General features: G+C 73.7%; 100 protein-coding genes, 1 pseudogene and 1 riboswitch. Of the genes and pseudogenes, 46 read left to right on the top strand and 55 right to left on the bottom strand.

Annotated features, from left to right (window positions below; genetic code table 11):
- Positions 1-91: 91 nt before the first annotated feature.
- Complete coding sequence (locus ACZ5WK_RS15380) at positions 92-1423, bottom strand: MFS transporter (RefSeq protein WP_465547816.1); 1332 nt, start codon at positions 1421-1423, stop codon at positions 92-94.
- Positions 1424-1715: 292 nt separating this feature from the next.
- On the opposite strand from ACZ5WK_RS15380, the gene ACZ5WK_RS15385 reads away from it, so the two are divergent.
- A complete protein-coding gene (locus ACZ5WK_RS15385) occupies positions 1716-3371 on the top strand; it encodes a hypothetical protein (protein WP_465547817.1) in 1656 nt (551 codons plus the stop codon).
- A gap of 4 nt (positions 3372-3375) precedes the next feature.
- Here the strand turns inward: ACZ5WK_RS15385 and ACZ5WK_RS15390 are convergent, their stop codons facing one another.
- Positions 3376-3819 carry a VOC family protein gene (locus ACZ5WK_RS15390; protein WP_465547818.1) on the bottom strand — a complete coding sequence of 148 codons (444 nt, stop codon included), beginning with the start codon at positions 3817-3819 and terminating at the stop codon, positions 3376-3378.
- 235 nt (positions 3820-4054) lie between these two features.
- Here ACZ5WK_RS15390 and ACZ5WK_RS15395 point away from each other — a divergent pair, with 235 nt between their 5' ends.
- Positions 4055-5185: a hypothetical protein gene (locus tag ACZ5WK_RS15395; RefSeq protein ID WP_465547819.1), complete on the top strand. Its 1131-nt coding sequence runs from the start codon at positions 4055-4057 to the stop codon at positions 5183-5185.
- A 218-nt stretch (positions 5186-5403) separates the two neighbouring features.
- Entirely contained in the window at positions 5404-6885 is a 1482-nt protein-coding gene (locus ACZ5WK_RS15400; RefSeq protein ID WP_465547820.1) for an alkaline phosphatase PhoX, read from the top strand.
- Between the two features lie 47 nt (positions 6886-6932).
- On the opposite strand, the gene ACZ5WK_RS15405 is transcribed toward ACZ5WK_RS15400, so the two are convergent.
- Complete coding sequence (locus tag ACZ5WK_RS15405; protein ID WP_465547821.1) at positions 6933-8537, bottom strand: PucR family transcriptional regulator; 1605 nt, start codon at positions 8535-8537, stop codon at positions 6933-6935.
- A 90-nt stretch (positions 8538-8627) separates the two neighbouring features.
- On the opposite strand from ACZ5WK_RS15405, the gene ACZ5WK_RS15410 reads away from it, so the two are divergent.
- The 3 genes from ACZ5WK_RS15410 to ACZ5WK_RS15420 all read left to right on the top strand — a co-directional run bounded on the left by ACZ5WK_RS15410 (position 8628) and on the right by ACZ5WK_RS15420 (position 11615).
- The gene (locus tag ACZ5WK_RS15410; RefSeq protein ID WP_465547822.1) at positions 8628-8780 is read left to right on the top strand and encodes a hypothetical protein; all 153 of its coding nucleotides are present in this window, start codon (positions 8628-8630) and stop codon (positions 8778-8780) included.
- 148 nt (positions 8781-8928) lie between these two features.
- Positions 8929-10557, top strand: a complete 1629-nt coding sequence (pruA, locus tag ACZ5WK_RS15415; RefSeq protein WP_465547823.1) for an L-glutamate gamma-semialdehyde dehydrogenase — start codon at positions 8929-8931, stop codon at positions 10555-10557.
- Between the two features lie 128 nt (positions 10558-10685).
- A complete protein-coding gene (locus tag ACZ5WK_RS15420) occupies positions 10686-11615 on the top strand; it encodes a proline dehydrogenase family protein (RefSeq protein WP_465547824.1) in 930 nt (309 codons plus the stop codon).
- A gap of 93 nt (positions 11616-11708) precedes the next feature.
- Here ACZ5WK_RS15420 and ACZ5WK_RS15425 read toward each other — a convergent pair whose 3' ends face one another.
- Entirely contained in the window at positions 11709-12302 is a 594-nt protein-coding gene (locus ACZ5WK_RS15425) for a Uma2 family endonuclease (RefSeq protein WP_465547825.1), read from the bottom strand.
- 149 nt (positions 12303-12451) lie between these two features.
- Here ACZ5WK_RS15425 and ACZ5WK_RS15430 point away from each other — a divergent pair, with 149 nt between their 5' ends.
- On the top strand, positions 12452-13144 hold the full coding sequence (locus ACZ5WK_RS15430) for an RraA family protein (RefSeq protein WP_465547826.1): 693 nt from the start codon (positions 12452-12454) through the stop codon (positions 13142-13144).
- Positions 13145-13156: 12 nt separating this feature from the next.
- Here the strand turns inward: ACZ5WK_RS15430 and ACZ5WK_RS15435 are convergent, their stop codons facing one another.
- The 3 genes from ACZ5WK_RS15435 to ACZ5WK_RS15445 all read right to left on the bottom strand — a co-directional run bounded on the left by ACZ5WK_RS15435 (position 13157) and on the right by ACZ5WK_RS15445 (position 16638).
- Positions 13157-13645, bottom strand: coding sequence for a GNAT family N-acetyltransferase (locus ACZ5WK_RS15435; protein WP_465547827.1), 489 nt, complete (start codon positions 13643-13645; stop codon positions 13157-13159).
- 100 nt (positions 13646-13745) lie between these two features.
- On the bottom strand, positions 13746-15062 hold the full coding sequence (locus ACZ5WK_RS15440; RefSeq protein ID WP_465548057.1) for a TerD family protein: 1317 nt from the start codon (positions 15060-15062) through the stop codon (positions 13746-13748).
- A 151-nt stretch (positions 15063-15213) separates the two neighbouring features.
- Positions 15214-16638, bottom strand: a complete 1425-nt coding sequence (locus ACZ5WK_RS15445) for a hypothetical protein (protein WP_465547828.1) — start codon at positions 16636-16638, stop codon at positions 15214-15216.
- A 424-nt stretch (positions 16639-17062) separates the two neighbouring features.
- Between ACZ5WK_RS15445 and ACZ5WK_RS15450 the strand changes: the two genes are divergently transcribed.
- A complete protein-coding gene (locus ACZ5WK_RS15450) occupies positions 17063-17566 on the top strand; it encodes an SsgA family sporulation/cell division regulator (RefSeq protein ID WP_465547829.1) in 504 nt (167 codons plus the stop codon).
- Here the strand turns inward: ACZ5WK_RS15450 and ACZ5WK_RS15455 are convergent.
- The 3 genes from ACZ5WK_RS15455 to ACZ5WK_RS15465 form a co-directional block, all read right to left on the bottom strand.
- Complete coding sequence (locus ACZ5WK_RS15455; RefSeq protein ID WP_465547830.1) at positions 17518-19029, bottom strand: GAF domain-containing protein; 1512 nt, start codon at positions 19027-19029, stop codon at positions 17518-17520. The two genes, ACZ5WK_RS15450 and ACZ5WK_RS15455, sit on opposite strands and share 49 nt — an antisense overlap.
- A gap of 180 nt (positions 19030-19209) precedes the next feature.
- Positions 19210-20325: a M56 family metallopeptidase gene (locus ACZ5WK_RS15460; protein ID WP_465547831.1), complete on the bottom strand. Its 1116-nt coding sequence runs from the start codon at positions 20323-20325 to the stop codon at positions 19210-19212.
- A complete protein-coding gene (locus ACZ5WK_RS15465; protein ID WP_465547832.1) occupies positions 20322-20732 on the bottom strand; it encodes a BlaI/MecI/CopY family transcriptional regulator in 411 nt (136 codons plus the stop codon). Before ACZ5WK_RS15465 ends, ACZ5WK_RS15460 begins: the two co-directional genes overlap by 4 nt.
- Positions 20733-20847: 115 nt before the next feature.
- On the opposite strand from ACZ5WK_RS15465, the gene ACZ5WK_RS15470 reads away from it, so the two are divergent.
- The 3 genes from ACZ5WK_RS15470 to ACZ5WK_RS15480 all read left to right on the top strand — a co-directional run bounded on the left by ACZ5WK_RS15470 (position 20848) and on the right by ACZ5WK_RS15480 (position 22863).
- Positions 20848-21522, top strand: coding sequence for a DedA family protein (locus ACZ5WK_RS15470; RefSeq protein ID WP_465547833.1), 675 nt, complete (start codon positions 20848-20850; stop codon positions 21520-21522).
- Positions 21522-22196 (top strand): phosphatase PAP2 family protein, encoded by a 675-nt coding sequence (locus ACZ5WK_RS15475; RefSeq protein WP_465548059.1) that lies wholly within the window; start codon positions 21522-21524, stop codon positions 22194-22196. Before ACZ5WK_RS15470 ends, ACZ5WK_RS15475 begins: the two co-directional genes overlap by 1 nt.
- 154 nt (positions 22197-22350) lie before the next feature.
- Positions 22351-22863 carry a hypothetical protein gene (locus ACZ5WK_RS15480; protein WP_465547834.1) on the top strand — a complete coding sequence of 171 codons (513 nt, stop codon included), beginning with the start codon at positions 22351-22353 and terminating at the stop codon, positions 22861-22863.
- Between the two features lie 16 nt (positions 22864-22879).
- Here ACZ5WK_RS15480 and ACZ5WK_RS15485 read toward each other — a convergent pair whose 3' ends face one another.
- Positions 22880-23242: a hypothetical protein gene (locus ACZ5WK_RS15485; RefSeq protein WP_465547835.1), complete on the bottom strand. Its 363-nt coding sequence runs from the start codon at positions 23240-23242 to the stop codon at positions 22880-22882.
- 118 nt (positions 23243-23360) lie between these two features.
- Positions 23361-23822 (bottom strand): MarR family winged helix-turn-helix transcriptional regulator, encoded by a 462-nt coding sequence (locus tag ACZ5WK_RS15490; RefSeq protein WP_396320466.1) that lies wholly within the window; start codon positions 23820-23822, stop codon positions 23361-23363.
- 115 nt (positions 23823-23937) lie between these two features.
- On the opposite strand from ACZ5WK_RS15490, the gene ACZ5WK_RS15495 reads away from it, so the two are divergent.
- The 4 genes from ACZ5WK_RS15495 (at position 23938) to ACZ5WK_RS15510 (ending at position 27960) form a co-directional block, all read left to right on the top strand.
- A complete protein-coding gene (locus tag ACZ5WK_RS15495) occupies positions 23938-25179 on the top strand; it encodes an alpha/beta hydrolase (protein WP_465547836.1) in 1242 nt (413 codons plus the stop codon).
- Between the two features lie 245 nt (positions 25180-25424).
- Positions 25425-26546, top strand: a complete 1122-nt coding sequence (locus ACZ5WK_RS15500) for a TIGR03364 family FAD-dependent oxidoreductase (RefSeq protein WP_465547837.1) — start codon at positions 25425-25427, stop codon at positions 26544-26546.
- A gap of 12 nt (positions 26547-26558) precedes the next feature.
- Positions 26559-27239 (top strand): phosphonatase-like hydrolase, encoded by a 681-nt coding sequence (locus ACZ5WK_RS15505; protein WP_465547838.1) that lies wholly within the window; start codon positions 26559-26561, stop codon positions 27237-27239.
- Positions 27240-27429: 190 nt separating this feature from the next.
- Positions 27430-27960: a GNAT family N-acetyltransferase gene (locus ACZ5WK_RS15510; protein WP_465547839.1), complete on the top strand. Its 531-nt coding sequence runs from the start codon at positions 27430-27432 to the stop codon at positions 27958-27960.
- A 225-nt stretch (positions 27961-28185) separates the two neighbouring features.
- On the opposite strand, the gene ACZ5WK_RS15515 is transcribed toward ACZ5WK_RS15510, so the two are convergent.
- The 5 genes from ACZ5WK_RS15515 to ACZ5WK_RS15535 all read right to left on the bottom strand — a co-directional run bounded on the left by ACZ5WK_RS15515 (position 28186) and on the right by ACZ5WK_RS15535 (position 32593).
- Positions 28186-28635 carry a hypothetical protein gene (locus ACZ5WK_RS15515; protein WP_465547840.1) on the bottom strand — a complete coding sequence of 150 codons (450 nt, stop codon included), beginning with the start codon at positions 28633-28635 and terminating at the stop codon, positions 28186-28188.
- Positions 28636-28714: 79 nt separating this feature from the next.
- Entirely contained in the window at positions 28715-30664 is a 1950-nt protein-coding gene (locus ACZ5WK_RS15520; protein ID WP_465547841.1) for a phosphocholine-specific phospholipase C, read from the bottom strand.
- 14 nt (positions 30665-30678) lie between these two features.
- Positions 30679-32100 carry an endonuclease/exonuclease/phosphatase family protein gene (locus ACZ5WK_RS15525; protein ID WP_465547842.1) on the bottom strand — a complete coding sequence of 474 codons (1422 nt, stop codon included), beginning with the start codon at positions 32098-32100 and terminating at the stop codon, positions 30679-30681.
- 119 nt (positions 32101-32219) lie between these two features.
- Positions 32220-32369, bottom strand: a complete 150-nt coding sequence (locus tag ACZ5WK_RS15530) for a hypothetical protein (protein WP_465547843.1) — start codon at positions 32367-32369, stop codon at positions 32220-32222.
- A gap of 17 nt (positions 32370-32386) precedes the next feature.
- Entirely contained in the window at positions 32387-32593 is a 207-nt protein-coding gene (locus tag ACZ5WK_RS15535; RefSeq protein WP_465547844.1) for a hypothetical protein, read from the bottom strand.
- Between the two features lie 142 nt (positions 32594-32735).
- Here ACZ5WK_RS15535 and ACZ5WK_RS15540 point away from each other — a divergent pair, with 142 nt between their 5' ends.
- Positions 32736-32936 carry a DUF397 domain-containing protein gene (locus tag ACZ5WK_RS15540; protein ID WP_465547845.1) on the top strand — a complete coding sequence of 67 codons (201 nt, stop codon included), beginning with the start codon at positions 32736-32738 and terminating at the stop codon, positions 32934-32936.
- Positions 32937-32996: 60 nt separating this feature from the next.
- On the opposite strand, the gene ACZ5WK_RS15545 is transcribed toward ACZ5WK_RS15540, so the two are convergent.
- The gene (locus ACZ5WK_RS15545; RefSeq protein WP_465547847.1) at positions 32997-33641 is read right to left on the bottom strand and encodes a DUF6461 domain-containing protein; all 645 of its coding nucleotides are present in this window, start codon (positions 33639-33641) and stop codon (positions 32997-32999) included.
- On the opposite strand from ACZ5WK_RS15545, the gene ACZ5WK_RS15550 reads away from it, so the two are divergent.
- From ACZ5WK_RS15550 to ACZ5WK_RS15560, 3 genes are all read left to right on the top strand, one after another.
- Entirely contained in the window at positions 33640-33888 is a 249-nt protein-coding gene (locus ACZ5WK_RS15550; protein WP_465547848.1) for a MerR family DNA-binding transcriptional regulator, read from the top strand. The genes ACZ5WK_RS15545 and ACZ5WK_RS15550 overlap by 2 nt on opposite strands.
- Before the next feature lie 112 nt (positions 33889-34000).
- Positions 34001-35224, top strand: a complete 1224-nt coding sequence (locus ACZ5WK_RS15555) for an RNA-guided endonuclease InsQ/TnpB family protein (RefSeq protein WP_465547849.1) — start codon at positions 34001-34003, stop codon at positions 35222-35224.
- A gap of 76 nt (positions 35225-35300) precedes the next feature.
- Positions 35301-35960 (top strand): GyrI-like domain-containing protein, encoded by a 660-nt coding sequence (locus tag ACZ5WK_RS15560; RefSeq protein ID WP_465547850.1) that lies wholly within the window; start codon positions 35301-35303, stop codon positions 35958-35960.
- Between the two features lie 60 nt (positions 35961-36020).
- Here the strand turns inward: ACZ5WK_RS15560 and ACZ5WK_RS15565 are convergent, their stop codons facing one another.
- Genes ACZ5WK_RS15565 through ACZ5WK_RS15595 form a run of 7 tightly spaced genes read right to left on the bottom strand, consistent with a single transcriptional unit; the run spans position 36021 to position 41527 of the window.
- Positions 36021-36344: a hypothetical protein gene (locus ACZ5WK_RS15565; protein ID WP_465547851.1), complete on the bottom strand. Its 324-nt coding sequence runs from the start codon at positions 36342-36344 to the stop codon at positions 36021-36023.
- A 28-nt stretch (positions 36345-36372) separates the two neighbouring features.
- Entirely contained in the window at positions 36373-36693 is a 321-nt protein-coding gene (locus tag ACZ5WK_RS15570; RefSeq protein WP_465547852.1) for a DMT family transporter, read from the bottom strand.
- A 6-nt stretch (positions 36694-36699) separates the two neighbouring features.
- Positions 36700-37374 (bottom strand): HAD family hydrolase, encoded by a 675-nt coding sequence (locus ACZ5WK_RS15575; RefSeq protein WP_465547853.1) that lies wholly within the window; start codon positions 37372-37374, stop codon positions 36700-36702.
- A 35-nt stretch (positions 37375-37409) separates the two neighbouring features.
- The gene (locus ACZ5WK_RS15580) at positions 37410-38495 is read right to left on the bottom strand and encodes an ABC transporter ATP-binding protein (protein ID WP_465547854.1); all 1086 of its coding nucleotides are present in this window, start codon (positions 38493-38495) and stop codon (positions 37410-37412) included.
- 20 nt (positions 38496-38515) lie between these two features.
- Entirely contained in the window at positions 38516-39364 is an 849-nt protein-coding gene (locus ACZ5WK_RS15585) for an ABC transporter permease (RefSeq protein ID WP_465547856.1), read from the bottom strand.
- Positions 39352-40317 carry an ABC transporter permease gene (locus tag ACZ5WK_RS15590; RefSeq protein WP_465547857.1) on the bottom strand — a complete coding sequence of 322 codons (966 nt, stop codon included), beginning with the start codon at positions 40315-40317 and terminating at the stop codon, positions 39352-39354. Before ACZ5WK_RS15590 ends, ACZ5WK_RS15585 begins: the two co-directional genes overlap by 13 nt.
- 37 nt (positions 40318-40354) lie before the next feature.
- Positions 40355-41527 (bottom strand): ABC transporter substrate-binding protein, encoded by a 1173-nt coding sequence (locus tag ACZ5WK_RS15595; protein ID WP_465547858.1) that lies wholly within the window; start codon positions 41525-41527, stop codon positions 40355-40357.
- 331 nt (positions 41528-41858) lie between these two features.
- Between ACZ5WK_RS15595 and ACZ5WK_RS15600 the strand changes: the two genes are divergently transcribed.
- The gene (locus ACZ5WK_RS15600; protein ID WP_465548061.1) at positions 41859-42683 is read left to right on the top strand and encodes a GntR family transcriptional regulator; all 825 of its coding nucleotides are present in this window, start codon (positions 41859-41861) and stop codon (positions 42681-42683) included.
- A gap of 93 nt (positions 42684-42776) precedes the next feature.
- Here ACZ5WK_RS15600 and tmpA read toward each other — a convergent pair whose 3' ends face one another.
- Positions 42777-44357, bottom strand: a complete 1581-nt coding sequence (tmpA, locus tag ACZ5WK_RS15605; RefSeq protein ID WP_465547859.1) for a 2-trimethylaminoethylphosphonate dioxygenase — start codon at positions 44355-44357, stop codon at positions 42777-42779.
- 252 nt (positions 44358-44609) lie between these two features.
- Here tmpA and ACZ5WK_RS15610 point away from each other — a divergent pair, with 252 nt between their 5' ends.
- Positions 44610-46250: an APC family permease gene (locus ACZ5WK_RS15610; RefSeq protein WP_465547860.1), complete on the top strand. Its 1641-nt coding sequence runs from the start codon at positions 44610-44612 to the stop codon at positions 46248-46250.
- A gap of 60 nt (positions 46251-46310) precedes the next feature.
- Here the strand turns inward: ACZ5WK_RS15610 and ACZ5WK_RS15615 are convergent, their stop codons facing one another.
- Positions 46311-47432 (bottom strand): pyridoxal-phosphate-dependent aminotransferase family protein, encoded by a 1122-nt coding sequence (locus ACZ5WK_RS15615; RefSeq protein WP_465547861.1) that lies wholly within the window; start codon positions 47430-47432, stop codon positions 46311-46313.
- 95 nt (positions 47433-47527) lie between these two features.
- On the opposite strand from ACZ5WK_RS15615, the gene ACZ5WK_RS15620 reads away from it, so the two are divergent.
- The 4 genes from ACZ5WK_RS15620 to glnII all read left to right on the top strand — a co-directional run bounded on the left by ACZ5WK_RS15620 (position 47528) and on the right by glnII (position 51896).
- Positions 47528-48619, top strand: coding sequence for an amidohydrolase family protein (locus ACZ5WK_RS15620; protein ID WP_465547862.1), 1092 nt, complete (start codon positions 47528-47530; stop codon positions 48617-48619).
- Positions 48620-48757: 138 nt separating this feature from the next.
- Positions 48758-49435, top strand: a complete 678-nt coding sequence (locus tag ACZ5WK_RS15625; protein ID WP_465547863.1) for a uracil-DNA glycosylase — start codon at positions 48758-48760, stop codon at positions 49433-49435.
- Between the two features lie 190 nt (positions 49436-49625).
- On the top strand, positions 49626-50621 hold the full coding sequence (locus ACZ5WK_RS15630) for an SCO1860 family LAETG-anchored protein (RefSeq protein ID WP_465547864.1): 996 nt from the start codon (positions 49626-49628) through the stop codon (positions 50619-50621).
- Between the two features lie 252 nt (positions 50622-50873).
- Complete coding sequence (gene glnII / locus ACZ5WK_RS15635; RefSeq protein ID WP_465547865.1) at positions 50874-51896, top strand: glutamine synthetase; 1023 nt, start codon at positions 50874-50876, stop codon at positions 51894-51896.
- A 91-nt stretch (positions 51897-51987) separates the two neighbouring features.
- Here glnII and ACZ5WK_RS15640 read toward each other — a convergent pair.
- The 3 genes and pseudogenes from ACZ5WK_RS15640 to ACZ5WK_RS15650 form a co-directional block, all read right to left on the bottom strand.
- A pseudogene (locus ACZ5WK_RS15640) lies at positions 51988-52560 on the bottom strand (GNAT family N-acetyltransferase); the annotation flags it as partial.
- A gap of 411 nt (positions 52561-52971) precedes the next feature.
- Positions 52972-53385 (bottom strand): VOC family protein, encoded by a 414-nt coding sequence (locus ACZ5WK_RS15645; protein ID WP_465547866.1) that lies wholly within the window; start codon positions 53383-53385, stop codon positions 52972-52974.
- Positions 53386-53530: 145 nt separating this feature from the next.
- Positions 53531-54196 carry a glyoxalase gene (locus ACZ5WK_RS15650; protein WP_465547868.1) on the bottom strand — a complete coding sequence of 222 codons (666 nt, stop codon included), beginning with the start codon at positions 54194-54196 and terminating at the stop codon, positions 53531-53533.
- Between the two features lie 253 nt (positions 54197-54449).
- On the opposite strand from ACZ5WK_RS15650, the gene ACZ5WK_RS15655 reads away from it, so the two are divergent.
- Positions 54450-54671 carry a hypothetical protein gene (locus tag ACZ5WK_RS15655; RefSeq protein ID WP_465547870.1) on the top strand — a complete coding sequence of 74 codons (222 nt, stop codon included), beginning with the start codon at positions 54450-54452 and terminating at the stop codon, positions 54669-54671.
- On the opposite strand, the gene ACZ5WK_RS15660 is transcribed toward ACZ5WK_RS15655, so the two are convergent.
- Positions 54668-56554, bottom strand: a complete 1887-nt coding sequence (locus ACZ5WK_RS15660) for a serine/threonine-protein kinase (protein WP_465547871.1) — start codon at positions 56552-56554, stop codon at positions 54668-54670. The genes ACZ5WK_RS15655 and ACZ5WK_RS15660 overlap by 4 nt on opposite strands.
- 324 nt (positions 56555-56878) lie before the next feature.
- Between ACZ5WK_RS15660 and nadE the strand changes: the two genes are divergently transcribed.
- Together nadE and ACZ5WK_RS15670 are read left to right on the top strand one after the other, a co-directional pair.
- Complete coding sequence (gene nadE / locus ACZ5WK_RS15665) at positions 56879-57709, top strand: ammonia-dependent NAD(+) synthetase (RefSeq protein WP_465547873.1); 831 nt, start codon at positions 56879-56881, stop codon at positions 57707-57709.
- A gap of 179 nt (positions 57710-57888) precedes the next feature.
- The gene (locus ACZ5WK_RS15670) at positions 57889-58680 is read left to right on the top strand and encodes an MOSC domain-containing protein (protein ID WP_465547875.1); all 792 of its coding nucleotides are present in this window, start codon (positions 57889-57891) and stop codon (positions 58678-58680) included.
- An 82-nt stretch (positions 58681-58762) separates the two neighbouring features.
- Here the strand turns inward: ACZ5WK_RS15670 and ACZ5WK_RS15675 are convergent, their stop codons facing one another.
- From ACZ5WK_RS15675 to ACZ5WK_RS15685, 3 genes are all read right to left on the bottom strand, one after another.
- Positions 58763-59389 (bottom strand): DUF4232 domain-containing protein, encoded by a 627-nt coding sequence (locus ACZ5WK_RS15675; RefSeq protein WP_465547877.1) that lies wholly within the window; start codon positions 59387-59389, stop codon positions 58763-58765.
- Positions 59390-59544: 155 nt separating this feature from the next.
- On the bottom strand, positions 59545-60615 hold the full coding sequence (gene cobC, locus ACZ5WK_RS15680) for an Rv2231c family pyridoxal phosphate-dependent protein CobC (RefSeq protein WP_465547879.1): 1071 nt from the start codon (positions 60613-60615) through the stop codon (positions 59545-59547).
- Positions 60612-61817 carry a cobalamin biosynthesis protein gene (locus ACZ5WK_RS15685; protein WP_465547881.1) on the bottom strand — a complete coding sequence of 402 codons (1206 nt, stop codon included), beginning with the start codon at positions 61815-61817 and terminating at the stop codon, positions 60612-60614. Before ACZ5WK_RS15685 ends, cobC begins: the two co-directional genes overlap by 4 nt.
- Positions 61818-62065: 248 nt before the next feature.
- Here ACZ5WK_RS15685 and ACZ5WK_RS15690 point away from each other — a divergent pair, with 248 nt between their 5' ends.
- The 4 genes from ACZ5WK_RS15690 to ACZ5WK_RS15705 all read left to right on the top strand — a co-directional run bounded on the left by ACZ5WK_RS15690 (position 62066) and on the right by ACZ5WK_RS15705 (position 66356).
- Positions 62066-62986, top strand: coding sequence for an alkaline phosphatase family protein (locus ACZ5WK_RS15690; protein ID WP_465547885.1), 921 nt, complete (start codon positions 62066-62068; stop codon positions 62984-62986).
- 5 nt (positions 62987-62991) lie between these two features.
- Complete coding sequence (locus ACZ5WK_RS15695) at positions 62992-64317, top strand: MFS transporter (RefSeq protein ID WP_465547887.1); 1326 nt, start codon at positions 62992-62994, stop codon at positions 64315-64317.
- Positions 64314-65351 carry a TolB family protein gene (locus ACZ5WK_RS15700; protein WP_465547889.1) on the top strand — a complete coding sequence of 346 codons (1038 nt, stop codon included), beginning with the start codon at positions 64314-64316 and terminating at the stop codon, positions 65349-65351. Before ACZ5WK_RS15695 ends, ACZ5WK_RS15700 begins: the two co-directional genes overlap by 4 nt.
- A 105-nt stretch (positions 65352-65456) precedes the next feature.
- Positions 65457-66356: a hypothetical protein gene (locus ACZ5WK_RS15705; protein WP_465547891.1), complete on the top strand. Its 900-nt coding sequence runs from the start codon at positions 65457-65459 to the stop codon at positions 66354-66356.
- Positions 66357-66373: 17 nt separating this feature from the next.
- On the opposite strand, the gene ACZ5WK_RS15710 is transcribed toward ACZ5WK_RS15705, so the two are convergent.
- The gene (locus ACZ5WK_RS15710; protein ID WP_465547893.1) at positions 66374-66997 is read right to left on the bottom strand and encodes a DUF3995 domain-containing protein; all 624 of its coding nucleotides are present in this window, start codon (positions 66995-66997) and stop codon (positions 66374-66376) included.
- An 87-nt stretch (positions 66998-67084) separates the two neighbouring features.
- Positions 67085-68164 (bottom strand): alpha/beta fold hydrolase, encoded by a 1080-nt coding sequence (locus tag ACZ5WK_RS15715; RefSeq protein ID WP_465547895.1) that lies wholly within the window; start codon positions 68162-68164, stop codon positions 67085-67087.
- Between the two features lie 118 nt (positions 68165-68282).
- Between ACZ5WK_RS15715 and ACZ5WK_RS15720 the strand changes: the two genes are divergently transcribed.
- Positions 68283-69008, top strand: coding sequence for a TetR/AcrR family transcriptional regulator (locus ACZ5WK_RS15720; protein ID WP_465547897.1), 726 nt, complete (start codon positions 68283-68285; stop codon positions 69006-69008).
- A gap of 68 nt (positions 69009-69076) precedes the next feature.
- On the opposite strand, the gene ACZ5WK_RS15725 is transcribed toward ACZ5WK_RS15720, so the two are convergent.
- Both ACZ5WK_RS15725 and ACZ5WK_RS15730 read right to left on the bottom strand, forming a co-directional pair.
- Positions 69077-70672, bottom strand: coding sequence for a D-alanyl-D-alanine carboxypeptidase/D-alanyl-D-alanine-endopeptidase (locus ACZ5WK_RS15725; RefSeq protein ID WP_465547899.1), 1596 nt, complete (start codon positions 70670-70672; stop codon positions 69077-69079).
- 214 nt (positions 70673-70886) lie between these two features.
- Complete coding sequence (locus tag ACZ5WK_RS15730) at positions 70887-72113, bottom strand: FAD-dependent monooxygenase (protein WP_465547901.1); 1227 nt, start codon at positions 72111-72113, stop codon at positions 70887-70889.
- A gap of 107 nt (positions 72114-72220) precedes the next feature.
- Here ACZ5WK_RS15730 and ACZ5WK_RS15735 point away from each other — a divergent pair, with 107 nt between their 5' ends.
- Positions 72221-72808 carry a TetR/AcrR family transcriptional regulator gene (locus tag ACZ5WK_RS15735; protein ID WP_465547903.1) on the top strand — a complete coding sequence of 196 codons (588 nt, stop codon included), beginning with the start codon at positions 72221-72223 and terminating at the stop codon, positions 72806-72808.
- 1 nt (position 72809) lies between these two features.
- Here ACZ5WK_RS15735 and cpt read toward each other — a convergent pair whose 3' ends face one another.
- From cpt to ACZ5WK_RS15765, 6 genes are read right to left on the bottom strand one after another with little or no spacing between them, the layout of a single operon-like run.
- A complete protein-coding gene (cpt, locus tag ACZ5WK_RS15740; protein ID WP_465547905.1) occupies positions 72810-73367 on the bottom strand; it encodes a chloramphenicol phosphotransferase CPT in 558 nt (185 codons plus the stop codon).
- Positions 73368-73409: 42 nt separating this feature from the next.
- Positions 73410-74786, bottom strand: a complete 1377-nt coding sequence (locus ACZ5WK_RS15745) for a cobyrinate a,c-diamide synthase (RefSeq protein WP_465547907.1) — start codon at positions 74784-74786, stop codon at positions 73410-73412.
- A 38-nt stretch (positions 74787-74824) separates the two neighbouring features.
- Positions 74825-75430: a cob(I)yrinic acid a,c-diamide adenosyltransferase gene (gene cobO, locus ACZ5WK_RS15750; RefSeq protein ID WP_465547909.1), complete on the bottom strand. Its 606-nt coding sequence runs from the start codon at positions 75428-75430 to the stop codon at positions 74825-74827.
- A gap of 5 nt (positions 75431-75435) precedes the next feature.
- Positions 75436-77538, bottom strand: a complete 2103-nt coding sequence (locus ACZ5WK_RS15755) for a putative cobaltochelatase (RefSeq protein WP_465547911.1) — start codon at positions 77536-77538, stop codon at positions 75436-75438.
- Positions 77531-79048 carry a cobyric acid synthase gene (locus tag ACZ5WK_RS15760; protein ID WP_465547913.1) on the bottom strand — a complete coding sequence of 506 codons (1518 nt, stop codon included), beginning with the start codon at positions 79046-79048 and terminating at the stop codon, positions 77531-77533. Before ACZ5WK_RS15760 ends, ACZ5WK_RS15755 begins: the two co-directional genes overlap by 8 nt.
- Complete coding sequence (locus tag ACZ5WK_RS15765) at positions 79045-80010, bottom strand: cobalamin biosynthesis protein (RefSeq protein ID WP_396324213.1); 966 nt, start codon at positions 80008-80010, stop codon at positions 79045-79047. The genes ACZ5WK_RS15760 and ACZ5WK_RS15765 overlap by 4 nt, the downstream gene beginning before the upstream one ends.
- A gap of 76 nt (positions 80011-80086) precedes the next feature.
- Positions 80087-80284: riboswitch (cobalamin riboswitch) on the bottom strand.
- Positions 80285-80488: 204 nt separating this feature from the next.
- Here ACZ5WK_RS15765 and ACZ5WK_RS15770 point away from each other — a divergent pair.
- The 3 genes from ACZ5WK_RS15770 (at position 80489) to ACZ5WK_RS15780 (ending at position 84249) form a co-directional block, all read left to right on the top strand.
- On the top strand, positions 80489-81199 hold the full coding sequence (locus ACZ5WK_RS15770; protein ID WP_465547916.1) for a helix-turn-helix domain-containing protein: 711 nt from the start codon (positions 80489-80491) through the stop codon (positions 81197-81199).
- Positions 81200-81369: 170 nt separating this feature from the next.
- Positions 81370-82485 carry an alpha/beta hydrolase gene (locus tag ACZ5WK_RS15775; RefSeq protein WP_465547918.1) on the top strand — a complete coding sequence of 372 codons (1116 nt, stop codon included), beginning with the start codon at positions 81370-81372 and terminating at the stop codon, positions 82483-82485.
- A gap of 438 nt (positions 82486-82923) precedes the next feature.
- Positions 82924-84249 carry a hypothetical protein gene (locus ACZ5WK_RS15780; protein ID WP_465547920.1) on the top strand — a complete coding sequence of 442 codons (1326 nt, stop codon included), beginning with the start codon at positions 82924-82926 and terminating at the stop codon, positions 84247-84249.
- Positions 84250-84345: 96 nt separating this feature from the next.
- Here ACZ5WK_RS15780 and ACZ5WK_RS15785 read toward each other — a convergent pair whose 3' ends face one another.
- From ACZ5WK_RS15785 to ACZ5WK_RS15825, 9 genes are all read right to left on the bottom strand, one after another.
- Positions 84346-85224 carry a CDP-alcohol phosphatidyltransferase family protein gene (locus ACZ5WK_RS15785; protein WP_374105984.1) on the bottom strand — a complete coding sequence of 293 codons (879 nt, stop codon included), beginning with the start codon at positions 85222-85224 and terminating at the stop codon, positions 84346-84348.
- Entirely contained in the window at positions 85211-85903 is a 693-nt protein-coding gene (locus ACZ5WK_RS15790) for a phosphatidylserine decarboxylase (protein ID WP_396324209.1), read from the bottom strand. The genes ACZ5WK_RS15785 and ACZ5WK_RS15790 overlap by 14 nt, the downstream gene beginning before the upstream one ends.
- Positions 85904-86434: 531 nt before the next feature.
- Positions 86435-87637: an acyl-CoA dehydrogenase family protein gene (locus ACZ5WK_RS15795; protein ID WP_465547923.1), complete on the bottom strand. Its 1203-nt coding sequence runs from the start codon at positions 87635-87637 to the stop codon at positions 86435-86437.
- 252 nt (positions 87638-87889) lie between these two features.
- Positions 87890-88393, bottom strand: coding sequence for a MaoC family dehydratase (locus ACZ5WK_RS15800; RefSeq protein ID WP_030059972.1), 504 nt, complete (start codon positions 88391-88393; stop codon positions 87890-87892).
- Between the two features lie 19 nt (positions 88394-88412).
- Positions 88413-89375 (bottom strand): HpcH/HpaI aldolase/citrate lyase family protein, encoded by a 963-nt coding sequence (locus ACZ5WK_RS15805; RefSeq protein WP_396324207.1) that lies wholly within the window; start codon positions 89373-89375, stop codon positions 88413-88415.
- Positions 89376-89400: 25 nt separating this feature from the next.
- Entirely contained in the window at positions 89401-91428 is a 2028-nt protein-coding gene (locus ACZ5WK_RS15810) for a protein meaA (RefSeq protein ID WP_396324206.1), read from the bottom strand.
- A 10-nt stretch (positions 91429-91438) separates the two neighbouring features.
- Positions 91439-92776, bottom strand: a complete 1338-nt coding sequence (gene ccrA, locus ACZ5WK_RS15815) for a crotonyl-CoA carboxylase/reductase (protein WP_465547926.1) — start codon at positions 92774-92776, stop codon at positions 91439-91441.
- Positions 92777-93146: 370 nt separating this feature from the next.
- Positions 93147-94064, bottom strand: coding sequence for a TetR family transcriptional regulator (locus tag ACZ5WK_RS15820; protein ID WP_465547928.1), 918 nt, complete (start codon positions 94062-94064; stop codon positions 93147-93149).
- Positions 94065-94246: 182 nt separating this feature from the next.
- Positions 94247-96022, bottom strand: coding sequence for a 3-hydroxyacyl-CoA dehydrogenase family protein (locus tag ACZ5WK_RS15825; RefSeq protein ID WP_465547930.1), 1776 nt, complete (start codon positions 96020-96022; stop codon positions 94247-94249).
- Positions 96023-96538: 516 nt separating this feature from the next.
- Here ACZ5WK_RS15825 and ACZ5WK_RS15830 point away from each other — a divergent pair.
- The 5 genes from ACZ5WK_RS15830 (at position 96539) to ACZ5WK_RS15850 (ending at position 104225) form a co-directional block, all read left to right on the top strand.
- A complete protein-coding gene (locus ACZ5WK_RS15830) occupies positions 96539-99238 on the top strand; it encodes an MXAN_6230/SCO0854 family RING domain-containing protein (protein ID WP_465547932.1) in 2700 nt (899 codons plus the stop codon).
- 76 nt (positions 99239-99314) lie between these two features.
- Positions 99315-100778 (top strand): type I glutamate--ammonia ligase, encoded by a 1464-nt coding sequence (locus tag ACZ5WK_RS15835; RefSeq protein WP_465547934.1) that lies wholly within the window; start codon positions 99315-99317, stop codon positions 100776-100778.
- An 11-nt stretch (positions 100779-100789) separates the two neighbouring features.
- Entirely contained in the window at positions 100790-101908 is a 1119-nt protein-coding gene (locus ACZ5WK_RS15840) for an amidohydrolase family protein (RefSeq protein ID WP_465547936.1), read from the top strand.
- A gap of 271 nt (positions 101909-102179) precedes the next feature.
- Positions 102180-103685 (top strand): S8 family peptidase, encoded by a 1506-nt coding sequence (locus tag ACZ5WK_RS15845; protein WP_465547938.1) that lies wholly within the window; start codon positions 102180-102182, stop codon positions 103683-103685.
- Positions 103686-103847: 162 nt separating this feature from the next.
- Positions 103848-104225, top strand: a complete 378-nt coding sequence (locus tag ACZ5WK_RS15850) for a hypothetical protein (protein ID WP_465547939.1) — start codon at positions 103848-103850, stop codon at positions 104223-104225.
- Positions 104226-104237: 12 nt separating this feature from the next.
- Here the strand turns inward: ACZ5WK_RS15850 and ACZ5WK_RS15855 are convergent, their stop codons facing one another.
- Positions 104238-105131, bottom strand: coding sequence for a HipA family kinase (locus ACZ5WK_RS15855; protein WP_465547941.1), 894 nt, complete (start codon positions 105129-105131; stop codon positions 104238-104240).
- A 10-nt stretch (positions 105132-105141) separates the two neighbouring features.
- The gene (locus tag ACZ5WK_RS15860) at positions 105142-106041 is read right to left on the bottom strand and encodes a winged helix-turn-helix transcriptional regulator (RefSeq protein WP_465547943.1); all 900 of its coding nucleotides are present in this window, start codon (positions 106039-106041) and stop codon (positions 105142-105144) included.
- A 123-nt stretch (positions 106042-106164) separates the two neighbouring features.
- Here ACZ5WK_RS15860 and ACZ5WK_RS15865 point away from each other — a divergent pair, with 123 nt between their 5' ends.
- The 4 genes from ACZ5WK_RS15865 to ACZ5WK_RS15880 all read left to right on the top strand — a co-directional run bounded on the left by ACZ5WK_RS15865 (position 106165) and on the right by ACZ5WK_RS15880 (position 110678).
- Entirely contained in the window at positions 106165-106968 is an 804-nt protein-coding gene (locus tag ACZ5WK_RS15865; protein ID WP_465547945.1) for an ABC transporter permease, read from the top strand.
- A 140-nt stretch (positions 106969-107108) separates the two neighbouring features.
- Entirely contained in the window at positions 107109-108116 is a 1008-nt protein-coding gene (locus ACZ5WK_RS15870) for an ABC transporter ATP-binding protein (RefSeq protein WP_465547947.1), read from the top strand.
- Positions 108113-109096, top strand: a complete 984-nt coding sequence (locus ACZ5WK_RS15875) for an ABC transporter permease (RefSeq protein WP_465547949.1) — start codon at positions 108113-108115, stop codon at positions 109094-109096. Before ACZ5WK_RS15870 ends, ACZ5WK_RS15875 begins: the two co-directional genes overlap by 4 nt.
- A 280-nt stretch (positions 109097-109376) precedes the next feature.
- Positions 109377-110678 (top strand): hypothetical protein, encoded by a 1302-nt coding sequence (locus tag ACZ5WK_RS15880; RefSeq protein ID WP_465547951.1) that lies wholly within the window; start codon positions 109377-109379, stop codon positions 110676-110678.
- Positions 110679-111316: the final 638 nt, after the last annotated feature.

Here is a 111316-nt window from a genome sequence, read left to right on the forward strand (position 1 = left end):
GCGAACGACTGGACGATGGGAGCCGTGTGATCGGAGACGATCAAGCACGGTTCTGAGAGAGCCGGGGGGTGAAACTCCCCCCGGCTACTCGCTAGGCGGGCTTCGGGCGCTTGGCCACGGCGAGGGCCAGGCCGACGCAGAGGGCGGCGGCGAGGAGGGCGAAGCCGCTGACGGCAGGGAGCAGGCCGTAGCGCTGGACGAGGGCGCCGACCCCGACGATGGGGAGGGAGGAGCCGAGGTAGACGATGACCCAGAGGGCGCTGAGCTCGGAGCCCCGGCGTTCCGGGTTCATCGCGGCCACGGCGGAGGTGAAGAGCGAGCGGAAGGCGATGCCCTGGCAGGAGCCGCCGAGGACGCTGCCGATGAAGAGCAGCGCGGGGGTACCGGTGTAGCCGGCCGTGACCACCAGGGCCAGGCCCGTCGCGAGACCGGCCATGCCGAGGGCGATGACCAGACGGTCGGAGGTCGGCGGGACGAGCAGCTGGGCGGCGGCCGAGGAGCCGAGCAGCAGGGCGGCCACCACGGCGCCGACCAGGTGGGAGTCGGTGTGCAGCAGCTTGGCGGCGAAGGCCGGGGCCAGGCTGAGGTAGACGCCGAACACCGCGTACGAGATGAAGCCGGCGGCGGAGGCCAGCAGGAACTCGCGACGGCCGGTGACCGGCAGGGCGAGGCGCTGCGGGCGCAGGTGGGCCGGGGTGGTGATGCGCGGCGGGGAGGCCGGCGGGCGGCTGCGGCCGGGCATCCGGGGGTGGACGAGGGCGAGCGGCACGCAGAGCGCCAGCAGGGCGACGGCGTGCAGCAGGAAGGGCGTCAGCAGCGGGTCGGAGCCGCCGGCCAGCAGGGCGCCGACCACCGGGCCGAGTGCCACGCCGCCCGCAGAACAGGCCAGGGTCAGCTTGGCGGCCAGGGTCGGGTGATCGGGCAGCAGGTCGCCGAGGGCGGCCCCGGCGGCACCCGTGGACAGACCCACCGCGATGCCCTGGACGGCCCGGCCGACGGCCAGCTGCCAGAAGCTGCCGGAGGTGGCGAAGACCACGTCGCCGGCGGCGGCCAGGCCGACCGCGGGAAGGATCAGCGCGCGCCGGCCGAGGTGGTCCGACCAGTGGCCGACCACGGCCAGCACCGGGACCAGCGCGAACACGTACACCGTGAACAGCACGCTGGTGTCGAGCGCGGTCAGGGCGAGGCGGGTCTGGAGCAGCGGGTAGATCGGGGTCGCCAGGTTGGCACCGATCAGCATGAAGAGGAGGGCGGCGGCGACGAGGCCGACACGCACACCGCGCAGCGCGTTCCAACGGCTGATCGCCGCGAGCTGGAGCTGCGCGCGCGGCGCGAGCTCCAGGGGAAGCAGGGCCTCCGACAGTCGGCGTCCGTCGAGCTGCGCGGTGCGCAGGCCGGGGCCGGCAGGGGAGAGGTCCGCCATGACAGGGGTCTCCTGTGGCCGGGCACCACCTCGGGCCGACATGGCCCGGGGTGGTGGCCTGGTACGGGTACCTCTGGTGGAGCGGGTGAGCTTGAAAGGGGGGGGCGTCGTTGCCCGGTGGCCCGCGCGGGGTGTGCACGGCACCATTGCGAAGGATAAGGGGTGGGCGCACGCTTGCGGCGCGCGCCCCCGGGAGGCCGGGCGTCGGGGGTGCCGGACCTATACGCTGAGGCAGTAGACCTGTACGCGGAGCTGATCGGCTGACCGCTGGCTGTAGGGAGAACGCGCAACGATGGCCGGACGACGTCGGAAGAACGCTGGGGCCTCGTCGGCGGCTGCGCCGGGCGAGGAAGGGGCGGGCGGTGCGGTGCTGCCGGCCGACCTGGAGCTGCAGGACCTCTACGGGGCGTTCGCCGCGCACGGGCTGGACGACGAGGACCTCGACGACGCGGCCGTGCTGGTGCCGCCGGTGAAGCTGCCCGCCGAGACGGAGCTGGCCGAGCAGGCGAAGGCCGTGCCGATGTTCGGGTACGCGCTGAAGCTGGCCCGCTGGGCCGCCCCGCACCGGACGGTGGACGAGTTCGGTGACCTCACCGGCCCGGACCGGGCGCCGGCCGCCCGGCTGCTGGGCCTGGCCCCCGAGGAGGGGGACGCCCCGGAGGAGGCCGTGGTCGAGGCGATGCGGGCCTGGTCGCTGGCCTGTGACCTGGACCTGGTCGAGATCGGCACCACCGCCGCCGGTGAGCACGTGGCCGTCCCCGGGCCGGATCTGGAGCCGGCCGAGCAGGGGGACCCGGAGACCGTCCTGGAGCTGTGGCTGACCGCCGCCGGGATCGTCCGGGAGCTGGCGGTGGAGGCGGACTCGCTGCCGGAGGAGGGCGCCGACGAGGGCGCGGCCGACGGGGCGGAGCCGACGGAGGAGGACGAGGAGCGGCTGTCGCAGGTCGAGGACGCCCGGGACGAGGCCGCCGAGCTGCTCGACGAGGCGCTGCAGGTGCTGTACGAGACGACCGCGTTCGCCGATGCCGGCAGCGAGACCGTGCCGCTCGGTGTGCTGGCCGCGCTGCTGGTCGTCCCGGAGGGGGAGGAGCCGAGCGAGGAGCTGCTCGGCGACATCACCGATGTGATGGTCGCACTGGACCCGATGCTGGGCGACCTCGCCGAGCTGGGCCTGCTGGACTACCGCCCGATCGACCCGGAGCTCTTCGACGAGGAGGAGGGCGAGGAGGCGGCCCCGCCGGCCGGCCCCGCCGTCGGCGAGGAGCCGCTGGACGAGGAGGAGTCGGCCCGCTTCGGCCTCGTCCGGCTGACCCCGCTCGGCCAGTACGGCATCCGGCAGTGGCTGCTGGAGGACGGCTACGACGCTCCGCTGGTCGGCGAGCTGGCCCAGGGCGACGCCTCCGAACTGCTGCGCGCGGTCTGCGAGTCGACCAACGTGCTGCCCGACGAGGAGCTGCGGGTCTGGATCACCGGCCGGGAGCCGGTGGCGGCGGCGCGCGAGCTGCTCTCCGCGGCCCGCGGCAACGACGCGTACGCGCCGATGCGCCGGATGCTCTGCCAGCTGGCGCTGGCCATGCTGGGCGCGCCCGCCGAGCCCGCCGTCCGGGAGGTGCTGGACGACCCGGAGCTGGGCGGGGGCGCGCGGGCCTGGCTGGCCGGACTCGGGGCCACGGACGTGCCCGCGCCGGAGCGCGGGATGGTGCTCTGGACGGTGGTCGACACCTTCGCCGCCCAGCTGCTCGACACCGGCGGCGACGCCGAGCTGCTGCGCGAGCTCATCGCCGACCTGCCGGTGACCGACAACCCGGCGAGCTACTTCGGCGAGCTCTGGCGGGTCGACCACCCGTACACGGCGGACGTGCTGGAGGTGGTCGGCGAGCTGCACCTGGACCGGACGGTGGCCAAGGAGGCCCGCAAGGCGGCCTTCAAGGCGCGGTCGAAGGGGTAGTGCGTCACGGCAGGTCCAGCGAGCCGTCCTCGGTGAAGGGGAAGAACGGGTTGTGGGCCAGCTCCCAGAGGTGGCCGTCGAGGTCCTCGAAGTAGCCGGAGTAGCCGCCCCAGCTGGTCGCGGCCGGGGGCTTGACCACCGTCGCCCCGGCCGCGACGGCCGTCTCCAGGGCGGCGTCCACCAGCTCGGGCGACTCCAGGTTCACCGCGAGGGTGACGCCCCGGAACGACGGCTCGCCGGTGGCGGGCACACCCGCGTCGGCGGCCAGTTCGTCGTACGGGAAGAGCCCGAGCACCGAGTCGGCGGTGCGGAACCAGACGATCTCGGGGCTGGAGGCGGAGGAGCGCCGCCACCCCAGAGCCTCGTAGAAGCGGGTGCTGGCGTCGAGATCGGCCACCCCGAGGGTGACGATGCTGATGCGGGCGGGGAAGTCCTCGGAAGCTGTCATGCCCGACAGCGTAGGAAGCCGGACTGACAAACCCCGGCCCTGACACGGTGCAAGGCGTACCGATCCGCCCGGTGGGGCAAAGGAGCTGATGACCCGGCAGGTCGGGGCCACGTATCGTGTCCGGCAGACGCGCGGGAGCGGTGAGGATTCGGGGGTGCGGCGCGGGATGACGCGGGAGAGCGGTGGCAGGCAGGACGGTCTCCGGGGAGACGGGCCGGGGCGGGTGGACCCGCGGGTGCGCGAGGACCGCTTCGCCGACCAGGAGGAGTTCGCCCGCCGTACCCTCGCCGCGGCGGACTTCCCCGTGTACGGGGTCGCCCACGGGGTGAGCCCGGAGGGGGACGCCCTGGCCGCCTTCGAGACCTCGGACGGCCTGCTCTCCTGGGTCGAGGTCCGATCCGGCGACTGGACCTCCGCCGACGGCCCGTACGTCACCGTGCGCACCCACCGTCCCGGCGCGGACCGGCCCGGTGCGCTGCCCGAGCTGGAGGACGTGGTCGAGGACGAGCGCGACCGGGTCTACGAGCAGCTCGGCGTGGACGAGGGGGACTGCCCCGGACGGGTCCGGGCGCTGCGCGAGTGGATCACCGTGGACGGCGAACCGCAGGCGGTGGAGGTGCACGAGGACCGGCGCGAGCTCTGGGACCGCCCGGACGTCTCCGTGCCCGGCGTCTGCCCCAAGCCCGGCGCCGGGCCGGTCTGGGCCGTCCGGCTCCGGGTGGGCGGGCTGACCGTCACCGTCTGCGGGCGCGGGGTGCCGCCAGGCGGTCTCGAACTGGCCCCGGTCGAGGACGTCGAGCGGTACCTGCGCGGCCGGACCGCGCTGTTGCGCTCGCTCGCCTCCCGGCGCGGCCGGCACGTCCCGGTCGAGGAGCGCGAACTCGTCCCGGCCACCGGGCTGGAGGCGCACCGGGCGGTGATCGAGCACGGCATCGCCGAGTCCGCCGCGATCGAGGCGCAGGTCCGGGCCGGGCGGACGCCCCGGCTGCCGCGCGGGCTGCGCGGCGAGGCCGGTGCGCTGCGCTGGGAGGCCGCGGTGCGCCAGCAGATGCGGCTCGCCTCGGAGAGCCGGGAGGAGGCGGTCGCGGCGGTGACGGTGATGGTCAACCACCTCAACCGGCTCTCCCAGCAGACTCAGTGGGTGGTCGGCACGCCGGAGGGGGAGGCCGCCGTCGAAGAGGTGATCCGCTACACGGTGTTCGCCAGCGAGGTGGCGAGCCTGCCGGCGCAGCGCGCCTGGGCGCAGCTCTGGCGGGACCGGCCGGCGTGTGAGGGCGACAGCTGGGAGGAGCGGCTCGGGGAGCAGCTCTGGCTCTCGGCCTGGGAGCAGTGGCGGGCGGCGCGGGCGGGGCGGTCGCCGCGGTAGATCCCCGGTGGGCGGGCCGTGGCCGGTGGTGAACACGGCAAAGAACGGGTCATGGATTCGAATACGGTCGGCAAATGACCACGCTGACGAAGCGTCCGATTCACCGTGCGTTCACCGGACCGGCGGAGTCTGCTGGGCGTCGGCGACCTGCCTCGACACCTCGCACGCCACGTACCGGGCCCGCCCGGTCGGCGGCCCGCCTCTCAGGAGTGACTCACATGTCGCTGTCCCGCCGGGACTTCGTCAACCGTTCCACCCTCGTCGGGGCCGGTGTCCTGATCGCCGGCAGCGCCGAGGCGCTGGCGAGCGCCCCGGGCGCGATCGCGGCCCCGGTCGGCGGCGAGGTGAAGGACGCCGCGACCGCCGACGCCGAGCGTGCCGCCGTCGGCTACGGCGCGCTGGTCAAGGACCCGGAGAACCTGCTCTCGCTGCCCAAGGGCTTCACGTACAAGGTCGTGAACCGGGCCGGCGTCACCAAGCTGCGCACCGGCGAGTTCACCCCCAGCAACCACGACGGCACCTCGGCGTTCGAGGACGAGCGCGGTGGCAACCTCATGGTCGTCAACCACGAGCTGAGCGGTGCCCGCGCCAACTGGCCGTACCCGGTGCCGCTGACCGAGGGCCACGTCTACGACCCGGGCGCGGCCGGCGGCTGCACCATCGTGCACGCCAAGGCCAACGGCACGGTCGAGCAGTGGGTCGGCATCGCCGGCACCTCCACCAACTGCGCCGGTGGCGTGAGCCCGTGGGGCACCTGGCTGTCCGGCGAGGAGACCGAGGACAAGGCCGGCAAGAACGGCTTCACCAAGGACCACGGCTACATCTTCGAGGTCGACCCGTTCGACGACGAGTACAACGAGAACCCGCAGCCGGTGAAGGCCTTCGGCCGGTTCGCGCACGAGGCCGTCGTGGTGGACCCGAAGCGCGGCCACGTCTACCTGACCGAGGACGCCTCCAACCCCAACGGCCTGCTCTTCCGCTGGACCCCGCCGGCCGGCTTCAAGCACGGCCGCTACCAGCTGCGCAAGCTCGCCGCCGACGCCGGCGTGCTGGAGGCCTTCAAGGTCTTCGACGCGCAGGGCAAGCTGGTCGACGACCTCTCGCGCGCCACCAAGGTCGGCACCACCTACGGCGTGGACTGGGTCAAGGTCCAGGACCGCGACGCGCAGACCGTCTCGATCCGCAAGCAGTTCAAGGACGGCGAGGTCACCCGCGCCCGCAAGCTGGAGGGCATGTGGTGGGGTGACGGCGGCTTCTACTTCGTCTCCAGCTTCGCCCGCTCGGAGAGCCCGCTCCAGCACGACGGCCAGGTCTGGTTCTTCAACCCCGTCCGCCGCACCATCACCCTGAAGGTGCTGCTCGGCGTCAACACCGACGTCTGGGGCGACCACGACAACTTCGACGGCCCGGACAACATCACCGTCTCGCCGTACGGCGGCATCGTGATCGCCGAGGACGGCGAGGGCGTCTCGCACCTGTTCGGCGCCACCGAGGACGGGCTGACCTACCCGATCGCCCGCAACGAGCTGAACATCGGCACCGCCGAGAAGCCGGAGTTCAGCGAGTTCACCGGCGTGACCTTCTCGGACGACGGCCGGACGCTGTTCGCCAACATCCAGACCCCGGGCATCCAGCTGGCCATCACCGGCCCGTGGCACCGGCTGAACGAGCACAAGCGCGGCCAGGGCTACGGCGCCTGAGCCTGATGCCGTGACAGGAAAGGGGCCCGCCTCGCGCGGGCCCCTTCTCAGCTCTCGGCGGGCAGCCGCAGCTGGAGCATGGCGAGCAGCCGCTGCTGCGGCTGGGACAGGTCGATGCCGGTCAACTGTTCCGCCCGGCGCACCCGGTAGCGCAGGGTGTTGGGGTGGATGTGCAGGGCGTCCGCGGCGACCCGGACCTCGCCGAGCGCGTCCAGCCAGGCCAGCACCGACTCGGCGAGCCGGGTGCCGTGACGGCGGTCGTACGCGGCCAGCGCGGTCAGCCGCGGGTCGCGCAGGCCGCTCCGCTCCTGCAGCAGCGCCAGCATCTCGCTGACCAGCACCTCCGCCTGGACGTCGATCAGCGCGGCGACCTCCAGGTCCACCCCGCCGCGGCCCATCGCGTCCAGGATCCGGTCCGCCTGGGCCCGGGAGTCGGGCACCCGGGCCAGACCGTCCACCGTCGAGCCGATCGCCGCCCGCAGCGGGACGCCCAGGTGGTCCCGGGCGGCCTCGACCACCTCCTGCGCCCAGCCGCGGACGGTCGTCATCGGCAACCCGCCCGGCAGCTCGGGCAGCAGCACGTACACCCGCGACTCGATCGGGGCGAGCAGGGCGGCCCGGTGCCGGGCGGCGGTGTGCACCGAGATCAGGCCGGTCACCTCGGAGCGGGTGAGCGCCTCGGTGGTCCGTGCGCTGTACGCCAGGACGGTGGCGGGGCGGCGCAGGTCCAGGCCCAGGTGGGTGGCGAGCGACTGGGGGCCGGTCGAGCCCTCCAGCAGGCCGGTGAGCAGGGTCTGGGTCAGCCGGACGTCCGCCGACAGCTCCCGGCGGCGGCGCACCAGTTGGGCCGCCGCCACCCGGGCCGCGCCGACCAGCGCCTGCTCGGCGAGCGGGGCCAGCGGCTGGGCGCCCTCCTGGACCCAGATGGTGCCGAGCGGCTGCGCGCCGGCCCGGATGCCGATCGCCAGGCGGCGGCGCAGGCCCAGCTCGGGGTGCGGGTCGACCGCGATCGGCGTGTCCGAGCTGCGCAGGTGCTGGAAGATGCCCCACTCACGGAGCTTGGAGAGGTACGGCTCGGGGCCCTGCCAGCCGAGGATGGAGAGCCGGCGCAGGTCGTCCACCTCGTCGGAGTCGGAGGACCGGGAGTAGGCCAGCACCCGGCTGGAGGTGTCCTCGATCGAGACGATCCCGTTGGTCAGCACGGCGACGGTCTGGGCCAGCGAGAAGAGGTCGCCCGCGTTGTGCTCGGGGGTGCCGGCCGCGTCCGGGGCGTCCGGCCCGGCGATGATCGCGCGGGCGAGCGAGTCGAGGTGCTCCCAGCGGGTCTCCCGGCGGACCGAGAGCAGGGCCACGCCGGCCTCGGTGGCCGCCTCGCGCAGGGCGTCGGCCTGGCCGGGCGCGTCCAGCTTCACCGCGACGGCGGCCGCACCGGCCCGGCCGGCCGCGCGCAGCGCCGGGAGGGCGGCCCGGCCGCGGGCGCCGATGGCGAGGACGAGTTCGCCGGGCGCGGCGACGGGCGGGTCCTCGGGGTCGAGGATCGCGACGTCGCGGACCGGGACGTCCAGGCCCTGGGGGGCGGCCTGGAGTTCGACCAGCGGTTCGCCGAGGGACATCAGCAGTTGACGGAGCGGGAGTCCGGCGGGCTGGGACACCGGCGGTTCCTTCATGGGATCGAACAACGGCGTACGGGTGATTTTAGCCGGGCGGACAGGGTTTCGGCGCCCGAGCGCACCGTCCGCGCGATGGGGCGCACCGTCCACGTGCAGGCGGGCACCGTCCGGGCGAAGGCGCGGGCCGTCCGGGCGAAGGTGCGCGCCGTCCGGGCGAAGGCGAGCACCGTCCAGGCGGAGCCCGCGCACCGGTCTGTGAACGGCGCAACCGTGACCGCCCCGTGATCCCTTCGTCGGTCCGGACAACGCCGTACGGGGGACTTTAGCCGCCAGGCCAATCAAGTGGGCCCCGGTGCAGGAATAGCGTTCGTCCTGTGGCCGACGTGCGACCCACGTCGGCATCCCCCCATGAACCGAAGGAGAGCGTGCGCTCATGGATGCTGTGACCCAGGTCCCCGCGCCGGTGAACGAGCCGGTCCACAGCTACGCCCCCGGCAGCCCGGAACGGGCCCGCCTGGAGGCCAAGCTGAAGGAGCTGGGCGGCCAGGAGCCGGTCCAGCTGACCATGACGATCAACGGTGAGCGCCGCCTCGGCGGCGGCACCGAGATCCACGTCGTCCAGCCGCACAACCACGCGGCGAGGCTCGGTACGCTGCGCAACGCCACCCAGGCCGACGCGCAGGACGCCATCGACACTGCCCTGGCCGCCGCCCCGGCCTGGCAGGCGCTCTCCTTCGACTCGCGGGCCGCGATCTTCCTCAAGGCCGCCGACCTGCTGGCCGGCCCCTGGCGCGAGACCCTGGCCGCCGCCACCATGCTCGGCCAGTCCAAGACCGCCCAGCAGGCCGAGATCGACACCCCCTGCGAGCTGGTCGACTTCCTGCGCTTCAACGTGCACTTCGCCCGCCAGATCATGGCCGAGCAGCCGATCTCCTCGGACGGCGTCTGGAACCGCAGCGACCACCGCCCGCTGGAGGGCTTCGTCTACGCGATCACCCCGTTCAACTTCACCGCCATCGCCGGCAACCTGCCGACCGCGCCGGCGCTGATGGGCAACGTGGTGCTCTGGAAGCCCTCCCCGACCCAGCAGTTCTCCGCGCACCTGCTGATGCAGCTGCTGGAGGCGGCCGGGCTGCCCAAGGGCGTCATCAACATGGTCACCGGTGACGGCCTGGACGTCTCCGCCGTCGCGCTGAAGCACCCGGCCCTGGCCGGCATCCACTTCACCGGCTCCACCGCCACCTTCCAGCACCTGTGGCGCGAGGTCGGCAACAACATCGCCGGCTACCGCACCTACCCGCGGATCGTCGGCGAGACCGGCGGCAAGGACTTCCTCGTCGCCCACCCGTCCGCCGACCCGGCGGTGCTGAAGACCGCGATGACCCGCGGCGCCTTCGAGTTCCAGGGCCAGAAGTGTTCCGCCCTGTCCCGGGCCTACGTCCCGGCCTCGATCTGGGCCGGCCTCAAGGACGAGTTCGCCGCCGAGGTCGACGGCCTCACCATGGGCGACGTCAGCGACCTGTCGAACTTCATGTCGGCCGTCATCGACGAGCGCTCCTTCGCCAAGAACAAGGCCGCCATCGACCGGGCTCAGGCGGACCCGTCCGTCGAGGTGCTGGCCGGCGGCACCTACGACGACTCGGTCGGCTACTTCGTCCGCCCGACCGTCCTGGTCTGCCAGGACCCGGCGAGCGAGTACTTCAAGGACGAGTACTTCGGCCCGATCCTCGCGGTGTACGTCTACGAGGACGAGAAGTACGACGAGATGCTGGCGCAGATGGAGTCGGTGTCCTCCTACGGCCTGACCGGCGCGATCATCGCCCAGGACCGCGAGGCCGTCCAGCACGCGATGCTCAAGCTGCGCAACGCGGCCGGCAACTTCTACATCAACGACAAGCCGACCGGCGCGGTCGTCGGCCAGCAGCCGTTCGGCGGCGGCCGGGCCTCCGGGACCAACGACAAGGCCGGCGCCAAGCAGAACCTGGCGCGCTGGACCTCGACCCGTTCGGTCAAGGAGACCTTCGTCCCGCCGACGGACTACCGCTACCCGCACATGGGCTGAGTGCCCGCCCCCGGACGACGCCCGGTCCCGCAGCCGGGCGCCGTCCACCGGGGCGGCGGGCCCACCCCCGGCCCGCCGCCCCGGCCCCCTCTTCTGCCACCCTTAGAAGCACCAGCCCAGGAGTCACGATGCTCCGTTCCGCCCTCCTCGCGGCCTCCCGCTCCCCGCAGGTCCGCACCGTGGTCGAGAAGTTCCCGCCGACCCACGCCATAGTCGAGCGCTTCGTCGCCGGCGAGGCCCTCGACGACGCGGTCACCGCCTGCGACGACCTCGTCGCCACCGGCCGCACGGTCACCCTGGACCACCTCGGCGAGGACACCCAGGACGCCGCCCAGGCCGCCGGCACCGCCGAGGCGTACGAGCACCTGCTCGCCGCCCTCAAGGACACCGGCCTCGCCGCCGGCGCCGAGGTCTCGGTCAAGCTGTCGGCCGTCGGCCAGTTCCTGCCGGTGGACGGCGAGAAGATCGCCCTGGAGAACGCCCGCCGCATCTGCGAGGCCGCGGCCGACGCCGGCACCACGGTGACCCTCGACATGGAGGACCACACCACCACGGACTCCACCCTCGCCATCGCGCGCGAGCTGCGGGCCGACTTCCCCTGGCTGGGCGTCGTCCTCCAGGCCTACCTGCGCCGCACCGAGGCCGACTGCCGCGAGTTCTCCGGCGCCGGCTCCCGGGTGCGCCTCTGCAAGGGCGCCTACAAGGAGCCCGAGTCGGTCGCCTTCCAGGGCAAGCGCGAGGTCGACCTCGCCTACGTCCGCGCCCTGAAGGTGCTGATGGCCGGCGAGGGCTACCCGATGATCGCCTCGCACGACCCGAACATGATCAAGATCGCCGGCCAGCTCGCCGAGTGGAACGGCCGCAAGCGGGACTCCTTCGAGTACCAGATGCTCTACGGCATCCGCCCCGAGGAGCAGCTGCGTCTCGCCGGCGAGGGCAACACCATGCGCGTGTACCTGCCGTACGGCCAGGAGTGGTATGGCTACTTCATGCGCCGCCTCGCCGAGCGCCCGGCCAACCTGACCTTCTTCCTGCGCGCCATGGCGACGCGCAGCTGAGGCCCTGCCGTGACGCGCGGCTGAGGCCCTGCTGTACCGACGGCCCGCACCCCTTGTGGAAGGGGGGTGCGGGCCGTTTCACGTCCGGGAGTCCTAGAGGAAGTCCTTGGTGTCCAGTTCGAAGTCGAATGGTGCGGGGAGAGCGAGTGAGTCACCGAACGGGGTGAGGTGGACCTCGGTGTACTCCTCGCGCAACGGCTTGCTGAACAGGCTGACCTGGGATTTCTCCCTGTCGACGAGCAGGTGGAGCGGGATGGCGGCGCGGGCGTAGCAGTGCCGCTTGGTAATCCGGTCCTGGTCGGGCTTGCTCGACGTCACCTCGGCGACCATGGCGACGCCGTTCGGCTCCATCCACGGCGGGGCACCACGGAAGAGGCGGACCTCTCTCGGCGCGAAGGTCGCGTCGGGGATGACGTGGTTCTTCGGGCAAAGGCCGCCGCTGACGAGGCGTAGGCCCTTGTGGCCGGACGACTGCATGCGGACCTTGGACTTCTCCTTCACCTGGTCGATCAGCAGGTCGATGTAGTCCTCGTGATCGCCGTCCGGCGGTGGTGCCACGATGATCTCTCCCTCGATGAGCTCGGCCCGGAAGCCTTCGGGGGAGTGCAGGCTCAGGAAGCTCTCCAGCAGGATGTCCTCCTGCGATGGTGAGTCCGCGATCGGTTGCTCATGCGCCACAGCACTCATGATGCCCCTCCTTCTGGTGGGAGTCACGCTAGCCAGGTGTTGTGCGCAGTTATGCCGCACACGGCGCTTTTTCACTCGATGGTGTGATCGGGTGCGGCGCCCTTCCATCGCGATTGTGGTGAACTTGACTGCACAGAGGAGGAGTTGGCGTGTTGAAGAGGTTCGCTGAGCTGTCGACGCCGTTGGTGGCGGACGCGTGCGTACGGTTGGGCGTGGAGCTGCGGGCGGCGCCGGCGGGGGTGCGGGCGGTGGTCGCGGGGAGCCGGATCGCGGGGCGGGCGCTCCCCGTGCGGCACTACGGGAGCGTGGACGTGTTCCTGGAGGCTTACGGCGCGGCCGGGCCCGGGGACGTGCTGGTGATCGACAACGACGGGCGGACGGACGAGGCCTGCGTCGGGGACCTCGCGGTGCTGGAGGCGCGGGCCGCCGGGGTGGCCGCTCTGGTGGTGTGGGGGCTGCACCGGGACACCCCGGAGCTGGTGGAGATCGGGCTGCCGGTGTTCAGCTACGGCAGCCTGCCGCTCGGGCCGCTGCGGCTGGACGAGCGGGAGCCGGAAGCGCTGGTCACGGCTCGGTTCGGACCGCACCTGGTGAGCGGGGAGGACGTGGTGTTCGGGGACGCCGACGGCGTGCTGTTCGTCCCGGCCGCGCGGGCGGACGAGGTGCTGGAGACCGCCGCCGGGATCGCGCGGACCGAGCGTGCGCAGGCGGAGCGGATCCGCTCGGGCGACACGCTGCGCCGGCAGACCGCCTTCGACGACTACCTGGCACGCCGCGCCGCCGACCCGTCGTACAGCTTCCGGCAGCACCTGCGGCGGGTCGGCGGGGCCATCGAGGAGTAGCGGTACGGGAGTTCAGAGCGTCCGGTGCATGATGTGCAGTCCGACGTAGCCCTGGGAGGGGTGGCGGAAGCCCTCGGGGAGGGTGCCCAGGATGTCGAAGCCGAGCGACTGGTACAGCTTCACCGCGTGCTCGTTGGAGGCGACCACGGCGTTGAACTGCATCGCCCGGTAGCCGGCGTCACGCGCCCACGCGATGGTGTACTCGGCGAGGGCCCGGCCGACGCCGCGGCCGGAGTGGGCCGGGTCGACCATGTAGCTGGCGCTGGCGATGTGCGAGCCGTTGCCCATGTGGTTGCGGTTCATCTTGGCGGTGCCGAGCACGGTTCCGCCCTCGTCCGCCGCGACGACGGTGCGGTTCGGGGAAGGGAGCAGCCACCAGTCGCGGCCCTGCTCTGCGGTCAGGTCCAGCGGGTAGGTGAAGGTCTCGCCGGCTGCGACGATCGTGTGGAAGAACGGCCAGACGGCGGGCCAGTCCTCGGTGGTGGCTTCCCTGATCAGCATGTGGACATGATCGGACACGGACGGCGGGAGCACCAGTGGTTTCCCGCCGCCCTGTTTCCCGCCGCCCGCCGCCCGGTCCGGGCGGCGGGCGGACGGCCGGTCAGAGCATCGAGGCGGCCGGCTTGACCATGGCGCGGGCGGTCTTGGCGTCGACGTACTCGCCGATCGCGGTCATCACCCACTCGCCGGAGTACTGGCGGACCAGCTTGCACATCACCACGCCGGTGTGCGGCTCGGACTGGGTGAGGTCGAAGCGGACCAGCTCCTGGCCCGAACCGGCGTCCAGCAGACGGCAGTAGGCGTTCTTGACGTCGGTGAACTTCTGGCCGGAGAAGGAGTTCACCACGAAGACCAGGCCGCAGACCTCGGGCGGCAGGCCGTCGAGGTGGACGGTGATCGACTCGTCGTCACCGCCGCCCTCGCCGGTGAGGTTGTCGCCGGAGTGGGCGACCGCGCCGTTGAAGATGCCCAGCTTCATGAACCAGGCGGTGTCGAGCTTCTCCCGCTTGGCGTCGAAGGCGATGCAGGAGGCGTCGAGGTCGATGTTGCGACCGCGGCCGGCCGGCTCCCAGCCGAGGCCCATCCGGACGGAGGAGAGGAAGGGCTTGCCGTTCTTCTCCAGGGAGACGGAGCCGCCCTTGGTGAGGCTGACCCGGCCCTTGTCCAGGGTGACCTTGGTGAGGGAGGCCGGCGCGGCGGCGGGCGGTGCGGGCGCGGTGGCAGGGGTCGGCGGCAGGTTGCCGGCGAGCGCGACCCGGGGGTCGACCGGGCCGGCGGGTGCCGGTGCGGGGGCGGGGGCGGGCGGGGCCGCCGGGGGCGCGGGCGGTGCGACGGGGGCGGCAGGTGCGGCCGGTGCGGGAGGCGCGACCGGGGCGACGGGGGCGGCCGGGGCGACGACGGGGGCGGCCGCCGCCGGGGCGGGCTCCTCGTCGACGCTGACGCCGAAGTCGGTGGCGATGCCGGCCAGGCCGTTGGCGTAGCCCTGGCCGACGGCGCGGACCTTCCAGGCACCGTTGCGCTGGTAGACCTCGACCACGATCAGCGCGGTCTCCCGGCCGAGCTGCGGCGGGGTGAAGGTGACCAGCACCTCGCCGGTGGCGGTGTCGCGGACGGTGGCGGTCGGCTCGATGCCGGCGAAGGTGGCGCCCGCCTCGTCGGGGCTGGCGGTCACCACGATCTTGGTGATGCCGGCCGGGACGGCGGTGGTGTCGATGGTGATGGCGTCCGGGGTGCCGCCGGAGGCCGGCCGGTGGGTGACACCGGGGCCGTCGGGGGCGTTGAAGAACACGAAGTCGGCGTCCGAGCGGACCTTTCCGGCGTCGGTCAGCAGCAGGCCGGAGACGTCCAGCGCCTTGGGTGCGGTGACCTCGACGGTCACCCGCGCGGCGGTCAGCGGGGCGTTGCCGCCTTGGGTCAGGACCGTGGACACGAACTCCTCCTCGGATGCGGTGGCACGGCCTTGGGGACCCGCTCTGGGGTGCCGTGCCGAGTGGTACCCACAGTAACGAACGGGGTTGTCGAGAAGAGCCCGAGCAGGCCGGTGACCTGTCGGGTTGTCGGATGGTCGGTCAGCGCGTCGCGGTGCCGCGGGCCGCTCCGGCGCCCGGTGTGGTGCCGCGGGTGGTGCCCGGTGTGGTGCCGCGGGCGGTGCCGGCGCCGGGGGTGGTGCCGGTGTCACCGTCGGTCCCGGGGGAGGAGGAGACCGTGAACGTGCCGAGGGCGGCGACGGCCCGGGGACGGTCGATACCGAAGGCGGAGGCGGTCCAGCTCTCGGCCGGGGCGGCCTTGCCCGGCGCATCGGCCGGCCCGGTGGGGCCGCTGCCGGGGCCCGCGGTGGGCCCGGTGCCGGGTCCGGGGGTGGTGGCGCCGGGCACGGTGGGCACGGGGCGGGTGCCACGGACGCCGAAGGTGTACCGGCCGGGGCGGACGTCGGTGCCGGGCGGGGTGGTGAACCGGTACACCAGGGTGCCGCGCTCCTGGTGGGTGGTGACGACGGCGCCGGAGAGGTCGGTCCAGCCGGTGCCGGGGGCCGTCTCGCCGGGGGCGAGGCGGAACTCGGCCTGGAGCGCGGTGAGCGGCTCGGTGACGGTGAGGGTGAGCAGGTGCTGGGTGCCGTCGCGGCCGAGCGGCCGGACCACGGCGGTGCCGAGGAGGGCGTGGTCCGCGTCGTGGTCGCTCGGGTCGGTCTTGTCGCCGGTGGGGGCGGTGGGGCCGGCGGGTCCGGTGGGGCCGGTGGGCGCGTCGGTCGGCTGCCCGTCCTGGCCCCGGCCGGGGGCGAGGGGACCGGGCTGCGGGTACCCGGGCGTACCGGGCGCGTCGGGGGCCGCCGGGGCGAACGGACGCTGGCCCGCGGGCTGTTGGCCGGTCGGCTGGTCGGCGGGCGGCGCGGAACCGGTCGGCTGAGCGGTGTCGGTCGGCTGCGCAGTGTCGGTCGGCTGCGCGGTGGCGGGGTCGGCGGTCGCGCCCTGGTTGCCGCCCCGCGACGGGCCGCCGAGCGCCTCGGCCGACGGGGCGTCGGAGAAGGAGGAAGAGGAGGTGAGCCCGGAGCCGGCGGGCGGCGCGGAGGCGTCCGGCGAGGCCGGGCGGGGCGCGGGTACGCCGGGGACCGGTGACTGCGAGGCGGTCGCGCGGGCCGAGGCCGATCCGGTGGGGCGGCCTGCGGAGCGGTCGGCCGGGCGGGGTGCGGCCGGGCCGGGCGCGGCGTCCGCGGCGGCGTCCGCCCGGTCGGCGGCGTCCGGGCTGGGCGGCGGGGTGGATCCGACCCGGGCCACCCCGGCGCGGCGGCCGACGCCCTGCTGCTCGTTGAGCAGGCAGGTGGTGGCGATGCTGATGCCGACCACGGTGGACATCGCCATCGCGGCGCCCGAGAACCGCAGGGTCGGCAGCCGGAGCCGGCCGCCGAAGGGCTTCGGCCGGCCGTGCCGGCCGTGGCGTTCGTGCTGCCGGTCGCGCTCGTGGTGCACGCCCGGCTCGGTGTCCTCGCGCAGAGCCACCGGACCCCTCCCTCCCCGAAGTCGCCGTTGCGGTCGCAGCATTCTTCCATGCGCCGCCGACGGCGGCGAAGCGCGGTCACGGGCGGACTGCCGTCCGGGTCTGTCCGGTGGACCAGGCCCTGGCCGTCCGGAATTCCGTCCGCCTGCGGCCGCCCGCGCGGGGGCCGCCGGTGGACGCGCGCGGGCCCGCGCCGGCAGGGGCACGAGCGTACCAGCGGGGACCGGTCGTCCGGTCGGTTCCCGGGCGGAATCGATCCACGTTGCGTAAATCCTTTCAAGGAACGGAAGTTGACGGTCCGTCTGACAAGACCGGTAAGGAGTGGCGGTGTTGGGCGGGGATTATTGCAACCTCCTTGCAACCCTTGCCGGTCCGGCCCGGGTGGCGCAGGCTGGAGGCATTCCACGCCGTTCCGGAGAGACCGTCATGCCGCCCGACCCGCTGCCCGCACCCTCCAGTGCCCCTCTCGCCGCCACCCCCACGGGCGGCGATGAGGCAGGCTCCACCGCCGCTCCGGCGGCGGTGGAGGAGGAGGTGTTCATGCTGCGGATCTCGCTGGGCGAGGAGGTGGTCGGCGAGGTCCGTACGCGGTTCCGGTTCGACACCGAGCGCCCGTACGAGGTGGTGCTGACGTTCCACCTCGGCCGGCCGGACGAGGCCGATTGGGTGTTCTCACGCGATCTGCTGCGTGACGGCCTGCGCTCTCTGAGCGGTCAGGGCGACGTCAAGCTGTGGCCGGCGTACTGTCCGTGCCACGGCTCGACGTTGCACCTGGCGCTCGAATCACCCCACGGCAGCGCACTGTTGGAGGTCTCCAAGCCCCGGGTGCAGGCGTGGCTGGACCGGACGTACGTCCTCGTGTCGGAGCAGGCCGAGCAGGCCTACGGGCCGACCGACGCCCAGCTCTCCGCGCTGCTGGCCGGCGGCTGACGAAGCCTCGGCTCGGGTACGGTGTCGTCCCCCGGGCTGCGCGGCGCCGGTAGCGGCGCCGGTAGCGGCGCCGTGCCCGGCAGCCGGACCGCCCCACTGGCCAGGCCCGCCCGCAGGCGGCGTACGGCCGGTGCCGAGGACGCGGGCAGCAGGTCGTACGGGTCGTCCGGGCCGATGACGCTGACCAGCACCGACTCGGCGAACCGGTACGGCCGGTGGGCCAGCAGGCCGCCGAGGTAGCGGCGCAGCCGGGACAGTTCCGCGCGCACGGTGACCGTCCGGCCGGGGTCGCCGAAGAGCGCGTCGGCGAGCCGCGCCGCGCTGTGGCCGTCGCGTTCGACGGCGAGCAGGAGCAGCAGCTCGGCGTGGCGCGGGCTGAGCGCGTGCGACCAGCTGCCGGCCGCGCCGTGCACCGACAGCTCCGGACGGTCGGGGCGGCGCAGGTCGAGCCGGAGCCGGGCGCCCTCCGCCTGCTCGGCCGTGACCGCTCCGCCGTCCGCCGCTCCGCCGTCCTGGGTGCGGACCAGCCGGACCAGCCAGCCGTCGGCCAGCGGTTCTATCGCGCACTCGCCGAGACCGGGCAGCCAGTGCACGGCGGCAGAGCCCCACCCCTCGGCGGGCAGCCGCAGCCGGGCGGGCGGCGGCAGGCCGGCCGCGGCGGCCGTCCAGCCCGCGGCGTCCACCACCAGGGCCGGGCCGTTGACCCTGGCCAGCAGCGGGGCGGCCAGGGTGCGCAGCTGGTGCAGCGACTCCAGGCGCCGGGCCCGCAGCTCGGTCTCGGCGAGCCGGGCGGCGGTGGCGGTGAGCTGCAGCAGATAGGGGCGGACGGAGTGGGCCGGGCCGCTGAGGTTGATCGCGCCGACCAGCCGGCCGGTGCCCGGGTCGTGCACGGGCGCGGCGACGCAGGTCCAGGAGTGGTGGCTGCGGAGGTAGTGCTCGGCGGAGTGGACCTGCATCGGACGCTGGGCGCGCAGCGCGGCGGCGATGCCGTTGGTGCCGACGGTCTCCTCGATCCAGCGGGCGCCGGTGAGGAAGCCGATCCGGTCGGCACTGCGGCGCAGGCCGCGTTCGCCCTCCTGCCAGAGGACGTGGCCCTCGGCGTCGGCGATGGCGAGGATCAGCGGGGTCTGGCCGACCGGTTCGAGCAGGGTGTCGCGCAGGACGGGAAGCAGGGCGTCGAGGCCGCTGGCCCGGCGGCGGTGCTCGATCTCGGCGGGGCCGAGGTGGACGGCGGCGGCGCCGGCGTCCGGGTCGAGGCCGAGGCGGCGCAGGCGGGCCCAGGAATCGCCGATCTCGGGGCGCGGTCCGAGACCGGCCGGCCCGTCGTCGGCCGGGGCGGCCTCCCGGGTGAGGTCGCGGGCGGTGGCTTCGGCGAGGGCGCGGTCGTGGACCTTGGCTAGCTCCGCCGCGGTCTGCGCAGTTCGGCGCTCGGGCCGTCGGGTCTGCCGTCCGGTCTGCCGCACTCGGGTTGCTCCTCGCCGCCGATCGAGGACGCGTCGGGGCCGACGCGCTGACGAAAGCGTACGGGGGCGGCCCGCTCCTGGGGACGGGGTCTGCCAAGTCGGCGCCGCGGGCAATATCAGAATGGACATGCCAACCGGCTATGGCACCGCTGACCTCGCATGATCGGAGGCGGTTGCCCTTTAGTGCAGGTCCTGGTGCCGCGGATCGGTGCCCTGTTGGGCGGCCTCGACGGTGTGGTGCAGGTCGGCGGTGGCGTCCAGCGCGGCGGCGGCCGTCAGCGCCAGGCAGGCGGCGAGCGCGAGGGCGGCGGCGCTGCGGCCGGTGCGGGGCGCGGCGGGGCGCGGCAGGAGCAGGGCCGCGACCCGGCGCGGGACCGGCCCGGTGTGGGCGGCCGGGGCCAGCCGGGGCCGGGCCGGCCGGGGGGAGCGGCTCGCCGCCAGGGCGGCCCGGCCGACCGCGCGGGCGGTCACGGCGCGGTCCCCGACCCGCTCGGCGGCGGCCTCGTCGGCCCATCGCTCCAGGTGGTAGCCGAGCGGAGCGCGCAGCGGGCGCAGCGCCGGATGGACGGCGGCGGCGTGCTCGGCGAGGGCCAGGAAGAGGTGGTGGCGGGCGGCGAGGTGGGCGCGTTCGTGGGCGAGCAGGGCGGCCCGCTCGGGTGCGGTGAGGGCGCGCAGCATGCCGGTGGTGACCACGATCCGCCCCGGTTCGGCCGGCCGGCCGGGGCGGGGGAGGCGGCCGGGGAGGGCGAAGGCGTCGGCCCGGTCGTCGTCCAGGACGGCGAGCGGGTGGGGGCCTGCGGGGCGGAGGAGTGCGCGGGCGTGCTCGCCGAGCGGGGAGCGCCGCAGACCCCGGGCGCGCACCTGGCGCACGGAGGCGGGCAGGGGGCGCATGTCCGGATGCTGGTCGTGGTCGTCCGCGTGCCGCACCCCGTCGCAGGGGCCGAGGTCGGCGCGGGCGGCGCGCAGTTCGCGGTGGCGCAGGCGCGCGGTGCGGACGCCCAGGACGGCGAGTGCGGCCAGCGCCGGCCCGGCCAGTGCGGCCGACAGTGCGGCCCGTGGTGCGGCGGCGGCCGGCCAGGGCAGCGAGAGGTGGCCGAGGGCGGCGACCGGCGGCAGCTGGAGCAGGCCGGCGGCGGCGAGCAGGCCGAGGGAGCAGAGCGTGCCGCCGGCCAGGACGGCCGCGGTGGCGGCCAGTGTCCAGGCGGCGGCCCGTGGGGTGAGCGCCTCGGCGAGGCGGCGGGCCAGTGGGGCGGCGAGGAAGGGCAGCAGCAGGGGCGCCCAGACGGCGACGATCACGGGGCCGCCGGTCCGGGGGTGTCCGCGGGGTCGCCGGCCGCGCCGTCGCCGAGGAGCTCGCGCAGCAGCCTCTCGTCCTCGGCGGAGAGGTCGGAGACGAAGCGGGCCAGGACGGTGGAGCGGTCCGCCTCGCGCCCGAGTTCGGTGTGCATCCGGCGGGCGGCGAGGCCGGCCGGGTCCTGCACGGTCGGGGTGTACGCGTAGGCGCGACCCGCCCGGGTGCGCTCCACCGTGCCCTTCTCGTGGAGCCGGGCGAGGATCGTGGCGACGGTGGTCCGGGCGAGGCCGTCGCCGAGGGCCGCCTGGACGTCCTGCGGCGTCAGGGGCCGGTGCGCGGACCAGAGGGTGGCCAGCACCTCGGCCTCCAGCTCCCCGGCGGGCCGGCGGGCGGACGGTACGTCGGACATGGCGGCGGTTCCTCCAGGATTCGTCTACAGTCGTGTAGACCGTCTACGTCACTGTAGACGGTTGAGGGCGTGCTCCACTGGTGCCGCCCTCCAACGTACGGGAGGTCTGCCAGCCTTGCTCCAGTCGTCCGCCGATCCGGTCGTTCACGCACTCGCGGTGAACGTGCTGGACGCCTCGTCGCTGCTCGCGTCCTTCGGCGCGCTCGGCATCGCCGTCGTGCTCTTCGCCGAGACCGGCCTGCTCGTCGGCTTCTTCCTGCCCGGCGACTCGCTGCTGTTCACCGCCGGCCTGCTCTGCGTCCCCGGCGCCACCAAGGGCCCGCAGCTGGAGCTGTACCAGGTGCTCCCTGCGGCCCTGGCCGGCGCCCTGATCGGCGCGCAGACCGGCTACCTGATCGGCCGGCGGGGCGGACGCACGCTGCTCGCCCGGACCGAGCGGAAGAGTCTCCAGCGGGGCATCGGCCGGGCCGACGAGATGCTCGCCAAGTACGGGCACGGCAAGGCGATCGTGCTCGCGCGCTTCATCCCGGTCGTCCGGACGGTGCTGAACCCGATGTGCGGCGTGCTGGAGGTGCCGGTCCGCTCGTTCACCTTCTGGCAGGTGACGGGCGGGGTGTTCTGGGTGGTCGGTGTGGTCATGGCCGGCTACGTGCTCGGCTCGTCGGTGCCCAGCATCGACCAGTACCTGCTTCCCATCATCGGTCTGGTAGTAGTTGTCTCCGTGATCCCGATTGTTCTCGAATTGTTCCGCGCCCGGAAGGCCCGGCGTGACGGTGGTGACGGCCGATGATGCCTTCGACGTCCCCCCGCGCGCTCGCCGTGTACGACGGCAGCGGCATCGACGGCGGCCTCTACAGCAGGGTGGTCGGATGGGCCGACGCCGCGCCGTACTGGCTCGACCAGCTGATCAAGGTCTGGTCCGCGATCGGCCTCGGCCTGTTCGCCGTCCTGATGGTTCTCGCGTGGTGGCGGGCGCGCGGCGCCGGCCCGGGCGTGATGGCCCGGGTGCTGGCCTCGCCGCTGATCGTGGTCGTCGCCTACGTGGTGAACTCCGGCTTCAAGGGAGTGGTGGAGGAGGTCCGGCCCTGCGCGCAGCTGGGCGTGCGCGGCACCCTGGAGACCTGCCCGGGCGCCGGTGACTGGTCCTTCCCGAGCAACCACACGGTGATCGCCTTCGCCGCCGCGGCCGCGCTCTGGATCGCCGACCGGCGGCTCGGCAGGATCGCCGGCATCGCCGCCGTGCTGATGGGTGCCTCCCGGGTCTGGGTCGGCGTCCACTACCCGCACGACGTGCTGGTCGGCGCGGCGGTCGGCGTCCTGGTGGCGATCCCGCTGGCGCTGGCCGCCGGCCGGGCCGCGCCGCTCGTCGACCGGGCCCGGGCCGGCGGGCTGCGCCCGCTGCTCGGCGCCGGCGCCGTCGCCGCGGCGGGCGGCCCGACGCCGCTGGAGGCGCAGCGGCGCTGAGAGCGGTACCCCCGCCGCGGCCCTTGTCCGGCCGGGGTGGCGGGAGGAGCATGTGAGCCGGGCGAGGGGCCCCTGTGACAGGGGCGCCCGCCCGGCTCAGTCGTGCCGGGGCGCCGCGGTGCGCCCGCCGTGCCCGTGGAGGGAAGTGCCGCCCATGCCGTACCGACTCGACGTCACCCAGGGGGACTGGCCCGCGGAGGAGCTCCGCAAGGGCGTGGAGGGGCTGCTCGGCGAGGCCATGGTGCTCACCCTCGCCACCGCCGGCCACGAGCACGGCCCGCACGCCAACCTGGCCTTCTTCGCGTACGACGACGACCTCGTCCTGTACTTCGTCAGCGAACGCGCCACCCGGCACAGCCACCATCTCGCCGAGGAGGCCCGGGCCGCGGCCACCGTCTTCCTGCCGCCGCCGGTCTTCGGCGAGCAGCTGCGCGGCATCCAGCTGACCGGCAGCGCGGGCGAGGCGTGGGGGCACCAGGCGGAGGCCGCGTTCGCGGCCTACCGTGGCCGGTTCCCGATCTTCGGGCAGGACGAGGAGGTGCGCCGGCAGTTCCTGACCGGAGGCGGGGCCGCGGCGCTGTACCGGTTCCAGGTGGAGGAGCTGACGGCGGTGGACGAGCCGCACTTCGGCCGGCGCAACTACCTGCGGGCCGCGGTGGTGCGGTAGCGGCCCCGGCGGTGTGTCAGGCCTCGCGGTGGGGCGCCGGGGTCGGCGTCGGGTTCGGTGTCGCGTCCGCCGTCCGGGCGGCGGTGTCCGGCGCGGAGACGTCCGGCGGGCTTGCCTTCGCTGCGGTGTCCGTTGCGCTGCGGCGGCGGGTGGCGAGGTAGTACCTGAGGGCGACGATCCCCGCGCCGGCCACCGCAACGGCTTTGACGCCCGACTTGCCGGCGAACCGGGAGAGGCCGTAGCCGGAGGGTGCGAGATCGCTCCAGCGCAGGACGGCCCAGACCAGGCCGGCGATGCCCAGGGCCGCGAGCACGGCGGCGGCTCCGGCGGCGCGGCGCCCGCCGCGGGGGCGGGACGGTTCGGGGGTGGTTTCGGTCATGAGGTGTTCTCCGGACGGTGTCGGTGGGCCGGTGTGCGGCCCGTGCGGGGTGGGGCGGGTGTGGTGCGGGGCGGGTGCTCGTGCGGGCGGCGCTGTGCGGCCCGTGCGGGCGGCGCGCTCAGAGCTCGTCGTAGACCCCGACCAGGCCGCGCAGGACGGTCGTGACGGTCTCGACCTCCCCGGTGTCCAGGCCGTCGGTCAGCCGTTCCAGTGACTCCATCAGCGACTCGGTGCGCAGCCGGTGCCGCTCGCGCCCGGCCGGGGTGAGGGCGACCAGGGTGGAGCGGCGGTCGTGCTCCGGCCGCTCGCGGGTGACGTAGCCGGCCTCCTCCAGGCCGTTGACCAGCTGGGTGGTGGCGGCCGGGGTGGTCTCGGTGCCCGCCGCCAGCCGGCTGACCGGCAGCGGGCCCTCGTCGGCGAGCACCCGCAGGGCCCGGGCGTGGGTGAGCGAGAGTGCGCCGCGGGAGCGGGTGGCCCGCCCGCGCAGGCGGGCGTCGGCCGCGCTGAGGCTGTAGGCGGCGCGGGCCAGCCCGTCCAGGGCGAGGGCGCGGGTGGCGTCCTCGGCGGTCTGCTCCGGCATGGTCGCTTCTCCTTCTCCGGTGGTGGGGTTCTCCGGTGGCGGTTGACAAACAGGATAAGCATAAGGACTTAATGATTAAGTACTTAGTCGTCCCGCCGAACGGAGCGTACCCGTCATGACCATGCGATCGACCGGGCAGAGCTGGGCCCTCGACCTCGCCCTCGCCCAGGGCGGCTTCGACGCGCTGCACCCGCAGGCCAAGGGCACGATGGAGCAGCTCGGCCACGACCACACCGACTTCGACAAGGTCTTCGCCCTGGTCCGCAGCGGCGCCATGCTGCCCAAGGCGTGGGCGACCGTGGCCGGCCAGGCCGAGGAGCGGGCCGCCCACCACGAGCGGGGCGGGTACCCCCGCACCGCCGCCGACCTCTACCTGCGGGCCGCCGTCATGTGGGGCCGGGCGCAGTACTCCGTCTTCGACGCGGCGGACCCGCGCAAGCGCGCCTTCCGGGAGCGGGCCGACCACTGTGTCGCCAGGCTCGGCGAGCTGCGCGGCCGCCGGGTGCGCCGGGTCGTCCTGGACTTCGAGGGCCGGCACATACACGCCCTGCTGCACCTGCCGGCCGGCGTGGTCGAGGGGGCGCCGGCGGTCATCCTCGGCCCGGGGATGGACATGATCAAGGAGGACTACATCCATGCCGCCGAGCGCTACTACACCTCGCGCGGCGTGGTCGCCCTCTCGATCGAGGGGCCCGGCCAGGGCGAGTCCCGGGCCGGCGGGCTCACCGTCGACCTCACCAACTACGAGCGCGCGATCAGCCGCTACCTCGACCACCTGGTCGGTCTGCCCGAGGTCGACCCCGAGCGGATCGGCATGTTCGGCATCAGCATGAGCGGCTACTGGGGGATGCGGGCCGCGGCCGCCGACCCCCGGCTCGCGGCGCTCGCCAGTTTCGAGGGGGTCAGCGGCGACTTCCACACGATCTTCGACCGGGCGCAGCCCAGCTTCAAGAACAACTACATGTTCATGGCCGGCTATACCGACGAGGAGGCCTTCGACCGCGAGCTCGCCGCCCGGATGCCGCTCGGCGGCCTCGTCGCGGACATCACCTGCCCGGTCCTCGTGGGAATCGGCGAGTTCGACGAACTCACGCAGCTGGAGCAGGCGATGGCGACGTACGAGCGGATCCGTGCCCCGAAGGAGCTGCGGGTCTACGAGAACGAGTTCCACCCGCTGGGCGGCGTCGCGGCCGAGGTCTTCCGATTCGGCGCGGAGTGGCTGGAGCGGGCCCTCGACGGCGAACTGCGCGAACCCGGGCGCGATGTGCGGCACTACGTGCACGCCGACGGCCGGACGACGGACGGCACCGCCGCCCCGGCCTGGTGGCTCGGCACCGATCCGGTCGGGGTCGCGTGACCGGGTGGCCTGGTGACCGGGTGGCCTGGTGACCGGGTGGCCTGGTGGCCGCGCGACCGCGTGACCGCGTGACCGCGTGACCGCGTGGCCGTGTGACCCGGTGACCGCTCGGGTCGCGCTGGGTGGGGTGGCGGGGTGCCGCCCCGTCCGGCGCGGCCCGGTTGTCTGTACAACTTTTCGGTCGGTTCACCTTCGGGACCGGATCCGGACTCCTCCCGGCCACCTCGCGGCACCAGCCTGGCCGCATGAGAGTCATCGTCGTAGGAGCAGGCGTGCTCGGCACCATGCACGCCTGGCAGGCCGTCGAACGCGGCCACGAGGTCGTCCACCTGGAGCGCGAGGCCGAGGCGCGCGGCGCCTCCGTGCGCAACTTCGGGCTGGTCTGGGTCAGCGGCCGCGCGGGCGGCGAGGAGCTGGACACCGCGCTGCGCGCCCGCGAACTGTGGGAGCGGATCGGCGCACAGGTGCCCGACCTCGGCTTCCGGGCCAACGGCTCGCTCACCGCGATCCGCACCGAGGCCGAACTCGCCGTCGCCGAGCAGGCGTTGACCCTGCCCGACGCCGCCGCACGCGGCTACCGGCTGCTCGGCGAGGACGAGGCCCGGGCCGCCAACCCCGCGCTGCGCGGCAAGCTGCTCGGCGCCCTGTGGTGCGAGCGGGACGCCGTCGTCGAGCCCCGCACCGCCCAGCCCGCCCTGCGCGCCGCCCTGCAGGCCAGCGGCCGGTACACCTTCCTGCCGGCGCGCGAGGTCCGCGAGGTGATCGGCGAGAACGCCGTCCGCGACGACCACGGCGACACCCACACCGGCGACCTCGTCGTGCTCTGCACCGGCGCCTGGCTGGGTGGCCTGGTGCGCGAGCTGGCGCCTCAACTCCCGGTACGACGCGTCCGGTTGCAGATGATGCAGACCGACCCGCTGGGCGAGACGCTGACCACCCCGGTCGCCGACGGCGACAGCTTCCGCTACTACCCCGCCTTCGCGGGCAGTGCACTGGAGCAGCTCAGGGCCGCGCAGCCGCAGCCGCCCGTCGCCGCCGAACACAAGATGCAGCTGCTGATGGTCCAGCGCCGCGACGGCGGCCTCACCATCGGCGACACCCACGAGTACGACCAGCCGTTCGGCTTCGACGTCGTCGAGGACCCGTACGACCACCTGGTCGGCGTGGCTGAGGAGTTGCTGGGCCGCCCGCTGCCCAGGATCCGCCGCCGCTGGGCCGGCGTGTACGCGCAGTGCGTCGACACCACCCGCGTCGTCCACCGCGAGAAGGTCCGCGACGCCGTCTGGCTGGTCACCGGCCCCGGCGGCCGCGGCATGACCTGCTCGCCGGCCATCGCCGAGAAGACCGCCGAACTCGCCAACCTGTAAGGAAAGTTGAACATGTCTTCCGACATCCGTCTGGTCGTCCTCGACATGGCCGGCACCACCGTCGCCGACGACGGCCTGGTCGAGCAGGCCTTCCGGGCCGCCGCCGGCTCCCTCGGCGTCGAGGGCGGCAGTCCCGAGCACGCCCGCATGCTGGACCACGTCCGGGCCACCATGGGCGAGTCCAAGATCTCCGTCTTCCGGCACCTGTTCGGGGCGGAGGAGAAGGCCCAGGCCGCCAACGCCGCCTTCGAGGCCGCCTACCACGACCTGGTCGACGCCGGCCACTGCGCCGCCCTGCCCGGCGCGGCCGAGGCGATCGCCGAACTCCGCGGCCAGGGCCGGAAGGTCGTCCTCACCACCGGCTTCTCCCGCGCCACCCAGGACCGGATCCTGCGCGCGCTCGGCTGGGAGGCCGTCGCCGACCTCACCCTCTGCCCCGCCGAGGCCGGCCGCGGCCGCCCCTACCCGGACCTGGCCCTCACCGCACTGCTGCGCACCGGCACCGACTCCGTCCGGCAGATCGCCCTCGCCGGGGACACCGGCTACGACATGCTGACCGGCTCCCGGGCCGGCGCCTCGGTGGTGGCCGGCGTCCTCACCGGTGCCCACGACGAGGCCCGCCTGCGCGCCGACGGGGCGACGCACGTGCTCGGGTCCGTCGCCGAGCTGCCGGGGCTGCTGGCCCGGGGCTGAACGACGGCCGGCCTCGGCGCTCCGGCCTGCGAGGGCTGGGGCGCAGGGGCCGGCGGCTCGGCCGAAGGCGCGGCCGCCGCGGTGCCGGGGGGTGGGGGCGCGGTGCGGGCGGGGTGTCGCGGTGCCGTGCGAAATGCCGTTGCGTCTAGGGCGGACCGCCGGGGAAGCTGACCAGCCGGAGGTGGCGAAGATGGCCGAGGTGGTACTGGAACTGTCGGTGCGCGATCTGGTGCACGCCGACCTGGCGTCGTGCGGGTGGTCGGGGTCCGACCTCCATCTCGTCAACGTGGCCGAGCAGTTGGTGCGCGCCCGGCGCGGTGAGGTCGACTACCTCGCCGTCTGCACGCCGACGGGTGTGCCGGTGGCGAAGGCCGGGGTCGACTACCGGGCCAAGGAGGGGGCCGGCACCATCTGGCAGCTGGCCGTCCACCCCGCCCTTCAGTCCTGCGGGATCGGGACGCTGCTGGTCGGGGCCGCGGAGCAACGGATCACGAGCCGGGGCCTGCGCCACGCCAAACTCGGCGTGGAGGAGGACAATCCGCGGGCCCGCGCCCTGTACGAGCGGCTGGGATACGTCGCCTACGACAGGCAGCCCGACGCGTGGGACGAGCGGGCGCCGGACGGCTCGCTGCGCCGGTACGAGACGATGTGCACCCTGATGCGCAAGGAGCTCGGCTCGGGAGCGGGCAGCGCCGGGTGGACGCCGGGTCGATCCCGGTGATCGCGGACGGACGGGGCGTCGGGGCTGCGCTGGCCCTGCGCCGCCGGCTGCGGACGGTCCGGGAGTACGGCGAGTTCCTCCTCGCGGACACCGGCCGGTTGTCGGGGCGATAGCCCGTCCGGAGCGGGGAATCGGGCAGGCCGACCTCCCACTCCTGGGCGGCCGTCCCCCGCTCGGCGGGGCGTGCTGGATCCGAAGCGGTCGCTGGTGGGCGGAGGACCATCTCTAGACGCAGATCCAGCAGTAGAGACGGTGCCCCCGGCCGGCTGCGCGGCGGGCGAGGGCGGCGAGCTGCCGGAGGAAGACCGCGAGGTGGTCCGGCTCGGCCGGGTCGGCGAAGGCGTCGGAGCCGGACCACGCCAGGGCGATGCCGGCCAGAGACCCGTCGTCGGGAGCGGCGAGCGCGTCCCGGAGGGTGTCGGTCAGGGTGACGGCGACGACCTCGCCGTCGCCGACCATCGCGACCAGCCGGGTGTGCCGGGGGTCGGCGCGGGCCTCGTCGGGTGAGCGGCCGGTGAGGAGTGCTTCGGCGGGCAGCAGGTTGACCATCGGGTCCACGCCTTTGACCACGAAGCCGTCGTAACCGACGCCGAACGCTTCGTCGTCGTCGCGCTCGATCGCCCCTGCCGCTGCCCGGTCGTCGGCGGTGGCGTAGTAGCCGAAGAGAACTCCCATACGGCCGATGCTCCCACCGGCCACCGACAGCGGAGTGGGAAGCCGGGCGGGCCGACTTCCCACTCCGGGGCTCACGGGCTCAGTGCAGGGTGCCCGCGTAGCGCTGGGTGAAGCGGGTGCCGGTGGGGGCGGTGACGGTGACGTCGTAGCGGGACTGGTCGAGCGGGTAGCTGACGGTGGTGGTGGAGGAGGGGCCGACGCGGACGGTCTGGGGGGTGCCCGCGTAGTCGTTGGGCGTGAGGGTGAAGGTGAGGGCGGTCCGGCCGGTGTTGGCCAGGGTGAAGGTGAGCGCCGAGGTGCCGGGGGCGGCGGTGACGACGGGGACGGCGATGTCGTCCTGGTCGGCGCGGACGACGGTGCCGGCGAAGCGGCGGACGAAGCCGTCGGGGCCGTGGACGGTGAAGTCGTAGCGGCCGTCGGTCGTCGAGGCGTCCCAGGTGTACGTCCGCGAGGCGCCGGGGGCGACGGTGAACGGGGTGCCGGCGAAGGCGTACACGATGTTGGGGTAGACGGTGTAGGGGAAGGAGGCGGAACCGGAGTTGGCCAGGGTGCAGGTGATCAGGCCGGTCGCCCGGTCGACGGTGATGTCCGCCCACGGCCGGTACGGCAGCCGTCGGTGCGGGCGTGAACCGGACTCCTGGACGGGCATCGACTGGGCGCCGACGGCGGGCAGTGCGACGCCCGGCAGCTTCGCCCCCGCGTCGGCCTTGGCCATCAGGGCGACGGTGTCCGGGAGTTGCGGTATCGAGTAGTCGGGCGCGGTGAAGTCGAAGCAGCTGGTGAGGTCGCCGCAGACGGCCCGCCGCCACGCGGAGATGTTGGGTTCGGCGACACCGGTGACCTGCTCCATGAACCGCAGCACCGAAGTGTGGTCGAACACCTGGGAGTTGACGTACCCGCCGCGTGACCAGGGAGAGGCGACCCAGAGCGGCACCCGGTTGCCGAGGCCGATCGCCCGGCCCTGGGTGAACTCCTCGGGCGTACCGGGCTCGGGGGTGGGCGGGACCATGTGGTCGAAGTAGCCGTCGTTCTCGTCGTACATGACGAGGAAGACGGTGTGCTGCCAGACCGCCGGGTTGGACATCAGTGACTGCAGCGCCGTGTTGACCCAGTGCGCGCCGTAGTCCGGGCTGGCGCTGGGGTGTTCGCTGAACAGGTAGGGCGCGACGAGCCAGGAGATGGTCGGCAGGGTGCCGTCCTTGCAGTGGGCGTCGAACGCGGCCGGGTCGAACTTGGTCATCGCGTTGATGTAACGCGGGTCCGTGGTAGGGAAGTTGTGGAACTGCTTGAAGTAGGAGAGGGCGTTGTCGTCGTAGTCGCCGGTGCGGTCGTCCTTGCTCGGGTTGTGGTAGACGCGCCAGGAGACGCCGGCCGCCTGGAGGCGCTCGGCGTACGTCGTCCAGTCCGCCACCGGGTTGTCCGTCACCGGGGTGTTGTCGATCCACGGCCCGGTGGTGCCGTCCCGGCCCGGGCCCGCCGTTCCCGTCCACAGGTAGAGGCGGTTGGGGTCGGTCGGGCCCGCCAGGGAGGTGAAATACGCGTCGCAGATCGTGAACGCGTCGGCCAGCGCGAACTGGTAGGGGATGTCGGCACGGGTGAAGTAGCCCATGGCGCGCTCGCCCTTGGCGGCGATCCACTTGTTCATCGCGCCGTTGTTGATCGCCTGGTGGCCGGTGGCCCAGTCGTGGGCGAGGCCGCCCGCGTTCTGCGCGTTGTACTTGGAGGTGTCCATCCGGTACGGCAGCATGGCGCCGCCGTCGCTGCGCCCGGCGTCGGGCTGGCGGAACACATCGGTGCCGTCCGGGAATTGGAGTGCCTGCTTGTCGCCGTAGCCGCGGACGCCGTTGAGGGTGCCGAAGTAGTGGTCGAAGCTGCGGTTCTCCTGCATCAGCACGACGACGTGCTTGACGTCGGCGATGCTGCCGTTCGGGGTGGCGGCTCGGGCGGCGGTGGCGGGGAGGCCGGTGAGCGCGACGGCGCCGGCGGCTGCGGTGGCGCCGACGAAGGTACGACGGGAAAGTTCGGACATCGCGAACAGGCCTCTCAGAGCTGGAAGGTGGCGACGGCGGCGGCGCAGTCCGAGGGCCAGCCGTTGCCGGCGGCGTTCGGGTCCGGCTGCGGCCAGCCGGTGGTGAGGGTGTGGGCCTCGACCGGGGTGAGCGGGCCGGCGAAGTGGACGGCGGCGATGCGGTCCTGCGGCTCGGCCTTTCCGGCGGCGCGCTGCTTGCGGGTCGGCGACCAGGTGGCGCCCGGTGCAGCCACCGGGTCGGAGTGGGCGCGACGGTAGGAGTCGGCCAGGCCGGCGCTCTGGAGGGCCACCGTGACGGGCCAGTTGAGCGGGCCGACGCCGCCGTGCGCGGGCGCGGCGGCCGCCGTCCAGTCCAGGTGGGAGGGTGAGGCGAGGTCGGCGCCGAGGACGACGGCGCGGCCGGCGGTGATGTCGGCCTGCACGGCCGCGGCCAGCGCCCGGGCCTGCTGGCCGCGGGTGGAGGCGGTCTCGGCGGCCTCCACCTGTGCGGCGCTCTGGCCGTCCTGGACGGCGTACGGGCCGTAGTTCGTCTCGTCCAGGTGCGCGGCCCAGAAGCGGACGCTGCGGCCCCCGGGCAGTTGGAGGGTGGCCCCGGCGGCGGGCAGCGAGGCGGTGACGGCCGTGACGGAGGCGAGCGGGTACCGGCTGAGGATGCCGACGCTGCCGGCGCTCTGGTAGGCGTACCAGCCGAGGGCGGTGGCAAGGCTCTGGGCGGCCGTCCCGACGGTCTCCTGGAGGGCGAGCACGTCCAGGTCCTGGGTGAGGACGGCGCGCAGCTGCTTCTCCGGCGCGTCGGTGAAGGCGGCTCCGGCGTTGGCGAGGTTCCAGCTGGCCGCCTTCAGGCGCGGCGCGGCTGCCGGGTCGGCGACCGGGACGGTGAGGGTGAGGGTGTCGGTGACACCGGCGGTGTCCTTGACGCCGATGACGGCCTGCACCTCGCCGGTGGTCGAGGGAGCGGTACCGGTCACAGTGCCGTCGCCGGCCACCGCGAGCCAGGAGGGCCCGCTGATCTTGCGGAAGGTCGGGGTGCCGGCCGGGCGGCACCAGAGGCCGCCGAGCTTGACGGAGACGGCGCCACCGGGCGCCACGGCCGTCGCGGTGAGCGCGTCCACGGCCAGGTGCGGGCGGACGGGAGCGGGCTTGGGGCGGAAGGAGAACGGCGCGGTCTGGGCGAGGATGCCGTAGCCGTCCTTGGCGAGCAGGTACGCGGTGTACGGGCCGCCGGTGAGGGCGGAGGTGTCGAGCTGGATGTCGCCCGAGGCGCCGGGGGTGTACTTCCAGAGCAGGGACGAGCCGGTGCCGGGCTGGCGGGTGCCGTCGTAGATGCCGACCCAGTTCTTCGGGTCGGGGGCGGTGGTGCTCCAGTGGAAGGTGAGCTTGTCGCCTTCGGTGGGGCTGGCGGGCGAGGCGAGGGTGAGGGAGCTGCCTGTGGCCACGAGGGTCCTTCGGGTCGGGGAGAGCGGCTAGTTGGCTGAACAACTAGACGCCTATTGACCCGAAGGGCGACATACTCCGTGTGAACGAGGCATGACCGGACGCCAGAAGGATGGACAACTCACTGTTGAGTCTTGGTCGTTGACGAACGGCGTTGGATCGCTTGGCCGATGGTCGCGTTGAGGAGAACGGTGCTGACGCAGAGGACGAGCAGGAAGAGGAGGTTGGCCGGGCCGGGGTGGTCGTCCCGGAGCGGGTAGCTGGCGAGCATTGCCAGCCCGATAGCGATCAGGACGGCGACGGCGGCTCCGGCGATGCGGGCGGCGACGTCGGCCAGGCGATGTGCGCGGGATGGGGGGTCCATTCGATGCCGCCGCCGGGCGGGCGGAGGTAGAGACGGCCGCCGATGGTGTCCATGAGGACGCCGGGGCGGTTGGTCCGGCGGTCGTGGACGAGTTCGCCGGGGGCGGTCGTGTAGGGGGTGGGGTCGCCCATGGCGGCCTCGCCTTTCGTTGGCGCTCAGCGTTTGACCTCGGGCCAGGGCTCGATCTGGTGGAGGCGGCGCAGGCGCGGGTTGCCGTCGACAGTGAGGGTGATGAGGTGTAGGCGATTCCGAGCGAGCAGCCAAGGAGTTTTGATGCCTCACTCGCACGATGAGACCGGCTGGTTCAAGTCCAGTTACAGCAGCCAGCAGGGCGACAACTGCGTGGAGGCCCTGCACCTGCCCTCGGGGATCGCCATCCGTGACTCCAAGGACAAGTCCGGCCTGAGCCTCCGGTTCACCGGCGATGGCTGGCAGAGCCTGATCGCCGACATCAAGGCTGGCCGGCCCGGCTGACGTGGGGCGCCAGTTGGCAGGGATTGCCAACTGGCGCGCCGCACTGCGTGTCCGGTGGGGTCACTCGATCTCCAGGTCCACCGCCGGGAGGGCCTCGTCCACGATGCGCGCCCGGGGCAGCGAGAGGCCGAAGCACCGCTCGATGATCTCCAGCGAGGTGCGGTGGACGTCGCGGCGGGCCATGTTCTCGTCCGGCAGTCCGGCGGCGGTCAGCATGCCCTCGACGCGAGCGGCCACCTCCCGGTCCCCGCGGACGCCGTCGTAGCCCCACGAGCCGTCCAGATGAAGGTTGAACGCGCACATCAGGCGCTCGTCGTGGAGGTACGCGAACTGCGGCGGCACCGGCTTCCCGTTCTCCTCCTCGTACTCCAGGAAGTAGACGTGGGCGCCGCCGCGGGACAGTGGAGGTTCGCTGCCGAACTCTCCCTGCCAGCCGCCGTACCTGACCACGAACGACCACTCGCCGTCCTGCCCGTACCGCAGGCCGATCCCGTCGAAGGCGTCGCCGTACTCGTCCTCCAACTCCTCGGTCAGCTCGCTGCCGGTGAGCTCGCCGAGGGGGCGTGCGGTGCGCTTCGGCCCGAACACGGCCGCGGTGAGCCGCGATACCAGCTCCTCCGCGTCGAGACCGCGGGCCAGCACCACGCTGTAGCCCCCGTAGGCGATGGACTGGGGAGCGGCGAGCCAGGTGATTCCGTCTGTCATGGTGACCACCGTTGCGCATGGGACTGACACATCACCGGGCACACCCCGGGCAGCGGGGCCACCGCTTGACTCTCGGGTAACCCGAGACGGCACAGTCTCCTCCGGGGACAGGACGAACCTGCTGCCGATAGGGCAGTTCGCGCAGGCCAGTGGCCTCTCGGTCACGACCCTGCGGCACTACGACGCAAGTGGCGTGTTGGCGCCGGCCCTGGTCGACCCGGAGAGCGGCTACCGCTACCGGAACTAATCGCAGTGCACCGGGCTTCAGTCCGGTGGTGAAGCGATTCTGAGTGTTGCTCTGACGTGCACGTTCGCACCCTCCCGCGCTGTTGTCAGTGCCTCCCGATAGGTTGATCATCATGCAGCTTCGGTACAGCTTCCGCCTGTATCCGAATGGCCCTCAGCGTTCGGCGCTGGCAAGGGCGTTCGGGTGTGCGCGGGTGGTCTACAACGACGCCCTGCGGGCTCGTGAGGCCGCCCGTGCCGCAGGCGAGCCGTTCCCGAAGACCGGCGACCTGTCGAAGTCGCTGATCACCGAAGCGAAGCTCACCCCGGAACGCGCGTGGCTCGGGGAAGTCTCGGCGGTGGTCCTGCAACAGTCCCTGCGGGACCTGGACTGCGCGTACCGGAACTTCTTCGACGGCGTGAAGGGCAAGCGCCCCCGCATGGGAGCGCCCCGGTTCAAGTCCCGCAAGGACAACCGGCACGCGGTGCGGTTCACCGCGAACGCCCGGTGGAAGATCACGCCGGGCGGTGACCTGTCGTTGCCGAAGATCGGCGACGTGCGGGTGAAATGGTCCAGGTCCCTGCCGTCGGTCCCGTCGTCGGTGACGGTGATCAAGGACGCGGCGGGGAGATACTTCGCGTCGTTCGTCGTTCAGACCGACCCGAACGCGGACCTGCTCCCGGAGACGACCGGCATGGTCGGGATCGACCTTGGCCTGTCCCACTTCGCGATCCTCTCCGACGGCACGAAGATCGACAGTCCGAAGTTCCTGCGCCGCGCGGAGAAGAAGCTCAAGCGCGCGCAGCGGGCCCTCAGCCGTAAGGCGAAGGGGAGCGGCAACCGCGACAAGGCCCGGATCAAGGTCGCCCGCGCTCACGCGAAGGTGGGCGACGCGCGGCGCGAGTTCCACCACCAGCTGTCCACGAAGATCACGCGCGAGAACCAAGCCGTGGCCGTGGAAGACCTGGCGGTCAAGGCACTCGCCCGTACGCGCATGGCCAAGTCGGTGCACGACGCCGGATGGTCGGCATTCGTCACGATGCTGGAGTACAAGGCCGCCAAGTTCGGCCGGACCTTCCTACGCAGCGGCCGCTTCGAGCCGACGTCACAGGTCTGCTCGCGGTGCGGGGTCAAGGATGGGCCCAAGCCCCCGCACGTCCGGGAGTGGACCTGCGGGGCGTGCGGGACGGTCCTTGACCGGGATGTGAACGCGGCGGTCAACGTCGCCAAGGCCGCCGGACTGGCGGTGTCAGCCTGTGGAGCGAAGGTAAGACCGGGACTCCTCCCGGCACAGCGCGTTGAAGCAGGAACCCACCGAGACGGTCAGACGACCGTGGTAGGAATCCCCGCCCAGTAGGGCAGGGAGCGGAAGTCAATTCCGGCGCGACCAGCTCCGGACGGCCCAGTTGATCCGGGCGCTGCGGCAACTGGACATGCCGATCGAGCAGGTGCGCTGCCTGCTCGCGGGCGGCGAGGACGGTGCGGAGCTGGCGGCGGCCGTGCGCGAACACGTGACGGGTGCCGAGCGTCGGCTGGAGGTCCAGCGTTCCGTCGTCCACAGCCTGTTGGCCCGGCTGACCGAGGGAGAAGAAACGCAGCACCGTGTCACCATCCGCGAGGGCACCGCAGTACGCGCGCTGGTCCGCAGTGCGACGCTGAACCAGCCCGCCCTGGACGGGGTCATGCTCCCTGCGTATCGGGAGATGTACAGCGTCGCGGGCCAGGGCCCGCTCACCTTCGCCGGGCCGGCGTTCGCCCGCTACCACGGACTGTGCAACGAGGAGAGCGAGGCCCTGGTCGAGGCCTGCCTGCCGTTCTCGGCGACCGGCGCGCAGCCGGCGGACCTGCCGGACGGGATGTACGTGCTGGACGTCCCGGAGGGCACCTACGCGAGCACGGTGGTGGAGGGCGCGGCGGCTGTGTTCCCGCAGATCCACACCGCGTACGACGCCGTCGCGAGCTGGATCACCGAGCACGGCTTCGCGTTCGCCGGCCCGGTCCAGGAGATCTTCCGCCACTGGACCGGCACGCCCGGCCACCCGGAGAACCGCCTGGAGATCGCCTGGCCGATCGAGGACGCGACGGCCGGCTGATCGCAGCACCGGGCCCGGAGCGGGAAGCCGGACCGGCCGGCCTCCCGCTCCGGGCGGGGCTCAGAAGGGGACGACCTCGTGCGGCCGCCGCGGGTCCACGCCGGGCATCGCCGTCGCCACCGCCTTCTCGAACTCGGCCTCGGTGCAGGCCTGGAACAACGGGAGGAAGATCGGGCTGGAGCCCAGCGGCCACACGGCACCGGTGCGCTTGAGCACGATGATCGGGCCGTTGCCCCAGGTCATCGCGGACTCGTCGCCGTCGAGGTACGCGTCCGGCTGGGTGTCGACCGAGTACGCGAAGCCGCGGTCGGCGATCCGCCGCTCGGGGCGTTGCCACCCGTACCGCGTCTCCAGCCACGTGGCGAGGGTCTCGAAGGTCAGCATGTCCGAATGCTCGCACACCCGGCGCGGCTCAGTGGCTGCCCCTCAGGTTGAGCACCACCACGCCGACGATGATCAGGGCCAGGCCCAGCCACTGGAGCCGGCCCAGGGACTCGCCGAAGGCGACGACACCTATGCCCGCCACGGCGGCCGTCCCCGCACCCGACCACACCGCGTACGCGACCGAGACCGGTATGTGCTTCAGCGCCTTGCCCAGGAGCGCGAAGGAGAGCACGTAGCCGACGGCGACGCCGATGCTCGGCCAGAGGCGGCTGAATCCCTCGGTGAGTTTGAGGGCGCTGGTGGCGCAGACCTCACTGACGATGGCGAGGGCGAGCAGAAGATAGGCCATGGCCGGTCAAACCGCCGGCTCGGCGCCGAGCTTCCCGAGCAGGGCGAGGTCGGCGTGGACCAGACTGTCCAGCAGGGTGATCCGGGAGCCGTCGGGGATCGCGACGTCGCTGGACGGCACCGCGAGGACCGCGCAGCCCGCGGCGGTCGCCGAGGCGACGCCGGTCGGGGTGTCCTCGACGGCGACGCAGACCGCCGGGTCCAGGCCGAGCCGCTCGGCGGCCGCGAGGTAGGGGTCGGGCGCGGGCTTGGTGCGGGGCGTGTCCTCGGCGGCCAGGGTGACGGCGAACCAGTCGCGGCCGATGGTGGAGAGCACCAGGTCGACGACCCGGCGCGGGGACGCGGAGACCAGGGCGGTGGGCACCCGGGCGTCCCGGAGCTCGGCGAGCAGGGCGAGGGCGCCCGGCCGCGGGACGGTGGAGGCGGCGACCTTGCCGGCGAAGGACTCGCCGAGCCGGTCGGCGAGCTCGGCCTCGCTGAGTTCGGTGCCGCTGACCCGGTGCAGGTGGGCGGCGGTGTGCTCGACGGCCTGGCCGAGCACCTCGGGGGCGTCCTGGTCGGTGAGCGAGTGGTGGAGCTCGTCGGCGAGTTCGGCGGCGGCCTGCCACCAGAGGTGCTCGGTGTCGACCAGGGTGCCGTCCATGTCGAAGAGGACGGCGGCGGGAACGGGGACTGCAGGCATGGCGGTACCTTCGGTGGATCCTAGGAGACGGTGCTTCAGACGGTACGGCGGTCCACCAGGACCGGGCGCTCCGGGAGGGTGAGCGCGGCGCGCGAGCCGATCGGCAGGGCGGCGGCGGCCTCGGTCGGCAGGTCGGCCTTGACCTCGGTGCCGTCGTCGAGGCGGACGGTGAGGCGGGTGACGGCGCCGAGGAACGACGCGGAGACCACCAGGGCCGGGCCGTTCGCGGCAGGGGCCAGGATCACGTTCTCGGGGCGGACCAGCACCTCCAGCGAGCCGTCGGCCGGCGTCGCCCCGTCCACCGGGTGCCGGCGGCCGAGCACCTCGACGCCGTCCCCGGCCCGGACGCACGGGATGCGGCTCATGGTGCCGACGAACTCGGCGACGAAGGCGGTCGCCGGGCGGGCGTACAGCTCGGACGGGGTGGCGCACTGCTCCAGCCGGCCGGCGCGCAGCACCGCGACCCGGTCGGCCATCGAGAGCGCCTCCTCCTGGTCGTGGGTGACGAACAGCGTGGTGATCCCCAGCTCCTGCTGGAGGCGGCGGATCTCCTCGCGCAGCGAGAGGCGGACCTTGGCGTCCAGGGCGGAGAGCGGCTCGTCCAGCAGCAGCACGCGCGGCTGCAGGGCGAGCGCGCGGGCCAGTGCGATGCGCTGCTGCTGGCCGCCGGACATCTGGTGCGGGTAGCGGTCGGCGTGCTGCGGCAGGCCGACCAGCTCCAGCAGCTCCTGGGCGCGCCTGCGGCGTTCGGCCTTGCCGGTGCCGCGCATCCGCATCCCGAAGGCCACGTTGTCGGCGGCGGTGAGGTGCGGGAAGAGGCTGTACGACTGGAACACCATGCCCGCGTCGCGCTTGTGGGCGGGGATCGCGGTGATGTCCCGGCCGTCCACCAGCACCTGGCCGGAGTCGTGCTGCTCGAAGCCGGCCAGGATGCGCAGCGCGGTGGTCTTGCCGCAGCCGGACGGGCCGAGCAGGGCGAGGAGCTCACCCGGGTGGACGGTCAGGTCGAGGCCGTCCAGCGCGGTGGTGGCGCCGAACGAGCGGCGCAGCGTGCGGAATTCGACGGTCGCGCTGCCGGGTGCGAGGGGGACGCCGGTGGGCGGGGCGGTAACCGTGGTCATGGTGGGTAACTCCGGGGGTTTCAGGAGGTGGTGGTCTTGTGCCGGCGCTCGCGGCCGACGGTGGCCAGCAGGAGCAGCAGCAGCCAGGTGATCAGCAGGCTCAGGATGGAGACCGCGACCGACATGTGGGCCTGGCTGTTGCCGACCGAGTAGATCCACACCGGGAAGGGCTGGTAGCCGAGGATCGAGGCGGCGGTGAACTCGCCGAGCACCAGCGCCAGGGTCAGGAAGGAGGCGTTCAGCAGCGCGCCGCGCAGGTTGGGCAGCACCACGGTGAACACCGCGCGCGGCCAGCTCGCGCCGCAGTTGCGGGCGGCCTCGACCAGGGTGCGCACGTCCACGGCGCGCAGGCCCGCGTCCAGTGCCCGGTAGGCGAGCGGGAGCGACATCAGCACGTAGGCGATGACCAGGACCAGCGGGAAGTCCGGGTCCTGGACGAACACGAAGGTCTGGAAGAACGGCGTGTCCATCAGGTAGTCCGGGCCCCAGCGGAGCACGCCGATCAGGCCGGCGGTCAGCGCGACCGGCGGGACGACCAGCGGCAGGGTGCAGAGCACGTCGATCACCGGGCGCAGCTTCGGCACGCCGAGCCGGACGGCGATCAGCGCCGGCACCAGCAGGAGCAGCAGCACCAGGACGGTGACGACGGCCAGTTCGAGGGTGAGCCAGAGGCTGTCCAGGAAGCCGGGGGCGCTCAGCAGGCCGGTGTAGGCCTCGAAGGAGAAGCCCTTCGGGTCGTCGACCGAGAAGTACCCGGCGGCGGCCAGCGGCACGACGAAGTAGACACCGGCGAGCAGCAGGACGGCGCCGCGCCACCAACGCACCGGGCGGCGCTGCGACTTGGCACGGGCGGAGGTCAGCTGAGCCATCGGGCACTCCGGCGCTGGAGGGGGAGGTACACGGCCATCACCAGGACGGCCACCACGATCATGTTGAGGCTGAGGGCGAGCGCGAGGTTGCCCTGGCCGACCAGCACGTTGCCGGAGAGCGCGTCCGCGATCGAGCGGCTGACCAGCGGCACGGTCGCGCCGACCATGGCGGCGGCGGTGGCGTACGCGGCGAAGGCGCTGCCGAAGAGCAGCACGAAGCCGCCGAGCAGCGAGGGCAGCAGGATCGGCAGTGCGACGTGGCGCCAGTACTGCACGGTGGTGGCCCGGTTGTTGTGGGCGGCCTCGCGCCACTGCACCCGCAGGCCGTCCAGGGCCGGGGTGATGGTGAGCACCATCAGCGGGATGAGGAAGTACAGGTAGACGATGGTCAGGCCGGTGAAGGAGTAGAGCGACCAGCCGTGGTCGGTCAGGTGGAGCAGCTTGGTGACCTCGCCCGCGTTGCCGAGGGTGGCGACGAACGCGAAGGCGAGAGGCAGGCCGCCGAAGTTGGCGAGCACGCCGGAGGCGGTCAGCACGGCCTGGCGCAGCCAGCCGTTCCGGGAGGTCACCACGGCCTGGGCGATCGGCAGGCCGATCAGGGTGGCGAGCAGCGCGGTGAGCGCGGACAGTTCGAGGCTGCTGACCATCGCCGTCCGGTAGGCGCCCTGGACGGAGGCGGTGATGTTGTCGAAGGTGAACTGGCCGCCACCGCCCTCCGCGTCGGTGGAGGTGGTGAAGGCGCCGATCACGATGGCGACGGCGGGCAGGCCGAAGCCGACGAGGAAGAACAGGAAGAGCGGCAGGGTGGCGAGCCAGGCGCCGCCGCGGGGGCGCCGGCGGGCGCGCCGGCCGGGGGTGGGGGTGGTGGTCGTGGCGGTGGCGGACGCCCCCGCGCCGCCACCGAGGTCGGTGGCGGCGGGGGTGGTCGGCACCGGGGTGGGAGCCGTGGTCATGAGTGGATCAGCCCGTTCGGGTCGCTGCTGCCGGGTGTCAGCCCGCGATGGCCTTGGTCCAGTTCTCGGTCACGACCTTCTTGGCGGCCGTGATCTGGTCCTGGGTCGGGAAGGTGGTGAACGGCTTCTCGACGGTGGGCAGCTTGGCGGCGGCCGCGGCGTCCAGGGTGCCGTCCTTCTTCAGGGCGTCGAAGGTGGCCGGGGTGGCGTAGCCGCCGAGGAAGAGGTTCTGGCCCTCGGCGCTGAACAGGTACTCCTGCCACAGGCGGGCGGCGGCCGGGTGCGGCGCCCACTTGTTGATGCCCTGGTTGTAGAACTGGGCGTAGCTGCCGTCGCTGGGGACGGAGACCTTCCAGTCGACGCCCTTGTCCTTGAACTCGTCGGTGTAGCCCGCGTTCAGGTAGGACCAGTCGATCGAGATCGGGGTCTCGCCCTTCTCGATGGTGGCCGGGGTCGACTCGACCGGGTTGAAGTTGCCGGACTGCTTCAGCTTGCCGAAGAAGTCGATGCCGGGCTGGATGTTGTCCAGCGAACCGCCGTTGGCGAGCGCGGCCGCGTAGACGCCGCCGAAGGCCGAGCCGGACTTGGTCGGGTTGCCGTTCAGCGCGACCTGGCCCTTGTACTCGGGCTTGAGCAGGTCGGCGAAGGTCTTCGGGCAGTTGGCGATCTTCTTGGCGTCGCAGCCGATGGAGATGTAGCCGCCGTAGTCGTTGACGGCGGCGCCGTTCGCATCCTTCATGGTGTCCGGCACCTTGTCGAAGGTGGCCGCCTTGTAGGGGGCGAGCAGGCCGTCCTTGACCGCCTGGAGCGCGAAGGCGCTGCCCAGGTCGACCACGTCGGGGGCGCGGTCCTGGCCCTTGCGGGAGGTGATCGCGTTGATCTCGTCCTGGCTGGAGCCGTCCGGGTTCTCGTCCTCGATCTCGATGCCGTACTTGGCCTTGAAAGAGTCCATGATCTTGCCGTAGTTGGCCCAGTCCTTGGGCAGCGTGATGACGTGCAGCTTGCCCTCCTTCTTGGCCGCGGCGACGAGGGCGTCCATGCCGCCGAGGTCGGCGGCCGAAGCGGCGTCCTTGGCGTCCTTGGCGCCGGCCTTGGCGGCGTCGCCGGACTTCGCGGTGGACGAACCGGCGGAGCCGCAGGCGGTGAGGGAGAGCGCGGCGGCGGTCAGTACGGCCGCGAGGGCGGCGGCGCGGGCACGGTGCACGGTCACGGGTCAGTCTCCTGATCGGGGGCGTACTGCGAGAGATGTCGAGATCGGGGGATCGGGTCGCGCGAGGGGCTCTTCTGGTCCCTGGGCCGGCTGTTCGAAACCGTCCGAGTTGACTAGCCAACTTCGCTGACGGGGGTAAGTACGCCGGAGTCCGGTGACGGGAAGGTGAACGGATGGCCCAGAACCGGAGTCGGCTGTGGGAACGGTCGAATCAGGCCATCGGGGAGTGATCAACCGGATGCGATGCTTCGAAGGCGCAGCGGGATATGGTCGGGCTGTCCGCGCCGGTACGGCTGCGCAGGACACCGCCCCAGGAGGGACTTTGACTGACGTGGCACTGGAGCCCGAACGCCCCGAGGCCCCCGCTGCCTCCGCTGTCTCCGCGCCCGCGCCGGCCGGCCAGGACCGCGCCGCCGGAGCGCTCTACCGCAAGGTGGCCGCCGACCTGCGTGAGGCGATCACCACCGGCACGTACGGCGAGGCCGGCCGGCTGCCCGCCGAGGGCGCGCTGGCGGAGCAGTACGGCGTCTCGCGCGGCACCGTCCGCCAGGCGCTGGCCGTGCTCCGCTCGGACGGGCTGGTCACCTCCCGGCGCGGCACCCGGCGGGTGGTGCTCGGCACCGCCCGGGTGCAGAGCTTCTCCGAGCTGCTCAGCTTCACGCACTGGGCGTACTCGATGGGCGAGGAGCCCGGCGGCATCCTGGACTCGCTGGTCCGCCGCCCGGCCGACGCCGCCGAGCGCGAGCAACTGCGGCTGGAGCCGGGCTCCGAGGTGTACGTGACCGTCCGGCTGCGCACCCTCTCCGGCACGCCGGTGATGGTGGAGCGGACGATCTACCCGCCGAGGGTCGGCGAGATCGTCGCCCAGCTGCCGGCCGACGTGGTCTCGCACACCGAAGTCCTGCGCGAGCACGGCATCCTGTTCACCGACGCCGACCACACCATCGACGTCGTCGCCGCCAACGCGGAGGACGCCAGGCTGCTCGGCTGCCGCCGTGGCGGCCCGCTGCTGCGCGAGCGGCGCCGGACCACCGACCCGACCGGCACCCCGGTGGAGTGGTCCCAGGACCGCTACCTGCCGGGCACGGTGGCGTTCAGCGTGCACAACTCGCTGGCCACGTCGGCGCTTTCGCGGCACGCACGGGAGAGCGACTGACCTGCGGCCCGGGAACGGGCGGAGCGGGAGGCCGGCCGGTCCGACGTCCCGCTCCACCCGTGGCCGGTGCCGGCCGGGCCGCCGCGGCGCGCCTCAGCGCATCAGGGACGCCAGCAGCGGCCGGAAGTGCCCGAAGCCCGGGGTCGCGGCGTCCGCCTCCTTGGCCTGCTCGTCCCAGCGGCGCACCGCGACGGCGTCCTCGGCGCCCGGCAGGGCGGCGAACGCGGCGGCCTGCGCCTCGTCCATCGGGCCGCCCTGCACCCGGAGGGTGTACTCGGAGGCCTCGGAGAGCCGCTCCCGGTAGCCCGGCTCGACCGCGCACAGGTAGCGCTTGGCGGCCACGTGCAGCCGGACCGGCTCGGTGACCTCCGGCCCGAACCACCGGGCCAGCCAGTCCGCCCCCGTGTCGCTGTGCCGGTTGTCCTGCCCCTGCATCAGGTCGCGTCCGTGCAGCGCCCCCTGGAAGTGCCCCACGTCGTGCAGCAGCGCGGCCGCGACCAGGTGCGGCGCGGCCCCGGCCGCCTGCGCGAGTGCGCCGGCCTGGAGCATGTGCTCGGCCATGGTGACCGCCTCGCCCAGGTACTCCCCGGCGCCCTCGCCGGCGAACAGCTCGCCGATGGCGTCCAGCGCGGCGGCGCGCCGGTGCAGCACGGCGAGGGCGGACGCCAGGGAGTCGAGGTCGGCGTAGCAGCCCTGGAGGTGGCGCGAGCCGTCCTGCTCGAAGGCCGTCCGGGCGTGCAGCAGGCGGACGTTGTCGAAGATCAGGCAGTCGCCCCGGTCCAGCCGGAACTCCAGGCGGAGCTGCGGCCGCAGGGTGATCGCGGCGAACCGGCGGTACGCGGCGTAGAACGCCTCCAGCTCGGCGGCGTCGCCGCGCAGGGTGCCGATCGAGCGGTTGTTGAACCGCACCTCGCGGATCCGGCCCAGCGCGTCCACCTCGATCAGCGGCCGGTCGGCGCGCAGTTCGGCGGAGCGGTCACGGAAGACGAACGGGACGGGGGTGCGGGTGAGGACGGCGAAGTCCTCCGGCGCCTCCTCGCGCAGGATCGCCGCGGCCTTGAACCCGTCCACCAGGCCGGAGTCCCCGCCGGTCGCGGAGTTCTCCAGGCAGTGCAGCAGCTGGAGGGTGGGCACCGGGTCCCGGTAGGGGTTGTCGCTGTGCGGGGCGATCGCGACGCTGGTGAAGGCGAGGTTGCTGGGGTCGGGCTCGACCCGGACGTCGAACAGCTCGCCGTAGTTGGTGACCCGCACGTACCCGAAGGTCCCGGCCACCGCGAGCACCTGCCGATCGACGGCCGGCACCCCGCGCAGCACCGCGAAGCCGCTGCGCCGGACGGCGCCCAGCACCGCCGCCCGCTCGGCCGGGTCGGCCAGGTAGGCCGCCCAGTCGGCCTCGGGGAGGCCGCCGGCGAAGTCCGCCGCCACCCAGAGCCGCTTGTCCGCCTCCGTCCGGCCGTCCCCCTCCTGCTCCGCGCCGAGCCACTCCAGCGGGTACCGCGACCGGTGCCCGTCCGACCAGAGCACCTCCAGGTGCCCGTCGAGCTCGGTCTGCGCGGCGACGGCGAGGTCGCCGGGCAGGTCGGTGATCTGGAACAGCTTCTGCCCGTTGCGCTGGTCCCGGCAGTCGGCGCAGGGGCAGTTGTCGCGCAGCCAGTACGGCGGCAGGTCGGACATGGGTCTCCTCCTCGACGGCGTTCACGTGAAGTTGTATAGCCAACTTCACGACCAGGAGCCTGCCGGGCCCCGGTGAGAACGGGGTGTCGGGACGGTGAACCCCTCGGGAACAAGAGCCCCGAGGCGTGGCCCCCGCGTGCGGCATGGCCGTTCGGGTGACGGGAGCGGGCGGCAGCGCGTTGCGGCGCGGAGGATCTGCCGGTGCTGCGGCACTGTCGGGGTGGATTTCCCCCACATGAGAGGCGGCCGCCCATGGCTCACCCCAGTACCGAGGCCCCGGTTGCTTCGGGGCACACCGGACTGAAGCGCGAAGTCGGCATGATCGGGCTGCTCTGGGCCTCGGTCGGGGCGATCATCGGCTCCGGCTGGCTGTTCGGAGCGGAGAAGGCGGCGGTGGCGGCGGGGCCGGCGGCACTCATCTCGTGGGGGATCGGGGCGGTGGCGATCGTCCTCCTGGCGCTGGTCCACGCCGAGCTGGGCGGGCTGTTCCCGGTGGCGGGCGGCACGGCGCGGTATCCGCACTACGCGTTCGGCGGCTTCGCGGGGATGTCGTTCGGCTGGTTCACCTGGCTGCAGGCCGCGACGATCGCGCCGATCGAGGTCCAGGCGATGATCAACTACGCCCAGCACTGGTCCTGGGCGGACGGTCTGCTGAACCCGAACCAGACGCTGACCACCGAAGGGTTCTTCGTCGCGGCCGCCCTGCTCGGCGTCTTCGTGGCGATCAACTTCCTCGGTGTACGGCTCCTCGCGCACACCAACAGCGTGGCCACCGTGTGGAAGGTTGCGGTCCCGATCCTGGTGATCTTCGTCTTCGGGATCACGGAGTTCCACGGCTCCAACTTCACCGTCCACGGGTTCGCGCCGGACGGTTCCAAGGGTGTGCTCGCGGCGATCAGCACCAGCGGGGTGATCTTCGCGCTGCTCGGCTTCGAGCAGGCCATCCAGTGGGCGGGCGAGAGCCGCAACCCCCGCCGGGACATCCCGCGGGCCGTCCTCGGGTCGGTGGTGATCGGCACGGTCATCTACGTCATGCTCCAGGTGGTGTTCATCGGGGCGCTGCCGCCGGAGACCTTCTCCGGCGGCTGGACGACGCTCGACTACCCCGGCATCAGCGGTCCGTTCGCCGGCCTCGCGACGCTGATCGGCCTCGGCTGGCTGGCCACCATCCTCTTCATCGACGCGATCATCTCGCCGGCCGGCACCGGGCTGGTCTACATCACCTCCAGCTCGCGGGTCACGTACGGCCTGAGCCGCAACGGCTACGCGCCGCAGACCCTGCAGTTCACCGACAAGCGCTCCGTGCCGTGGCTGGGCCTGATCGTCGCGTGGGCCGCCGGTGTGCTCTGCTTCCTGCCCTTCCCGAGCTGGCAGCGGCTGGTCGGCTTCATCACGTCCGCCGTCGTGCTGATGTACGCGGGCGCGCCGCTGGCCTTCGGGGTGCTGCGCAAGCGGCTGCCGACGCTGGAGCGTTCGTACCACCTGCCCGGCGGCACGATCATTTCGCCGCTCGCCTTCGCGGTGGCGAGCCTGGTCATCTACTGGGCGGGCTGGGACACCCTGTGGCGGTTGGGCCTGGCGATCCTGATCGGCTACGTGCTGCTCGGCGGCTACTCCGCGTACGCGGTGTCGAAGGGCGTGCCGAACGCGCCCCGGATGGACTTCAAGGCGGGGCAGTGGCTGCCGGTCTACCTGGTCGGCATGGGCGTGACCTCCTGGCAGGGCTCCTTCGGCGAGGGCTCCCTGGGCAATCTGCCGCTCTGGTGGGACATCCTCGTCGTGGTGGTGTTCTCCCTGGTGATCTACTACTGGGCCCTGGCGGTCGCCCTGCCGGTGGAGGAGATCGAACGGAACATCCGCGGCGTCGAGGTGGTGGACGCCGGCGGGCACTGAGCAGAGATCCGGAGCGGCCCCCGTGTGAACGGGGGCCGCTCGGCGTTCCTGGGGCCCTGGCTAGCTGGCGGTCGCGGTCCAGGCGGCTTCGGCCGCCGCCAGGGCCGGCGAGGCGTTCGCGCCGGTCGCCGTGGCGAGGGCGGACAGGCAGCCCCGGACGGTCTCCAGGGAGGCCGCCGGCCCGTAGTGGTTCACGCGGAGCATCGAGGCGGCCAGGGCGCCGCCGCCCGGCTGGACGGGGAGCGCGGGGTCGAGGCGGAGCAGCTCGGCGGTGAGCTCGGCCGCGTGCAGGCCGTCCGGGGTGCGCAGGGTGGTGGCGACCGGGGCGGCGTGGGCGTCCTCGGGGACGAACGGGCTGAGCGTGCCGAGCGCGCGCACGCCGGCGCGGGTGGCGGCGGAGGCGGCGCGGTGGCGGGCGATCACGGCGGGCAGGCCGTCCGCGCTGATCCGGTCCAGGCAGGCGCCGAGCGCCAGCATCTCCAACTGGGCCGGGGCGTGCGGGAGTACGGTGCGCCCGGCGTCCGTCCAGCGCTCCTTCCAGTCCAGCAGGGAGAGGTAGGAGCGGCGCGGGGCGGCCGGGTTGGCGGCGATCCGCTCCCAGGCGCGCGCGGAGACCGAGACGGCCGAGACCCCGGCCGGGCCGCCCATCGCCTTCTGGCCGCCGATCACGCACAGGTCGACGCCCCACGCGTCGGTGAGCAGCGGCTCGGCGGCCACGGAGGCGACGGCGTCGAGCATCAGCAGCGCGCCGTGCTCGCGGACCACGGCGGCGATCTCGGCGACCGGATTGGTGTTGCCGGTGGCGGCCTCGGCGTGGACGAGGGAGACGAAGTCGATCGCCGGGTCGGCGTCCAGTGCCTCGGCGACCTGTCCGGCGGTGACCGCGCTGTCGAACGGGACGGCGAGGTCGACGACCGTCGCCCCGCAGTCGCGCAGCCAGTTGCCGAAGGTCTGCCCGTACGGGCCGGTGACGATGTTCAGCGCGGTGGAGCCCGGGTGCGCGGCGCCCCGGATCGCCGCCTCCAGCGGCAGCAGCGCCTCACCCTGGGTCACGATCACGTCGGCGGTGGTGTGCAGCAGCGCGGCCACCTGGTCCTCGATGGCCGCGAAGTCGGCGGCGCCGAGCGGGGGCAGGCCGAGGAAGGGGTGCCTCTCGATGGTGATCTCGCTTCGCGCGTTCACAGCCGGCCTTTCTGGAGCGGGGTCGTTCGGGCGGGAATGAGTCTGCCGCATCTTCGCTGCTTACACGGAGCACTCCCGTCGGTAGAGTGCGGGCCATGAGCGATGCTGCGGTGCTGCACGTCAGGGGCCGGGTGCTGGTCGGTCCGGAGGACGTCCGGGACGAACTCTGGGTGGTGGACGGCAAGGTGGCGTTCACGCGTCCGTCCGGCGCCGCCGACGTCCGGACGGTGACCGGCTGGGTGCTGCCCGGTCTGGTGGACGCGCACTGCCACGTCGGCCTGGACGCGCACGGCGCCGTCGACGCCGCCACCAGCGAGAAGCAGGCGGTCACCGACCGTGACGCCGGCACCCTGCTGATCCGCGACGCCGGCTCGGCCGCCGACACCCGCTGGATCGACGACCGCGAGGACCTGCCCCGGATCATCCGGGCCGGCCGTCACATCGCCCGCACCCGCCGCTACATCCGCAACTACGCGCACGAGATCGAGCCCGGCGACCTCGCCGCCTACGTCCGGGCCGAGGCCCGGCGCGGCGACGGCTGGGTGAAGCTGGTCGGCGACTGGATCGACCGCGAGCGCGGCGACCTCGCCGCCTGCTGGCCGGGCGACGCGCTGGCCGAGGCGATCGCGGCGGCGCACGAGGAGGGCGCGCGGGTGACGGCGCACTGCTTCGCCGCGGAGTCCCTGCCGGACCTGCTGGCGGCCGGAATCGACTGCGTCGAGCACGCCACCGGGCTGACCGAGGAGCTGATCCCGGTCTTCGCCGAGCGCGGCGTCGCGATCGTCCCGACCCTGGTCAACATCGCCACCTTCCCGGCCCTGGCGGCCGGCGGCGAGAGCAAGTTCCCGGCCTGGTCCGCGCACATGCGCCGGCTGCACGAGCGCCGCTACGCCACCGTGGGCGCCGCGCACGACGCGGGCATCCCGGTCTTCGTCGGCACGGACGCGGGCGGCTCGCTCGCCCACGGCCTGGTCGCGGACGAGGTGGCCGAGCTGGTGAAGGCCGGGCTGACCCCGGCCGAGGCGCTGTCGGCGGCCAGTTGGGGCGCGCGGCGGTGGCTGGGCCGGCCGGGCCTGGAAGAGGGCGCTCCGGCCGACTTCGTGGTCTACGACGAGGACCCTCGTGCCGACGTCCGGGTGCTCGCGGACCCGCGGCTCGTGGTGCTGCGCGGACGGCCGGTGGGGTGATCGTGCGGCGGCCGGGGCGGCCGGCGGGGTGGGCTGCCGGGGCGGTCGCCCGGCCGGTCGTAGGGTGATCGTCCCCTCCGGCGTTCGAAGATCATCCGGGTGAACGCGCTGTCGGTGTAGGCCGATAGGGTGGCGACCATGGCACCGCGTCCACTGAACGAGATCGTCGAACCCGGCTGGGCCGCCGCGCTGGAGCCGGTCGCCGGGCGGGTCGCCGCCATGGGCGACTTCCTCCGCGCCGAGCTGGCCGCCGGCCGCACGTACCTGCCCTCGGGGCCGAACGTGCTGCGCGCCTTCCAGCAGCCGCTCGCCGACGTGCGGGTGCTGATCGTCGGGCAGGACCCTTACCCGACTCCCGGCCACGCGGTGGGGCTCAGCTTCTCGGTCGGGCCCGAGGTGCGGCCGATCCCGGCCAGCCTGATCAACATCTTCCAGGAGTACGGGAACGACCTCGGTCTGCCGCAGCCGTCCAGCGGGGACCTCACCCCGTGGACGCAGCAGGGCGTCCTGCTGCTGAACCGCGCGCTGACCACCGCGCCGCGCAAGCCCGCCGCCCACCGTGGCAAGGGGTGGGAGGAGGTCACCGAGCAGGCGATCCGGGCGCTGGTGGCGCGCGGCGGCCCGCTGGTGGCGATCCTCTGGGGGCGCGACGCCCGGAACCTGCGCCCGCTGCTGGGGGAGGTGCCCGCGATCGAGTCCGCGCACCCGAGCCCGTACTCGGCGAACGGCGGCTTCTTCGGCTCGCGGCCGTTCAGCCGGGCCAACGAACTGCTGGTGCGGCAGGGGGCGCAGCCGGTGGACTGGCGGCTGCCGTAACGAGCCGCAGGGCAGGCAGCTTCGGGCGTCAACCTCACTCGAACGAGTGAAATGACGTTCTGTGTGACTCATGTGACGGATTGTTCGAGAAGACTGGCGGCTCGTCGTTCGGAGCGCCAGCCCCTTGCCCCGCCCTGCGGGTGATGTCGGAGGCGCGCTCCACCGAGACCACCAGCCGTGGGGTACCGCCATGCCTTCTTCCGTCCGTTCCTCCCGCTCCCTCGCCGCCGCGGTCGCCGTGGTGTCGGCGCTGATGGCCGTGCCGTCGGCGCACGCCACCGGGCCGGCACCCGCGCCCTCGTCGGCCCCGGCCGGCAAGGCGCGCGCCGTCACCGCCGAACTCGAACTGGACGTCAGCCTGTTGAACAAGGCGGTGGACGTCCCGGTCGACATCGCGCTCAACAAGGTCGAGACCCCGGCGCAGCGCGACGGTTCCGTGCTCACCGCCAAGGTCGACGGCGTCGACCAGCAGGGCCCGGTCACCCTGGTCAAGGCGGACGTCGGCAAGGCGGTGACCAGGTCCGATGCCAAGGGCACCTACGCCTCCGTCAAGCTGGTCAACGCCGACGTGCACGCCCCCGGCCTGCCGGCCACCACCCTGCTCGGCCTGGAGGCGCTCAGCTCCGAGGCCACCTGCCCGGTCGACGGGCAGCCGACCGCCGACGTTGTCGCACCCGCCAGCCTGACCGTCCTCGGCAAGCCGGTCACCCTCAGCCTGTACGGGCCGACCAAGGTGGACGTGCCGTTGGTCGGCAGCGTCTCGGTGGAGTTCTCGAAGCGGAGCACCACCTCGACCACGGCCGCCGCCTCGGCCCTGGAGGTGCAGATCGAGGTGAACCCGCTCAACCTCAACGTCGCCAAGGTCACCGGGAAGATCACCGTCGCCTCGGTGAGCTGCGAGAAGCCGGCCGCACCGGCCGCGACCCCCACCCCTTCCACCGCCGCTCCCTCCGCCCCGCTGCCGACCGGCACCCCGGCCGTCCAGCCCGTCGCGGACGCCACCACGGCCGCCGCCGCCCCCCGCGCGGCCACCGCGAGCCCGTCCGGCACCGGCGCCGGCCTCGCCGCCACCGGCGGCAGCGACAGCACGGGCCCGCTGGCCGTCGGCGCCGCCGCCCTGGTCGCGGCCGGCGGCTGCGCCCTCTGGGCCACCCGCCGCCGGGCCGTGCATGCCCGCCGGCGCTGACGCCCGGACCGTGCCCCGGTACTCACCCGCACCGTCGGCCGGTACCGGTACCGGTACCCGGGCCGTCGGCCGGTCCTGACACCCGCACTGCCCGCGGGCCGGTGCGGGGTGCCACGCACGGCACTCCCGCACCGTGACCGTGCCGACGCGGACGGTTGGTTCACCTGGGTGTTACATAAGAGGAACAACCGGGAAACGGCGGCTTGCGACGCTACGCGGGCACCCACCACCCAGTTTGCGAGGTTCACCGCCGTGGCAATCAAGGCCGAGTACATCTGGATCGACGGCACGAAGCCGACCGCCAAGCTCCGCTCCAAGACTCGGATCCTGGCCAACGCGGACAAGATCCCCACCTGGGGCTTCGACGGTTCCTCCACCAACCAGGCCGAGGGTCACGCCTCGGACCGGGTTCTCGAGCCGGTTGCCACGTTCCCGGACCCGATCCGCGGCGGCGACAACATCCTCGTCCTGTGCGAGGTCAACGAGATCGACGGCACCCCGCACGAGTCCAACACCCGTGCGCTGCTCCGCCCGATCGCCGAGCAGTTCGCCGCTCAGGAGTCGATCTTCGGCATCGAGCAGGAGTACACCTTCTTCAAGGGCTCCCGCCCGCTCGGCTTCCCCGAGGGCGGCTTCCCGGCCCCGCAGGGCGGCTACTACTGCGGTGTCGGCGCCGAGGAGGTCTTCGGCCGCGAGATCGTCGAGCTGCACATGGACCGCTGCATCGACGCCGGCCTCGCGCTCTGCGGCATCAACGCCGAGGTCATGCCCGGCCAGTGGGAGTTCCAGATCGGCCCGGTCGACGCGCTGACCGTCTCCGACCACATGTGGGTCGCCCGCTACCTGCTCTACCGCACCGCCGAGGAGTTCGGCATCGACGCCACCCTCGACGCCAAGCCCGCCCGCGGCGACTGGAACGGTGCCGGCGCGCACACCAACTTCTCCACCAAGGCGATGCGCGAGAACTACGACGCGATCATCACCGCCTGCGAGTCGCTCGGCGCCTCGCAGGAGAAGGTCCTGGAGCACGTCACCCAGTACGGCGCCGACATCGAGTCCCGCCTGACCGGCAAGCACGAGACCGCCCCGTGGAACGTCTACAGCTACGGCGTCTCCAACCGCGGCGCCTCGGTCCGTATCCCGTGGCAGGTCGAGGTCGACCAGAAGGGCTACATCGAGGACCGTCGCCCGAACGCCAACGTCGACCCCTACGTGGTGACCCGCCTCCTGGTCAACACCTGCTGCTCCGCCCTGGAGAAGGCCGGCCTCGTCTGAGCCGCCTCCCACTGAGCACCCCGCCGGGCCTTCCCTCCACGTGAGGGGAGGCCCGGCGGCCGTTTCCGCTCCGGCCGGCGCCCGGTGGACCGAGTTCCTCCTGGGTGGCCCGGTCGAGGCCGCCCGCCTCGATGGCCCTGAGCGCGTGGGCGTCCAGGGTGGCGGAGTGGATGCGGCGCAACGCGTCGAAGAACACGGCGTCGTCGGGTTCTGCGCCGAAGCACAGGCGTCCGGGCCGCTCGGGCAGACCTCGTTCCGGGGTCCAGCGGTACAGGAAGCGTTCCACCAGGAGTTCGTACCCTGCGGCTCGCGCGGCGGCGAAGCGGGCCTCGGCGGCGGCGCGCAGGTCGGCCTTCTCCCGCCAGCCGCCGGGCAGGTTGATCTCGAGTCCGACCTTCCAGGGGGCGGGCCGCAGGAGTTCGGCCCCGGACTCCTCCTCGCCCTCGGCCACGTCGAGCCGGTTGATGTTGACGGGCTCCGAGTCGTCGGGGCCGCCCCACCACGCGCCGCGTGCGACGACCTCGCCGTCGCGCAGGGCGACGCGCTTCCAGTCGGGGCGGAACCGGGTACGCCGATGGCCTTCACGGGCGCCCAGGGGGTCGGGGAGTGCGTCGAAGAGATGAGCGTCGCTCGCGGAGAGCGCGCGGATGACCGGATCGGTCATGGATTCCTCCGGGATACAGGCTGCTTGGAGCGCTCCCGGTCAGAACTGACGAACCACGCCGGGACAGCGGAAGAGGGAGCGCTGGAAAGGTGTGAACTGCACGGCACTCGCCTCCTTCCGTCCGTCTCAGGGCGTGGTGCCACACGGTACGTGATCTTCCGCGGGTCCGTCCACGGATTTCCGTGCCCCTGAAGGCCCCGAAGTCCCGGCCCGGACACCAGCGGCAAGGTAACCGGCGAGTAGCTCTCGCGCCGTCAGGTCTTTCCCTGTCGCTCTGCCGGTGCACCGCGGATCCGGCCCGCCCGGCTCCGATGGCCGCTCCCGCGTCCCACGCCGGGACCGTCGCCGTGTCCGGGACGGCTGCGGCACGCGCCGCGCCGTCCCGGGCGGCTGTGAGGCAAGAGATTGCGGCTACTCGGCGTAGGGCTGGTCGGTTCCTTGGGCGCTGTAGCCGAGACTCCAGACGTAGCCGTCCGGGTCGGCGAAGGTGCCGCCGTACCCGCCCCACGGCAGAGCGCCGGCGGGCTTGAGGATGGTGGCGCCGGCCTGCCGGGCCTCCGCGATGATCTCGTCGACCCGCGTCTCACTGCGGACGACGTAGGTCAGAACCAGTCCGCTGAAGCCGCTGCCTTCCTGGTCCGTGCCCACCTGGTCGGCCAGGCCTTCGCGGCCGTAGAAGCCGACGGGCGAGGCGCCGTCCGATTCGAAGAACACCGAGATGCCGTAGTCGTTGCTGATCTTCCAGCCGAGACCCTCGGTGTAGAACCGCTTGGCCCGGTCCATGTCCCGGACACCGAGGAGGATCGAGCTGACGTGCGCTTTCATGTCCTACTCCTTGCACTGTGGATGTATGCGTGCCGGACATCCGGGCCAGGGCCCGGCGGTCACATCGGCGCCTGTTCGCGGGTCGATCGGCATGAGTCGATCGGCATGACAGGAGGGTCAAGCGGGGTGGGAGCGGGGCCGGGAGTCAGGACGGCGTGGGGGCGAGCGACGCGGCGGTCTCCCAGGCGAACTCGTCCGGGTCGGTGAAGGTGTCGGCGGTGCTGCCGAGGACGATGCGGTGCGAACCGGAGCCGTCGGCGGGGACGCCGAGGTCCTTGGCCAGGGCACGGCGCTTGTACAGCGCCAGCTTGACGGGGCTGGACTGACCGGGGGCGAACTCGGTGTACTTGCCGCCGAAGCTCTTGGCCACGGTCAGACCGCGGCCGACGTAGAACTGCTTGGTGGCCTTCACGTCCTCGACGCCGAGCAGCAGGACCAGCTCGTCGATCTCGCGGGTGGCGGGGCCGGTGTCCTTCTTCGCCGAGGTGGCGATCTTCCAGATCGTCCCGTCCGGGGCCTGGACGACGCCGCCGTAGCCCCACAGCGACTTCGCGGCGGGCTTCAGCACCGTGGCGCCCGCGTCCACGGCGGCGGCGACGAAGCCGTCGACGGTGGCCGGGCCGGACACCGTGAGCGCCAGGGTGAAGCCGCGGAATCCGGCGGAGTGCGCCTCGGACGCCCGCAGGCGTATGTACGCGTCCACACCGAAGGCGCTGTAGAAGCGGTGGGCGGCCTCGGGGTCGGCCACCTCGAGGGTGACGGACGCGAGGGACGTGGGGGCTGCGATGGAAGCGGTGGTTGCCATGACCATCACGCTAGGGGCTGCGCTGCGGCCGGGGCTTCTCGATTCCTGACCGGTCTCGCGACCTGGTTCGCGACGCCCGCCGGCACCCCCCGCCACCTTGATCGCCGAGCCTGGCTCGTGGGCCGGCCCGACACGCCACGGGCTGCACCCTGCGCGTCACCGCCGTGCCCGCGGTGCGCCGCCGGCTCCTCGACCGCTGCCAGGTCCTCGGCGGAACCGGGGCGGCGAGAGCCCCTGGCCGCTGCGGAACGGCGACTGGGTGGACTTCGTGATCGGCCTCGACCACGCCGTCTGGTTCCGCACCACCACCCACAGCGAGTGGGCCTCGCTGGGCGGCTACTTCACCGGCAAGGTGACGTTCAGCAAGAAGCTCGACGACCTCAACTTCACCATCAACGCCCTCGGTTCCGACGGCGTGACGACGTGGTCCCGTGACCGCACCAAAAAGGGATTCGTCAACTGGTGGTACGTCAAGTCCTAGGGGATCCTGAACTCCTGGGACTTGTTGCCGGGGGTGCAGGTGACCATGGTGACCTGGTTGCCCGCGCCGTTGTCGGTCAGGCAGCTGGACCCCATGTACTCCGCGAGACGGTAGGCGCCCGGCGTACTCGCGGCGGTGATCTTCCAGCTGCTCAGGTAGCTGAAGCCGCTGGAGAGTGACACCCGCCCGTCCGTCTCCTGGACGAGGGCGGCGCCGCTCAGGTTGCACGGGTAGAGGTGGTACCAGCCACCGGGGTCGGGGTCCGAGCGCACCCAGCCGTATGCGGTGTTCCCGCCCATGATCACGGCCTGGCCGCCCGACGGGGTGTCCTTGGAGAGGCCGAGCTTGCGGCCGGACGCCACGTTGACGATGGACCCCCACTTGGTGCCACCGCAGCCCGGCGGAGTGCTGGGTGTCTGCGGGGCCGGGTTGGCGGGCGGGGGCTGGTCCGCGGGTGCGGAGGTGGCGGCCGCCGGGGCGGGGGTGTTGGCCGGGGGCTGCGCCGCGCCGCCGCCGGTGCCCGCCCCGCCTCCGCTGCCGCCGGCGGTGCCGCGTGGCGGGGTGCCCTGGCCGCCGGCCGAGGCGCCGGCGGTGGGCGCCGTCGCCCCCGCCTGGTTGCCGCCGCCCGGGGCGGGCTGTGTCGCGGGTGCGGGGGTGGTGGCGCCCGGCGTCGCCGTCCCGGTGGGCGCAGGGGTGGCCGGCGGCGTGGTGGCGGGCGGGGTCGCCGGCGGGGTGGCGGGGGTGTCCGCGCTCGTGGACGCGACCACGGAGGGCTGGGCGCCGGACGTCTTCGCCTCGGACCGGAACGGCGTGTGGTCGATCAGCAGGGCGGTCGTGGTGCCGGCCGTGATGATCACCGGTATGACGATCGGGACGAGGAACCCGCGCCGTCTGCGGCGGGTGCCGGGCTCGGTGGCGTCACGGGACTCGACCTTGCCGACCTCACCCGCCGCCTTCGCGGGCTCCTTGGGTGACCCGGGGGTCTCAGGTGTCCCGGGCGTCTTGGGCGGCCGGGGTGCCGGAGCGGCTGCGGGAGCGGCCGACGCGTTCGGCTCGGCCCCGATCGCGGCCCGCGCCGCGGCCGCCATCGCGGCGGCGTCGGCGAAGCGGTCCTCCGGCTTCTTGGCCAGCGCGGTGGCGACGAACGCGCGGACCTCCCGCGGGAGGTCCGCCGGCAGCTCCGGCGCGGGATCCCGGATGTGCTTGAGTGCGACCTCCAGTACCGTCTCACCGGTGAACGGCGGTTCCCCGGTCAGCAGTTCGTAGCCGACCACGCCGATCGAGTAGAGGTCCGAGGCCGGCGTGACGGCCTTCCCCTCGGCCTGTTCGGGGGCCATGTAGAGCGCTGTCCCGATCACCGCGTGCGAGGCCGTGATCCTGGTGCTCGCCACGGCCCGCGCGATGCCGAAGTCGGTCACCGTCAGCCGGTCGTCGGGCCGGGCCATCAGGTTGGACGGCTTCACGTCGCGGTGCACGATGTCCTGCCGGTGCGCGGCGTGCAGCGCGTCCAGCGCGGTGGCGAGCAGCCCGAGCGCCCGCGCCGGGGCCATCGGGCCGCCGTCGGCGAGCACCTTGTCCAGCGGCCGCCCGTCCACCAGCTCCATGACGATGTAGGCGACCCGGTCCTCGGAGTCGTCGCCGCTCTCGCCGTAGTCGTGGACGTCCACGATGCCGGGGTGCTTGAGTGCGGCCAGCAACTGGGCCTCGCGCCGGAACCGCTTGACGAACGTGCCGTCCTCGACCAGCCCCGGATGCAGGATCTTCACCGCGACCTGCCGTGCCAACACCTCGTCGTCGGCCCGCCAGACGGCGCCCATGCCCCCGCCGCCGATGCGCTCGGTCAGCGTGTAGCGCCCTCCGAGCACGGTTCCCCGGCTGCTCAATGCCCCGCCCCCATGTCATGCCCCGGCCCAAAAGGTCACTGCGCGCACAGTCTGCCAGAGGCGTCAGACCCCCGGCCGTGTGCGTGCCCATGCTACGGATCGCCCCCGACGGATCGTCAGCGGGCGTGCGCGCGAAGGGCGGACGGAAGACGGGCGGAGGACGGCGGCCGCGAGGGCCGCCTTCCGACCGGTGCGGCCGGTGCGGCGCGTCGCACCGGCGTCGGCGGGCCCGGCCGGCGCCTGCCCGGTGGGCCGTCCCGCCGGGCATCGGGGCTGAGTAGGGTGGGTGCGACAGCACCTCGTGAACCAGACCAAGGAGCAGACGTGAGCGAGTCGGCGCCCATCGCCGTGCAGCAGGAGATCGCCCGGGAGCTGGAGGTCGCCGAGACCTTCGAGGCCGAGCGGGAGATCGAACGCCGGGTGGCCTTCCTCACCGAGCGACTGACCTCCACCGGTCTGCGCTCCCTCGTGCTGGGCATCAGCGGCGGCGTCGACTCCACCACCGCCGGCCGGCTGTGCCAGCTCGCGGTCGAGCGGGCCCGGGCCGCCGGGCACGAGGCGAGGTTCCACGCGATGCGGCTGCCCTACGGGGTCCAGGCCGACGAGCACGACGCGCAGCTCGCGCTCTCCTTCATCCGGGCGGACGACGTGCTCACCGTCGACATCAAGCCCGCGAGCGACGCCGCGCTCGATGCCGCGGTGGCCGCCGGACTGGCCTTCCGTGACCCCGCCCACCAGGACTTCGTGCACGGCAACATCAAGGCCCGCCAGCGCATGATCGCCCAGTACGCGGTGGCCGGCGCGTACGACGGCCTGGTCGTCGGGACCGACCACGCGGCGGAGGCGGTCTCCGGCTTCTTCACCAAGTTCGGTGACGGCGCCGCCGACCTCGTCCCGCTGACCGGCCTGACGAAGCGCCGGGTGCGCGCCGTCGCGGACGCGCTGGGCGCGCCCGCCGAACTGGTGTGGAAGGTGCCGACGGCCGACCTGGAGACCCTCGACCCGGGCAAGGCCGACGAGGACGCGCTCGGCGTCACCTACGACGACATCGACGACTTCCTGGAGGGCAAGCCGGTGGGCGAGCAGGCCTTCGGGACGATCGTCCGCCGCTACCGCCTCACCGACCACAAGCGCCGGCTGCCCATCGCACCGTAGGCGGCCCGGGCCGGGACGACGGCCCCCGAACCCGGTCCGGCGCCGGCCCGAAAGACCGGCCCCGAAGTCCGAGTCCGACGTCCGGCTCCGAAGTCCGGTCCCGAAGACCGGCCCCGAACTCGGTCCGGGTGGGGGACACTTCGCGGTACTGAGGCGCTGCAGTGGGCGGAGGCGGTGGCATGAGGATCGGGACGGTGGACCGGCTCCGGCGGTACCCGGTGAAGTCGATGCTGGGGGAGGAGTTGGGCGAGGCGGCCGTGTCCGAGCGCGGGCTGCACGGGGACCGGGTGCTGGGGCTGCTCGACGCCGAGAGCGGGCGGGTGGCGAGCGCCAAGAACCCGCGGCTCTGGGCGGGGATGCTCGGGTTCACGGCCGTGCTGGACGCCGGCGGCGTCGTGATCACCGGGCCGGACGGCCGGGTGGTGCGCGAGACCGAACTCTCCGGGCTGCTGGGCCGCAAGGTGAGCCTGGTGGGCGAGCGCCCCGCCGGTGCGACCGTCGAACGGGCCGTCCCCGAAGAGGTGCTGGCCCGCGGGACCTCGGCGGAGGTCACCGTCACGGAGAACGAGATCGGCCGGGCCGCCCCCGCCGGGACGTTCTTCGACTTCGCCCCGCTGCACCTGCTCACCACCTCGACCCTGGACGCCGTGGCGGCCGGGGCGGAGCGCTACCGCCCCAACCTGGTGATCCGCACCGAGGGCGAGGGCTACGTCGAGAACGAGTGGGTGGGCCGTGAGCTGCGGATCGGCCCGGACCTGCGGCTGCGCGTCCTGGTCCCCACTCCCCGCTGCGCCGTCCCGACCCTCCCGCACGGCGAACTGCCGCGCAGTACGGCGGCGCTGAAGGTCCTCGCCGCGCAGAACCGGCTGGTGCCGCTGGAGGGGATGGCCGCGCTGCCCTGCGCAGGCGTGTACGCGCAGGTGGTGGAGCCCGGGAGGGTGCAGGTGGGGGACGCGGTCGGTCTCCGCTGACGACTGCGGCGGCGGTGTCCGGCGCCGGCCCGGAGCGGTCTCCCCTCCACGCGGTCGGGACACGGTGGGTGGCCGACGGCTATCAGACGCCGGGAACGGCATCCTTCGCGCTGGTGTGCCAGTTGGTGACGACCGGCTTGTCGACCTTGATGGAACCGACGGGAATGCTCACCGGGTTCGGGTCCGTGCGGCCGATGGCGACGATGACGTCCTTGAACTCGACGGCCTGGTTGTCCTTGGTGCTCTTGGGGTTGATCCCGGCGTAGGCGACCGTGGAACCGCTGAGCGTGATCGGCGTGCCGACGGCCTGCTCGGCGTTGGCGGCCTCGATGCCGCCCGAACCGAAGGCGATGACCGGGTGCTCGCCCGACAGGACACAGGTGATACCCGGCTTGGCCTTGGCGGTGATCTGGAGGTAGCCACCCGCCTGGGTCTCCAGCTTGGCGCTGAACGTGAGGTCGTTGGCTCCGCAGGCCTGGCCGGAGCCGGTCTTGTCGCCCGCCCCCGGGGCGGTGGCCGAAGGCTTCGCCGACTTGGCCGGCGCGGCGGGCGTCGGCGCGGCGGCCGGGGGAGTGGTGGTCGCGGCGGCAGCGGTCGTCGGGGCGGGGCCCGCCGCGGACGGCGCGTCACCGTTCTCCGGGCCGCAGGCGGTGGCGGCGGCCGCGAGTGCGGTGACCGCAAGGGCGGTGAGGGCGATTCGCGCGCGCATGGAGTCCCAACTTCCGTCTGTCGAGGGGGGATCGCTGTCTGCCTCCACGCTAGGGCCGGGTTGATCACCGGCTGGTGCGTGAAGTGTCCCGGTCCTGTCCCAGGACTGAAGTCGGCGCTCGGCGTCGGGGCTCGGGTCAGGGGTCGGGGCTCGGGTCAGGCGTGGGGCCCGGGCGTACGCGCACCGGCACCCGAGACCGCGTCGAGCGCGGCCAGGAAGCGGTCCGTCGTCGCCGCGTCCCGGACGGCGATCCGCAGCCAGTCGGGCCCGAGGCCGGGGAAGGTGTCGCCCCGGCGGACGGCGAAGCCGTGCTCACGCAGCCGCTCGCGGACGGCGGCGGCGCCCGGCAGTTCGATCAGGACGAACGAGGCGGCCGGCTCGCCGTGCACCCGGACGGACGGGAAGGCGGCGAGGCCTTTCAGCAGGTGGTCGCGGCAGAGCGCGAGGTCCTGGGCGGCCTGCTCGGCCTCGGCCAGGGCCTCGGGCGTGCTGCACGCCTCGGCGGCGGCCAGCGCCGGGGTGGAGACCGGCCAGAGCGGCTGGGCGGCGCCGAGGGCGGCGATGAGCGGCGCCGGGCCGAGGGCGTAGCCGATGCGCAGGCCGGCCAGGCCCCAGGTCTTGGTGAGGCTGCGCAGGACGACCACCTGGCCGGGCAGGCCCCGTACGGTGGCGAGGGATTCGGTCTCGCCGGGCACGGTGTCCATGAAGGCCTCGTCGATCACCAGCGTGCGGCCGGGGCGGGCGAGGGCGGCGACGGCGGCGGCCGGGTGCAGGACGGAGGTCGGGTTGGTGGGGTTGCCGAGGACGACGAGGTCGGCCTCCGCCGGCACCGCACCCAGCCGGAAGCCGTCCGAAGGCGTGAGCAGCACCCGGTCCACGGCGTGCCCGGCGTCCCGCAGCGCGGCTTCCGGCTCGGTGAACTGCGGGTGCACGACGACGATGTGACGTGGCGTCAGGACGCGCGCCAGCAGGACGAACGCCTCCGCCGCCCCCGAGGTGAGCAGCACCTCCTCCACCGGCCGACCGTGCCGGGCGGCGACGGCGGCGCGGGCGGCCGTCCCCTCGGGGTACGCCGCGAGGCCGCCGAGCGTCGCCGCGAGGTGCTCGCGCAGCCACTGCGGGGGCGTTCCGGTCCGGACGTTGACGGCGAGGTCGACCAGGCCGGCCCCGTCGTCGCGCACCTCCGCGTCACCGTGGTGGCGGAGGTCGGGGTCGGGGGTGGTCACGAGTGGTCTCCATCGGCATGGGGAAGGGGCAGCCCGGGGATCCGCACGAGTGCGTAGCGGTCGGAGGCGGGTGGCGCGTAGGCGAGCCCGTCCCCGAGCGCGACCAGGGCGACGGCCTCCCGGCGGGAGGCGAGTTCGACGGCGGCCCGGAGGCAGTCCTCGGCGGTGAGCCGCCGGGCGGCCGGCCGCAGCAGCTCGGCGGCGACCGCCAACGCGCCCGGCGCGCCGACCGCCACCGACGCCCGCCGCAGCTCCGCCTCGGCGCGCGGGACGATCAGGTCGCGCTCCCCGGGGCCGAGGCCGATCACCGCGAGCCGGCCGCGTACGGCCGCGCGGGCGACCGCCACCGTCGCCGTGGCCGACTTCCGCTTGGGGACGACGAGTTCGCCGCCCGGTGCGCTCGCCAGCGCGGCCGCCTCCGCCACGCTCATGGTGCCGACCGCCTCGCCGACGGACGCCGACGGGTTGGGCACCGCGACGGCCGACAGTTCCTCGGCCGTGTGCTCGTCCACCGGGAGGCCCAGCAGGGCGGCGGCCCGGCGGACGGCAGGGTGACCGCCCTTGCCGGTCAGGGTCGAGAGCCGGGCGACGGCGGAGGCCGGCAGCCCGGCCTCCCGCAGCGTACGGCGGATCAGCCGGGTCACCTCGGGTGCCGCGGCGGCCTCGCGCAGGCCGACCCCGACGACCAGGCCGCCCGCGCGCGGTCCCGGGGGGCGGGTCGGCGGCGGGGGGCAGACCAGGACGTCCTCGTCCCACCCGGGGAGGTCCCACCCGGGGAGGTCGTGGCGCCCGACGGTGGCGTCGTGCCCGACGCCGGCCGGGCGGGCGGGGGTGCGCGGGTCGCGGGCCCGGCCGCTGGTGATCACCGGGCAGGTGTCGAGGAGGGCCGACACCTCGCCGGCCAGGTCGTCCGCGCCCCCGGCGGCCCCGGTCAGCGACACGGCGAAGCGCCGCTCCGGGTCGACGCAGACCACGCCGGGCAGGGGACGGCCGGTGGGCGGGCGGCGGAGCAGCAGCCGTACGGTCGCACCGACGGGCGCGAAACAGACCAGCTGCCGGCAGCCGCGCAGCGCGGTCTCCAGGAGCTCGTCCGCGCCCTCGCCGTCGTCCTCCGCCCGGAGGACCAGGCTGTCCGGCCAGAGCCGGTGCACCGCGTCGGCGAGCGGGCGACCAGCCTCGCCGAGGGCCAGCAGCCCGATCACGTCGCGTTCCCTTCACCCGGTAGCCGCCCATGAGCCGCTGAACAGCCGCTCGACAGCCGTTCGGCGGCCCACGAGATCCCACCACGGTCGCGACGAACGGGTCAATCGGGGCGCCTGTGACCTCCGCCGCCCCCGCGCGGCGGCTGTTCGCCTGTTCTTCACCTTCCTTGTGCCGTGACCGCCACCGCCGCGCTCCTACTGTTCTCGGCGCTCCAGACCCGGCAGTTCCCGACGCAACGGAGGACACCATGCCCTTCGCACGAACCCGCACCAGTGACAGCGACGCCCGCACCGGCGGCACCCGCCCCCGCCGCACCCTCACCGCCCTGACGGCCGGCCTCGGCCTGGTCGCCGGCTCGCTCGGACTCTGGGCGGCCACCGGCTCCAGCGCGCAGGCGGCGACCCTCCCCACGCCCGACCACGTGGTCGTCGTCGTGCTGGAGAACCACGCCTACTCACAGATCATCGGCAGCTCCGGCGCGCCGTACATCAACAACACCCTGAAGGCCGGCGGCGCCACCCTCACCCAGTCGTTCGGGATCACCCACCCGAGCGAGCCCAACTACTACCAGCTGTTCTCCGGCTCCAACCAGGGCCGCACGGACGACAGCTGCGTGCCGGTCGGTTCGATCAACAAGCCCAACCTGGGCTCCGAGCTGATCGCCGCCGGCAAGACCTGGGGCAGCTACAACGAAGGCCTGCCGAGCCAGGGTTCGACCACCTGCAGCAGCGGCAAGTACGCGCAGAAGCACAACCCGTGGTTCGGCTTCAGCAACGTGCCGACCAACACCGCGTACACCTTCACGCAGTTCCCGACCGACTACAGCACCCTGCCGAAGGTCTCCTTCGTCGTGCCGGACCTCTGCAACGACATGCACGACTGCTCGGTCTCCACCGGCGACACCTGGATCCAGAACAAGCTCGGCGCGTACGCGGCCTGGGCCAAGAACAACAACAGCATCCTCGTCGTCACCTTCGACGAGGACAACAGGCTCTCCGGCAACCGCATCCCCACCGTCTTCTACGGCGCGCACGTCACTCCCGGCGCCACCACCGCCACCACCTACAACCACTACAACGTGCTGCGCACGCTGGAGGACCTCGCCGGGCTGACCACCCACGCGGGCAACGCCGCCTCCGCCGCCACCATCACCGGCATCTGGAACTGACGCCCGTGTACGTCGCGGAATCCCGCAGCTCCAAGGCCCCCGCCGCCCCGGCCCCCCGGCCGGGGCGGCGGGCGGCCGCCGCCGTGCCCGGCACCGTGCTGGCCCTGGGCACCGTCAGCCTGGTGACCGACGTCTCCTCGGAGATGGTCAGCGCGGTGCTGCCGCTCTACCTGCTCACCGGGCTCGGCCTCTCCCCGCTCGGCTTCGGGCTGCTGGACGGCATCCAGAACGGGTTCAGCGCGCTGGTCCGCCTGGCCGGCGGCCACCTCGCCGACCGGCGCGGCGCCGACGGCGCGCCCCGGCACAAGGCGGTCGCGGCGGCCGGGTACGGGCTGTCGGCGCTCTGCAAGCCGCTGCTGCTGCTCGTCCACACCGTGCCGCTGATCGGTGCGGTGCTCGCCGTCGACCGCACGGGCAAGGGGCTGCGTACCGCGCCCCGGGACGCGATGATCTCGCTCGCCACCGAACCCGCCCACCGGGGGCGGGCGTTCGGTGTCCACCGGGCGATGGACACGGCGGGCGCGCTGCTCGGACCGCTCATCGCCTTCCTGGTGCTCCGCCTGGCCGGCGGGCCGATGCTCGCAGACGGCGGCGAACGGCACGGCTACAACGCGGTCTTCACGGTCAGCGCCTGCGTCGCCCTGCTCGGTGTGCTGGTACTGCTGCTCTTCGTGCCGGGCCGCCCGGCGCCGGCCGACGACGGGCCGGCTCCGGCTCCCGGACTGCGCGACGGCCTCGCCCTGCTGCGCCTGCCCGGCCTGCGCCGGCTGGCCCTGTGCGCGGTGCTGCTCGGCCTGACGACCGTCAGCGACTCCTTCCTCTACCTGCTCGTGCAGCGCCGGCTCGGCCTCGCCGTCGACCTCTTCCCGCTGCTGCCGCTCGGCACCGCCGCGGCCTTCCTGCTGCTGGCCGTCCCGCTCGGCGCGCTGGCCGACCGGATCGGCCGCCGCCGGCTCTTCCTGGCCGGCCACGGCCTCCTGCTGCTGGCGTACGGGCTGCTGCTCTCGCCGCTGCGCGGGCTGCCCGTGGTGGTCTGCGTGCTCGTCCTGCACGGCGCCTTCTACGCCGCGACCGACGGCGTGCTGGCCGCCGCGGCCGCCGACGCCGTCCCTGCCGCGCAGCGCGGCGCCGGGCTGGCGCTGGTCGGCACCGGGCAGGCGCTGGCCCGGTTCGCCTGCTCGCTGGTGTTCGGCGCGCTGTGGAGCGCGGTCGGCGGCAGCGCCGCACTGGCCTGGTCGGCGGCCGCGCTGGCCGGCTGCGTCCTCGGGGCCGCCTTCGTGCTCCGGGACTCCCACGACGTCCCCGCCACCGACTCCGAGGTGCCCTCGTGACCCCACCGCTCCAAGGCCGTACCAGGGTGCTGATCCTGCTGGTCGCCGTGCTGCTGCTCGGCTCGGTCGGCACCGGAGCCGTGCTCCACGCGTCGGGCCAGTCGGCCCGCAAGGACCAGGTGCAGCCCGGCGGCCCGGTGGTCACCCCCGGGCCGGTCTCGCTGGGGAAGCCGTCCGGCGGGCGGCGGCTGGTGTTCCGCAACATGGCCTGGGGCCCGCACCGCGACGAGCTCGCCACCGTCCCCGCCGACCACCCGGACGGCCCGCGCACCTCCTCCGGCGTCCAGTGCCTGCGCTTCTACACGGCGGGCGGCACCGGCATCTGCCTCCAGGCCGAGCGCGGCGCGCTGCAGGACACCTACCGTGCCGTCGTCCTCGACGGCCACCTGCGTGAGCTGCGGTCCTTCCCGGCCGCCGGCATCCCCACCCGCTCCCGGGTCTCGCCCTCCGGCCACCTCGCCGCCTGGACGGTCTTCGTCAGCGGCGACTCCTATGCCGGCACCGACTTCTCCACCCGCACCTCGATCGTCGACGTCCGCGACGGGAACCTCCGGGAGAACCTGGAGGCCTTCGACCTGATCAAGGACGGCAAGCCGGACCGGGCGCCCGACGTCAACATCTGGGGCGTGACCTTCGCCGACGACGACACCTTCTATGCCACCGCGGCCACCGGCGGCCAGACCTACCTCGTCCGCGGCGACCTCGCCGCCCGCACCCTCACCACCCTCCACCAGAACGTCGAGTGCCCCTCGCTCTCCCCGGACGGCACCCGGATCGCCTACAAGAAACGCGTCCCCGGCCTGCCCGCGGACGCGCCCTGGCGGCTCTACGTGCTCGACCTGGCCACCATGACCGAGACCGCCACCGCCGAGCAGCGCAACATCGACGACCAGGCGGTCTGGACCGACGGCTCCACCCTGCTCTACGCCCTCCCCGGCGACTTCGGCGCCGACCTGTGGAGCGTCCCCGCGGACGGCAGCGGCTCGGCGCGGCGGACGATGGAGGCGGCCGTGGCCCCGGCCTATCCGGGCTGACAGGGGCGGTTGGCAGCTCCCGGACCCACGAGCGTAGGGTCCACGTCGGGCAGTGCGAGTGGCGCGCGTGGCCCGAGTGGTGCGAGGCGGGGGAGCTGGGGAGCGGTGAAGGAAGCAGGGCGCGCCGCGCCGGAACGGATGGTGAGCGACTCCTGGCCGGCACTGCACGGCCGGCCGGTGCTGCGACGGACGGTCGCGATGGGCCTGGTGCTCTTCGTGGCGGTCACGGCGGCCCTGGCGGTCCGCGGCATCAACGCGCTCACGCTGGGCCGGGGCGTCATCGAGACCGACCGCGACCGCGCCGAGCTGCTGGCCGGTCTCCACCCCTCCCAGCACCCGGGCGCGGGGCGGTACTACGTGCCGGTGGGCGCGGTGTACACGCGGACGGCCGACGGTGCGCCCGTCGCGTACCTGCACTACCGGCTGGCCGGCGGCCAGGACGTCGGGCTGGGCGACTTCCTGCGCACCTACGACCTGCCGGTGCCGGGCCCGAGTGCACCGCTGCCGTCCGACCTGGCGGCCGCCCTCGGCGGCGACGAGCCGGCCGAGGCACCGGAGCTGCCCGGGGCGGTGACCGCCGTCCCCGGCCCGACCACGCCGCCCACGCCCGGCCCGACGGCCACGGCCACTCCCACGGCCACTGGCACGGTGACGCCCGTGCCCGACGTGACGCCTGACGCCACGCCTGCGGAGATCGAGCCGGCCCTGCCGGCCGAACCGGTCGCCTCGCCGTGCCCGGCGGACGACACCGAGGAACCCGCCCCGGCCGCCTTCCCGGCCGAGGAGCCGCAGCCCACCCCCGCCGATCCCGTGCCCGCCGATCCCGCGCCGGCCGATCCCGCGCCGGCCGTGCCCCCCACGCCCACCGCCACGGCGACGCCCGCCCCCACGCCCACCCCCGAGCCGGCACCCGCCCGCCTCGGCCCGGGCCGGCGGATCTACGTCGCCGCCGACCCCGGAGGACTCCCCGGCGCGGCCGACATCTACGTCCGCGCCACCGGCTGACCCCGCGGCCCCGCTCCTCAGCCGACCCCGGCGACGGTCATCGCCAGCGACAGGACCAGCGCGCCGAGCGCGCCCGCCGCACCGAGCAGCCGCAGGCCGTGCCGGTCGTCGTCCGCACGGACGTGGCGCACGGTGGCGGTGGCGAACGCCAGCCCGCCGGCGACGAACCACGGCCCCCACAGGTAGAGGTACCAGCGGCTCAGCCTGAGCAGTGCGGGATCGAAGGAGACGGCCCCGGCCTCGACCAGCAGCCCGTGCGCGACGAAGAGACAGCCGTGCCAGACCAGCAGGACGGTCGCACCACCGCCGCAGAACACCAGGAACCGGCCGGTCCGCAGGCCGCACGGCCTGACCAGGCCGATGCCGACCACCGCCCCGAAGAGCTTGAGGAACCCGGTCACCCACAGGACGGCCAGGAACCACGGCACCCCGTCGCGGGCGAGCTGCACCAGCTCCGGCGCCACCGTCGACTCCGCGCCGACCGTGCCACCCAGGGCCCAGACGAAGCTGGGGACCGCGAACAGGACGCCCCACACCGCCACCGCGTACCCCGGCCACCGGCCCGGACGCGGCGCCGGACGCGGCCCCGGACGCGGCACCGGGCGGACGGTGACGGCACCGGGAGAGGTTTCGATCTGCATGGGCTTCACGGTGCCGGACCGGAGCCGGCGGCACGTCGTCTGCACGGAGGAGCGCCTCCCCCCGAGGAGCTACCCCCACGCCGGCGTTCACCGGCCGGCGGTGTGGAAGCCGCCGGTGACGACGGGCCGGACCTTGGCCAGCATCAGCTCCAGGAACCGGTCGGGGTGCTGGAAGGACGCGAAGTGGCTCGCGTCCTCGATGAGGGCGAACTCCTTGACCGGGGCCTGGACGTCGTCGAAGAAGCGCTTGGCGCGGTCGGTCGGGGTGAGGACGTCCCGGTCGCCCTGGAAGACGAAGAACGGCAGGTCGAAGCGGGTGCCGTCGGCGCGGTCGTCGAAGCCGGCGGTGGCGGGGAGGATCCCCTCGGAGAGCTTCATGCCCTTGCCGAGGGTGCCCAGCTCGCTCAGCGAGTGCAGCGGGGAGAACCAGAGCGACTTCATGACCACGGACTTCATGGTGGAGAAGGTCAGCGGGTCGGTGGTGGCGAGGATCTTGGCGTAGGCGCCGTGCTGCTCGGCGGTCCGGGTCCGCAGGTCGGGGCCGATCTCCTCGACGGCGGCGAGCTCCTTGCGCTTGCCGGCGGCGTGCAGCCGGGCCAGCAGGGCCAGGTGGTCGCCGGTGTCGCGGCCGGCGTCGTGGATCTTCTGGTCGGTGCCGACGTAGGCGCTGTAGCGGTCGGGGTACTGGCGGGCCAGGCGCAGCCCGAAGGTGCTGCCGAAGGAGTTGGCGACGAGGAGGACCTGCTCGACGCCGAGCCGGGCACGTGCGTGGTCGGTGACCTCGACGGCGTCCTCGTAGATCCGGGTGAAGCTCAGCTCGCCCTGGCCTTCGGCGCCGCCGCGGCCGAGGGTCTTGCCGGCGCCGCGCATGTCCCAGCGGACGATCGTGAAGTGCTTCTCCCAGGCCCGGGTGCGCGGCCCGTAGATCGCGTTGGAGGCGCCGGGCCCGCCGTGGATCTCCAGCATCACCGGGTTGGTGCGGTCCTCGCCGCGGATCGAGATCCACTGCTCGATCCCGCCGATGCGGACGAAGCCCTGCTCGTCGATGCCGTTCGGCGTGTCGATCCGCATCAGCCGGGCGCCCGCGGCCTGCTTGATCCGGCGGTGGCCGAGGGCTGCGGCCACGGGGGCGGCGACGGCGGAGGCGAGGAGAACGGTGCCGAGCATGGGTGACTCCCTTGAACTGTGTATCGAATACGCAATTGAGTGTATGTTATACACAGTTCTGAGAGGGCGTCAATCGCCCGCCGGGACCAGCACGAGAACCACAAGGGAGCTGACGCGTATGGCCGGGAGCCGGGAGAAGAAGCGCGACCCGAATGCGAGCCTGGCGCTGCTGTGGGGGGAGCAGGGCCAGCCCCGCCGCGGTCCGAAGCCCTCACTGACCGCCGAGCGCATCGTCGCCGGCGCCATCGAGGTCGCCGACGCGGAGGGCCTGGACGCCGTCTCCATGCAGCGGGTCGCCACCGAGCTCGGCGTCACCACCATGGCGCTGTACCGGTACTTCCCCGGCAAGGCCGAACTGGTCGACCTGATGGTCGACTCCGCCCTCGGCGCGCCCCCCGGGTCCATCGGCCGCCAGGACGGCTGGCGCCCCCGGCTGACCGAGTGGGCCCGCCAGTGCTGGGCGCTGTACCGCCGCCACACCTGGATCCTGGCCGCCACCGCCATGCGCCGCCAGCTCATGGGTCCCAACCAGCTCGCCTGGATGGACTCCGCCCTGGCAGCCCTGGCCCCGACCGGGCTCTCCGCGGCGCAGCAGCACGACACCGTGCTGCTGATCATCGGCCACATCCGCAGCCTCGCCCAGCAGCTCGTCGACGCGGACGAGGAAGGCGGTGAGGAGTGGAACCGGCTCGCCGGCGAGGTGCTGGAGCGCCACGGAGACCGGTTCCCCGCACTCACCGCGGCGATCGCCGCCGGAGCCTTCGCCCCGCAGGGCGGCGACCCGCTCGACTTCGGCCTGGAGCGCATCCTCGACGGGGTCACCCCCCTGGCCGATCGGGGCTGAACCCCTGCGGACCGGCGAGGGCCCCGGCTGCCTGGCAGCCGGGGCCCTCGCCATCCTGTGGTGCGGTGTCAGGACCGCGCCTCCGCCTGCTCCTGGAGGAGGCCGGCGATCCGGTTCAGGTCGTTGACGACGTCGAAGAAGGTGTTGATGTTCGGGGTGGAGGCGCCGTTCACGGCCAGGTAGAAGGTGTGCAGCCGGCCGTGGCCCGCGGCGAGGTAGCCGCCGAGGGTCTCGCCGCCGACGGCGAGCCGGTCGTTGACCGCGTCGTAGCCGATGACGGAGCCGGGCTTGGCCCACACCTTGCCCTTGCCCGGGCAGGTCGGACAGCCGTCGCAGGCACTGGCGAGTGAGCCGTCCACGCCGAGGATCGGCAGCGCCTCCCGGAACCGGTCGGCGTCGGCGGTGCCCTGCCAGTAGTGCAGGATCTCGTTCTCCACGTCAGGGGTGACCCGGTCGACGGGGTTGCCGCCGCGGCCGTCCAGCAGCTGCACCTTGGTCGGGTCGATCCCGGCGCCGGTCAGGAAGTCCCTGAGGACGGGGAAGCCGTCCGCGCACTGGTGGCTGCCGGTGGTGACGGCCATCAGGCAGATGCCGAGGTTGGCGCCGAGGTTGTGGCTGACCTTGAGGATCAGCCGGGCGTACTGCTCGTAGACCGGGGAGACGTACGCGGCGACGCGCTGGGTGCCGTCGTACGAGTCGGGCAGCAGGCCCGTCGGGTTGGGGCCGGTGGGCGGGGCGGTGACGGTGACGCCGGCGCGGGCGAGCGCCTCGATCAGGGCGGTGCGGCCGAAGGCGTTCGGGTCCAGCACGTGGGAGACCCGCAGGGTCGGCGGCGCGTCGGCCGCGATGGTGCCGGACAGGGTGATGTGCGTGCCGTCCGGGGAGGCGGAGACCGCGATGTCGGTGGTGCCGCCGGCCTCGACCGTCCGCACGGTCGACTCCACCTGGTACGGCGCGACCTGCGGCCGCCAGCTGAGCTGGGCGGGCTGTCCGGGGGCGGTGGCGGTGGACAGCAGGTCGATCAGGTTGTCGTTGACGATCAGCGGGGTCGGGGTGGGGTCCAGCCCGGGATCGGGGGCGAAGAGCCGGGGGTCGATCGCGACGTCCCCGTGCACCTCGGTGATGCCGGACGCGCGCACCTGCTGGGCGATCGAGTCGAGGCCGGCGAGCGGGTCCTCGGGGGTGAGCGTCGCGCCGGGGACGTCGTCGGCGTAGGTGTGGTCGATCGGGGTGAAGTCGACCGAGCCGTCCGGCTTCGTCCGGCCGCCCATGGTGAGGTCGCCCTGTGCGACCAGGGCCAGCGACCCGTCCAGCACCGACCCGGAGCGGTTGCCGAGGGCTTGCACCGGCGTGGTGAACCGGTGGTCGCCGCCGAGCGTGTGCCAGGTGCCCGACACGCTGACCAGCTTGGCCGTCGAACCGGGGATGAAGAACTGGTTCGGGTACTGGGAGTGGATGACCTTGCCGGTCGTGTCGTCGATCTCCAGCAGTCCCCACTGCGCGTGTTCGTAGGCGGGCTTGTGCATGATCGCCAAGATGTCGGGGCTGAGCCCGCCGTAGTCCTGGACGGGCGCCGCGCCCGCCGGGCCGACCGTCACGACCATGGCCGCCACCGTCGTGACGGCGGCGGCCACGGCACGCCGACTTCGAGAAAACGCTCTCATGAACCCACCTGTGTTCCGGGCCGCACACCGGCCACCCTGACGGCTACTCAGCCCGAGCAGGGATACCGCGCGGAACCTGCCCGCCGAACCGCCCCACCCGGCCGTTCACCCGCATGCCCCGCGAATGCGATCTCCTGCGAGGGCGAGCGGAACGAGGGAAGCCGACGGCGGGTCACGAATCGCGCGAGCCCGGTCGGGTCGACGGTGTCCGAGGTCAGCGGGACGACCGGCCGCTGCTGCCGGGCTCCGGCTGGTGCCTGCCGGACAGGGCCGGCGGGTGCCAGTCGTAGGTCGCGCCCACGCGGCCGAGCAGGACGCGGTCGGGGAGCAGGCCGCCGAGGGTGAGGGCGGCGTCGCGGAGCAGGACGGCGAGCGGGGAGCGGCGGGCGACCAGGGCGCCGATGCGGCGGGAGCCGGCGACGACCGACATGGCGCGGGGGAGGCGGGCGGCGGTGTAGGCGGGGAGGGTGGCGGCCGGGTCGGTGCCGGGGGCGATGCCGGCGGCGAGGACGACCGCGTCCTCGATGGCCTGGCAGGCGCCCTGGCCCTGGAACGGGCACATGGCGTGGGCGGCGTCGCCGAGCAGGGCGACCCGGCCGCGGTGGTGGGCGGGCAGCGGGTCGGCGATCTCCCGGACGTCGTGGCGCAGCACCTCGGCGGGGTCGGCCGAGGCCAGCAGCTCCGGCACGGGTGCGCACCAGTCGCCGTACAGCCGCAGCAGTTCGGCCCGCTCGTCGCCGTCCGCCGCGCGGGCCCCGGCGGGGGCGAGGGCGGCGCCGTACACGTACACGCGGCCGTCGGCGAGCGGGACGACGCCGACCAGCCGGCCGCGCCCCCAGATCTCGCCGGCGGCGAACGGTGCGCGTGGCGGCTCGGTGACGATGGTGCGCCAGGTGGTGAAGCCGGAGTAGCGCGGGCCGGGGTGGTGCGGGAAGAGCAGCGCGCGGCTCGCCGAACGAATGCCGTCGGCGGCGACCACCAGCTCGGCGGGTCGCTCGCCCGCTCGGGTGCGGACCACGGCCGGCCGGTCGGCGTCGCCCGGGTCGGTCAGTTCGGCGGGGGAACCGGTGTGGATGCTCCCGGCCGGGAGGGCGTCGGCCAAGGCGTCGACGACGGCGGCGCGCGGGACGGCGATCACCTTGTCGCCGAAGAACGCCTCGACCGCGTCGGTGCCGGTGCGGGCGAGCCAGCGGCCGGAGGGGCGGCGCAGGCCGACGGCGGGATGCGGGGAGGCGAGGGCGCGCAGCCGGTCGCCGACGCCGAGCCGGTCCAGGGCGCGGAGCGCGTTGGGGGCCAGGGCGAGGCCGGCGCCGACGGGTTCGAGCGAGGCGGCGCGCTCGTGCACGGCGACGGTGACGCCCTGGCGGTGGAGGGCGAGGGCGGCGGCCAGCCCGCCGATGCCGCCACCGATGACGACGGCTCGTGGCTCTGCCTGGTCCATTTGGGCTCCCCTCTCGAACTACACCTGTAGTTTCGGTGCCGAGAGCACCGTACTACATCTGTAGTGTGAGTTGGGTGCTTCTCCCGGGACCCGCGAAAATCGGACCCATGACACCCCCGCGTCCGACGCTGATCGCCGACACCGCCATTGCCCTGATCGCCGAGCGCGGCCTGCGCGGGCTGACCCACCGCGCGGTGGACGAGGCGGCCGGACTTCCCGCCGGCTCGACCTCCAACCTCGCCCGGACCAGGGCCGCCCTGCTGGAGCTGGCGCTGACCCGGATCGCGGAGCTGGAGTCGCCGGGCGTCCTCGCGGCGGCAGGGCCGGCCACCCCCGGGGCCGGGCCGCGCGACCTGCTCGCCCAGGTCGCCGCCGATGCCGTGCACCAGGCGCTGACGGCCGGCCGAGCGCTCACCGTGGCGCGCTTCGAACTGGCGCTGGAGGCCACCCGCCGCCCCGAACTACGCGCCGTCTACGACCGGTTGGGTGCGGGCTTCCTCGACTTCGCGGTCTCCGCGCTGGAGCGCTGCGGCTCCCGCGCGCCGGACGCGGACGCCCGCCGGCTGGTCCGCTGGTGCGAGGGCGTGCTGATCAACGTGACGGCAGGCAGCGGCCATGGCCGTATGCCGGAACGGGCCGAGCTGCACGAGGACGTGGCGGGCTACCTCGCCGCGCTGCTCGACCGGGAGCCGTAGGTCAGCGGATGGCCCGCTTCGCGACGAGCCGGGCGCAGGCCGCCGCGTCGGTGCGGGAGGTGTCCACCTCCAGGTCGTAGACGACGCCCCGGTGCACGGCCTCGGCCTGGGCGGCGGCCATGCCGGTGGCGCGGTCGCCCCGGGCCCGTTCCCGGGCGGCGGCGACCTCGGGCGCGCAGTGCACGCCGACCCAGAGCACGTCCAGGCCGTCCAGGGCCCGGCTCCAGCGCTGCTGCGAGGCGGTGGTGCCGAGGAAGACCTCGTCGACGATGATCCGGGCGCCGGCCCGGGCCATCGCCGCGACGCCGATGGTCCAGGCCTCGTCCAGTGCGGCGAAGGCGGGCCCGACGGTCACCGTGCCGTCGCCGTCGTCCAGCCCGCCGATGCCCTGGCCGTCGCCGTCCTGCCCGTCGCGCAGCGCGGCGGGCAGCGCGTCGACCAGGGTGTCGGCCCCGAGGGTCAGCCACGGGTCGGGCAGCAGCTCCTGGAGGTGGCGGGCGATGCTCGACTTCCCCGAGCTGGAGCCTCCGTTGAGGACGATCACCTGTGCAGCGCTCATCCCGCCACCCTAGACCGACGGCCTGGACCGACGACCTCCCGCTCAGCCCGCCCGGTGCGCGGCCGCGGCGGCCGCGAAGGAGGCGGCGAGCTGCGGTGATCCTGCCCAGTGCAGGTGCAGATACGAAGCGTGAACGTTGTCGGGGGTGCCGCCGGCGAAGCCCTCGGTGCGCGGACCGGTCGGCAGCCGCCAGCCCCAGGCCGGCCGCTCGCCCGCCGCGGGCTCGCAGACCGTGCGGTGGAACTCGTGTCCGCGTACCCGGGTGCCGGCCGGTGCCAGCGGCGAGTCGTGGAGTGCGACGGCCTCCCGGTAGCCGAGGGTCAGCCGTTCGGTCATCCGGGCCGCCGTGTCCAGCACGCCGCACATCGGCAGGCCGTCCAACTCCCGCCCGAGGTAGAGCAGTCCGGCGCACTCGGCGGCGATCGGCGCGCCCGAGGCGGCGAACGCGGCGATCGCTGTGCGCAGTTGGGTGTTCGCGCTCAGCTCCCGGACGTACAGCTCGGGGAAGCCGCCGCCGATCACCAGACCGGCCGTGCCCTCGGGCAGGCCGTCGGCGTGCAGCGGGTCGAACGGGACCACCTCGGCGCCCGCCGCGGTGAGCAGCTCGGCGTTCTCCGCGTACGAGAAGGAGAACGCGGCGCCGCCGGCCACCGCGATCCGGGGCGTGCCGGCGACCGGCGTGACCTCGGCGGTGGCGTCCCAGGGGGCGGCGTCCAGCGGGGGAGCGGTCCGGGCCAGCGCCAGCACCGCGTCCAGGTCCACCGAGGCGGCGATCAGCCCGCCCATGTCGGCCACCGCCTTCAGGGCCTCCGCCGAGCGCTCCACGGCCGGGATCAGGCCGAGGTGGCGGGACGGCGTGGCGACCGCCGCCGAGCGGCGCACCGCGCCCAGCACGGGTACGCCGGAGCCCTCCTCCAGCGCCTCGCGGAGCAGCAGCTCGTGCCGGTCGGAGGCGACCCGGTTGAGGATCACCCCGGCGAGCCGGACCTCCGGGTCCCAGGAGGCGAAGCCGTGCACCAGCGCGGCCACCGAGCGGGACTGCGAGGAGGCGTCCACAACCAGCACCACGGGTGCCCGCAGCAGCTTGGCCACGTGGGCGGTGGACGCCAGCTCGCCGCGCCCGGACGCGCCGTCGAACAGCCCCATCACGCCCTCGACCACCGCCACGTCCGCACCGGCCGCGCCGTGCAGGAAGAGCGGCGCGACCCGCTCCGGCCCGCACATGAACGCGTCCAGGTTGCGGCCCGGCCGCCCGGCGGCCAGCGCGTGGTAGCCCGGGTCGATGTAGTCCGGGCCGACCTTGTGCGGGGAGACCGCCAGCCCGCGTGCGGCGAGCGCGGCGATCAGGCCGGTGGCGACGGTGGTCTTGCCGGAGCCGGAGGACGGCGCGGCGACGACGAGACGGGGGATGGTGTTCAACGGCCCACTACTTTCAACAGGCTGCCACTCTCAACGGGCTACCACTCGATACCGCGCTGGCCCTTGCGGCCGGCGTCCATGGGGTGCTTGACCTTGGTCATCTCGGTGACCAGGTCGGCGAAGTCGGTCAGCGCCTCGGGGGCGTACCGGCCGGTGATGACGACGTGCTGGCTGCCGGGGCGGTCCTTGAGCACGGACACCACCTCGTCCGGGTCGATCCAGCCCCAGTGCATCGGGTAGGTGAACTCGTCCAGCACGTAGAAGCGGTAGGTCTCGGCGGCCAGGTCGCGCTTGACCTGCTCCCAGCCCTCCTTGGCGGCCGCCTCGCTGTCCATCTCCATCTCGCTGGAGCGCTGGATCCAGGACCAGCCGGAGCCCATCTTGTGCCAGTCGACCGTGCCGCCCTCGCCGGAGGCGCCGAGCACGCGCAACGCGTTCTCCTCGCCGACCTTCCACTTGGCGGACTTCACGAACTGGAAGACCCCGACCGGCCAGCCCTGGTTCCAGGCCCGCAGCGCCATGCCGAACGCGGCGGTGGACTTGCCCTTGCCGGGGCCGGTGTGCACGGCCGTGATCGGCAGCGTGCGGCGCTGACGGGTCGTCAGGCCGTCCTCGGGAACGCTCTCGGGAACACCCTTGGGCATCGGGATCAGGCCGCCTTTCGTATCGGGTGGGTGGAGCGGTTCTCACGGACGAGCGAGGCCACGCCCTCGGCGCGCAGCTCGTCCAGGGTCACGGCGGAGGCGCCGAGTTGCGCCGCCAGGGTACGGGCCAGGCCGAGCCGCACCGGCCCGGACTCACAGTCCAGCACCACGCTCGCCACGCCCTGCGCGGCCAGCAGTCCGGCCGCCCGCCGCGACTGCGCGACGGCGTCCCGGGCGCCGGTGGCCCGGCCGTCGGTCACCACGACCAGCAGCGGACGGCGGTGCGGGTCGCGCATCCGCTCGACCCGCAGCACCTCGTGGGCGCGCAGCAGTCCGGCCGCCAGCGGGGTCCGGCCGCCGGTGGGCAGAGACTCCAGCCGGGCCGCGCCGACCTCGACGGACGAGGTGGGCGGCAGCGCCAGCTCGGCGGACGCGCCGCGGAAGGTGATCATGCCGATCTTGTCGCGGCGCTGGTAGGCGTCCATCAGCAGCGAGAGAACGGCGCCCTTGACGGCGGTCATCCGCTGCCGGGCCGCCATCGAGCCGGAGGCGTCCACCACGAAGAGCACCAGGTTGGACTCCCGGCCCTGGCGGACCTGCTCGCGGAAGTCGTCCTTCTGCAGCAGCAGCGCCCGGGACGCCCGCCCGCGCGCCACCTGGTGCGGCGCGGCGGCCTGCAGGGTGGCGCTCAGGTGCAGCCGGGCCAGCCGGCCCTGCGGGCGGCGGGCGCGGATGGTGTGGCCGCCGTCGGTCTCCGCGGGGGAGCGGCGGCCCTGGGCGCCCTTCCCGGTGCCGTCCACCTTGAACAGCTTCGTGCGGTACGGGTCGCCGGCCGCCACCGGGGCGGACTCCCGCGCGGGGGCGGGGTGCTGGGCCGGTACCGGCTGCTGCTCGGGGGCGTCCTGGGGTGCGTCGGGGGCGGGGGCGTCGGCGCCCGCGGGGGCCTCGGGCCCGGCCGGCTCGGGTGCGCCGCCGCCGCCGTTGTCGGGGCCGCCGCCGTCCGGGCCGGGGCCGTCGTCCTCGGGGCCCTCCGGCTGCGGGTCGTCCGGTCGCGGGTCCTCGGGCTGGGGGTCCTCGGGCTGCGGGTCCTCGGGCTGGGCGTGCTCCTCCAGCGTCCGGTCCAGCTGCTCCTCGTCCAGCCCCGGCGCGTCGAAGGGGTTGCGCCGGCGGCGGTGCGGCAGTGCCAGCTGGGCGGCCTTGCGGACGTCCTCCTCCAGCACCTCCGTGCGCCCGGCCCAGGCGGCCAGCGCGACGGCGGTGCGCGCCATCACGATGTCCGCGCGCAGCCCGTCCACCTCGAACGCGGCACAAACGGCGGTGATCTGACGGAGCGCCACATCGGTCAGCTCGACCTTCGGCAGCAACTCCCGTGCCACGGTGATGTGCTCGGCGAGTGCCCGCTCGTCCTCGGCGAACCGCGCGGCGAACCCGGCCGGGTCGGCGTCGTACGCCAGCCGGCGGCGGACCACCTCGGCGCGCTCGGCCGGCTCCCGGGTGGCGGCGATCTCGACGGTCAGGCCGAACCGGTCGAGCAGCTGCGGCCGCAGCTCACCCTCCTCCGGGTTCATCGTCCCGACCAGCAGGAACCGCGCCGCGTGCCGCACCGAGACGCCCTCGCGCTCGACGTACGAGCGGCCCATCGCGGCTGCGTCCAGCAGCAGGTCCACCACGTGGTCCTGGAGCAGGTTGACCTCGTCGATGTAGAGCACGCCGCGGTGCGCCTGGGCCAGCAGCCCCGGCTCGTACGCCTTGACGCCCTCGGCGAGCGCCCGCTCCAGGTCGAGCGAGCCGACGATCCGGTCCTCGGAGACGCCGACCGGCAACTCGACCAGCCGGGCCGGGCGTTCGGACGCCGGCAGGCCGCTGTGCGCGCCGTCCGGGCAGTGCGGGTCCGGTGCGGCCGGGTCGCAGGCGAAGCGGCAGCCGTCGACGGTGGCGATGGACGGCAGCAGGCCGGCCAGCGCGCGCACCATGGTCGACTTGGCGGTGCCCTTCTCGCCGCGCACCAGCACGCCGCCGACGGCCGGGGAGACCGCGTTGAGCAGCAGCCCGAGCCGCAGGTCGGCCATGCCGACGATCGCGGTGAAGGGGTAGCGGACGTCACTCATGATTCTCCAAGGGGGCCCCGGGCGGCAGGAACGGCAGCGAACCCGCGGCCGGCACCCCGCCCTCGATCAGCTTCCACAGCGCGTCGGTGTCCGCGTGCTCCTCGATCAGGTCGCCCAGCCGGTCGAGCCGGGCCTCTCTCGCCTCGGCGAACGAGACGTCCGGCGCGGGCACGAACGCCCGGCCCGACAACCCGGCCACCTCGCGCAGCAGTTCGCGCCGGAACCCGTCGTTCTCCAGCGCACCGTGCCACGTCGTGCCCCAGACCGCCCCCACCCGGCAGCCGTCCAGGAACGGTGTGCCGCCCTCGACGGACACCACCCCGTGGTGGATCTCGTACCCCTCGACCCGCTGCCCGTACGCCTCGCCGACCGGCCGGCCGAGCACCTTCTCGGCGCCGAAGCGGACGTGCGTGGGCAGCAGCCCGAGGCCGTCGACGGCGCCGGCCTTGGACTCGACCTCGTCCACGATGGTGCGCGCCAGCATCTGGTAGCCGCCGCAGACCCCGAGGACCGGCAGCCCGGCCGCCGCCCGCGCCCTGAGCGCCGGCTCCAGGCCGCGCTCGCGCAGCCAGGCCAGGTCGGCGACGGTGGCGCGGGTGCCGGGCAGCACGACCAGATCGGCGTCGGCCAGCTCCTCGGGCCGGGTGGCCCAGCGGACCAGGACGCCCGGCTCCTGGGCCAGCGCGTCCAGGTCGGTGAAGTTGGAGAGCCGGGGGAAGCGCACCACGGCCACCCGCAGCACGTCCGCGCCGAGCGGCCCGCGGCCGGCGGTCCGGTCGACCACGGTCGACAGGTCGAGCGAGTCCTCGGCGTCCAGCCAGAGGTCCGGCAGCATCGGCAGGGTGCCCAGCACCGGGCGGCCGGTCAGCTCGCGCAGCATCTCCAGGCCGGGCGCGAGCAGCCGCGCGTCGCCCCGGAACTTGTTGACGAACCAGCCGGCCACGTGCCGCTGGTCCTCGGCCGAGAGCAGCGCCAGCGTCCCGTACATCGCGGCGAACACGCCGCCGCGGTCGATGTCGCCGACCACCACGACCGGCAGCCCGGCGGCGGTGGCCAGGCCCATGTTGGCGATGTCGCGGTCCCGCAGGTTGATCTCGGCGGGCGAGCCGGCGCCCTCGCAGACCACCACGTCGTAGCGGCGGCGCAGGTCGGCCAGGCACTCCAGGGCGCGCTCCAGCAGGACGGGCTTGCGTTCGCGGTAGTCCAGCGCGCCGACCTCGGCGACCGGGCGGCCGAGCAGCACCACCTGGCTGCGGCCGTCCGCGCCCGGCTTGAGGAGCACCGGGTTCATCGCCGCCTCGGGCTCCACCATGGCCGCCTGGGCCTGCATCGCCTGGGCGCGGCCGATCTCGGCACCGTCGGCGGTGACGAAGGAGTTCAGCGACATGTTCTGCGCCTTGAACGGCGCCACCGCGACACCCTGCCGGGCCAGCCAGCGGCAGATGCCCGCGGTGACCACGCTCTTGCCCGCGTCCGAGGTCGTTCCGGCGACCAGAAGCGCGTTGCTCATGCGTTCCCCCTCCTTCTCGTGAAAGCCCGGATCACCAGGTGCCCGGCCACGGTCGTACCCAGTGCCAGCGCGCCCACCCGGCGGGAGAGCCGGCAGGCGCGCTCGATGTCGTCCACCGTCACCGGCCGCAGCTCCTCGCCCAGCACCGGCCGGTGCTCGATGCGCTCGCCGTAGCGCAGGGTGCCCCCGAGCCGGACGCCGACCGCTCCGGCGAAGGCCGACTCGGCCTGGCCCGCGTTGGGGCTCGGGTGCGCGGAGCCGTCCCGCCGCCAGACCCGCCAGGCGGTCCGGGGCTCGGGCGCGGCGGCCACCGTGAGCAGGGCGGTCAGCCGGGCGCCCGGCCAGCCCGCCACGTCGTCCAGCCGCGCCGAGGCCCAGCCGAACCGGGCGTGCCGCGGCGAACGGTGGCCGACCATCGCGTCCAGGGTGTTGACGGCCCGGAACGCCAGCAGCCCGGGCGTGCCCGCGACCGTGCCCCAGACCAGCGCGTTCACCACGGCGTCGGCGGTGTTCTCGGCGACCGACTCGACCACCGCGCGGGCGATCTGCTGTCCGTCCAGCGCACTCGGGTCGCGCCCGCACAGGTGCGGCAGCCGCGCGCGGGCCGCCGTCAGATCGCCCGCGGCCAGCGAGCGGCCGATGGTCCGGGCCTCACGGGTCAGCGAGGTGCCGCCGAGCACCGTCCAGGTCGCGGCGGCGGCCAGCGCGGCCCGGCCCAGCGGCCGGCGGCCGAGGACGCGCTCGGCGGCCACCGCGCCGGCGGCGACGGTGCCCACGCAGAGCGCGGTGTAGGCGGCGCCGGCGGCCCGGTGGTCGCGCCAGAGCCGCTTCTCCAGCCGGCCGGCCGCGCTGCCGAAGACGGCCACCGGGTGGCCGCGGCGCGGGTCGGCGAACCGGGCGTCGGCGAGATACCCCGCGACGGCGCCCAGCGCGAAGGCGGCGGCGCGGGTCAGCGGGCGCACGGCGGACAGCAGAGGGCTCGGAGGGGCGGGGCAGCCTGCATGGCGTGCGTGTCCTCACTCAGGGTCCGCGCCCTGGATTGACGTACCGGGGGCGAGAGTCTCCTGGCTTCCGGGTCGAACGCACTCCCGGGCCTTCCAGCGGCTTCTGACGGCCCGCCGTGGCATCGTCCGGACGTGCTCCCCGGTGACAGTGGCGGGACCGCGCCGGACTCTCACCGGCTTCCTCTGCATGCCTCCGTATTGGCTGAAGGATCCCATCACGGGGCCGAACCGCGAGTCAACCAAGGTCACGGAGGGTTTGGTCACACGGTCTCCGCGTTTCCCGCCCCGTTCCCGTCCCCGTCGCTACCTCCGATCGCCACCCCGCGCAGGGGCATGACAGCCTGTGCGTTCGTCCAGCGGCCTGTAGGCCCCTGCAGTCGCGCTTCGTGTGTTCGGCGGCTGGGGCGGTCCGACCGCCGACCCCTACCGTCGGGCCATGCGACGAAGACAGCCCCCCGCCGTGCCCCCGGTGCCCTTCTCGCCCGCGGCCGCCCGCGCGCATCGCGCCGGCCTCGGCCTGACCCCCGAGCGGGTGGCCGAGGGCATGGCCGCGCACGGGGTGCGGCTGCTGCCCGCCCATGTGCTCGGCTGGGAGAGCGGCGAGCTGCGCCCGACCGAGGAGGAGTTCATCGCGCTGGCCCGCGCCCTCTGGTGCCCGCCCGCCCAGCTGATGGGCGTCCGCCCGGCCGGGCTGAGGGACTTCCGGGTCGCCCGCGAGCTCAACCAGGAGAACGCGGCCCGCAGGATCGGCATGGCCCTGCACCACTACCGGCGGGCCGAGGCCACCGGCGTCTGGGGCGGTGACCAGGAGCAGACGTACGCACTCGCCCAGGTGCTCGGCCTGACCCTGCGCGAACTGGTCGCCGTGACGGGCCGTCGGGACGAGCTCGACCAGCGGCTGCGGCAGTGCGTGGACGGCCGCTGGCAGGCGCACGTCCGGGCGATCGGCCGGATCGTGCCGGTGCACGAGGGCGACCTCGCCGCCGTGCTGACGGCGCTGCAGAACGAGAACCAGGTCTCCTCCCACTGGGGCGCCGGCAGCTGGGGCTCCCCGGCTCCTGCGGCGCGGAGCGCGCAGCCGGAGCAGCCGCTCGACGAGCGGTTCTGGGAGCTGCTCGGGCGGCTGGAGACCGAGATCCCGGCCTGAGGGGCTCTCCCGCCCGCGCATGCGCACGCGGTCCCGCCCGCGCATGCGCACGCCGTCCCGGCACGGGCCCGGCATGACCCGGACGGCCGTGCCCGGTGGCCGGGCGCCGCCCCCGCGAGTGGACTGGTGGGTACAGTGCCCAGTCCACGACCAACAGAGCGGGGAGCGATATGCGTTGGGGAACCGCAGCCGCCGTGGCGGCCGCCGCCGTCGGTGCCGGGGCCGCCGTGCTGGTCATCGGCCGAAGGGCCTCCGAGCGGATGGTCCGCCCGTCGGCGGCCCGGGGGCGGGCCGCCGGTCCCGTCCTGGTCCAGGCCCTCGCCCCCGGGCGCGTCACCTTCACCCGCAGCCCGGAGAGCATCCGCCCCGGCCGCTGGGCCGTCGAGTGGGGCGACAACGGGCACGCCGTGGTCGACGAGATCCTGCACGGCGACGAGCGGGGCGTCACCCGGCGGCTGGCCCGTGCGGACCGCGGCACCCTGACGCCCGGCACCGCGGTCCGCTTCACCCCCCGCGTCCACCTCGGCGACCCGACCAGCGCCCTCGGCCTGCCGTTCACCGAGACCACCGCGGCGGGCGAGCTGGGTGCCTTCCCGGCCTGGTACGTCGACGGCAAGCGCGGCACCTGGGTCGTGCTGATCCACGGCGCCGGCGCCGACCGGCAGCAGACCCTCCCGGTGCTTCCGCTGCTGGACCGGCTCGGCCTGCCCGCCCTGGCCGTCACCTACCGCGGGGACGCGGGCGCGCCCGCCTCCCCGGACGGCCTCGGCCACTTCGGCGAGACCGAGTGGCGGGACGTCGAGGCGGCCGTGCGGCTCGCCCTGGACAGCGGCGCCGGGCGGATCATCCTCTACGGCTGGTCGGTCGGCGCCACCATCGCCCTGCAGACCGCCGCCCGGTCCGCCTGGGCCTCCTCGATCAGCGGCCTGATCCTGGACTCGCCCGTCCTCGACCTGCCCGCCACCGCCCGCCGGGGCGCCGCCCGGGCCGGCTTCCGCGGCGCCGCCGCCGAGCTGGGCGCCCTCGCGGCGGAGGGCCGCACCGGCGTCGACCTGGCCGACTTCGCGCGGATCGCGGACGGTACCGACCTGCGGGTGCCCACCCTCGTCCTGCACGGCCCGGACGATCCGCTGGCGCCCTGGCAGGCCGCCGCCCGGCTCGCCGGCCGCCGCTCCGACGTGGTCGGACTCCAGCCCGTCCCCGGCGGCGACCACGCGGCCCTCTGGAACGCCGATCCGGCCCGCTACGAGGAGCACCTCCGCCGCTGGCTCACGCCGCTCCTCTGATCCCCGGTGGCGCCCCCGGCGGCCGAGCCGGGCCGCCGGGGCGCCGTGCCGCCTTCACCGGCCGTCTCCGTGGCCTCCCCGCCCCCTCCTCTTCCTCCTCCCACCCGTCACCGCGCTTGCATGACGTGCCCACGCCACACAGATCCGGCCAGGCGGTTTGGCCTCTGTTGCCCGATCTTGTGGACCCCCCGCGCCCGCCTCCCGGTGCCCGTGGCGAACCGGATGTGACAGAAGGCCGGTACAAGGGGAAGACTGCACGACGTGACGTCTCGGAACCCGCGCGACCGTGATGCCCCGCTCCCGCCGACGATCGGTTCCGGTGCGACGGTTACCCGTCTCCCCGGAACGGCCCACCACCCCGCCGGCGCCCGGCCGGGCGGCCCCGGCGTACCCCGCCGACGAGGCCCCGCACCCGCTCCCGGCCGTGGCCGGGTCCCGGTGCCCGAGGGCTTCCCCGCTCCCGCCGAGCTCGCGCCGCTGGCCCGGCGGATGCTGGTCGACGCCGTCCGGATCGCCCGCTGGGCCGGTGAGCTCGCCGAGGTCGACAAGCGTGGCGAGCTGCTCCCCGAGGACGCCCGCGCGGCCGGCCGCGCGCTGGCCATGACGGTCGGCGCCGCCGCCAACGCGTGGGGCCAGGCCCTGCTGGTCGGCCTGGTCGAGGCCCGGGACGGCGGCGCCGCCCCCGGCTGGCGCCTGCACGCCTGGGAGCACGACGACGAGGCCGTGGTCCGCGGCTGGTCGGCGTTGTTCGACGCCTGGACACTGCTCGCCCCGGTGCCGCCGGCCGCCCTGCGCGGCGTCTTCGCGGTGCTCGCCGGGCAGGCCGTCGACCAGGCGCCGCAGCTGCTCTCCTTCCTGCACCTGGTGGCCGGCCCGGTCGCCGACAGCGAGCTGCTGGAGCTGCTGCGCCGCGGCCTGGACGAGCGCCGGGTCGGCGGCGGCACCGGGGCACTGGGCCTGTCGCCCGTGCCGCACGCCGCGTCCGCCGTCTCGGCCGTCCGCGGCACCTGCCGCGAGCCGCAGATCGACACCCCGGCCGCCACCGCCGACGTCGCCGCCGTCCTGGACTGGATGCTGGACGGCCTGGCCGCCGTCGGCGCGGTGGTCCGCAAGGACGAGGCGGCCGAGCTGTCCCCGCTGGGGCACTGGGCGGTGCGGGCCAAGCTGGAGGAGATCTGCACCGTCGCGCAGACCGCCGCCGGCCACATCGAGCAGAGCGCCTTCGAGCTGCTCAACGCCTGCGCCGACTACTCGCCGGGCCCGGCCCGCGCCGAGTTCCGCGCCTGGGTGGCCGCCCGCCCGGCCGACCGCGCCGTGGCCGAGCTGCTGGACGCCGCGCAGGGTGACGACGCCCTGGTGCGCGGCCTCGCCTTCGAGGCGCTGCGGGTGGCCGGTTCCACCGCCGAGCAGGCCGTGCGGGCCGCCGTGGACGAGCCGGTGCTGCGCCCGTACGCGCTGCTCTGGCTGGCCGAGCAGTCGGACGAGGGCGTGGCCCCGGCGGACGTGCTGGGGGCGGAGGACGCCGCCTGGCTCTGGGTGGACACCGCCGCGGCCGTACTGGACCACGGGGAGACCGAGCTGCTGGTGGGCCATGTCGAGGGCGCCTCGGCCGGTGACCCGGTCCGGCTGTTCGCCCGTGCCCGGCAGTCCGGGCACCCCCGGGCGGCCTCGGTGCTGACCGCCGTCTCCGGGGTCCACCCGGACCCGGCCGTGGCCCGCGCGGCCCGCCGTTCGGCCTTCAGCGTCCACCGCGGCGGCGCCTGAGCCGCAGGAACGGCCGCGTCGCCCGGATGACACCGGACACGACGAAGGGCCCGGATCCGTTCACCGGATCCGGGCCCTTCGTCGTGCGTGTCGTGATCAGTCGAGCCGCGACTCGGCGCGGCGCGCCCGCACGTCCCCGACCTTCTGGCCGACCTTGCGTCGGATGACCAGCAGCGGGGCCATCGCGGCCAGCGTGATCTGGCCGTAGGCGCCGATGTGCAGCAGGTAGTCGCCGCCCTTGAGGCCGGTCGCCCAGGCCGCGAGGCAGCCGATCGAGAGGACGATCCAGCAGAGCGTGGCGGTGGCCAGCAGCCCCTGCGGCTTCGGGTACTCGATCCGGCTCATCATCAGGTACGCGGTGCCCGCGATGGCCAGCAGACCGGGCAGGAACGGCGGGTCGAGCAGCACGATGGCGATCACCGTCATGGCGCCCATCGGGCAGGGCATGCCCTGGAACACCCCCGGCCGCATCTTCACGGCCGAGAACCGGGCCAGCCGCAGCACCACGGACAGCAGCACCGTGAGCGCGATCAGGGCCGAGAGCCGGCTGTCGGAGCCCGGCGAGACCATGCCCCAGACCGCGACGAAGTAGGCCGGCGCGATGCCGAAGCTGATCAGGTCGGCCAGGTTGTCGAGTTCGGCCCCGAGGGCGGAGGAGCGCAGCTTGCGCGCCACCAGCCCGTCGAAGAGGTCGCACATCGAACCGATCAGCAGCAGCGTCACCGCGGTGGCGGCGCTGTGCTTGTCCGGCGCGGCGTCCGGGTTGGTGATGTGCGGGACCAGGACCCCGGTGGTGATCGAGTAGATCGCCAGGAAGCCGCAGACGGCGTTCCCCAGGGTCAGGAAGTCGGCGGTGGACAGGTGCTGCGGAGAGCGCGGAGCACGCAGCTCGCGGTCGCGCGCCCAGCGGCGGCGGCGCAGGGCCGTCTCCTCGTCGTCCAGACCGACGATCGTCTCAGGTTCAGTCACGGTCAAGGCGCGTCACCCCGGCTGTGGTCTTCTGGCCGACCTCGACGCCGACCTCGACGCCGGCCGGCAGGTAGGTGTCGACCCGGGAGCCGAAGCGGATCAGACCGATCCGATCGCCCTGCTCGACCTTGGTACCGGCGTCCACGTACGGCACGATCCGGCGGGCCACGGCCCCCGCGATCTGCACCATCTCGATGTCGCCGAGTTCGGTGTCGAAGTGCCAGACGACCCGCTCGTTCTGGTCGCTGTCCTTGTTGAACGCGGGCACGAAGCCACCGGCGACGTGCTCGACGGACGTCACCGTGCCGGGCAGGGGCGCCCGGTTGACGTGGACGTTGAGCGGGCTCATGAAGATCGCGACCCGGGTGCGGCCGTCCGGCCAGGCGTCGATGCTCTGCACCACGCCGTCGGCGGGCGAGATCACCGTGCCGGTGCCGATCTCACGCTCGGGGTCGCGGAAGAACCACAGCATGCCCGCGCCGAGCGCACAGGCAGGAACAGCCGCCAGGGCCCACTTGCCACTGCGCCGGGTGAGGGCGGTGGTCACGGCGGCCGTGGCGAGGGTGGGGACGAACCAGGGGGTGGCTCCGCGCGCGATGGTCACGCGGGGTCGCCGACCGGCCGTCGTGGCTGCGAGGGCATCGCGGTCCGTGACGGAGGTGTGAGGGGACGGGCTGATGGGCATCGAAGACCTTTGTCGCGGGGGATCATGGCCGCTGGACGGGGGCCACCGCGGGGATCGAGTAATAAAGGGACGGCTGCTGTCCCGGTGGATGCTATCGGGAGCACACGGTGGGTGGGCAACCCGCCTGCTCGTTCATGTGTCCTGCGTGAGGCGTCGTCGCGCCTCCTTGGTATACGACCGTAGCTCGACCCGCTCCGGTTCCCAAGGGTCCGGACCGGGCTGGTGACTCTTGTCTCAACGGGTGGGCCGGCGGAACCGGGCGCGGCGTGGCGCCGTACCCCAGGTGGGGGATGGTGCGGCCGTCCGGCGGGGCGGGTGAGGGTGCGCCGAAGCGGCCGCAAGGCGCGTGACAGCAGCTGTACGCCCTGCGGCCGCTTCGGTAGCCGTGCCGGACCCCAGGCGGACCAGGCCGGGGCCGTGGTGGGCACGGCGGGGTGCCGGGACGGGCCCGCACGCCCGTCGTCCGGCCGTCAACGGGCCGTTCTCCCGACCCTCGGCGCGTCGCCGCACCGGGGGCCGGGTCACCGTCGGTCACTCCGCGATGCGGTACTCCTCCAGCAGGCGGCGGCCGACGATCATCTTCTGGATCTCCGCAGTACCTTCACCGATGAGCAGCATCGGGGCCTCGCGGTAGAGGCGCTCGATCTCGTACTCCTTGGAGAAGCCGTAGCCGCCGTGGATGCGGAAGGCGTCCTCGACGACCTCCTTGCAGTACTCGGAGGCGAGGTACTTGGCCATGCCGGCCTCGAGGTCGTTGCGCTCGCCGCCGTCCTTCTTGCGGGCGGCCATCACCATCATCTGGTGGGCGGCCTCGACCTTGGTGGCCATCTCGGCGAGCTTGAACTGGATCGCCTGGTGCTCGGCGATCTTCTTGCCGAAGGTGGAGCGCTGCTGGGCGTAGGAGATGCCCAGCTCGAAGGCGCGGCGGGCGACGCCGCAGCCGCGGGCGGCCACGTTGACGCGGCCGACCTCGACGCCGTCCATCATCTGGTAGAAGCCCTTGCCCGGGACGCCGCCGAGGACGCGGTCGGCCGGGATGCGGACGTCCTGGAGCACCAGCTCGGTGGTGTCGACGCCCTTGTAGCCCATCTTCTCGATCTTCCCGGGCACGGTGAGGCCGGGGACGGTCGGGTTCGGGCCGAACCCCGCCGTCTTCTCGATCAGGAAGGTGGTCATGTTCTTGTACGGGGAGCTGCCGCCCTCGTCGGTCTTGCAGAGCACCGCGACCAGGGTGGACGTGCCGCCGTTGGTCAGCCACATCTTCTGGCCGTTGAGGACGTAGAAGTCCCCGTCCTTGACGCCCTTGGTGGAGATGGCCGAAACGTCGGAGCCGAGGCCGGGCTCGGACATCGAGAAGGCGCCGCGGGTCTCGCCGGCCGCCATTTTCGGCAGGAAGTAGTCCTTCTGCTCCTGGGTGCCGTGCGCGTTGATCATGTGCGCCACGATGAAGTGCGTGTTGACGATGCCGGAGACGGACATCCAGCCGCGGGCGATCTCCTCCACCACCAGGGCGTAGGTGAGCAGCGACTCGCCGAGGCCGCCGTACTCCTCGGGGATGGTGAGCCCGAAGAGGCCGAGCTGCTTCATGCCCTCGACGATGGCGGTGGGGTACTCGTCCTTGTGCTCCAGCTCGGTCGCGACCGGAATGATCTCCTTGTCGACGAAATCCCGCACGGTGGCGAGGATGTCCCGCTGGATCTCGGTGAGGCCGTCGGTCTGTGCGAGGCGTCCCATCGTGCGGCTCCTGTGGCGAAGAGAGAAGGGGTGTCGCGCGGCGCTCCCTCGAAAGGGTGGCGGCGGGCGACGGGAGGGTGGGGGAGAGAGCAAAAAGCGGGGGGGGGGGGGATTGCCGGGGGCCCTGCCGGCGTGGCTGCGGCAGCAGGGCCCCCGTTCCGGGTGGGGATCGGCCGATGACGGCGGCCTACCCGTCCGGGGTCCAGGAGCTCCGAGGTTCCGGGAGCTCCGGGGTCCGTGGGTCTCCCGGGCTCAGGAGAGGGGAGTGGGACGGCCGGGCTGCTCGCCGCCGCGCTCCTTGATGTACGTCTCGGTCGGCACCATCACCTTGCGGCGGAAGATGCAGACGACCGTGCCGTCCTGCTTGTACCCCTTGGTCTCGACGTAGACGATGCCGCGGTCGTCCTTGGACTTGGACGGCCACTTGTCGAGCACGGTCGTCTCGCCGTAGATGGTGTCGCCGTGGAAGGTCGGCGCGATGTGCCGCAGCGACTCGATCTCCAGGTTGGCGATCGCCTTGCCGGAGACGTCCGGGACGGACATGCCGAGCAGCAGCGAGTAGATGTAGTTGCCCACCACGACGTTCTTGCCGAAGTCCGTCGTCTTCTCCGCATAGTTGGTGTCCATGTGGAGCGGGTGGTGGTTCATGGTGAGCAGACAGAAGAGGTGGTCGTCGTACTCGGTGACCGTCTTGCCGGGCCAGTGCTTGTAGACCGCGCCGACCTCGAACTCCTCGTAGGTGCGTCCGAACTGCATCTCAGTGGTCCTTAGGGGGTCAGGCCTGCGGGGGCTCGAACTTGGAGGTGCGCTGGAAGCCGGCGGCGCGGCCCTTGCCCGCGATGACCAGGGCCATCTTGCGGCTGGCCTCGTCGATCATCTCGTCGCCGAGCATCGCGGAGCCCTTGGCGCCGCCCGCCTCGGAGGTGCACCAGTCGTAGGCGTCGAGGATCAGCTCGGCGTGGTCGTAGTCCTCCTGCGAGGGCGAGAAGATCTCGTTCGCGGCGGCGACCTGGTCCGGGTGGAGCACCCACTTGCCGTCGAAGCCGAGCGCGGCGGCGCGGCCGGCCACCTCGCGGTAGCCCTCCTGGTTGCGGATCTGCAGGTAGGGGCCGTCGATGGCCTGCAGGTCGTTGGCGCGGGCGGCCATCAGGATGCGCATCAGGATGTAGTGGTAGGCGTCGGCCGGGTAGCCCGCCGGCTGCTCGCCGACCACCAGGGACTTCATGTTGATCGAGGCCATGAAGTCGGCCGGGCCGAAGATGATGGTCTCCAGGCGCGGGGAGGCCTCGGCGATCGCGTCGACGTTGATCAGGCCCTTGGCGTTCTCGATCTGCGCCTCGATGCCGATCTTGCCGACCTCGAAGCCCATGGTCTTCTCGATCTGGGTGAGCAGCAGGTCCAGCGCCTTGACCTGCTCGGCGTCCTGGACCTTCGGCAGCATGATGCAGTCGAGGTTCGGGCCGGCGCCCTCGACGACCGTGATCACGTCGCGGTACGTCCAGTGGGTGGTCCAGTCGTTGACCCGGACGACCTTGGTCTTCTTGCCCCAGTCGCCGTTGTTCAGCGCGTCGACGATGTTGTGCCGGGCGCTCTCCTTCACCAGGGGGGCGCAGGCGTCCTCCAGGTCGAGGAAGACCTGGTCGGCCGGGAGGCCCTGGGCCTTCTCCAGGAAGCGCGGGTTGGAGCCCGGCACGGCGAGGCAGGAGCGGCGGGGGCGCAGGCGGTTGACGTTAGCCATGAGGGGTGGTCGGTTCCTTCCGGGATCAGCTGCTGGACGCGGCGGGGGTCGGCGTCCACGGCTGGAGCCTGTTGGCCAGCCGGATCTCGTCCACGATCCGGCCGATGATGGTCGTGATGCCGAAGTCCTTCGGGGTGAACACGGCGGCGACGCCGGCGGCCTTGAGGGCCTCGCCGTCCGCTGCCGGGATGATGCCACCCACGATCACCGGGACATCCTCCACCCCGGCCCGGCGCAGCCGGTGCAGGACGTCGGGCACGAGCTCGGAGTGGGCGCCCGAGAGGATCGACAGGCCGACGCAGTGCACGTCCTCCGCGACGGCCGCGGAGACGATCTGCTCGGGCGTCAGCCGGATGCCCTGGTAGACCACCTCGAACCCGGCGTCGCGGGCCCGGACGGCGATCTGCTCGGCGCCGTTGGAGTGCCCGTCCAGTCCGGGCTTGCCGACCAGCAGGCGCAGCTTGCCGCTGCCCAGCTCGGCGGCGGTCGCGGCGACCGCCGCACGGACGGCGGCCAGCTCGCCGCCGGGCTCGGCCGCCACGGCGACCGGGGCGCCGCCGACGCCGGTGGGCGCGCGGTACTCGCCGAAGACCTCGCGCAGGGCGAAGGACCACTCGCCGGTGGTGACCCCGGCGCGGGCGCAGGCGAGCGTCGCGGTCATCAGGTTGGCGTCGGTGGCGGCGACGGCCTTGAGCTCCTCCAGCGCGCGCAGCGCCGCGCTCTCGTCGCGCTGCTCGCGCCACTTCTCCAGGGAGGCGAGCACGGACTGCTCGGAGGCCGGGTCGACCACCATGATCGCGGTGTCGAGGTCGGCCGTGAGCGGGCTCTCCTCGGTGGTGTCGAAGCAGTTGACCCCGATGATCTTGTCCTCGCCGGACTCGATCCGGGCCCGGCGGGCGGCGTGCGAGGAGACCAGGTTGGACTTCAGGTAGCCGGACTCGACGGCGGGGATGACCCCGCCCATCTCCAGCACCTTGGCGATCTCGGCCTCGGCGCCGGCCAGCAGCGCGGCGGTCTTGGCCTCGATCACCTCGGAGCCGTTGAAGATGTCCCCGTACTCCAGCAGGTCGGACTCGTAGGCGAGCACCTGCTGGATGCGCAGCGACCACTGCTGGTCCCACGGCCGGGGCAGGCCGAGCGCCTCGTTCCAGGCCGGCAGCTGGACGGCCCGGGCGCGGGCGTCCTTGGAGAGCGTGACGGCGAGCATCTCCAGCACGATCCGCTGGACGTTGTTCTCCGGCTGCGCCTCGGTCAGGCCCAGCGAGTTGACCTGGACGCCGTAGCGGAACCGGCGCTGCTTCGGGTCCTGGATGCCGTACCGCTCCAGCGTGACCTTCTCCCAGAGCTGGGCGAAGGCGCGCATCTTGCACATCTCCTCGACGAAACGCACGCCGGCGTTGACGAAGAAGGAGATCCGGGCGACCACCTCGCCCATCCGCTCCGCCGGCACCTGGCCGGAGTCGCGGACGGCGTCCAGCACCGAGATGGCGGTGCACATCGCGTAGGCGATCTCCTGGACCGGGGTGGCCCCGGCCTCCTGGAGGTGGTAGCTGCAGATGTTGATCGGGTTCCACTTGGGGATGCTGCCGACCGTGTAGGCGATCATGTCGGTGATCAGGCGCACCGAGGGCCCGGGCGGGAAGACGTGCGTCCCGCGCGAGAGGTACTCCTTGACGATGTCGTTCTGGGTGGTGCCGGTGAGCTTGGCGATGTCGGCGCCCTGCTCCTCGGCGACCACCTGGTAGAGCGCCAGCAGCCACATCGCGGTGGCGTTGATCGTCATCGAGGTGTTGGTCTGCTCGAGCGGGATGCCGTCGAACAGGGTGCGCATGTCGCCGACGTGGCCCACCGGCACGCCGACCCGGCCGACCTCGCCGCGGGCGAGGATGTGGTCGGAGTCGTAGCCGGTCTGGGTCGGCAGGTCGAAGGCCACGGAGAGGCCGGTCTGGCCCTTCGCGAGGTTCCGCCGGTACAGCGCGTTGGAGTCGCTCGCGGTCGAGTGCCCCGCGTACGTGCGCATCAGCCAGGGCCGGTCACGCTTCTGGTCGGTCATCGGATCGCCCTTAGATGTCGCGGAAGCGGTTGATGGCCGGCAGGTGCTTGGCGCGGAACTCCTCGTCGCGCACGCCCAGGCCCTCCTCCGGGGCCAGGCAGAGCACGCCGACCTTGCCCTGGTGCTTGTTCTGGTGCACGTCGAGGGCCGCCTGCCCGGTCTCCTCCAGGGAGTAGACCTTCGACAGGGTCGGGTGGATCTTGCCCTTGGCGACCAGGCGGTTCGCCTCGAACGCCTCGCGGTAGTTGGCGAAGTGCGAGCCGACGATGCGCTTCAGCGACATCCACAGGTAGCGGTTGTCGTACTGGTGCATGAAGCCGGAGGTCGAGGCGCAGGTGACGATGGTGCCGCCCTTGCGGGTGACGTAGACCGAGGCGCCGAAGGTCTCGCGGCCCGGGTGCTCGAAGACGATGTCCACGTCCTCGCCGCCGGTGAACTCGCGGATCTTCGAGCCGAGGCGCTTCCACTCGCGCGGGTCCTGGGTGTGCTCGTCCTTCCAGAACTTGTAGCCCTCGGCGGAGCGGTCGATGATCGCCTCGGCGCCCATGGCCCGGCAGATCTCGGCCTTGGCGTCGTTGGAGACCACGCAGATCGGGGTGGCGCCGCCGGCCAGCGCGTACTGGGTGGCGTACGAGCCGAGGCCGCCGCTGGCGCCCCAGATGAGCACGTTGTCGCCCTGCTTCATGCCGGCGCCGTTCCGGGAGACCAGCTGGCGGTAGGCGGTGGAGTTGACCAGGCCCGGGGAGGCGGCCTCCTCCCAGCTGAGGTGCTTCGGCTTGGGCAGCAGCTGGTTGGTCTTCACCAGCGCGAGCTGGGCCAGGCCGCCGAAGTTGGTCTCGAAGCCCCAGATGCGCTGCTCCGGGTCCATCATCGTGTCGTTGTGGCCGTCCGGGGACTCCAGCTCGACCGAGAGGCAGTGGGCGACCACCTCGTCGCCCGGCTTCCAGACGTTGACCCCGGCGCCGGTGCGCAGGACGACGCCCGCGAGGTCCGAGCCGAGGATGTGGTACGGCAGGTCGTGACGCTTGGTCAGCGGCGAGAGCCGGCCGTAGCGCTCCAGGAAGCCGAAGGTGGAGACCGGCTCGAAGATCGAGCTCCACACGGTGTTGTAGTTGACGGAGCTCGCCATGACGGCGACCAGGGCCTCGCCGGGGCCCAGCTCGGGCAGGGCGACCTCGTCGAGGTGAAGGGACTTGCGCGGGTCCTTGTCACGGCTGTCGAGGCCCGCGAACATCTGCTCCTCGTCCTTGTGGAGCGTGACGGCTCGGTAGGACTCGGGGAGCTTGATCGCGGCGTAGTCCTCCGACGTGGCGTCGTTGCTGAGGATCGCGTCGAGGATTTCCTGCATGGCTGCCTCCGAAGGCGTACCTGTGTGAGGGGCACAGGGCGTCTGGGGGAGCCGGGAGCGGACACCGGCTTCGCTGAAATGGGTGGTGGGTGGTGTGGCTGGTGGGCCTGGTGTGCTGGGCACAGCTCCCGGGGTGTGGGAGCGCCTGACGACGGCGCGCCGAGGTGGGGAGCCGCGGCGCCGCGGACTGGTGGGTAACAAGGTAGTGGCACCCTGTGCCACTCGTAAAGACACCGGGTGTCATCAATTCGGGTGGATCAAATCCGTGTTCGAGCGCCCGTGCGCGGGTGCGCGAAGGGCCCGCACCGGCACTCCGGTACGGGCCCTCGAAACCGCCTCGCGCGGCTGTGACCTGCGAAAATGCTGGAGGTCAGGCCTCCCTGGCGCCGCTCAGCGCCGCCCTGATGCTGTCCACCACGACGTCCAGCGGGGCGTCGGTCCGGGCCACTGTGATGAGTACCTCACCTCCGGGGCTGGCACTCAGTGCGCTTGCGGCAGCCGCCTCCAGTCCCGCCACACTGGCACCGGGTGCCACGAGTGACCCGCGCCGGCGGGCACCGGGGGCGGAGGCGGCCCAGAAGGTCCGCCGGATCACCTCGAAGGAGTGGTCCAGCTGCGCCTCCACGTCCCCCCGGCCGCCGGCCCGCAGCCAGCGCCGCAGCACGTGGTTGTGGGCCGCGACGACGGCCGCCGCCGACACCTCGGCCAGCATCGAGTCGTCCTCGCCGCCGTGCTGCCAGCCCGAGGGGATCTCCCCGGCGGTGTCGAACCGCCCCAGCAGGTACCGGGTGAAGAGCCGCTCGTACCGCGCCACCACGGCGATCTCCCGCTCGCGCAGCGCCGGCACCTGACGGATCAGCTGGTACCGGGCGACCGAGACGGCCGGGGTGGAGGCGTACATCCGGAGCACCTCCTTGATGCCCCGGCAGACCACGTCCAGCGGGTGCTCCTCGGGCTCGGCGCTGGCCAGCAGGTCGGCCACCCGGACCAGGGTGTCGTCGTGGTCCGGGAAGATCGCCTCCTCCTTGGACCGGAAGTACCGGAAGAAGGTCCGCCGGGCCACCCCGGCGGCCGCGGCGATCTGGTCGACCGTCGTCTCCTCGTAGCCCTGCGAGGCGAACAGCTCCATCGCGGCGGTGGCCAGGTCCTGGCGCATCTGCTGGCGCTGGGCGGCCGCCCGGCGGCTGCCCGGACCCCCGTCGGAGGCGGCGGGGCCGGAGCCGGCCGGCCGGTCGGCGCCGCGCGCTGCGGCGGCGTGCTGCGGGGAGGCTGACTGAACCCGATCCATGCCCGGAACGCTACACGTCCCGGCGGCCGGCGCCGCGGGCCTTCCCCGCCGCACCGGCGCGACCGGGCCGGTCACGGCCGGTCTGGGCCAGCGGGCGGACACCGTCCCGGGGCTCCAGCCCGGCCGCGCCGCGCCGCCGGTCACCGCGGCGCCGGGAGCCGGCCCGCCGGCCGAGGGCGTGGTCACCGGCGCGCGTGGTCGCGGAAGCCGCGGCCGGTCTTGCGGCCCAGGCAGCCGGCCGCGACCAGGTGCTCCAGGAGCGGCGCCGCGGCCAGGCCCGGCTCGCGGAACTCCTGGTGCAGCACCTTCTCGATGGTCAGCGAGACGTCCAGGCCGACCACGTCGAGCAGCTCGAACGGGCCCATCGGGTAGCCGCAGCCCAGCTTCATCGCGGTGTCGATGTCGTCCACCGTCGCGTAGTGCTCCTGGAGCATCCGCACCGCGTCGTTCAGGTACGGGAAGAGCAGCGCGTTCACGATGAAGCCGGCCCGGTCACCGCACTCCACCGGGTGCTTCTTCACCCTGGCGCACAGCTCCAGCACGGTCGCGGTGACGTCCGGCGCGGTGAGCACCGTGGAGACCACCTCGACCAGCCGCATGGCCGGCGCGGGGTTGAAGAAGTGCATGCCGATCACGTCCTGCGGCCGCGAGGTGGCCGAGGCGCAGCTGATCACCGGCAGCGAGGACGTGGTGGTGGCGAGCACCGCGCCCGGCTTGACGATCTTGTCCAGGATGGCGAACAGCTCGCGCTTGACCTGCAGGTCCTCGGCGACGGCCTCGACCACCAGGTCGACGTCGGCCAGCTCGGCGTACTGCCCGACCGGGGTCACCAGCTCCAGCGCCGCGTCCCGCTGCTCCGGGGCCAGCCGGCCCTTGGAGACGGAGCGCTCCAGCGACTTCGCCAGCTGCGCCTTGGCCCGCTCCGCCTTCTCCAGGCTGCGGGCGGCCAGCAGCACCCGGTACCCGGCCTTGGCGAACACCTCGACGATGCCGGTGGCCATGGTGCCCGAGCCGCAGACGCCGACGCTGCGCACCTCGCGGCCCGGCACCGCCGCCCGCGCCGGCCCGGTGGCGGCGTCGACCGCCCTGGACGAGCCGGGCGCCTCGTAGGTGTAGAAGCCGCGGCCGGACTTGCGGCCCAGCAGCCCGGCCGAGACCAGCTGGCCGAGGATCGGCGCGGGCGCGTGCAGCCGGTCCCGGGACTGCTCGTACATCGCCTCCAGGACGGTCCGGGCGGTGTCCACGCCGATCAGGTCGAGCAGGGCCAGCGGGCCCATCGGCAGGCCGCAGCCGAGCCGCATCGCGGCGTCGATGTCCTCCCGGGTGGCGTACCTGGACTCGTACATCGCGGCGGCCTGGTTCAGGTACGCGAAGAGCAGCCCGTTCACCACGAAGCCGGCCCGGTCGCCGGCGGCCACCGGCTCCTTGCCGAGGTCCCGGGCGAACGCCGCGGCGTCCTCGGCCACCTGCGGGGCGGTCAGCACGGTGCGGACCACCTCGACCAGCTTCATGGTGTGCACCGGGTTGAAGAAGTGCAGGCCCAGCACCCGCTCCGGGCGGGCGGTGGCGGCGGCGATCCGGGTCACCGACAGCGCGGTGGTACCGGTCGCCAGCACCGTGCCCGCCGGGCAGATCCGGTCCAGCTCGGCGAAGATCTCGCGCTTCAGCTCCAGCTGCTCGGGCACCTCCTCGATCACGAGGTCCGCCTCGGCGGCGGCGGTCAGCGCATGGCCGACCGAGATCCGCGCGAGCAGCGCGGCCCGCTCCTCGGCGGTGATCCGCTCCCGGGCCACCGCGTGCGCGGTCGCCTCCTCGATCCGGGCCAGCGCCCGGGCGGCGGAGTCCTCGTTGGCCTCGATGCCGATCACCCGGCGGCCGCTCTTCGCGACCGCGACGGCGACGCCGGCACCCATCGTGCCGAGGCCGACCACGGCGACTGTGGGGAAGGGACGCTCCATCTGTCCTGACTCCTTGTCATAAGGGCCCGCGCGCGCTCCGGCGGACGCGCCGTCGGAGGAGGGTCCGCGCGCGGGGGCTGGGGAGATGACGGTTGCGGCCACCGACGCAGCCGCCGGTCCGCTCCGGCCGTGCTGCGGGTGTGCCGTGGTACTCAGGCGCTCGAGGTGAAGGAAGCGGCTCTGATACGAGGAGAGAATCCGGCCCCGCCGCGATCCGCGGCACCGGCCGGTGAAGGACGCACCACGCGCCCGCCGCGAACGCGACGACCGCGGCCCCGTCGGTGCGGCTCCCGAAGCCCGACGGTGGTGCGTGCGGCCACTGTAGCGAAGCTACTGGTCAGTAGGAAGAGGGCGGGAGCGCCCGGCCGGAAATTCGTTCGGCGCGGTCGGGCGACTTCGCTAGGGTGGGCGGCGCGGGGGCGGCTCCGCGGCGTGCTTCCTTCTCCTCATCTCCTAAATGACCCGAGTGCGCCCACTCTCCGCCCCCGCTTCGTCGTATCTCCGGGGGATCCACCAGTGAAGAAGAAGCAGAACACCGCCACGCCCGACACCGGCCTCGACGAGCTGCTGCTGCGCCGCCACGGGGCCGTCGCCGTCACGGGGGGTGCGCCGCAGGGGGAGCGCGATCCGTGGAGCGCGCGGGGGCTGCTCGCTCTGGAGGCGGATCTCGCGCAGCGCGGGTACCTGCTCACCGGGCCGCTGCGGGCGGCGCTCGGCCGGCTGCGGCCGGCCGCGCTGGGGGAGGCCGGGCAGGCACTGCTGCTGCGGCTCGACGGGCTGACCGGTGCGGACCGGCGGCACCGCCCGCTGTTCCGCCGGTTCCCCGACGGGGTGCCGGACCACGCGCACGGCTACTACTCCGCGAACGTCCGCGCGTTCCTGCTCAACCAGCCGAACCAGCCCTGCGCCTCCTGCGAGCGCACCGGCGCCGAGTGCGGCGTCGGCGCCCTCGCACCCTGCGCCCACCTGCTCTGCGGGGACTGCTACGACGACCTCGGGATCTTCGACGACTGCCGGGCCTGCCCGCTCTGCGCCACCCCGATCGCCGCCGAGCGCTACCTGCCGCTGGACGCGAAGGCCGTCCGCAACGCCGCCCGCGAGCACGGACCGGACGCCAGGCTGCGCCCGCTGCGGCTCGCCGAGGGCGGCGACCGGGCCGCCGTCGCCGTCGCCGAGCTGCGCCGTCTGCTGGAGCGCCGCACCCCGCTGAACCCCCAGGACCGCGAGGACCTCGCGCTGCTGCTCCGGTTCGCCCCCGCCGACCCGGCCGGCTGGCTGCCCGCCGACATCCCCGTCCGGGAGAGCCGGGCCACCGTGCTGGCGGCCCTGCTGCACCGCGACCGCGACGCCGTCCGCCCGCTGCTCGCCGTCCACCTCACCACCGCCACCGACGTGCTCCGGCTGATCTGGGCGTGGTCCGGCGCCGAGCCCGACCTGCTGCCCGCCACCGCCAAGGGCCTGCGGCTGCGCAACCTGCCCCGCCCGCTCCGCCGCGACCTGCTGGCCGTCCTCGACGCGCTCCCGGTCGGCACCCTCGCCGAGGACCTCGGCCGGCACCGCCAGGCCTGGCTGCGCGCCGGCGAGCTGCTGCACCCGTACGAGCACCGCGAGCGCTTCCCGTACGCGGCCGCCGCGTTCGCCGTGCTCCGGCAGAGCGACCTCGACCTGCACGGCCTCGGCCCGCAGCTGCGCGAGGCGCCGGCGCCGCTGCGGGTCAACGAGACCCCGGCCGGTCACACCCGGCTGGTCGTCACCACCTTCGCCGCCCGGGTCGAGCAGGCCCTGGCCGGCGGCGACGTGCCCGCCGCCGTCCGGCTGCTGGCCCGCCGCCCGGGCGAGCTGGTCCGCCGGCTGCACCACCTGCTGCGGGTGCACGCCTCCTGGCGCCCCGGCGAGCCGCTGCCCGCCGAGCTCGCCGAGGAGCTGCCGGCCGCGCTGCGCAGGGTCGCGCCCGGCCCGCTGCTCGGCGCGTACGGGCGGCTGCGCGCACCCCGCGAGATCGGCGAGCGCCGGCTCTACTTCCCGCGCGGGCGGGTCGCGCTGGCGCACGCCCGCGACGACTGGGGCACCGCCGTCCCGGCCGCGCTCGGCGCACCCGTCTGCACCCTGATCGAGGCCGAACTGCTGCGCCGCGCCGGGCAGCACGACCGCCTCGACGTCGCCGTGCTGGACGACGGCCTGGCCGACCTGGTGGTCCCGTTCGCCGAGCGGGCCAGTGCCAGGACGCTGGTCGCGGTGCCGCGCGGCAGCATCCAGAAGCTGCCCGACGGCGGGCGCGTCCGGCTCTTCCTGCACTGGATGCAGCAGCCGCACCAGCGCGTCGACCTCGACCTCTCGGTGGCGTTCTACGACGAGCACTGGCAGTTCACCGGCCTCTGCGACTACACCCACCTGGTGCACGGCCCGCGCGCCGCCGTGCACTCCGGTGACTTCACGTCCGCCCCGCCGCCGCACGGCGCCAGCGAGTTCGTCGACCTCGACCTGCCCGCGCTGGCCGGCCGGGGTGACCGGTACGCGGTGGTCGTCGTCTTCGCCTACAACGACATCCCGTTCGAGGACCTCACCGACGCCTTCGCCGGCTTCATGGAGCTGGACGCCTCGGCGGCGAGCGCGTACCGCAAGGACCGGTTCCACCCGCAGGCCGTGCGGCAGCGGCTGGACCTCGGCGGCGACGCCAAGGTCAGCGTGCCGATGATCGTCGACCTGGAGCGGCGCAGCTACACCTGGACCGACCTCAACACCAGCGCCTCCGGCGGCTTCCACAACGTCTGGCGGTACCGGGACCGGATCGGCACCCTCGCCGGGGACGTGACGGCGCACTTCGCCGAGGGCTCCCGCGCCACGCTCTGGGACCTCGCCGTCGCCACCGCCGCCGCCCGCACCGACGAGGTGCTCGTCCGCACCCGCGGCGGTGCGCTCGACGGCTACCGCCGCGCCGCCGGCGAGCCGGTGACGGCCTTCGCCGAGCGGGTGCGCGCCCGGCACCTGCCGGACGAGCAGCAGGGCGGTCCGGCCGACGACACCGCCCTCGGCCTGGCGGCACGGCTCGCCGGAGCCAGGGCCTTCACCGCCCTGGTGCACGCCGACGTGCCGGCGCCGGCGGGCCTCGGCGGCGCCCTCTACCGGCTGTACCCGGGCTGGCTGGACGAGGCCCCGGACACCGTGGAGCGGCTGACCGCGGGGGATCTGGTGGCCCTGTTCGCCCCGGACGAGTGAACGGGCGGACAGGCATCCGCCCGTTCCACCCGATAGGGGAGTACCGCGCGTCCAACTCCCGGGGCAGCATGGAGGTATGAGCACCGGAACCGTCGCCGCCGGCCAGGCCGAGCCCGCTGCCGAGCCCACCGGCGAGCCCCACGGGGGGCCCGCCGCCCCGGGGGCCGGCGCCGTCGCCCTGCCGCCGCGCGCCGAGCGCGCCGAGCGGACGCAGGCGGCGGTCGAGCGGCTGCGCCCGGCCGGCGTCGACGCGGTGGCGGTCACCTGGGTGGACAACGCGGGCATCACCCGGGTGAAGGCCGTCCCGCTGGCCGGCCTGGCGCACGCCGCCCAGTGGGGTATCGGCGCGGCGCCCTGCTTCGACGTGTTCCTCGCCGACGACACGATCGTCACCAGCCCGCTGATCGGCGGCCCCACCGGGGACCTGCGCCTCTACCCGGACCTCGACCGGCTGGTCCCGCTGGCCGCCCAGCCGGGCTGGGCCTGGGCGCCGGGGGAGCGGTACACCCAGGCGGGCACCCCGCACCCGGGCTGCCAGCGGCTGTTCGCCCGCCGGATGACGGCGGCGGCCGCCGGGCGCGGGCTGAGCCTCAAGGCCGGCATCGAGGTCGAGTGGGTGGTGGCGCTCGCCGGGGAGCCGCAGGAGGAGCCCCGCTACCCGACGGCCGGCCCGGCGTACGGCATGCACCGGCTGACGGACCTCTCCGACTACCTCCGGGACGTCCTGCGCGCCCTCGCCGAGCAGGGCCTGACGGTGCTGCAGATCCACCCCGAGTACGCCCCGGGCCAGTTCGAGGTCTCGGTCGCCCCCGAGGGGCCGGTCGAGGCCGCCGACACCACCGTCCTGGTGCGCCAGACCATCCGGGCCGTCTCCGCCCGCCACGGCCTGCGGTCCTCCTTCGCCCCGGTGGTCGAGGCCGGCTCCGTCGGCAACGGCGGCCACCTCCACCTCAGCCTCTGGCGCGACGGGCGGAACCTCGCCCGCGGCGGCTCCGGCCCGCACGGGCTGACGGCCGAGGCCGAGGGCTTCCTCGCCGGGGTGCTCGGCGCCCTGCCCGAGCTGCTGGTGCTCGGCTCCTCCAGCCCGGCCGGGTACCTGCGGCTGGTGCCCTCGCACTGGGCCGGCGCCTACCAGTGCTGGGGCCTGGAGAACCGGGAGGCCGCCCTGCGGCTGGTCACCGGCTCCTCGGGGGAGCGGTCGACCGCGGCCAACGCCGAGATCAAGTCCTTCGACGCCACCGCCAATCCCTACCTGGCGGTCGGCGCCGTGCTCGCCGCCGGCCTCGCCGGGCTGGACCAACGTCTCGCGCTGCCACCGGAGTTCACCGGGGACCCAGCCGCCGCCGCGCCCGGCACGGTGCCCCGTCTGCCGGCCGCCCCGGCCGAGGCGATCGCGGCCTACCGGAAGTCGGCGGTGCTCCGCGAGGCGCTCGGCGAGCCGCTGTACGAGGCGGTGCTGGCCGTCCGCACGGCCGAGGGCGAGCAGTACGCCGCGGCCACGCCGCAGGAGCTGGTCACGGCCACCCGCTGGCGGTACTGAGAGCCTCCGCGATGCCCTCGCTGGACGTCCCCGCCCTGGTCGACCACCACTGCCACAGCGTGGTGGCCGCCGACCTCGCCGACGACGTCCTGGCCGGGCTGCTCACCGAGTCCGACCGGCCGCCCGCGCCCGGCACCTCGCCGTTCGACAGCGCGCTCGGCCTGGCCGTCCGCCGCTGGTGCCCGCCCGCGCTCGGCCTGCCCGCGCACACCCCCGCCGCGGACTACCTGGCCCGCCGGCGCGAGCTGGGAGCGCCCGAGGCCACCCGCCGGCTGCTGGCGGCCGCCGCGCTGGACACCTGCCTGGTGGACACCGGGCTGACGGCAGCGGCGGGCCACCCGCTGCTGCCGCTCAGCGAGTTCTCCGGTGCGTCCGGTGCCCGGGTGCGCGAGGTGGTCCGGCTGGAGCCCGTCGCCGAGTCCGTGCCGGCGGGCGCCGGGGCCTGGCCGTTCGCCGTCCGCGAGGCGCTGGCGGCCGCGGCCACCGGCGCGGTGGCGGTCAAGTCGGTGCTGGCCTACCGCAACGGCCTGGCGGTGCCCGCGGTCCGGCCCGCCGCGACGGCGGTGACGGCCGCCGCGGGGCGGTGGCAGCGGGCCGGGCGCGGCCGGCTGACCGACCCGGTGCTGCTGCACCACCTGCTCTGGACGGCCCTGGACGTCTGCGCCGAGCTCGGCCTGCCGCTCCAGCTGCACACCGGCTTCGGCGATCCCGACCTCACCCTGCACCTGGCCGACCCGTCGCTGCTCACCGACTTCGTCCGGGCCGCCGAGCCGAGCGGCGTGCCGCTGGTGCTGCTGCACGGCTACCCCTACCACCGGCAGGCGGCCTGGCTGGCCCAGGCCTTCCCGCACGTCTACACCGACCTCGGGCTGACCGCCTCCTACGTCGGCCCCCGGGTGGCGGCCGTGCTCGGCGAGATGCTGGAGCTGGCGCCGTTCGGCAAGCTGCTCTTCTCCACCGACGCCTACGGGTTGCCCGAACTGTACCTGGTCGGCGCGGCCCAGTTCCGGCACGGCCTGGGCGCCCTGCTGGACCGCTGGCGGGCCGACGGTGCCTGCTCGGCCGCCGACGCCGAGCGCCTCGCCCGTCAGGTGGCCGCCGACAACGCCCGCCGCCTGTACCGGCTCTGACCGCGGCGCCGGACCGCCCCGCGAGGCGTCGCCCCCACGTGAATTGTGGATCGTCCACGCTCTGGCGCGGGAAATCGGCGGAAGTCCGGATATTCACTTTATGGATTGACGGTGGGTCGGCGGGGGAGGAGCCGCAACCCTCGGAAGTGGTCGAACGGTGTCGATTAGATGACTACCTCTTGCGGATTGCAACGCATGTTCACTAGCGTCCCGATCATTCCAGTGCATCTGTCAACCGCAGCTGCATGACGACTCGGGAGGGCCAACCCCTATGAGTGTTCCTCGGATCAGCCGGACCCGGTACGCCGCGGTGGGCGTTGTCCTCGCCACGGCCGGTGCCCTGGCGCTGCCTGCCGGTACCGCCGTCGCGGCCACCGGGGCCGAGCCGACGACCGGGCCGCTGCTCAGCTACGTTGTCAACACCCAGGCCAACCACGGCCAGGTGCAGAAGGTCGAGAAGGCCATCACGGGCCTCGGTGGCTCCGTGGTGTACTCCTACGAGCAGATCGGCGTGGTGATCGCCCGCTCGAACGACACCAAGTTCGCCGCCAAGCTGCGGCTGGCCAAGGGCGTCCAGTCGGTCGGCGCCAGCCGCACCAAGGGCATCACGGCCGCCGACTCGCAGAAGGCCGAGGTCGCCGCCGAGCCGACCGCCGCCGCCGCGGCCGCTGCGGCCGCCGCCGGCCAGGAGCCCAACTGGGCCAACCAGTGGGACATGCGCCAGATCGGCGTGGACAAGGCCCACAAGCTCTCCCTGGGCAGCCGGAACGTCACCGTCGGCGTCCTGGACTCCGGCATCGACGCCAACCACGAGGACCTCAAGGCCAACGTGGACGCCTCGCAGTCGGTCTCCTGCATCGACGGCGGCAAGCCGAACACCGCGTTCGACGCCTGGCAGCCGGGCCCGGACGGCGACCACGGCACCCACGTGGCCGGCACCATCGGCGCCGCCAAGAACGGCAAGGGCATCGAGGGCATCGCCCCGAACGTCAAGCTGGCCGCGGTCAAGGTCGTCGACGACGGCGGGTTCATCTACCCGGAGTACGCGATCTGCGGCTTCGTCTGGGCCGGTGAGCACAAGTTCAAGGTGACGAACAACAGCTACTACGTCGACCCGTGGATGTTCAACTGCGAGAACGACGCCGACCAGGCGGCGATCACCACCGCCGTCCGGCGCGCGATCGAGTTCTCGCAGCGCAAGGGCGTCCTCAACGTGGCCGCGGCGGGCAACGAGAACATCGACCTCGCCCACAAGACCACCGACGTGAGCAGCCCGGACGACACCACCCCCGGCACCCGTCCGGTCACCACGGACTGCCTGAGCCTGCCGACCGAGGTGGACGGCGTCGTCGCCGTCTCCTCGGTGGGCGTCAACGGTGACAAGGCCTACTACTCCAGCTACGGCAAGGGCAAGGTCACCGTGGCCGCCCCCGGTGGCGACCGCCGCTACCAGATCCCGGACACCCCGGACAAGAACGGCCGCACCCTGTCCACCCTGCCGGGTGGCAAGTACGGCTACATGCAGGGCACCTCGATGGCCTCGCCGCACGCCGCCGGTGTGCTCGCCCTGCTCGCCAGCACCTTCCCGTGGGCCAGCCCGGAGGAGCTGACCGAGATGCTGACCAGCCAGGCCGAGTCGCACGCCTGCCCGTCGGCCCCGTTCAACCCGGGCGGTGCCGGTGAGTGGACCGCCACCTGCGAGGGCGGCGCGGACGACAACGGCTTCTACGGCGCCGGCATCATCAACGCCGAGAAGGCGGTCCAGTGGTGGCGCTGACGCGCTGACCGGGTGACCGGCTGAGCCGACAACGCCGAGGTGGGGAGCGGGACTCTGGTCCCGCTCCCCACCTCGTTTTGAGTACGGGTACTCAGGCGACGGCCCGGCGGTGATCGCCAGAATGGGGCCACCGACGGCACCAGGCACGAGGAGCGGAACACCATGGCGCAGAGCTATCCCGGATGGCAGGCCCAGGCCCAGGCCCAGCCCCGTCCGAACGGCGAACGGGTCTGGCCGTGGCTGCTGCTGGGGGTGGCCGAGCTGCTCGCCGCCGCTCCGATGCTGACCCTGATGTTCGGTGGCGGCCTGGTGGTCGGTGTCATGGGGCTCGCCTCCGGCTCGACCGTGGCCACCGTGCTGGGCGTGGTGCTGCTCCTGCTGCTCGGCCCGGTGCTCGGCCTGGCGCTGCCGGCCCTGGCCCTGTTCTCGCCGTCCGTGCGCCGGATGAACCGGGCCGCGCTCTTCGCGCTGCACTGCTTCGGCCTGCTGGTCGGCACGGCGGTCGAGTACGTCGGCTGGATCCGCCCGGCGATGGGCTGACCGGCCCGGGCCTCACTCGAAGTGGTGGTCCCAGACCGTCTCGACCGAGGGCTTGCCGTGCAGGTCCGGAACCTCCTGGAGCCAGGCGGGCCGGCCGGCCCTGGTCCGGGCGGCCCGTCGGAGTTCGGCCTCGCGAAGCTGCTCGGGCGTGGGGAAGCCGTCCGGCAGCCACTCGGCGGAGAGCCCCGCGCGGGCGGCGAGGTGCGTGACGTACGCGTGCCGCAGCGCGTCCACCGAGTCGAAACCGGGTTCGTCGGCCAGCCACTCGTCCGGGACGAGCGCCAGCACCTCCTCCAGCAGCCCGGCGGTGACCAGCGGTCCGAGCTCCTCGTCGGCCAGCCGGACGTCGGGGGTGCAGCCGCCGAGCGCGTGGGCGCTGAGGTCGTACCGCTTGCCGACGGCGGCCCCGGCGCTGGACCAGCGGTGGTGGAAGACCAGCGCGGCGCCGTTGTCGATCAGCCAGAGCTTCCCGTGCCAGACCATCAGGTTCGGGTTGTGTACGGTGCGGTCGACGTTGCCGGTGAGCGCGTCCAGCCAGATCACCCGGCCGGCCTGGACGGGGTCGACCGGGATCATGCCGGGCCGGTAGTCGCGGGCGCCGGGCAGCAGGTCCATCCCGAGGTTGAGCCCGCCGCTGGCCCTGAGGATGTCCTGGATCTCGGCGTCGGGCTCGCTCTCGGCGACCGCCGGGTCGAAGTCGACGAGCCGCAGTTCGGGCACCGGAAGGCCGAGCCGCCGGGCCAGCTCGCCGACGATCACCTCGGCCACCAGCGCCTTGCGGCCCTGGGCGGCGCCGGTGAACTTGACCACGTACGTGCCCAGGTCGTCGGTCTCCACCACGCCGGGGACGGAGCCGCCGGCCCGCAGCGGGTCGACATAGCGCATTGCTGTCACCTGATCGAGCACACCGGCCACCCTAACCCGGCAGACCCCGGGCCGGGCCGGCCACCTCCCGCGCATCCGCGAGCGCCTGCCGGACGGCGCCCGGGATGTCGGTGACCGGGAAGGCCACCCGGCGCACCACCCGTTCGCGGTCCAGCACCAGCACCGCCCGCTTCAGCCGCAGGCCCTGGCCGACGTGGAAGGTGGGCAGTCGCAGCGTGGCCGTCAGCCGGACGTCCAGGTCGGAGAGGAGCGGGAACGGAATGTCCTCCGCCTCGGCGAACTCCCGCTGCTCGTCCGGCCGTTGGGTGGAGATCCCGCGCAGTGCCAGGCCGGCCGCGCGGAACTCGGGGTACGCCTCGCGGAACAGCCGGTTCTCCAGCGTGCAGCCGACCGCGCCGGGGATGTCCCCCCAGCCGGCCGGCAGCGGTGCGGGCCGCCCGGTGGCGGGGTAGCAGAACAGCACGGTGGCGCCGGCCGCCGGGTCGACCGGGTCCAGCTCGCCCCCGGTGTGCACGGGCAGGGTGAGCTCCGGCAGCCGGGTGCCGGGCAGTGCGGCCAGCCGCGCGACCTCGGCGCTGTCGGGCGCGGCCGAGCCGGAGAGCGAGCCGTCGCCGAGCAGCCAGCGGTCGGCCCAGTCCTGCATCGCCACCAGGACCGGCAGCAGCGCCCGCCCGGATTCGGTGAGCCGGTACTCGTACCGGACGGGGCCGCTCTGGTACGGCACCCGCTCCAGGACGCCGGCCTCGGTGAGGTGGCCGAGCCGCTCGGTGAGGACCTTGCGGGAGATGCCCAGCTCGTGCTGGAGCTCGTCGAAGCGCAGCCGGCCGCGCGCCGACTCGCGGACGACCAGGATGCTCCACCAGTCGCCGATCACCGCCGCCGACTGGGCGATCGCGCAGCTGGCGTCGCGCTCTGGCACGTCTCTGAGCACCGTCGCTCCTCTTCCCGTCCGGACGGTCCATCCTTGCATCCCCTTGCGAGTTCCGAAAGGGAACTTGTAAGTTCCTATTGGAAACTCAAGTACTTCGAGCCCGTGAGAGGGAAAGGGGGGCACATGCCCGTCGCCTGGGCGACCCTGCGCCGGACCTGGACGATGACCAGCCGGGCCTACCCGTGGTCGTACGCCGTCGGCTGCCTGCTGATCGGCGTGTTCACCATCGGCCTGTCCTACCTGGGCCTGCACGCCATCGGCGGCGGCTCGGTGGCCGAGGACTTCACCGCCCGCACCGGCGGCGCCGACTACCTCGGCTACATCGCGATCGGCGCCGCCGGCTACATGTTCACCGTCAGGATGCTGCTCTGGAGCAGCAAGGCGCTGATCACCGAGCAGCGCCAGGGCACCCTGGGCGCGCTGCTGATCGCCCCGGCCGGGCGGCTGCCGTACCTGCTCGGCTTCACCGGCTTCGCGCTGCTCAACACGGCCGTCGAGGTAGGCCTGCTCGGCGGGTTCGCCGCCGTCCTCGGCGTCACCCTGCCCGCCTGGCACCCGCTGGCCGCCCTCGCCGGCGTCGTGGCGCTGGCCGCCGCCGTCTTCGCGGTCGCGGTCGTGCTCGGCGCGCTGATGATCGTCGCCGGCGAGGCGCACATCTCGCAGAACACCGTCTTCCTCGCCGTCTCGCTGCTCTGCGGCATCACCTTCCCGAACAGCTACCTCCCGGCGCCCGCCCAGTGGCTGGCCGAACTGCTGCCCGTCACCTCCGCCATGGACGTGCTGCGCGACGCGCTCGGCCAGGGAAGGCCGCTCACCGACCTCCTCCCACGGCTGGTCACCTGTCTCGCCCTCAGCGCCGGCTACCTGCTGCTCGGCCTGCGGCTGCTGCCCGCCGCCGAGCGCCGCGCCATCGAACGGAGCCTCTGAGCCGTGACCGAGCGACCCGTGACCGAGCGACCCGTGGCCGACAGGCCTGTGACCGCGCGACAGGCGACCGACCGACCCGTCACCCCGAGACCCGAGAACCGGCCGACCCGTACCCGCCGCCGACCCGAGGAGCCGCTGGCATGATCCGCACCCGCGCCCTGCGCAAGACCTTCCGCACCCGCGACAAGGGCCTGTTCGGCCCGCGCACCGTGAAGACCGCCGTGGACGGCCTCGACCTGGAGATCCCGCCCGGCCGGGTCACCGGCCTGCTCGGCCTCAACGGCGCCGGCAAGACCTCCACCATCAAGATCCTCGCCACCCTGCTCCGCCCCACCTCCGGCACCGTCACCCTGGACGGCCTCGACGTGGTCGAGCACGCCCGCGACGCCCGCCGCCGGATCAACCTGATCGCCGGCGGCGAACGGATGGTCTACGGCAAGCTCACCGGCGCCGAGAACCTCCGCTACTTCGGCCACCTCTACGACGTCCCCAACCCCGTCCTGCGCCCCCGGATCGGCGAGCTGCTGGAGCTCGTCGGCCTCACCGACGCCGCCGGCATCCCGGTGGAGCGGTACTCGCGCGGCATGACGCAGCGGCTCTCGATCGCCCGCGGCCTCATCAACGACCCGGCGTACCTGCTGCTGGACGAGCCCACCCTCGGGCTGGACGCGCCGATCGCCCGGGACCTGCGCCGGGTGGTCGCCTCGCTCGCCGCCGAGGGCCGGGGCGTGCTGCTCACCTCGCACTACCTGGCCGAGGTCGAGGAGCTCTGCGAGCACGTCTACGTGATCTCCGGCGGCCGCCACCTGGCGGCCGGCAGCCCGGCGGAGCTCAAGGCGGCGACCGGCAGCCACCGCAGCGTCCGGGTCACCGTCACCAATCCGTCGCCCCGACTGGAGTCCGCCGTCGCCGACTTCGCGGGCCGCCTCGGCGTCGCCGCGCAGCTGGAGGTCACCGGGGAGGGCGCCCTGCTGGTCACCGTCCGCCACCCGGAGGACGTGGCCGGCCCGCTGGCCGGGGCGATCGTCGCCGCCGGCGGGGCGATCGGCGGCCTCGAGGTCACCGAGGCCAGCCTGGAGGACGCCGTCCTCGCCCTCACCGACTCCGCGCCGGCTCCCGCGCGGCCCCGGTCGGCGGTGGCCGCATGACCGGCCTGCCGCCCACCGACGCCCTGCTGCTCGGCCTGGCCGACCGGAGCGTCCGGTCGCCGCACCCCGCGGGACGCACCCTTCCACCGCCGCTCCCGGGCACCACCCGCCGCCCCCGGCCCCGGCCCGGCGGCCGGGACCGGCGCCGGGGGCGCACGCTGCGGCACGCCGGCAAGGTGTTCGCCGCCGAGGCGCTGAAGCAGCACCGCACGCTGTTCGGCCAGCCGCTGGTGGTCGCCTCGATGCTGGTCTGGCCGCTGCTCCAACTGGCCGCCACCTACTACACCTTGCACCCGATCGCGGCCGGCTCGGCCGCCGCCGCCCGCTGGCCGCTCGCCTCCGACCCGGCCCGGCTGCTCGGCTTCCTCGCCACCGGGGCGCTGGCCTGGGCGTTCTTCTTCTCGCTGGTCCAGTCCGCGTGGAACTTCGCCTTCGAGCGCACCACCGGCACCCTGGAGCTGCTCTTCCTCTCACCCGCCGACCGGCTGGTCCTGATGCTCGCCAACGGTGCCGGCGCACTGCTGCAGAACGCCTGGCTGCTCACCTGCTTCCTGGGCGCCGCCGCGTTCGGCTTCGGTGCCCTGGACGTCGCCGGGCCGTGGATGTACCCGGTGGTGGTGCTGGCCCTGCTGCTGCCCGCCGTGGCCTGGGGCGCGCTGCTCAACAGCCTGATGGTGTTCTCCCGGGACTCCGCCTTCGTCTACACCGTGCTGGACGACCCGATGTGGTTCGTCGCCGGCGTCCGGCTGCCCGCCTTCGCCCTCCCCGGCGTGCTGCGCGTACTCGGTGCGGCGCTGCCGCTGACCGGCAGCCTGGCGGTGGTCCGCGGCGCCCTCCTGGAGGGCAAGGGCCTCGGCGAGCTGGCGCCCGGTCTGGCCTGGCTGGCGGTGCTCTGCGCACTGCTGCTGACGGGCGCGGCCGTGGCGCTGCGCCTCGGCGAGGCGCGGGCCCAGCGGACCGGAGGCCTCCGGCTGGCCTAGTACTGCAACGCATCTGGCGTGACCGACGGCCCTGTCCTCGTGGCTGTGGCGGTGGCCGCGGTGCTCGGCCCGCGGCCACCGTTCGCGGCTGATCACCTGAATGCCGGGGCGCATCTGCTCAACGCGGCAGGGCGGGCCAACGCGCCTCCTTCGTCTCCGCGAGTCATCGACTGCGGAAAGTAGCGGCCGGACTACCGTGGGGTCACTATGTGTGATCTTGGGCCGCTCCGCGTCACTCCCGGTCTCGGGGCGGGCCACCACGGCCGAAAAGGGTGTGCCCATGCAGTTCGCTTCCAGTCGTTCCCGCCTCAGCAGGGCCCTTGTGGCGATGTGCGGGACGTCCGCGCTGCTCGCCTCGTCTGCCATGGTCGGCTCCAGTGCCGCCGCCGAGGCGCTCTCTCCCGGGAGCAGCCCCTCCGGCGGGGGCGAGGTCATCACTGTGACGACCGCCAAGGTCGGCGCGCCCGGGAATCCCGCGGTGGGTGTCGTCCCGTTCACGGACGCCGTCTACCAGTCGTGCGCCGACGCCCCCAAGACCTCCGGCGACTGTCTGATGGTCGGCGGCGTCGGCTACCCCTACGAGATCGGGCAGCTCGAGGTCACCGTCGAACAGTGGGTGGCGTTCCTGAACACGGTCGATCCGAGAGGCCGCGATTCCCGTGGTCTCTACGACGAGACCGAGAGCTCGTCGGCGTGGCCGAAGTACGGCCAGATCAACTTCTCCCCCACGGCCCCCCGCGGCCGCCACTACTCGGTGGCGTATGCGGAATGGGCGGACAAGCCGTACGGATTCGCGAACTTCCTGAGGGCGGCGCGCTTCGCCAACTCGCTCTACAACGGTCGGCTGATCTCCAAGAAGGCCGGCAGCGACGGCAGCTTCGGCTACGTCAGCTACCAGGTCGAACTGTCGGCGCGAACCGAGAGCGGGATGTACGACCTCGGTCGCCCGGAGGCGACCCGCTCCCGTGATTCCGGCTTCGTCGTACCGAGCCAGGACGAGTGGATCAAGGCGGCCTACTACGACCCGAGCGGCGGCGGCACCTACTCCTACTGGAAGTACCCGACCAACGCAGGAGTCTTCGGCGACGGTGACGCGACCGCCCCTCACCCCACCGTCCTCAACCCCACCACCGGCGACGTCACCAACGTGACGAACCAACCACTGGCCTCGTACCACGCCACCGGCCAGCCCGCACCGAGCTGGTGCCCGGGCCAGGTGCCGTCCGAGACATGTTCCACCGTCAACCCGATCGGGCTGGACCCCGTGGCCTACGCCGCCCTCTACCAGGGCAGCCTCAGCACGGTCGGCCAGACGAGGAGCACCTCGCCGTGGGGCACTCTGGACCAGGGTGGCAACGCGGTCGAATGGACCGACACGATCACAGCGCCCCCGTCCGGACGGAACTCCGTGCGGGTCTGGCGGCGGTTGCACGGCGGCATCTCCAACGCGTCGGCCTACCAGATGTGGCCCTCGGCGGTCGGACTGCAACCGCAGGACAACGTGTTCTACAACCACACCTACCCGTGGCTGGGCATCCGGATCGGCGTGATCGGCGACCTGAAGGTCGGCTGGCCTCGGTGAGAACACCGGTGCTGCCGTCCTGGCGCTGGGCCCGCAGGGCCGGCTCGCCGGGTGGGCTGCCCTCCGTTGTTCCATCGATCACGGTGAGCACCGGTTCGAGCGGGCCGGCTCGGCCGGGTGATGTCTGACCGGCCGTCGCCGTCGCGTCCTCGGCCGGGTGGCCGCCGCCCCGGCCACGGCCCCGGCCCCGATCGGGGACAGCGGTCCGAGGCCGGAGGGCAGGCGGGTCGACGCCGGCACAGTGACCGTCACCGGCTCGTCCATCCGCAGCAAGGCCGCCGCCGCCACACGCGGCGGCGGCGTCCGGAACGGCGGCATTCTCACCCTCAACAACGCCTCGGTCATGCTCACTGCACCGAAAGCCCGGTCATCGTGACCGGCCGCACCGCACAGCCCCCTCGGCAGACCGCCTTCACCGGCCGGCCCGGCCCGAGCCCCTCCGCGTGGGACGGCCGGTGAACGGCGGTCTGCGCCACGGCGGAGCCGGCCTGTACCCGCAGGGCCTGCCGAGCGCATGAGGACGGCGGCGTTCGGGGCGGGGCAATCCGGCGGCCAGGATCCCGACACGCTGAACTGGCATCACTCGTACGGAAACCAGCGTCCAATATGGCGTATTTGATACGTTTTGAGCCATGTTG

Source organism: Kitasatospora sp. NPDC032757 (genome assembly GCF_055579305.1).

What these genes read in the sequence shown, in the direction of transcription:
- ACZ5WK_RS15585 (WP_465547856.1), bottom strand. Translation starts at nt 39,364, where the DNA reads ATGGCTCAGCTGACCTCCGCCCGTGCCAAGTCGCAGCGCCGCCCGGTG.
- ACZ5WK_RS15555 (WP_465547849.1), top strand. Translation starts at nt 34,001, where the DNA reads ATGCAGCTTCGGTACAGCTTCCGCCTGTATCCGAATGGCCCTCAGCGT.
- ACZ5WK_RS15550 (WP_465547848.1), top strand. Translation starts at nt 33,640, where the DNA reads ATGGTGACCACCGTTGCGCATGGGACTGACACATCACCGGGCACACCC.
- ACZ5WK_RS15490 (WP_396320466.1), bottom strand. Translation starts at nt 23,822, where the DNA reads ATGCCGGAGCAGACCGCCGAGGACGCCACCCGCGCCCTCGCCCTGGAC.
- ACZ5WK_RS15675 (WP_465547877.1), bottom strand. Translation starts at nt 59,389, where the DNA reads ATGCGCGCGCGAATCGCCCTCACCGCCCTTGCGGTCACCGCACTCGCG.
- ACZ5WK_RS15800 (WP_030059972.1), bottom strand. Translation starts at nt 88,393, where the DNA reads ATGCAGTTCGGACGCACCTACGAGGAGTTCGAGGTCGGCGCGGTCTAC.
- ACZ5WK_RS15560 (WP_465547850.1), top strand. Translation starts at nt 35,301, where the DNA reads ATGCCGATCGAGCAGGTGCGCTGCCTGCTCGCGGGCGGCGAGGACGGT.
- ACZ5WK_RS15535 (WP_465547844.1), bottom strand. Translation starts at nt 32,593, where the DNA reads ATGGGCGACCCCACCCCCTACACGACCGCCCCCGGCGAACTCGTCCAC.
- ACZ5WK_RS15590 (WP_465547857.1), bottom strand. Translation starts at nt 40,317, where the DNA reads ATGACCACGGCTCCCACCCCGGTGCCGACCACCCCCGCCGCCACCGAC.
- cobO (WP_465547909.1), bottom strand. Translation starts at nt 75,430, where the DNA reads ATGCCCAAGGGTGTTCCCGAGAGCGTTCCCGAGGACGGCCTGACGACC.
- ACZ5WK_RS15875 (WP_465547949.1), top strand. Translation starts at nt 108,113, where the DNA reads ATGACCGGCCTGCCGCCCACCGACGCCCTGCTGCTCGGCCTGGCCGAC.
- ACZ5WK_RS15710 (WP_465547893.1), bottom strand. Translation starts at nt 66,997, where the DNA reads ATGCAGATCGAAACCTCTCCCGGTGCCGTCACCGTCCGCCCGGTGCCG.
- ACZ5WK_RS15845 (WP_465547938.1), top strand. Translation starts at nt 102,180, where the DNA reads ATGAGTGTTCCTCGGATCAGCCGGACCCGGTACGCCGCGGTGGGCGTT.
- ACZ5WK_RS15390 (WP_465547818.1), bottom strand. Translation starts at nt 3,819, where the DNA reads ATGACAGCTTCCGAGGACTTCCCCGCCCGCATCAGCATCGTCACCCTC.
- ACZ5WK_RS15565 (WP_465547851.1), bottom strand. Translation starts at nt 36,344, where the DNA reads ATGCTGACCTTCGAGACCCTCGCCACGTGGCTGGAGACGCGGTACGGG.
- ACZ5WK_RS15645 (WP_465547866.1), bottom strand. Translation starts at nt 53,385, where the DNA reads ATGAAAGCGCACGTCAGCTCGATCCTCCTCGGTGTCCGGGACATGGAC.
- ACZ5WK_RS15480 (WP_465547834.1), top strand. Translation starts at nt 22,351, where the DNA reads ATGCCGTACCGACTCGACGTCACCCAGGGGGACTGGCCCGCGGAGGAG.
- ACZ5WK_RS15545 (WP_465547847.1), bottom strand. Translation starts at nt 33,641, where the DNA reads ATGACAGACGGAATCACCTGGCTCGCCGCTCCCCAGTCCATCGCCTAC.
- ACZ5WK_RS15520 (WP_465547841.1), bottom strand. Translation starts at nt 30,664, where the DNA reads ATGTCCGAACTTTCCCGTCGTACCTTCGTCGGCGCCACCGCAGCCGCC.
- ACZ5WK_RS15770 (WP_465547916.1), top strand. Translation starts at nt 80,489, where the DNA reads ATGCGACGAAGACAGCCCCCCGCCGTGCCCCCGGTGCCCTTCTCGCCC.
- ACZ5WK_RS15880 (WP_465547951.1), top strand. Translation starts at nt 109,377, where the DNA reads ATGCAGTTCGCTTCCAGTCGTTCCCGCCTCAGCAGGGCCCTTGTGGCG.
- ACZ5WK_RS15760 (WP_465547913.1), bottom strand. Translation starts at nt 79,048, where the DNA reads ATGAGCAACGCGCTTCTGGTCGCCGGAACGACCTCGGACGCGGGCAAG.
- tmpA (WP_465547859.1), bottom strand. Translation starts at nt 44,357, where the DNA reads ATGTCCGACCTGCCGCCGTACTGGCTGCGCGACAACTGCCCCTGCGCC.
- ACZ5WK_RS15425 (WP_465547825.1), bottom strand. Translation starts at nt 12,302, where the DNA reads ATGAGTGCTGTGGCGCATGAGCAACCGATCGCGGACTCACCATCGCAG.
- ACZ5WK_RS15435 (WP_465547827.1), bottom strand. Translation starts at nt 13,645, where the DNA reads ATGCTGATCAGGGAAGCCACCACCGAGGACTGGCCCGCCGTCTGGCCG.
- ACZ5WK_RS15820 (WP_465547928.1), bottom strand. Translation starts at nt 94,064, where the DNA reads ATGGATCGGGTTCAGTCAGCCTCCCCGCAGCACGCCGCCGCAGCGCGC.
- ACZ5WK_RS15755 (WP_465547911.1), bottom strand. Translation starts at nt 77,538, where the DNA reads ATGAGTGACGTCCGCTACCCCTTCACCGCGATCGTCGGCATGGCCGAC.
- ACZ5WK_RS15625 (WP_465547863.1), top strand. Translation starts at nt 48,758, where the DNA reads ATGGCACCGCGTCCACTGAACGAGATCGTCGAACCCGGCTGGGCCGCC.
- ACZ5WK_RS15730 (WP_465547901.1), bottom strand. Translation starts at nt 72,113, where the DNA reads ATGGACCAGGCAGAGCCACGAGCCGTCGTCATCGGTGGCGGCATCGGC.
- ACZ5WK_RS15670 (WP_465547875.1), top strand. Translation starts at nt 57,889, where the DNA reads ATGAGGATCGGGACGGTGGACCGGCTCCGGCGGTACCCGGTGAAGTCG.
- ACZ5WK_RS15650 (WP_465547868.1), bottom strand. Translation starts at nt 54,196, where the DNA reads ATGGTCATGGCAACCACCGCTTCCATCGCAGCCCCCACGTCCCTCGCG.
- ACZ5WK_RS15575 (WP_465547853.1), bottom strand. Translation starts at nt 37,374, where the DNA reads ATGCCTGCAGTCCCCGTTCCCGCCGCCGTCCTCTTCGACATGGACGGC.
- ACZ5WK_RS15515 (WP_465547840.1), bottom strand. Translation starts at nt 28,635, where the DNA reads ATGGGAGTTCTCTTCGGCTACTACGCCACCGCCGACGACCGGGCAGCG.
- ACZ5WK_RS15620 (WP_465547862.1), top strand. Translation starts at nt 47,528, where the DNA reads ATGAGCGATGCTGCGGTGCTGCACGTCAGGGGCCGGGTGCTGGTCGGT.
- ACZ5WK_RS15385 (WP_465547817.1), top strand. Translation starts at nt 1,716, where the DNA reads ATGGCCGGACGACGTCGGAAGAACGCTGGGGCCTCGTCGGCGGCTGCG.
- ACZ5WK_RS15450 (WP_465547829.1), top strand. Translation starts at nt 17,063, where the DNA reads ATGCCGCCCGACCCGCTGCCCGCACCCTCCAGTGCCCCTCTCGCCGCC.
- ACZ5WK_RS15790 (WP_396324209.1), bottom strand. Translation starts at nt 85,903, where the DNA reads ATGCCCATCAGCCCGTCCCCTCACACCTCCGTCACGGACCGCGATGCC.
- ACZ5WK_RS15475 (WP_465548059.1), top strand. Translation starts at nt 21,522, where the DNA reads ATGCCTTCGACGTCCCCCCGCGCGCTCGCCGTGTACGACGGCAGCGGC.
- pruA (WP_465547823.1), top strand. Translation starts at nt 8,929, where the DNA reads ATGGATGCTGTGACCCAGGTCCCCGCGCCGGTGAACGAGCCGGTCCAC.
- ACZ5WK_RS15725 (WP_465547899.1), bottom strand. Translation starts at nt 70,672, where the DNA reads ATGAGAGCGTTTTCTCGAAGTCGGCGTGCCGTGGCCGCCGCCGTCACG.
- ACZ5WK_RS15865 (WP_465547945.1), top strand. Translation starts at nt 106,165, where the DNA reads ATGCCCGTCGCCTGGGCGACCCTGCGCCGGACCTGGACGATGACCAGC.
- ACZ5WK_RS15775 (WP_465547918.1), top strand. Translation starts at nt 81,370, where the DNA reads ATGCGTTGGGGAACCGCAGCCGCCGTGGCGGCCGCCGCCGTCGGTGCC.
- ACZ5WK_RS15810 (WP_396324206.1), bottom strand. Translation starts at nt 91,428, where the DNA reads ATGACCGACCAGAAGCGTGACCGGCCCTGGCTGATGCGCACGTACGCG.
- ACZ5WK_RS15540 (WP_465547845.1), top strand. Translation starts at nt 32,736, where the DNA reads ATGCCTCACTCGCACGATGAGACCGGCTGGTTCAAGTCCAGTTACAGC.
- ACZ5WK_RS15495 (WP_465547836.1), top strand. Translation starts at nt 23,938, where the DNA reads ATGACCATGCGATCGACCGGGCAGAGCTGGGCCCTCGACCTCGCCCTC.
- ACZ5WK_RS15580 (WP_465547854.1), bottom strand. Translation starts at nt 38,495, where the DNA reads ATGACCACGGTTACCGCCCCGCCCACCGGCGTCCCCCTCGCACCCGGC.
- ACZ5WK_RS15505 (WP_465547838.1), top strand. Translation starts at nt 26,559, where the DNA reads ATGTCTTCCGACATCCGTCTGGTCGTCCTCGACATGGCCGGCACCACC.
- ACZ5WK_RS15420 (WP_465547824.1), top strand. Translation starts at nt 10,686, where the DNA reads ATGCTCCGTTCCGCCCTCCTCGCGGCCTCCCGCTCCCCGCAGGTCCGC.
- ACZ5WK_RS15690 (WP_465547885.1), top strand. Translation starts at nt 62,066, where the DNA reads ATGCCCTTCGCACGAACCCGCACCAGTGACAGCGACGCCCGCACCGGC.
- ACZ5WK_RS15610 (WP_465547860.1), top strand. Translation starts at nt 44,610, where the DNA reads ATGGCTCACCCCAGTACCGAGGCCCCGGTTGCTTCGGGGCACACCGGA.
- ACZ5WK_RS15410 (WP_465547822.1), top strand. Translation starts at nt 8,628, where the DNA reads ATGGGGCGCACCGTCCACGTGCAGGCGGGCACCGTCCGGGCGAAGGCG.
- ACZ5WK_RS15465 (WP_465547832.1), bottom strand. Translation starts at nt 20,732, where the DNA reads ATGTCCGACGTACCGTCCGCCCGCCGGCCCGCCGGGGAGCTGGAGGCC.
- cpt (WP_465547905.1), bottom strand. Translation starts at nt 73,367, where the DNA reads ATGAGCGCTGCACAGGTGATCGTCCTCAACGGAGGCTCCAGCTCGGGG.
- ACZ5WK_RS15400 (WP_465547820.1), top strand. Translation starts at nt 5,404, where the DNA reads ATGTCGCTGTCCCGCCGGGACTTCGTCAACCGTTCCACCCTCGTCGGG.
- ccrA (WP_465547926.1), bottom strand. Translation starts at nt 92,776, where the DNA reads ATGCAGGAAATCCTCGACGCGATCCTCAGCAACGACGCCACGTCGGAG.
- ACZ5WK_RS15720 (WP_465547897.1), top strand. Translation starts at nt 68,283, where the DNA reads ATGGCCGGGAGCCGGGAGAAGAAGCGCGACCCGAATGCGAGCCTGGCG.
- ACZ5WK_RS15735 (WP_465547903.1), top strand. Translation starts at nt 72,221, where the DNA reads ATGACACCCCCGCGTCCGACGCTGATCGCCGACACCGCCATTGCCCTG.
- ACZ5WK_RS15630 (WP_465547864.1), top strand. Translation starts at nt 49,626, where the DNA reads ATGCCTTCTTCCGTCCGTTCCTCCCGCTCCCTCGCCGCCGCGGTCGCC.
- ACZ5WK_RS15570 (WP_465547852.1), bottom strand. Translation starts at nt 36,693, where the DNA reads ATGGCCTATCTTCTGCTCGCCCTCGCCATCGTCAGTGAGGTCTGCGCC.
- ACZ5WK_RS15840 (WP_465547936.1), top strand. Translation starts at nt 100,790, where the DNA reads ATGCCCTCGCTGGACGTCCCCGCCCTGGTCGACCACCACTGCCACAGC.
- ACZ5WK_RS15835 (WP_465547934.1), top strand. Translation starts at nt 99,315, where the DNA reads ATGAGCACCGGAACCGTCGCCGCCGGCCAGGCCGAGCCCGCTGCCGAG.
- ACZ5WK_RS15795 (WP_465547923.1), bottom strand. Translation starts at nt 87,637, where the DNA reads ATGGGACGCCTCGCACAGACCGACGGCCTCACCGAGATCCAGCGGGAC.
- ACZ5WK_RS15530 (WP_465547843.1), bottom strand. Translation starts at nt 32,369, where the DNA reads ATGCTCGCCAGCTACCCGCTCCGGGACGACCACCCCGGCCCGGCCAAC.
- ACZ5WK_RS15500 (WP_465547837.1), top strand. Translation starts at nt 25,425, where the DNA reads ATGAGAGTCATCGTCGTAGGAGCAGGCGTGCTCGGCACCATGCACGCC.
- ACZ5WK_RS15510 (WP_465547839.1), top strand. Translation starts at nt 27,430, where the DNA reads ATGGCCGAGGTGGTACTGGAACTGTCGGTGCGCGATCTGGTGCACGCC.
- ACZ5WK_RS15850 (WP_465547939.1), top strand. Translation starts at nt 103,848, where the DNA reads ATGGCGCAGAGCTATCCCGGATGGCAGGCCCAGGCCCAGGCCCAGCCC.
- ACZ5WK_RS15825 (WP_465547930.1), bottom strand. Translation starts at nt 96,022, where the DNA reads ATGGAGCGTCCCTTCCCCACAGTCGCCGTGGTCGGCCTCGGCACGATG.
- ACZ5WK_RS15485 (WP_465547835.1), bottom strand. Translation starts at nt 23,242, where the DNA reads ATGACCGAAACCACCCCCGAACCGTCCCGCCCCCGCGGCGGGCGCCGC.
- ACZ5WK_RS15715 (WP_465547895.1), bottom strand. Translation starts at nt 68,164, where the DNA reads ATGCTCGGCACCGTTCTCCTCGCCTCCGCCGTCGCCGCCCCCGTGGCC.
- ACZ5WK_RS15870 (WP_465547947.1), top strand. Translation starts at nt 107,109, where the DNA reads ATGATCCGCACCCGCGCCCTGCGCAAGACCTTCCGCACCCGCGACAAG.
- ACZ5WK_RS15380 (WP_465547816.1), bottom strand. Translation starts at nt 1,423, where the DNA reads ATGGCGGACCTCTCCCCTGCCGGCCCCGGCCTGCGCACCGCGCAGCTC.
- ACZ5WK_RS15805 (WP_396324207.1), bottom strand. Translation starts at nt 89,375, where the DNA reads ATGGCTAACGTCAACCGCCTGCGCCCCCGCCGCTCCTGCCTCGCCGTG.